Raw genomic sequence first — 115,343 nt, 5'->3', positions numbered from 1 at the left:
GGGCGCCGGGCGACTGGCCCCAGAGCTTTAAGGAGGCTCATGGCATGACTTTGACGCTCAACAAGATCACGTCCCAACGTGGTATCTCGGTAGGGGAGGCCACCAAGAAGATCTCCGATCTCGGATGGAATCCGTCCTACGTCCAGGAAGCCGCCACCTTCCCGACTGACTACAAGATCACCAAGGCCCCGCGCGACCCGATGAAACAGGTCCTGCGCTCCTACTTCCCGATGGAAGAGGAAAAGGACAACCGTGTTTACGGCGCGCTCGACGCGGCGCTGCGCGGCGACATGTTCCGCAACGTGGAGCCCCGCTGGATCGAATGGATGAAGCTGTTTCTGGCAATCATCCCGTTCCCCGAAATCTCGGCCGCGCGGTCGATGGCCATGGTGGCGCGCCTGTCACCGGGCGAGGACCTGCGCACCGGCTTCACCATGCAGATGGTCGATGAATTCCGTCACTCCACGATCCAGATGAACCTGAAGAAGTGGTACATGGAAAACTACATCGACCCGGCGGGCTTCGACATCACCGAAGAGGCCTTCGGCAAGTGCTATGCCACCACCATCGGCCGCCAGTTCGGCGAAGGGTTCATCACCGGCGACACCATGACCGCCGCCTGCATGTACCTGACCGTGGTGGCGGAAACCGCCTTCACCAACACGCTCTTCGTGGCCATGCCCTCGGAAGCGGCGCGCAATGGCGACTATGCGCTGCCCACGGTGTTCCTCTCGGTCCAGTCGGACGAAAGCCGCCACATCGGCAACGGCCATTCGCTTCTGATGGCCGCGCTGAAGGAGCCGGAGAACCACCTTCTGCTGGAACGCGACCTGCGCTACGCCTTCTGGCAGAACCACGCCATCGTTGACGCCGCCATCGGCACGTTCATCGAATACGGCACCACCAACCGCGACAAGGAAAAGGAATCCTATGCGGAGATGTGGCACCGGTGGATCTTCGAGGACTATTACCGGACCTACATGCTGCCGCTCGAAAAGTACGGCGTGAAGGTGCACCACGACGACGTCCAGGAAGCCTGGAAACGGATCACCGAAAAGAACTACGTCCACAAGGTCGCCCAGTTCTTTGCCGTCGGCTGGCCCGTCAACTTCTGGCGCATCGAAGCCCAGACCGAGAAGGACTTCGAGTGGTTCGAGCACAAGTACCCGGGCTGGTACGCCGAGTTCGGCGAGTTCTGGAAGTGGTACGCGAAACTGTCGAAGCCGGGCGAGAAGGTCGTCACCTTCAACGAGGACACCGGATACGTCTATCCGCACCGCTGCTGGTCCTGCCTCGTGCCCTGCCTGATCCGCGAAGACATGGTGGTCGACGAGATTGACGGCGAGCTGCACACCTTCGCCCATGAGCTGGATCGCTGGACCGCGGTCGAGGCTTTCTCGGACGAATACCAGGGCCGGCCGACCCCGGCGATGGGCAAGTTCTCGGGCAAGCGTGAATGGGAAACCGTCTATGACGGCTGGGACCTGGCGGATGCCATCAAGGATCTCAACTTTGTCCGCGAAGACGGCGAAACCCTGGTGCCGCAGCCGCACCTGCGGTTCGACAACAAGGACATGTGGAAGCTGGAGCATGTCCGCGGCCACACCCTGGCCTCGCCGCTGAAAGCGCTGCGCGCCATGTCGCCCAGCGATCGCGAGGCGCACATCGCCGAGTATCGCGCAGGCTTCACCATCAATCCCTGCAACTGATCACGACCATCGCCGGGGCCGCGAGAGCGGCCCCGGCACCCCCCGCAAGCACGGGAGAGGGAGGAAACAACAATGACGGACATCTACAACGTGCGCCTTGAGCCGGTCGGCGTGGAGTTCGAGGTCGAGGACGGTGAATACATCCTTGACGCCGCCTTTCGTCAGGGCATCGCGCTGCCGCATGGCTGCAAGGAGGGCCAATGCTCGGCCTGCAAGTGCGTCCAGCTCGACGGCGAGTCCGAGATGGAGAACTATTCGACCTTCGCGCTCAACGACATGGAAAAGGACGGCGGTCATATTCTGATGTGCCGCACTCTGGCGCTCAGCGATATCGAGATCGAACTGCTGAATTACGACGAAGAGGTGCTGTCCAAGAGCATCCCGGTCAAGCAGTACACCGGCCGGATCACCGATTTTCAGAAGCTCACCCATGACATTCGCGGAGTCCAGATCGAGCTGGATGCGCCTTTGAAATTCTGGGCGGGTCAATATGTCGACATCACGGTCAAAACCGAAGAAGGGGAGGAGATTACACGCTCGTTCTCCATGGCAAATCCGCCGAGCGAAACCCAAAAACTCGGCTTCATCATCAAGAAATACCCCGACGGACGGTTCAGCAACGAACTCGACGACGGCGGCATCAAGGCCGGAGCAGAAGTCAGCATCGAAGGCCCCTACGGCATGTGCTTCCGACGCGAAGAGCGGCAAGGACCCGTGATCCTCGTCGGCGCCGGCTCGGGCATGTCGCCGGTCTGGTCAATCCTGAATGACCAGGTGGCCAGCGGCGAGGATCGCCCGATCTACTTCTACTACGGTGCACGGTCGCAGGACGATCTGTTCAAGCTGGACGAGATCAGCGCCATCACCGGCGCCCATCCCAATGTCGAATTCATCCCCGTGCTCAGCCACGAGGAAGAGGGCAACGGTTGGACCGGCGCGCGCGGCTTCGTGCATGAATACGTCGACACGCACCTGCGCGAGCTGGGGATCGACGGCGACGGCGATGTCTATGCCTGCGGCCCGCCGCCGATGATCGACGCGCTGACGCCGGTGCTCTTCATGCACGACTTCGATACCGACCGCATCTTCTACGACAAGTTCACGCCCACGTCCGGTTCTTCGGGCCACTGACGGCCCGAACGCTCGTGACGTGAACGAAACCCAAGGGAGGCAATCATGCCAGCAACATCCAGCTCAGTCGGATCCGGTGCCGCCGGTGCCGCGGAATTCATCGGCTCCAAGAGCCGCAAGTACAATTACTTCGAACCGCGCGGCAAGCGGGCGACCCACTACGAGGACGTCACCGTCGACGTCCAGCCCGATCCCGAACGCTACCTGATCCAGAACTGGATCATCGAGTTCGAGGGCGGCAAGGGCGGCGGCGCCTACCGGAAGGACAACACCGCAGCGCTGTCGTCAAACTGGCACGCCTTCCGCGCGCCCGACCAGGAATGGGAGCGGACCCACTACCAGCGCCAGTCGAAGATCGAGACCATGGTGCAGAACGTGATCTCGAACGCCCGCAAGGCCGGCGCGCACAAGGTCTTCGACAAGAACTGGCAAACCATCCTCCAGAAACATCTGGGCGCATGGAAACACGCGGAATTCGGCCTCGGCACCTCGCTCATGCAGGCGCAGCGCTACGGCTATACCCAGATGATCAACAACGCCACGCTGACCAATTCCTCCTACAAGATGCGCCTGACCCAGGACATCACGCTCTACCTGGCCGAGATCGGCATGGACATCGACGGCTGGGATGACACCCTGGGCAAGAAGATGTGGCTGGAAGATCCGATCTGGCAGCCCTGCCGCGAGGCGATCGAAACGATTATGGGCTCGGAAGACTACCTCGAGCAGTATTTCGCCATCAACATCGTCTTTGAGCCGATGGTGGGCGAGCTGATCCGCTCGGGCTTCTTCATGCAGGCGGCCGCGGCCAACAACGACTTCATCACACCGCCGGTGATTTCCGCCGCCGAAGCTGACTATGAGCGCAACCTCGCGAACACCGTCGACCTGATCTACCTGCTGGCGCACGACGAAGAGCATGGCGAACACAACCGCGCGCTCTTCAAGGGCTGGCTCGCCAAGCACGGCGGCCTGGCTGAAAAGGCCACTGCCGCGCTTCAGCCGATCTGGTCGCAGCCGCATTCCAAGCCGGTCTCCTTCGAAGATGTCAAAGCCGTCTCGCAAGAGCGCCTTGGCAGAATCATCGCCGAGCTGGGCCTGTCGTAACTCTCTGAAAAGGAACTGGAACCATGTCTAGCACAGCGCGCAATGCGTCCAACCAGAACATCTTCAAATCGATGAAGGACATCGACCTGACCTCACGCGAGGTCTCGCACCAGTGCGGCGTCACCATGAACGACAGCGTCGAGGCCCGCGCCATCGCCGAGTTCATGGAGGAAAACGACCCCAATGTCACGATCACCTACAACCCGGCGACCATCCGGATCGATGGCGAGGGCAAGCTGATCTTCCAGATGAGCGAGATCACCGAATACCTGGGCCGCGAGATGACCGCCGAGACCTTCGAGGTCAACACCTCGACCCACTACGGGCGGATGGTCCGGGTCGACGACGATACCGTGATCCTGTTCGGCGATATGAACGAGGTCATGGAATACATCTGATCGACCTCTGACGGCTCCGGGGCCGCTGCACCCGCTAGGCCCCGGAGCCCCCAATATCTCAGCCAACGCAAGGGAGGACACCATGTTCAAGACACCGGACGGAAAAGAGATTTTCGTTCTCGACGGGCACACCCATTTCTGGGACGGCAGCCCCGAGAACCAGGCGAACGTGCACGGCAAGCAGTTCATCGACTGCTTCTATGCCTATCACACCAACCTGAGCCCCGAGGACCAGCTCTGGGAGAAGGCCAGGTTCGAGAAGTATTCCGAGGACGACATCTACCGCGACCTGTTTGTCGACGGGCCCGACGACATGGCGATCATCCAGTCGACCTATCTGAACGACTTCTACAAGAACGGGTTTTCTTCGATCGAACGCTCGTCGTCGATGGCCAAACGCCACCCGGAGCGCTTCATCGTCAACGGCAGCTTCGATCCCCGCGATGGCGAGAAGGCGCTGGATTACATCCACTACATGAAGGAAACCTTTGATATCAAGGGCGTGAAGATGTACACGGCCGAGTGGAACGGCGACAGCAAGGGCTGGGCGCTGAACGATCCGGCGGCCTACAAGTGCTTCGAGCTGTGCGAGAAGCTGGGCATCAGGAACATTCATGTCCACAAGGGTCCGACGATCATCCCGCTGTCGAAGGATGCTTTCGACGTCCATGACGTCGACCACGCTGCCACCGATTTCCAGGGCCTCAACTGGATCATCGAACATTGCGGCCTGCCGCGGCTCGACGATTTCTGCTGGATCGCGACCCAGGAAACCAACGTCTATGGCGGCCTGGCGGTGGCGATGCCCTTCATCCATTCGCGCCCGCGCTACTTCGGCGAGGTGATTGCGGAACTGCTGTGGTGGGTCGGCGAAGACAAGCTGTTGTTCGGCTCGGACTATGCGATCTGGACGCCTGGGTGGCTGGTCGAGAAGTTCTGGGACTACCAGATCCCCGAGGACATCTCGGCAGAACGCGGCGGCGTGCAGCTGACCGACGAGATCAAGGAGAAGATCCTCGGCCTCAATGCCGCCAGGCTCTACGACATCGATGTCGAGGCGAAGAAGGCACAACTGGCCGGCGCTCCGGTCCAGATCGCGGCGGAGTGATCCGATGCGTGTCGAAAACCTGAGCGCTGTGCACGAGCTGGAAGTCTGGGACCGTCTCGAATCCGTGACGGACCCGGAGCTTGACGAGCCCATTACCGACATGGGCTTCGTCGAGCGCATCGAGGTGACGCAAGCCAGAAAGATAAGGGTGAGGGTCGAGTTTCGGCTCCCCACCTACTGGTGCTCACCCAACTTCGCCTTCCTGATGGCCTTCGGCATCCGCAGGGAAGTCATGATGCTGCCCTGGGTCGACGAGGCCGAGGTGCAGCTGAACGATCACTGCTTCGGCGACAAGGTCAACCAGGGCGTCAACAGCGGGCGGCCCTATCACGAGGTCTTCGCCGAGTATTGCGATGGCGCGCGGCTTGACGACGTGGCCGGGAAGTTCCTCGCCAAGGCCTTCGACCGGCGGCAGGAAACCGTGATGCTGGGCCTTCAGGGGCTCGGATACAGCGCCGGCGAGATCGTGTCGATGACGCTGGGCGACCTGCGCCGGATCGGCTTCGAGGGCGAGGAAGAGCTGCGCCAGAAACCGCGCTACCTCGACATTCTCGCGGCGCAGGGCCTGGCCTATGCGGCGGATGATCCGGCCTTTCCCACCTGGGACGGCCAGCCGATCGAGGCCGCGGATCTGGGTGCGCATCTGACCCGTCTGCGCAGCACGCGGATCAATATGGAGTTCAACGGGGCGCTATGCCGGGGGCTCGCCAAGACGCGCTACAAGGAAGTCGAGATCGGGCCCGATGGTCCGACGCTGATCGACTTCATCGAAGGTCGCGTGCCGCCTCGGGAAGAACTCGCCGCGCGAGGGTAATTCACTGAAAAATCATATGAAATTAGGACAGCGCCCAGGTTTTTGTCTGGGCCGATGGAGGAAGATATGGCTAAACTCATGGTACACGGCAAGACCGCCCGCAACTGTCTGGCCCGCGGTGTCGCGCGGCTTGCGGCAGCGGTAGAACCGACGCTCGGGCCCAAGGGGCTGAATGCAATGGTGGACCGCCCGGTGGGCACCCCGCTGGTGACCCGCGACGGGGTCAGCATTGCCTCGGAGATCGAACTCAACGACCGCTTCGAGAACATGGGCGCCCAAGTGGTGCGCGAGGTTTCGATGCAAACAAATGACGTGGCGGGGGACGGTACGACTACCGCCATCGTGCTGGCCAACGCACTGATCCAGCGTGGCGTGGATTTGACCGATAAGGGTGTCAAGCCAGTCGATCTCTGCAAGGGGATCGACCTGGCGGTTGCGCGGGTGGTCGACGCGATAGATGCCTCCTCGCTCGATTGCGACGACCACCCGGAGTACCTTGAGGCGGTGGCGCGCGTGTCGTCGACTGATCCCAAGCTGGGCGGGCTGGTGGCCGAAGCCTTTCGCCGGGTGGGCCGCGATGGCGTCATCTCGGCCGACTTCGGCGTCACCATTGAAACCACGATGGACGTGGTCGAAGGCATGTCTTTCGAGCGTGGCTACATCTCGCACCACATGGTCACCGACCGCGAGCACATGGAGGCGGTGCTGCGCAACCCGCTGATCCTGCTGACAGACCAGAAGATCTTGAAGCCCGAGATGCTGGACTCCGCCATCTCGATTGCCAATGCCAAGAACCGCCCGCTTCTGATCGTCGCGGAAGAGATCGCGCCAGAGGTGGTGGTCAAGCTGCTGGAGAACGGCGGCGCGGGGAGATACCTGATCGTGCATCCGCCGGAATACGGCCATTGGCGCTCCGCCATGATGGACGACCTTGCGATCCTGACAGGCGGCGAGGTTCTGGCCCGCGATCTGGGCAAGAAGATCGAGACCGTCACGCTGGCGCAGCTGGGCGGGGCGGAAATGGTCCGCTCACACGCATCCGGCACCTCGGTGCTGCGCGGCGAGGGCGATCCGGAGGCGATTACCGCCCGCCGCAACCAGGTCCAGCGCCAGCATGACGTGGCCCCGCCGAACATCGAGAAGGACAAGCTGCGCGAGCGGCTGTCGAAACTCACGGGCGGCAGCGCGATCATCTATGCAGGCGGTTTCACCCCGGTCGAGCAGAAGCGCACGATCCAGCTGATCGAGGATGCGCTTTGTGCGGTCCAGGCGGCAGCCGAGGATGGCGTGGTCGCAGGCGGCGGTACGGCGCTGGCGCAGATCTCCGGCTGCCTCGACACGCTCGACGCGCTCGGCGACGTGGCCAAGGGCATCCAGCTAGTGCGTTCGATCCTGACCGAACCGGTCCGCCGCATTGCCCGCAATGCCGGGGCCGACGTGGCCGCCGTGGCGCACGCCGTGGCCGAGGGCCCGCCGGGCCACGGCTACAACGCCGCCACCGGCACCTACGGCAACATGTTCGAGTCCGGCATCGTCGATCCCGCCCGTGTGCCTGCCAGCGCGCTGGTCAACGCAGCCTCGGTCGCGACGCTGATCCTGACCACGGAAACCCTGGTCGGCGACCTCGAAGAAGGCGAGGCCGACCCGACCGAAGGCCCCGCCCGCGGTGGCGGTGCCGAGCTTCTGGGCCGCGCCTGAGCGCGGTTCCACACCCGAGGGGCCGGGCGTTCCGGCCTCTCCCGAGCAAAGGACATAGACCATGAAAGCAGCGAGACTCTACGAATACGACCCCGGCATGAATGTCGAGTTGAAGATCGAGGACGTCGCCGCGCCCACGATCACGGCCGCGGACGAGGTGATCGTCAAGGTCGGCGCCGCGGGCCTCTGCCGCACCGACCTGCACATCATCGAAGGCGTCTGGAAGGACATCATGGACACCGAGGGCAACCTGCTGCCCTACGTGATGGGCCATGAAAACGCCGGCTGGGTCGAGGACGTGGGCAGCAATGTCACCTCGGTCAAACCCGGCGACGCGGTGATCTGCCACCCGTTCAACGCCTGCGGCATCTGCCTGGAATGCCGCTATGGCCATGACATGTACTGCGACCACGGCAAGTTCCCGGGTCTCGGGCTGGATGGCGGCTTTGCTGAGTATTTCAAGACCAACGAACGTTCGGTCATCAAGCTGAACACCGGCATCACACCGCTGAGCGTCGCGCCGATGGCCGATGCCGGGATCACCGCCTACCGCGCCGCCAAGAAGGCCGCGAAACTGCTCAATCCCGGCGGTTATGTCCTGCTTTTGGGGATTGGCGGGCTGGGCCATATCGCGCTCCAGGTGCTCAAGCACACCTGCGGCGCACGGGTCATCGCGGTGGACCGGGAACCGGCGGCGCAGGTGCTGGCCAGGGAGCTGGGGGCCGACATCGTGCTCGACGGCGGGCCGAACCTGATCGACGAGGTCAAGGACCTGACCGGCGGCGGTGTGCATGTGGCGATTGATTTCGTCGGTGAGCACGGCACCGAGAACATCTGCTGGAAGCTGCTGCGGCAGGGCGGCGAGCTGATCATGGTGGGCTATGGCGGCAGGGTCGAAGTGCCGACGCTGGAGCTGGTTGCCAACGAGATCAAGATCGGCGGCAGCCTGGTGGGCGACTTCGTCGAATTGGTCGAGCTGATGGAGATGAACGCCGACGGCAAGGTCACGATGCACCAGACCGAATACAAGCTGGCCAACATCAACCAGGCGATTTCCGACTTCAAGGATCGCAAGTTCACCGGGCGCGGCGTGATCGTGCCCTGACACGCAGCCCGGCTCCCCGAGGCGCGCCGCCCGCGTGCCTTGCCCCGCGGGCCTGCGTCCTTCCCGGGTGCCCGCGGGGCCCCTTACCACCTGCAATGCCGAGGACACCATGGCCAAAGCCATCCATTCCATGATCCGCGTGCTGGACGAAAAGCGCTCGGTCGATTTTTACCGCAGGGCCTTCGGGCTGACCGTGGCGGAGCGTCTCGATTTCGACGGCTTCTCGCTGGTCTACCTGTCCAATGACGAGGCCGACTTCGAGCTCGAACTGACAATCAACAAGGGCCAGACCGAGCCCTACGACCTGGGCAACGGCTATGGCCACCTGGCGGTCTGCGTGCCCGATGTGGCGGCGGAACACGCAAGGTTCGAGGCCGAGGGGCTGAAGCCCCGCAAGCTCGTCGAATTCAAGCACGAGGGCGCAACGCTCGCCCATTTCTTCTTCGTTCAGGACCCCGACGGTTACGAGATCGAGGTCCTGCAGCGGGCCGGACGCTACCGGTAATCCAGATCAGACAGGGAGGATCCCAATGTCACTTCGCAAGCAAGGCATGACCCGCCGCCAGCTGCTGTCGCAAAGCGCGCTCTTCGGTGCCGGCTTCGTTATCGGCGCCGGTTTCGTCGCGGGCAAGGCCAGCGCCTCCAATTGGGCGCTCGAGGTCGAACATCTCAAGCCTGAAACTATGGCGACGCTTATCCAGATGGCGCGCGATATCTATCCGCACGATCAGGTCGGCGACGAGTTCTATGCAATCGCAGTCAAGGGCTATGACACCGCAGAGGCGGCCGAAGGGGTTGAGGCCGGTGTCGCAGCGCTGAACGATGCGGCCAGGGGCGTGGGCTATGCCCGCTACATCGGCATCGGCTGGGAACGTGACCGCGCCGATCTGTTGCGCGGTTTCAAAGACACCGCCTTCTTCCAGCAGGTCCGCGGCGGTCTTGTGACGGGTCTCTACAACCAGAAAGCGGTTTGGCCGATCTTCGGATACGAGGGCGAGAGCTTCTCCGAAGGCGGCTACATCGACCGCGGTTTCGACGACATCCACTGGCTTTGAGGGGGCTTGAGCAATGAGCGCACCATTTGACCTGACAGACGGCAGCGTTGTTGTCGTGATCGGAACCGGCGCCGGGGGCGGCGTCCTGGCCAACGAACTGGCCCAGAAAGGCGTTTCCGTCGTCGCGCTGGAGGCCGGCGGGCGCTACCTGCCCGAGGATTACATCAACGACGAATGGGACAGTTTCGGCCAGCTTGCCTGGGTCGACCCGCGCACCACCAGCGGTGATTGGCGGGTGTCGAAGGACTTCTCGGGCCTGCCGGCCTGGATCGTCAAGGCGGTCGGCGGTACGACCATCCACTGGGCCGGAGCGTCGCTGCGCTTCCAGGACCACGAATGGAAGGCGCGCAGCACCTATGGCGATGTTGAAGGGGCCAACCTGCTCGACTGGCCGATCGACCCGCGCGAGATGGACAACTACTACGCACTCGCTGAAAACAAGCTGGGCGTGACGCGCACGGGCGGCCGTGCCGGGCTGCCGGGCAACAACAATTTCAAGGTCTTCGAGAAAGGCGCGCGGGCGCTGGGGTACGAAGCGGTCCACACCGGCCGGATGGCGATCAACTCGGCTGATTACGACGAGCGCCCGGCCTGCCAGCAGACCGGGTTCTGTTTCCAGGGCTGCAAATGGGGGGCCAAATGGTCCGCCGCCTATACAGACATTCCGCGCGGTGAAGCGACGGGCAACCTTGAGGTGCGTGAGCGCTGCCATGTTCTGCGGATCGAGCACAACGAGCATGGCAAGGTCACGGGCGTCATCTATGCCGATGCGGATGGCAACCAGCAGGAACAGAAGGCGCGGGTTGTCTGTGTTGCCGGGAACTCGATCGAAAGCCCGCGGCTCCTGCTCAATTCCGCCTCGCCGATGTTCCCCGACGGGCTGGCCAACAGTTCCGGCCAGGTCGGGCAAAACTACATGCGGCATGTGACCGGCTCGGTCTATGCGGTCTTTGATCAGCCGGTGCGCATGTGGCGCGGCACGACAATGGCCGGGATCATCCAGGACGAGGCGGTACACGACCCCTCCCGGGGCTTCGTGGGCGGTTACGAGCTGGAGACGCTGGCACTGGGCTTGCCGTTCATGGCGGCCTTTCTCGATCCCGGCGCCTGGGGACGGGAGTTCACCACCGCGATCGACCACTACGAGAACATGGCGGGCATGTGGATCGTGGGCGAGGACATGCCGCAGGAAACAAACCGCATCACGCTCAACACCGGCGTGACCGATCAGCACGGGTTGCCGGTGGCCAACGTGCATTTCGACGATCACCCCAACGACATCGCGATGCGCGGCCATGCCTACAGCCAGGGCAAGGCGGTCTATGAGGCGGTCGGCGCGACCCGCGTCTTCCCGACACCGCCCTATCCGTCGACCCACAATCTCGGCACCAACCGGATGGCGGCCAACCCGCGCGACGGGGTGGTCAACGCCCATGGCCAGAGTCATGACATTGCCAACTTGTTTGTCTCAGACGGCAGCCAGTTCACGACCGGCGCGGCAGAAAATCCGACGCTGACGATCGTGGCTCTTGCGATCCGGCAAGCCGAGTACATCGCAGCGGAGCTTGGCCGTCAGAACCTCTGACCCCGCGCTGAAACACCGATACAAAAACCGAATTTCCAACCCAGGGAGACGAAGATGGACGGAAATGACATGAGGAAGACGGGCGGATGCCCCGTCATGCATGGCGCAACAAACAAGGCGGGGCGCAGCAACCGCGACTGGTGGCCGAACCAGCTGAACCTTTCGGTGCTGCACCAGCATCAGCCGGTGTCCAACCCGATGCCCGAAGGCTTCGATTATGCAAAGGCCTTCAAAGCGCTCGACCTGGATGCTGTCAAAGCCGACCTGACCGCGCTGATGACCGACAGCAAGGACTGGTGGCCCGCCGATTACGGCCACTACGGGCCGTTCTTCATCCGCATGGCCTGGCATAGCGCGGGCACTTACCGCACCGCCGACGGGCGCGGCGGGGCCTCGACCGGCACCCAGCGCTTCGCGCCGCTGAACTCCTGGCCCGACAACGGCAACCTCGACAAGGCCCGCCGGCTGCTCTGGCCGATCAAGGAGAAATACGGCAATGCCCTGTCCTGGGCCGACCTGATGATCCTGGCGGGCAACGTCGCCATCGAGAGCATGGGCGGGCGGACCTTTGGCTTCGGCGGCGGGCGCGAGGATATCTGGGCGCCCGAAGAGGACGTCTACTGGGGCGCCGAGACCGGCTGGCTGGCGACTTCGGACAAGCCGAACAGCCGCTATTCCGGCGCGCGCGAGCTGGAGAACCCGCTTGCCGCGGTGCAGATGGGGCTGATTTACGTGAACCCAGAGGGCCCGGACGGCAATCCCGATCCCATCGCCTCGGGCCGCGACATCCGCGAAACCTTTGGCCGGATGGCGATGAACGACGAGGAAACCGTGGCCCTGGTTGCAGGCGGGCACACCTTCGGCAAGGCGCATGGCGCAGGGGACCCGGCCCTGGTCGGCGCCGAACCCGAGGCCTGCCCGCTGCAGGACATGGGCTTTGGCTGGAAAAATTCGCACAAGTCCGGCAAGGGCGTGGATACGACGACCTCGGGCATCGAAGGCCCCTGGACGCCGAACCCGACAACGTGGGACATGGGCTATTTCGACGTGCTCTTCGGCTACGACTGGGAACTGACAAAAAGCCCGGCCGGCGCGCATATCTGGCACGCCAAGGGGCTTTCGGACGAGGATCACGCGCCCGAAGTCGATGCCTCGGTCGCCAAGGTGCCGGTGATGATGACCACCGCCGACATGGCGATGCGGATGGACCCGATCTATGGCCCGATCTCCAAGCGGTTCCACGAAAATCCTGAGGAATTCGCCGAGGCCTTCGCCCGCGCCTGGTTCAAGCTGACCCACCGCGACATGGGGCCCAAAGCCTGCTATCTGGGTAAGGAGGTGCCCGGCGAGGACCTGATCTGGCAGGATCCGGTCCCGGCCGTGGATCATCCGCTGATCGACGGCAAGGATACCGCGTCGCTGAAGACGGAAATCCTGGGCTCCGGCCTTTCGGTCGCCGATCTGGTCTGGGTGGCCTGGGCCTCGGCCTCCAGTTTCCGCGGATCGGACAAGCGCGGCGGCGCCAATGGGGCGCGCATCCGTCTTGCCCCGCAGAAGGACTGGGAGGCCAACGAGCCGGACCGCCTGGCACATGTTCTCGATGTGCTGACCGGCATCACCAGCGCTTTCAACGGCGGCGCGTCCGGCGGCAAAAAAGTGTCTCTGGCAGACGTGATCATTCTCGCGGGCAATGCGGCTGTCGAACAAGCGGCAAAAGCCGCGGGCCACGACGTTATCCTGCCGTTCACCCCGGGCCGCACCGATGCGAGCGCCGCCCAGACCGATGCCGAATCCTTTGATCCGATGGAACCCATCGCAGACGGTTTCCGCAACTACGAGAAAGCCGCCTATTCGGTTCCGGCCGAGGCACTTCTGGTGGACAAGGCCCAGCTTCTCGGGCTCAGCGCTCCCGAGATGACGGCCCTGGTCGGCGGGTTGCGCAGCATCGGCGCAACCCATCAGGGCACGGATACGGGTGTTCTGACAAAGACCCCCGGGGCGCTTAGCACGGACTTCTTCGTCAACATTCTGGACATGGAGACGGAATGGGTGCCGGTCAACGGCACTGAGCGTGTCTTTGAAGGTTGTGACCGCGTCAGCGGTGCCAGGAAATGGACCGCGTCGCGCGCAGATCTCGTATTCGGCTCGAATTCGCAACTTCGGGCGCTGGCGGAAGTCTATGCCAGCCGTGGCAATGAAGGCCTCTTCATCGCCGATTTCGTTGCGGCTTGGAACAAGGTCATGAATGCTGACCGGTTCGAACTGAACTGACGCCCGACGCGGCGGATCAGACGAAAACCGGATTCGGTTTGTTAGCGAGTATGTCGGGGGCCGGACACGGGTCCCCGACAGGTTGCGGCGGCCATGAATGTCCCGATCGCGGAACCGCGTTTCGGCCAGGATGCATGCCCGGAACACGACCAAAAACCGTAAGAAAAAAGCCTGTTGCGGCCATATTCGACCGTAAATTTTTGGCAATTGGCTGCGCAGTCTGCTAACATTTGTGCACGGGAGGAAAAGTAGTGGTGGATATATTTTCGAAGCGCGGCGGTCCGCGTCTCGAAGACGTGAAGGCAAAGCGTCTTCTGTCGGAAAATGCTGGCACGATACGCAAACTTGCGGATCAGATCAGCAATGGCGGGTTCAGCCGGATGCAGGCCGATCAGGCGCGCCGGAAACAAGAGCCGAAACCCGACGGACTGATCATCCACGACATGAAGGTGCGGGTCGCATCCGACGCGCCCGAGCCTTATGTCAAGGTCAGCATCAATAACCGGGTGGTGCTGGTCGACAAGTCGACAGCCCTCCAGATGCAGATGCTGGGCGAGATCCGCGGCAACTTCATGTCGAAAAAGTTTGTGCTGGCGACGAGGGAAAACGGTTTCTTCTCGCCGCTGGAGGACGACATCGCCGCCGCACTGGCGCATCTGGACGGAGTGGAGATGACCGGCACCTTTAACGATCGCGCCCTTGCCGAGGCGATTGAAGCCGTGCTTGTACCGCAGGACAACTGATCCCCACCCACGCAATTTTCTCGTAGTCGACCGGGAGGAATGCCTGCAGGGCCGGTACCATAGGCCCGCAACGACACAAGAGAAAAGCGAGAGGGCGCAGCAATTGCCTGATAACTCCAGCTATTCGGAAGGCGATACCCGCAAGGCCTGGGAGAGATTCGTCTCCTCCGACAAGGACGGCGAAGGGACGCCGGCAAAGGTGCGGGACGAGATCCTCGATTCCTGGCGGCGCAGCCGGGAGTTGGGGGTCGATGCCGGCAGCCAGGCTTCGCGCAGGGTGATAGACGCAAGCCAGCTGGGTCTCCGCCGCGAACGCAACGCCGCGCTCCGGCAGGCGGCCTCGGCGGCCTTCAAGCGGCTGGAGCCGCATCTGAAAGAGGCCCGCACCATCCTGATCCTGGCTGACAGCCAAGGGGTGATCATCGACGCCATCGGTGACGAACACGTGCTGGACGAGGGCCAGGAAATCCACCTGGAGCTTGGCGGCGACTGGAGCGAGCGCACCATCGGCACCAACGGCATCGGCACGGCGCTTAAAACCGGCAAACCCTCTTACGTGCACGCCTCCGAGCATTTTGCCGAAGGCGTACAGGCCTGGACTTGCGCCGGTGCGCCGATCTTCGATCCCCTCACCCAGAACGTGATCGGCGTTGTGGATCTGTCCGGTCCGCCGCAGATTTTCCGCCAGCACAATGTGGCGCTGGTCCTGGCGGCGGCGCGCGAGATCGAGATTGCGCTGGCAGAACAGAAACAGGCCGAACGCACGCAATTGCTGGAAGCCTTCCTGATGTCGGATTACAGCCGCGCCCATGACAGCGTGGTGCTGGTCGATCAGTCCGGCCGCGTGCTGTTCCGCCGCGGGCTGGACGATGATCCGCAGCGCCGGACCAAGGAATTGTCGGTCGGCCACAAGCTGCTGCCGAAACTCGAAGGCCTGTCGGACCAGGACATTCCCAAGCTCTTGCCGCTTAACGTCGAGGCCGAAGGCATCGAACGGCTCAAGCTGGAAGGCGTCTTTCGCGGCGCCGCCCTGTTTCTCAAGGACAAGGGCAAAATGCTGCGTGAGGCGGGAGCAACCTGCACCATCAAGCCACGGGCCAATGTGGCGGAGGGCGAGATCCAGATCATCGGGTCGTCGCCGAAGATGGCCGATGCCATCGGCCTGGCCGAACGCGCGGCGCTGGCCAATGTCTCGGTGCTGATTCAAGGGGAAACCGGGGTCGGCAAGGAATTGTTCGCGCGCCTGATCCACAGCCGGATACCGGATAGCAAGGCGCCCTACGTGCCGGTCAACTGCGCGGCCATTTCCAGCGATCTGATCGGCGCGGAACTGTTCGGCTATTCGGAGGGCGCCTTTACCGGCGCTGTCCGGGGCGGGCGCGCCGGGAGGTTCGAACAGGCCAACAACGGGGTGCTCTGCCTCGACGAGATCGGCGACATGCCGATCGAATTGCAGCCCTACCTGCTCAGGGCGCTCGAACAGCGGGCGATCTACCGGATGGGCGACAACAAGCGGCGCCCGGTCGATGTCCGGCTGGTGTCAATGACCAACCGCGACCTGCGCCAGGAGATTGAGAAGGGCAATTTCCGCCGCGACCTGTTCTACCGGATCGGGGTGATGACCATCGAGGTGCCCCCCTTGCGCGAACGCGGCAACGACATCGCCGCGTTGCTCGACCATTTCTCGCGGAAATATGCCGAAGAAACCGGGCGCACGCCGATGACCTTTGCCAACCGGGCGATGGAATTGATGCTGCAATACCAGTGGCCCGGCAACGTCCGGGAGCTGCGCAATGTCGTCCAGCGGTTCTATCTCATCAAGTCGGACAGTTTCGTGACCGAGCGGGATCTGCCGCCGGAGATCCAGGACAATTTCGACGATGGCGAAGAGGATTCGCTGGAGCACATCCTCGGCGGCCATTCCGGCGACTTGGAAAGCATCGAGGCCAGCGCCATCCGCCGGGCGATCACCGCGGAGAACGGCAACCTGACCAAGGTGGCTCAGGTTCTCGGGATCTCGCGGCCAACGCTTTACCGCAAGATCAAGCGGTATCACATCCGCAAGGTCTGAGGTCGCGGGTGTCAGGAGCCAGCGGGCCGCCGGGCCGGTGTTCATGCCGAAACCGTCGAAGGCCGTGATCAACGGCAAATGCGGGCCGAGGCACTGCGGCACCATCACCTATAAAGTGCGGCAGGAATGGGCCGGCACTACTTCGGCCAATAGCGGCTTTGCACGTTTCTCAACCGCTCATGTCTCGCGCTGCATTCAGTAGTTCGGGCTCTCGGCTGGGTAATCGGGCTGGCCGGCTGGTGTGGTCATCTCCGGGGCTGAACCTTGCGGCCGGTTGCCGTGCGATTTCGTCCTTGGAGATACAGGGCCATATGCTGCTGGCCGCCGCGGGCACTGGCGGAACCGCGCGCATAAAAAGCCGCGATTTGCTGCCATGAGGGCTGAAGGGGGCCGTTTCCGTCTCGCGGTTAAGAAGAAAGCGGCCATCGTGGATCTCGTGTAGGGCGCTATAAAATGTCTATAAAACTACTTTGAGGAGAAATGAATGTAAATTCACCTTCCTGAAGTGGTTGTCGTATCCAATTTTTAATGGCTGTCTCCCACATTTGCCGAGGGATCATTTTCAATGAGTGAGGCAAGACTATGGGTGCGAAAGAAATGGCCGAGGCATCGGAGCCTGAAAAGATGGATGCGGATCTGCGGGGGGTAGTAGACGCAATCAATCGGGCTCAGGCGGTTATCGAGTTCGACTTGGATGGCACAATCCTGACTGCGAACGAGAATTTCCTGGCGACGGTCGGCTATTCCCTCGACGAAATCCGCGGCCGGCATCACCGGATGTTCTGCAATTCGGCATATGCGGCGTCGGATGAATACCGGGATTTCTGGATGCGGCTGGCGATGGGCGAATTTGCGGCCGGCGAATACAAACGCTTTGGCAAAGGCGGTGCGGAAGTGTGGATCAATGCTTCCTACAACCCGATCTTCGATGCCGACGGCAAACCATTCAAGGTGGTGAAATTCGCCACCAACATCACCGGGGAAAAACTGCGCACGGCCGAGCAGGACGGCAAGATGGCCGCCATCAGCCGCGCCCAGGCGATGATCGAGTTCGAGCTGGACGGCACAATCCTGACCGCAAACGAGAATTTCCTGGCAACAGTCGGCTATTCCCTCGACGAGATCCGCGGTCAGCATCACCGGATGTTCTGCGACCCGGAGTATGCCAGTTCTCCGGAATACAGGAAATTCTGGGCTGATCTGGCGATGGGCGAATTTGCGGCCGGCGAATACAAGCGCTTTGGCAAGGGCGGTGCGGAAGTGTGGATCAATGCCTCCTACAACCCGATCTTCGATGCCGACGGCGAACCGGTCAAAGTGGTGAAATTCGCCACCGACATCACCGGGGAAAAACTGCGCACGGCCGAGCAGGACGGCAAGATGGCCGCCATCAGCCGCGCCCAGGCGATAATCGAGTTCGAGCTGGATGGCACAATCCTGACCGCAAACGAGAATTTCCTGGAAACAGTCGGCTATTCCCTCGACGAAATCCGCGGTCAGCATCACCGGATGTTCTGCGACCCGGAATATACCAGTTCCCCGGAATACAGGAAATTCTGGGCTGATCTGGCGATGGGCGAATATTCGGCCGGCGAATACAAGCGCCTTGGCAAAGGCGGTGCGGAAGTGTGGATCAATGCTTCCTACAACCCGGTATTCAACGCTGATGGAAAGCCGTTCAAGGTGGTGAAATTCGCAACCGACATCACAGCGGAAAAGCAGGTCGAAAAGGAGGTGACGCGGATCGCAACCCGGTTTGCGGAACAATCCAGGGAGATCTCGGAACAGGCTCAGACCGTTGCCGCAGGGGCACAGACACTGGGCTGCACAACCGAAGAAATCAGTGCCTCGATCGAGGAGCTGAGCGCATCCATCGACTCGATTGCACAGAACAGCAACCACTCCGATGAGATCGCACAGAAAACCAAGGAAGAGGCCGATCTAGGGGCCAAAGCAATCGAGCGCTCGATTGAAGCGATGGACCTGATCAACGCTTCGTCCGAGGAGATCAGCGAGATCGTCAAGACGATCAGCGAAATCGCCAGCCAGACCAACCTTCTGGCCTTTAACGCAGCGATCGAAGCTGCCCGGGCCGGAGAGCACGGGCTTGGCTTCTCGGTCGTGGCAGATGAGGTGCGCAAGCTGGCGGAGCGATCGTCGCAATCGACCAAGGAAATCAGCAAGCTGATCAACGAGACGGTCAAACGCGTGACCCAGGGCAGCGAGGTCTCGAGAGAGGCAGGTGCCGCCTTCACGAAAATTCTGACTGGCATCTCCGACACCACCGACTCGATTGCCCAGATTTCGGTCGCCGCAAATGAGCAGCAGACTGCGGCACGCGACGTAGCCGAGGCAATCCAGAGCATCGTCGATGCTTCGGAAGAGGCGGTCATTGCCTCGGATTCCATTGCTGCGTCCACGGATGAGCTGAGCACCGGTGCGCAGGAGCTGAAGGCGGAAGTTGCCAAGCTGGGCTGCTGATCCGCTGTGCGGGCAAGAGGAGAGGGGGCTGCCGTGAGGAACCATAGCACCGACATCACCATGAGCGATGACGACTTTTCCAAGCTTCGCGCCATTGTTCACAGGAATACCGGGATAACTATCGGCGAAACCCGGAAAACCATGCTGGTCAGCCGCCTGCGCAGGCGCCTGCGCGAGGTGGACGAGCCGAGCTTCGCTGCCTACATCACCCGGCTATCCAAGGACCCGGGTGAGATGCAAGAACTGACCGACAGGGTTACCACCAACGAGACTTATTTTTACCGCACGCCGCGGGTCTGGAATTATTTCCAGGAGGTGTTTCTGCCGGAATTCCATGCAATAGGGGAGAACCGCCGCATGCGGGTCTGGTCCGCGGCGGCCTCAACCGGTGAAGAGGCGCACACCATTGGTGCCATTCTGGAGCAGCAGCGCCTGACCAAGCCCGGTTTCGACTACTCCGTGCTTGGCACGGATGTCTCCTCCCGCGTTCTGGAAGTGGCGCAGAAAGGGGTCTACAATGGCCGCTCCATTGCCCGCTTCCGCAAAGAGCGGCCAGAACTGTTTGCCAGCCACATGGCCGGCAGCGATGCGGATGGATACAAGGCCGTCCCGCCGGTGCGCGCGCGCCTCAAGTTCAAGCTTCACAACTTGCTGGAAAGGCTCGGAGGCACCAGCCCGTTTGACGTGGTCTTTTTGCGCAACGTGCTGATCTATTTTACCGATGAAGACCAGGAGACGATCCTCAGGCACGTGCGGGACCTGATCCGGCCTGACGGTGTCCTGTTCATCGGGGAAAGTGAAACATTGAACAACCTCAGCACCGGTTTCGAGCAGGTGGCGCCGATCATCTACCGGCCAGTGACGAGAGCGGGCGGGCCATGTGCGTGAATGAAATCGAAAAAATCCATGTTCAGATCGGCCAGGTCAAAACCGGGCAAGCAGGGCAATCTCTGAATGCGATCCTCGGCTCCTGCATCGGGCTGGGCCTGCTTTACCCGGCCAGGGGCATCTACGGTCTGGCGCATTGCCTTTTGTCCAAATCCCAGAAGGCAAGTGATGAAATCGGCGGCAGGCATGTGGATCAGGCGATCAGATCGCTGCAGTCGCTGATGAAGATTTCCCGGAACGACATCCGCAAGCTTCAGGCGATCATCGTAGGCGGCGCCAATATGACCATGCCGCCGGACACCGATCCTGCGCGTCTGGTCGGCAGCATCAATGCGGCGTTTGCCTACAAGGCCTTGCGCGACGCCGGCCTGCGCAACATTTACGAGGACGTGGGCGGGTTGCAGGGCAGACAGGTGACCATCGACTGCACAAGCGGCGAATTCACGGTCGCATCAATCCCGCGATTGGGAGTGTACTCATGAACCGTATCCCGAATGAACCGCTGCTCCTGCCGCCGCAGTCCGCCGCCGGACAGGATCCTGTCTGTCCCGGACCTGTTTCCGGCACAGCCGCGCCCGCAGAGACGGGCAGACCCGGCGTCGGAAAACCGCAAAGGAAAAGCGGCATCTATGGCTCCTTCCTGATCGGCGGAAGCGAGTTCGCAATTCCGGTCACATCGGTCCAGGAAGTGGTGAACGAGCCGGAAGATATCTCGCCGGTGCCTCTTTCGCCCTCTTATATGCTGGGGCTGTTCAACCTCCGGGGAAAGATCATTCCCATTGTGGACCTGCGCAGCCTGCTGGAGTTTCCGGCCGCAAAGGGACAGCAGTCAGGAAAGGTTGCCATCATTGAACATAGCGCGCACAGCATTGGCCTGCTGTTTGACGGGACAGGCGAAGTGCTGAACGAAAAAAGTGCCGCGAGAGTGGAATTCAAGCCCAATAACAGGGGCGTCAAGGATATTGTCATCGAAGGCGTCCTTAAGTTCGCCGACGGGGAAAGGCTGGTACAGATCCTTGACCCCCACGAGCTTCTGAATCTGGAAAAACTGCCCCGCGCGGACGGCAGGACGGAACAGGAAGCCGCCAAATCCAGCAGGGGCAAAAGACGGACGTGCATTTCCTTCCAGACCGGACACACGTCCTGCGCGATCGACCTTCGCTATGTCAAGGAAGTCCGGGAAGTGCCGAAGGTGGACCAGTCGCTGTTTGCGCATGGCTGCATCCTTGGCACCGCAAACCTGCGCGGGGTCATTCTGCCCGTTTTCGATTTCCGGAGCTTCCTGGGGGATGAGGCGGTGTTCAAACTTGGCACGACCATTCCCAGGGAGCGCCGGATGCTGGTGATCGAGACCGCGGAAGGCCCGATTGGTCTCATGGTTTTCTCCATCGACAGTATTCTGTCCTATTACGAGGATGAGATCCTGCCCTTTGCCAAACTGGCCTTGCCGCGCAGCGATCTTGTGGACGGCTGCCTGATCGACAAAGACAACCGGATCGTCATGATGCTGGACCCGGCAAAACTGATGCAGGAGCCTGGCTTTGTAGAGGCGGCGAAGTCCTGCCAGGAAATCTTTCCGCCGGAGACGGATGAGAGCAAGGCTGAGAGTAAGGCCACCGGCACTTCCCGGCGGACGTTCATCCAGTTCACCTTTGAAAAACGGTTTGCGCTCGACACCGCCCATGTCAGCGAGGTGATCAACCGGCCACAGGAGCTGCTGGAGCCGCCATTCTCGCTGAGTTTCGTCGAAGGGATCATCAATCTCAGGGGGGAACTGATCACGCTTCTCAACCCGCGGCTCCTTTATGGCTTGCCGCCTGCCAAGGCGGGGGATCAAAAGGTGCTGATCTTCAAACATGATGACCAGAAATTCGGAATACTGGTGGATTCAGTAGATGAAATCATCATGACGACAGAGAACCGTGTTGCTGAACTCAAACCCATGGATCAGCAGAATACGGCCAGAAACATCACGGAGGATGTTGTCGGCTGCCTGCAGCATGCTTCGCTTGACGGCCAGCAGAATTCCATTTTGGTACTGGATGCGCGGGCATTGGTTGAGCGTTGCCTCAGAGCTGCAGATCTGCCAGCCCAAGGAGATTGACCGGCACGTGGGGGCGGACTGCTTCAAATCGGAAGCCTGCAAAAACCGCCGGCTGACGGCCCGATTTACCCCCGTCGCGGGGCGGGCATTCTTCAGCCGCAAGGCGGGCCTGGCAATCGGAATGGCAGTGTGAAGCGTCTAGGACACCCGGACCGCAATGTCGCACAGCAACCAGGCAAAACCCTTGCCGGCGGTGATCCGGCTCCGGTTTCAAGCAGCAAGACGGTTTTGCGCGCCTTGCAGGAGAAGGCCGATGATATCGGTCCGAGTGAGAATGCCCACAAGGCGGCCCTCGCTGGTGACCGGCACCGATTGCACCCCTTGGGCGGCCAGCCGGTTCAGGAGGGTTCCGACAGGCAGGTCCTGCGGAACAGCGCCGGAGGGGGGCTGCATCACGTCCTTGGCTGTCAAGGCGGCCCGGCGTGCGGGGCGGAACCTTCCGCTGCTGCCGTCCCGTATCAGCGCATTGATCAGGTCGCTTTGCAGTATGATCCCCGCGAAGGCCCCCTTGGCGTCCACGACCGGAAGGCTCTTTATGGACTGGCTGCGGAACATCTGCGCGATCCGGTCAATCGGCACGTCAGGCGCCACGGTGAGCAGATCCTGTGTCATGATGCTGCCGCAGGTTACGCTTTCAAACCTGTGCTGGGCAGCTTCCTCCTCGGCGGCTGCCAGCAGGCGTCCCAGATCGGCGACACCAATGTTGGAGGTTTGATGGAAGCGCTGCAGCAGATCTTCCAGCTCTTCATTGCTGAGGCCGAGGCGGATTTCCTGCGATTGCACAGCTGGCTGCCCGGGCTGGCGGAACGGGTATGTACGGCCGGTGATCCAGTTGTACAGAACGGCGGCCAGGACCAGGGCGGCGGTCAGGACGCCGACCGGCGCCAGCGCAAAGACATAACCCGCCTTGAGAACCGGTTCCGGGTCCAGTGCCGCCAGCAGGGCAATTGCGCCGCCCGGCGGATGCAGCGCCCGCGCAAGCATCATGGCAAAAATGGCTGCAGCGACAGCCAAGGCCGGTCCCCAGGGTGACGGCACGGTTTGCAAGACCGCAACGGCGGCCACAGCGGAAATCACATTGCCGCCAACTGCTGACCAAGGCTGCGCCAGCGGAGAGTTCGGAACCGCGAACACCAGCACCGCCGAGGCCCCCAGGGGGGCGAGAAGCCCCATCGGAATGTCCGCGATCAGGGGCCAGGCAAATACAAGCAGCGTGCAGAGCCCAAGTCCGGCCGCGGCGCCGCCCGACGCGCGAATCGTTTCTCCAAACTGAGCCCGCGGGAGTGCGGGCGACAGGTGGCGAAAGAAGTTAGACATTGATCGCATCGCAGCAACTGCCCGAAAATGAATCCATTGCGCGCAGATAGCACATAAATCAGGCAGATTGAAAACATCTTGCCCGGCGGGGGAGCTGTCCGGTGAACAAAGCCGCGAGAAGGTTTTCTTCTGGCGCGGCAACATGCTGGTAATTGTTCCGGGCGGCTGCGGCGGGCCGGAATTCCAGGCGGGCAGGGCGCTGAGGAAGCCGGTCTTTGTCCCTATTTGGCAAATCGGGGAGCCGGACGCATTGCAGCGCAGGCCACGCTCAGAACAGGCGCAACGAACCTGCAGGCCTGCGAATCGCTTCAACGGGCGAAAACCCGGCGGGAAGCTGACGGTACTGCATTCCTTCACCTTCCAAAAAGCGGTATCCGCAGACTATGGAAACCTGGGTCGTCATCTCTTTTATTGCCGTGCTGTTCTTCCTGATCGGCATGGCGGAGCCGTTGGCTGCACGGCTGCGGCTGCCATACAGCGCAATCATCGCCATGATCGGTATTGTGCTGGGCCTCGGTGCCAGTTTTTTCCTGCGCACCGACCTGACGGATGCGCTCAACCCTGTGGCGGAGGCCATCCTCGGGCTGCCGATCCGGGCCGAGATCTTCATCTACGTGTTCCTGCCGACGCTGCTGTTTCAGGCCACGATCGGGATGGACCTGCGCCAGATGGTCGGGGACGGCGTGCCGATCATCGTGCTGGCGGTGATCGCCGTTGTGGCCGCGACCGGGCTTGTAGGGTTTGCGCTGCACTGGGCGAGCAGCCTGCCGCTGACTGCCTGTCTGCTGGTCGGTTCCATCGTCTCCACAACTGACCCTTCGGCGGTGGTCAGCATCTTCCGGTCGATTGCGGCGCCTCAGCGCCTGACGCGGATCATCGAAGGGGAAAGCCTGCTGAACGATGCGGCGGCAATTGCGCTGTTCGGTCTGTTTCTCGGCTTCGTGATGGTCGGCATCCCCAATCCCTCGATGAGCGAAGCGCTGGCCGGCTTTCCGATGCTGATCCTGGGCGGCGCGCTGACCGGCTGGCTGGCAACCCGCGTGGCGGTCTGGGTCATGAGCCTGTTTGCGGATTTCATTCTGGCCCAGGTTTCCATTTCGGTCGCCTTGCCCTACCTGGCCTATGTCATCGCCGAGCAGGTCCTGGGCGCATCCGGGGTTATTGCGGTGGTCGCGGCTGGGCTGTCGCTGCATCTGACCGCACCGGGACGGCTGACGCCGCAGACCTGGACCAAGCTGCGCGAGGCGTGGGATCTGCTGGCGCATTGGGCGGGGGCCATGATCTTTGTGCTTGCGGCACTGTTCATCCCGCGGCTGCTGCAGGAAATACGGCTGACGGACGCCGGCCTGATCCTGGTGGTGATCGCCGCCGCCGTCGCGGCGCGTGCGCTGATCCTGTTTGTGCTGATGCCGTTGCTGACCGGGTTGCGCCTGTCGCCGGCCATCGACCGTAATTACCGCACTGCCATCCTCTGGGGCGGGCTGCGCGGGGCGCTCACGCTGGCGCTGGCGCTGGCAGTGACCGAAAATGCGCTGATCCCGCATGAAACCAAACGCCTCGTCGGAATCCTCGCCACCGGGTTCACCCTGTTCACCCTGCTTGTTCAGGGCACGACGCTGCGCTGGGTGATCGGCAAGCTCGGGCTGGACCGTCTGTCCGCCTTTGATGCGGCGCTGTCGCAGCAGGCAGTTGCGGTTGCTCTGCAGACCGTGCGCGAAGAGGTCGCCGGTGTCACCCAAAGCTACCGGCTCAGTCGTGAAACGGTGCGCGCCGAGGCCAAACAATTCGGCGTCTGGCTGGACGAGGCGGTCCGGGCCGCGGAGGAAACCACCGGCATTCTCGACAAGGACCGTGTCAAGCTGGGGCTGATCTCGCTGGCCGCGGCTGAGCGCGAAGCGGCGCTCAGCCAGCTGCGGGAGCGCCTGATTTCCACCCGCGTGTCGGAGCAGCTGATCTCCAGTGCCGACCGGCTGATCGAAGCCGTCCGGACCCAGGGCCGCTCCGGATACCGCAGACGCACGCGGGACATGCTGGCCTATGGGCTCGGTTTCCGCCTGGCGTTGTCGCTGCACAACCGCCTGCGGGTGCCGGTGCTGCTGGGAAAACTGACAGCGGACCGGTTCGAGTACATGCTGGCGCAACGGGTCATTCTTGAGGATCTCGATGCGTTTATCGGCAGGCGGATCCGCCGCATTCACGGCAAACGCGTGGCCCAGCTGCTGCAGGAAATGGTTGCCCGGCGCGCTGAAGCGCTGCAAGCGGCTCTGGAAGGACTGCGGCTGCAGTATCCCGGCTACGCCGAAGAACTGGAACGGCTGTTCATCCGGCGCGCGGCGCTGCGTTTCGAGGAGCGTGAATACCGGACACTGCACGAAGACGGGCTGATCGGCACCGAAGTGCTGACGGCCTTGCTGCAGGATCTGCTGGCCCGCAGGGCAAAACTGGACAGCCGTCCGGGGCTTGATGTGGCGGTCCAGCGCACGGAACTGATCCGAAGGCTTCCCTTCTACGAGGCACTTGACCGCCGCAGCCGCAAACGCCTCGAGCGCAGCCTGAAGACCATCTATGTCAAGGCAGGCAGCCCATTGCCGGCCGGCGGCGCAGGCGGCAAGAGCGTCTATTTTATTGCCTCCGGTGCGCTGGAACTGAAGCGTGCAGGCCGGGTCAGCCGGCTGGGCCGGGGGGACATGTTTGGCCATGCCGCGCTTTTGACCCCGGGTGTGCGCCCTGCGCAGGCCCAGGCCATCGCTCCATCCGTGCTGCTGGAACTGCGCGAAGCGGAATTCCGCAAGCTGCTGGACCGCAGCGAGGCCCTGCGCGCGGCGGTGCAGGCGAGCCTGAGGGAGCAAAAGGCCAGTTTGCCGCGCTTGCCAAGGGCCGCTGTGCAGGACGCGACGGAGTGACCGCCGCCGCCGCAACAGCGGCCAGGCCGGACATATGAGCGCAACCGGTCAACGCAGCACGGCGAAATCACCCCTGACCAAAGGAGCGTCCGCATTCGGCGCGGTCAGCGGGGGCTGTTCATTCCCTTGGTCAAGACAGCCTCGTAAGCCGGCTTCCTGTAGGAACTGGGTGTTGCTCCGGTCCACCGCCGGAAGGCCCGGTGGAAATTCGCGGCGGAAGAAAACCCGACGTCCTGGGAAATTTCTTCGATGCTCTTTCGGCCGGCTTGCAAGTCGCGAATGGCAAGATCCCGGCGCAAGCTGTCTTTGATCGTCTGAAACGTCGTTTCTTCCGCATCCAGCCGCCTCATGAGTGTGCGCGGCGTAACCTGCAGGGCCTGAGCCGCATCAACCAGGCGGCATTCTTCCCAGCTGGTCCGGTACAGGAACTCGCGGATTTTCAAAGACTGGGTGTGTTCCCGGAAGCTGGTGAATATCCAATCGCGGGGTGCGCGGTTCAGAAAGTCCTTCAGCTCGGCGGTGCTGCGGGTTCCCGGCAGCCCGGATTCAGCAGTTTCAAAGGCGATTGCGGAATTGGCAGCGTTGAAGCTGACCTGGGCCGGGAAAATTACGGAGTAATCTTCTGCAAACCCGGGCCGCGCAAAGGCAAATTGAACAGTCCGGACCGGCACTTCATATCCCGCAAGCCAGGACAGCAGCCCATGCGCCAGCTTCAGGATGAGCATATGGCCGAACCGCTGGAACGGCTGCTGTCCGCAGGGCACAAGATGCAGAACGGTGCAGCCGCCACCGGTCCCGAGTTCAAACCTGTAATCGTCAAGCAGCAGGTTCCAGAAGGTGGAAAACCGGTGCAGCGCAGAGGGAAGGGACGTGGCCTCGCGGACGGTCGTCAGCAGGTGCTGAAGGGCTCTGGTCCGGATCGGCCGGCTCCAAAGCCCCATCATTTCATCCCCGGTTTCGACGGCGGCAATTTGGTACAGGCGGACAATCTGATCCAATGTGACCCGGTGGGCCAGATGCCCCTGTTCGGTATTCATCCTGGCGCGCTGCAGGAAGGACGACAGCTGATCCCCTGTGCAGCAGCTCCGCAAGGCCATTACCCAATCGCCGGCGAATTGAGCCGAAACCGTCGCAAGGCTTGAGGGATCCGAAAACGCCATCGTTTGAACGCCTGTTCAGTTTGTCACTTTTGGAAAGGATATTGTCCTCTATGAACGTGGAACTGCTTCTGCGCAACACGTAGTTGGCATAAAGGAATAATTGCCCGGAGCAGCGGAAATGACCTATCAGGCCCCCCTTCGCGATATCATGTTCAACATAGAACAGTTGTCCGCCTGGCCGGAAGCTGCGTCCGCAGGCGCCTGTTCCGGGATTGATGCAACGGAGGCCCAGGCCGTGCTGGAAGGGTTCGGCCGGTTTTGTTCAGATGTCGTTGCGCCGCTTTCAGCAGCAGGCGGGGAAACCGGCACCCGCTTTGACGGCGCGCAGGTCGTGATGCCTGAAGCTTACAAGGAAGCCTATGCGCAATTCGCGGCAATGGGCTGGCAAAGCCTGGCGCATCCGGAAGAATATGGCGGCATGGGCTTGCCGCGTGCTGTCGGCGCCGCCGCGGCGGAGATTTTGAACGCGTCGGATATGAGTTTCGGATTGTGCCCTCTATTGACCGACGGTGCGGTTGAGGCGCTGCTGCTTTCCGGTTCGGAAGAGCAGAAGCGGCGCTACCTGGAACCGATGATCTCCGGTCAATGGTCTGGAACCATGAACCTGACAGAGCCCCAGGCCGGCAGCGATTTGGGGCGGGTGCGGTGCAAGGCGGCCCCCGGACCGGACGGCTCCTACTCGGTCACGGGGACCAAGATCTTCATAACGTATGGTGACCACGGTTTGACCGGAAACATCATTCATCTGGTACTGGCGCGCGTTCCGGGTGCGCCGGCTGGCCCCAAGGGACTGAGCCTGTTCATCGTCCCCAAGTTCCTGGTTGAAAACGACGGATCGCTTGGCTGCCGCAATGCCGTCAGATGTGTCAGCATCGAACACAAGCTGGGTGTCAGGGCAAGCCCGACGGCAGTTCTGGAGTTCGACGCAGCAACCGGCTTTCTGGTCGGCGAAGAGAACCGCGGCCTTGAGTACATGTTCATAATGATGAGGGCCGCCCGGTTTGCGGTCGGGGTGCAAGGGGTTGCGGTCTCCGACCGCGCCTATCAGCACGCTTTGCGGTATGCGCAGGAACGCCAGCAGGGACGTCCGGTTGACGGCAGCTCCCGGCAGGCCGTGCCGATTGTGCAGCACCCGGACGTCCGGCGGATGCTGCTGCGGATGCGGGCATTGGTCGAAGGCGGGCGGGCATTGGCGATGGCCACTGCGGGATGGCTCGATCTGGCGCACCGCGCGGATGCCGAAGCCAAGCGTGAAGCGTCTGACATGGCGGAATTTCTGGTTCCGCTGGTCAAGGGGAGCTGCACGGAACGGTCCTTGGAGGTCACCTCTTTGGGCCTGCAGGTTCATGGCGGCATGGGGTTCATTGAAGAAACCGGTGTTGCGCAGTTCTACCGGGATGCCAGGATCCTGCCGATCTACGAAGGCACAACTGCGATCCAGGCCAATGGTCTTTTGGGCCGGCAGGTGCTGCGGAATGGAGGCGGAACCGCCCGCCGGTTCTCCGGAATGGTTCTGGAGACCGAACGCGCCTTGCAGAGCGGCAGTGCCAAGGCGCAGCTCTTTGCGAATAGGCTGGGTGAGGCCCGCCGCGCGTTTGACGCCAGCCTCGCCTGGCTTCTGGAGACCGCACCGCAGGACCCCAATGCTGCATATGCCGGCAGTGTTCCCTTTCTGATGCTGGCAGGCAATCTCGCCGCGGGCTGGCAACTGGGCAGGTCCGTTCTGGCAGCAGAGGCCAAGCTGGAACGGGGAGAGGATACGGCATTCATGCGGCAGAAGATCGCGACAGCGGTATTTTATGCACAACACATTCTTGTGGAGTGCGGAACGGAAAGCACCCGGATCATCGAGGGCAGCGAAAGCTTGTTCGATGCCGGGCTCCAAATCTGAGCAACAAATGATCGCGGCGCGGTGTTGTGCCGGACAGCAAGGAAAAGGTCGGGAAAATGTCCAAAGCAGAAAGTTCGCATAGCTACGAAAACCTCGCCATTGAACAGCGGGACAGCGGCGTTTGCATTGTTTCGCTCAATCGCCCGGATAAGCGAAATGCGCTTGATGCCGCCACGATCGAGGAGCTTATCAGCTTCTTCAGCAATGCCCGCCGGAACGGCGTAAGGGCGGTGGTGCTGGCAGGCAAAGGCGACCATTTCTGCGCCGGCCTCGATCTTGTGGAACACTGGAAAGAGGACCGCAGTCCCGACGACTTTATGCATGTGTGCCTGCGCTGGCATGAAGCCTTCAACAAGATGGAATACGGCGGGGTTCCGATTATCGCGGCGCTCCAGGGGGCGGTCGTCGGCGGCGGGCTGGAACTGGCCAGTGCCGCCCATGTCCGGGTGATGGATCAAAGCACCTATTTTGCGCTTCCCGAAGGCCAGCGCGGTATTTTCACCGGCGGCGGGGCCACCATCCGGGTCTCGGAAATGATCGGCAAGTACCGGATGATTGACATGATCCTGACGGGCCGGGTGTACCAGGGCCAGGAAGCCGTTGATCTGGGCCTCGCTCAATACATCACCGAGGGTTCCAGTTTTGACAAAGCAGTTGAACTGGCTGACAAGGTTGCCCAAAATCTGCCATTGACGAACTATGCGATCTGTTCGGCGATCAGCCATCTGAACAACATGTCGGGAATGGATGCAGCCTATGCCGAGGCGGTGGTGGCCGGCGTCGTGAACACCCAGCCCGCAGCGCGAGAACGGCTGGAGGCCTTTGCCAACAAGACTGCAGCGCGCGTGCGCCCCAATAGCTAAGCCGGCCATGCACGGCGCCGGGTTGCCAGCATTTGCGCAATCCGGCGCCCAACGTTACAGCGGCACCGCGCTGACAAGGCGCCGCCTGGTGCCCGGGGCAAGGCAGGGCCAGGGCTGTTGACGGCCGAGCAGTCTGGCGTTGTTCTGATGCGGAGAGACCTGTGCCGTTCGGGATCTCATGAGGAGGCAAAGGCCGCCTCTGCGCCACCAAGAGACCTGCGCAGGGCGTTCGGCGTTGTGCCGTAGACTTGCTGAAAGGCGGAGGCGAAGCTGGCGCTGGTGGAGAACCCGGCCGCGATCGCCACTTCAATCAACGTCATATTGGTTCTCAGCAGCAGCTTCCGGGCATGGTCGAGCCGCATCTGCCGGTAATAGCTGCAGGGCGTGGTGCCGCAGTGCTGTTTGAAGTGCCGTTCGATGCGCCGCGGAGACGAACCCAAAATGCGGGCAGCATCGGTCATCGAAAGCGGGTTTTCCAGATGGTCCCGGAACAGGGCAATAGCCTTATTGACCAGGCCAGAGCCGGACAGGGCTGCGTGCATCACCTCGCCGTTCTGGGTGCTGCGGGCGTCGCTCAGGCGGGTGTGGATGAAAGCCTGCGCCAGACGGGTCGCCGCCGGTTTGCCATAGACTTCGGCGACGACGTGCAGGGCCAGATCCAGCGCGCCGGTTTTGCCGCAGGACGACCAGTCCCCGTCATTGACCGCGCAGACCTGATCCGTTGGTGTCAGGGCGCTCATCATTCCGCTGAACAATTCCCGGTTTTGCCAATGGACCGCACAGCTGCCGCTTTCAAAGACGCCTGCTTTTGCCAGCGTCATGGCGGCCCCGCCCACGGCGGCAATCTGGCAGCCCCTTCGCCGGAGTATTTGCAGTGCGGCCCGGAAATGCTGGTTGCTGCCAATGCTGCACTTGTGGCCGCCGAAGATCACCAGATAGTCGAGCTCCCGCAGCGCATCTGTTAGCGGCCTGGTCTGAACCACTGCACTGCAGCTGCCCTGAACAAAACCGCCATTGCTGGACAGAACGTCAACTTTCAGGCTGCGGCCGCAGGTTTCGCCTGCGTCGTGCAGGGCCGCGGCAAACAGGGAATACTCCTCCATCGGAAACCCGGAAAGCACGTACAGCCCGGCGCTTGCGGTGTGAGCCGGCTTGCCTGCGGGAGCCTGAGCAGTGTTCCGGACAGGTGCATGATCGCGGAAACTGCTCTGCTTCAAGTGCTGCATAATCATATCCCCTGATGATGAAGGAGCGCCCTGTCAGGCCTTTACCCGGCTCATCGACGGATCATAGAGAGCGGTGAGCTGCACCTTGCAGGGCACCCGTTCGGTGGCCACCTCCAGCTCGTAGTCCCCGCCCAGCACGTATTCGGCATCGACGCCTTCGGGATTGCGGATGTAACCGTACCCGATGGATTGGCCGACGGTATGGCCATAGCCGCCCGAGGTCAGCCAGCCGACACGTTGGCCGTTGCGGTAGATGGTCTCGCGGCCCATGAGCACCGTGCCGGGATCGGTGGTGAAGCAGGCAAGCATCTTCTTGACGCCTCCCGACTTCTGCGCTTCGGCGGCGGCGCGGCCCTTGAAGGGGATATCCTTCCTGAGCTTCACTGCCCAGCCAAGTCCGGCCTCGAACGGGCTGTGGTCGGGGCCGATGTCAGAACCCCAGGCACGGTAGCCTTTTTCCAGGCGCAGGGATTCGATCGAGCGGTAGCCGGCATTGACCAGCCCGTGCGGTTTGCCCGCCTCCATCAGCGCGGCATAGACGGTCTGGGCGTATTCCACCGGCAGGTGCAGTTCCCAGCCCAGCTCGCCCACATAGGTTACGCGCAGCGCCTGGACCGGGCAGCCTGCGATGCCGATGGTGCGGATGGTGCCGAATTTGAAACCGTCGTTGGAGACATCGTCGCGGGTGACGGCGGACAGAATGTCCCGGGCCTTCGGCCCCATCAGCGACAGCACCGCGTTGGAGGAGGTGATGTCGAACAGCTGGCAGTTCAGGCCGTCGGGAATGTTGCGGCGGATCCAGTCGAAGTCATGGGTGGCATAGCCGGTGCCGGTGACAATGTAGAACTCGTCATGCGCGACGCGGCCCACGGTCAGATCGCATTCGATGCCGCCCTTGTCGTTCAGCATCTGGGTGTAGATCAGCGAGCCGACCGGCTTGTTCACGTCATTGGCGCAGATCCAGTTCATCGCGGCCAGCGCATCCGGGCCCTTCAGCGCGAATTTGGCGAAAGACGTCTGGTCATACAGAACCGCCGCCTCGCGTGCGGCCTTGTGCTCGCGGCCCACCGCCTCGAACCAGTTCTGGCGGCCGAAGCTGTAGACGTCCTTGGGGGTTTCGCCCCTGGCGGCATCGGCAAACCAGTTCGGGCGTTCCCAGCCGAGTTTCTCGCCAAAACAGGCGCCCTGGCTTTTCAGCGTGTCATAAAGCGGCGACTTGCGGCAGGGACGGCCGGAGTCGTGCTCCTCATGCGGCCAGGCCATGGTGTAATGCTTGCCGTATGCCTCGACCGTGCGGGTGCGGACCCAGTCAGTGTCGAAATGCGGCCGCCCGAAGCGGCGGATGTCGGCGGACCAGAGGTCAAACGGCGGCTCGCCGTTTTTCACCCATTCCGCCAGCGCCATGCCGGCGCCGCCGCCGGCTGCGATGCCAAAGGCGTTGAAGCCCGCGCCAACATAGAAATTGCTGAGCTCCGGCGCCTCGCCGATGATGAAGTTGCCGTCGGGGGTGAAGCTTTCCGGCCCGTTGGTCAGCGTCTTGATGCCGGCGTGTTCCAGCGCCGGGACCCGGCCAAGCGCCTGCTCCATCAGCTGCTCGAAATGGTCGAAGTTGCTGTCCAGCAGCGTGTAGTGGAAGCCCTGCGGAATGCCGTCCGTGGCCCAGGGGATCGGGTTCGGCTCATAGCCGCCCATCACCAGCCCGCCAACCTCTTCCTTGTAGTAGGTCAGCCGGTCCGGGTCGCGCAGGGTCGGCAGGTTCGAGGGCACGCCCGCGAACGGTTCCGTCACCATATACTGGTGCTCCATCGGCACCAGCGGCACGTTGACCCCGAAACGCTTGGCAAAGGTACGGGTCCACTGGCCCGCGCAGCAGATCACCTTTTCGCATTCGATGCGGCCATGATCGGTGATCACGGCACGGATCCTGCCGTCCTCGATCTCGATATCGGTGACCTTGGTGTCCTCGAATATCTTCGCCCCCGCCATCCGCGCGCCCTTGGCCAGCGCCTGGGTGATGTCGGAGGGGTTGGCCTGGCCGTCGGTCGGCATGAAGGCGGCGCCGATGACGTCGGAGATATCCATCAACGGCCACAGCTCCTGCGCCTCTTTCGGGGTCAGCAGCTCCATCTCCAGACCAAAGGAATGCGCGGTGGTGGCCTGGCGTTTGACCTCTGTCCAGCGTTCCTCGTTACAGGCCAGCCGCAGGCCGCCATTCATCTTCCAGCCGGTGCCAAGGCCGGTTTCCTCTTCGATCTTGTTGTAAAGATCGACCGAGTAGCCCAAGAGCTGGGTGATATTGGCGTTCGAGCGCAGCTGCCCGACCAGCCCGGCGGCGTGGAAGGTGGTGCCCGAGGTCAGCTTTTTCCGTTCCAGTAGAACGGTGTCGGTCCAGCCCAGCTTGGCCAGGTGGTAGGCGGTGGAGCAGCCGATGATGCCGCCGCCGATGATGACTGCCTTGGCAGTTGAAGGAAGTTCAGTCATGTCAGTCCTCAGGTGTTTTGAAAGTCGTCAAGTGCTGCGCGGAACCGCGCGAGGTTTCCGGCCGTGTAGGCCGCATAGTCGAAGTCGATTTCGGAGGTGATCTCGGAGACCATGCTCCACATGGTCTCGCGCAGAAGCGAAGCGCATTTCATGGCGCTGTAGCGGTGCAGCAGGTCATCACTCACCGGTGCCTCGAAGTAGGTTTCCAGCAGCCATTGCTCCTGCGCCTGCGACAGCCCGTTGTTGGAAGCGAGGCCGCCAAGGTCGAACAGCGGCGAGTTGAAGCCGGCATAGTCGAAGTCGATCAGCCAGAGCCTGTGGCCATCGTCCAGAAAATTGCCGCACAAGAGGTCGTTGTGCCCGAAAACGATGTCGAACGGGCCTGCCGCCTGTTCCAGCATGTTGCCGGTGTCCGCCAGTTCCGAGGCCGCCGCAGCATGCGGGCTGTCTTTGTCCTGCAGGGTGGCCGCATAGTCCCGGATCACATGGAACACCCAGAACACCAGCGCCGGGCCACGCAGATGCCCGGATACATCGCGGTGGCAGGATTTCACCAGATCAAGCACCCGCGGCAGCATCGCAGGATCGCGCACGTCTTCTTCGGTCAGGGTGCGGCTTTCGATGAACTCCAGCACGGTCAGATCATCTTCGGCATGCACCACCGCAGGCGACAGGCCGGCAGCATGGGCGGCACGGCTGGCAGCCAGTTCGTTGAAGCGCATCACCTGGTGCAGCGGGATGTCGGCACCTGCGCGCGCCACGAATTTGCCGCGGCTGTCCTGGACCAGGTAGTTCACGTTGGTGATGCCCCCGGTCAAAGGCTGTGTCGTGATGGCACCGTGCCAGATCGGCAGCGCATGGATGCGCTCAAGCAGGCTGACGCGTTTTTGCAGATCGAATTGGCTCATAGTCAGCTCTCCAGTCCAAAGCGGATGCGGGCACCGCGCGCGCCGGCATTGACCAGCCGGTCGGCGATGATGGCGATGAAGGCGATGGCAAGCCCGGCAACCAGCCCGCGCCCGGTGTCGGCCTTGGTCAGCGCGATATAGACTTCCTGGCCCAGGTCGCGGGTGCCGACCAGCGCGGTGATCACCAGCATCGACAGCGCCAGCATGATGGTCTGGTTGATGCCCAGCAGGATCTCCGGCAGCGCCATCGGCAGGCGCACGAGGCGCAGCAGCTGCCATTTGGTGCAGCCCGACACCAGCCCGGCCTCGATCAGCTCGCCGCTGACGCTGCGCACCCCATGGGCGGCATAGCGGACGGCCGGCGCCAGCGCATAAAGGACAATGGCAATCATAGCAGTGAAGTCGCCAACCCGGAACAGCATCACCACGGGGATCAGGTAGACGAAGCTGGGCAGCGTCTGCAGGGTGTCGATCAGCAGGTTGATGGCGATGCCCGCGCGGCGGTTGAGTGCCGCCAGCACGCCGAGCGGAACCCCGATCAGGGTGGCCAGGATCACCGAGGCGCCGCAGAGGTAGACCGTGACCATCGCCTTGGCCCACAGGCCGCTGACGGCAATCAGGGCGGACATCGCACCGCACAGGGCTGCCAGTTTCCAACCGCCCGCCCGCCAGCCAAGCAGCGTCAGCATGGCAATGGCCCAGGGCCAGGGAATGCCCAGCAGGGTTTTCTTGACCGGCAGCAGGAACCACTGCAGGAAGAAAACCTTCACCGCCTCGAACACGTCGAAGTAATTCACGTTCAGGTATTTGACGGCATCATTCCAGAAGGCTCCGGTGGTGATGGTCTGGCTTGCCGGATAGTCCAGCAGCAGCGGCGAGAAGCGGCCCAGCACCCAGGTGACCGCCAGCAGCGAGAGCACCAGCACCGTGCGCTTGTGCCGGGCCGCCCAGGGGCCGGCCGCCGCGTGATGCACCTGGCCCATGCGTTCGGCAAAGGCCTGGCTCAGCCGGTCCACCGCAATCGCCAGCACCACGATGGCGATGCCCGCCTCGAAGCCCGCGCCGATGTCCAGGCGGCGCAGTGCGGCCAGCACATCGAAGCCAAGCCCGCCTGCGCCGATCATCGAGGCGATGATCACCATGTTCAGCGTCAGCATGATCACCTGGTTGACGCCGACCATCAGGCTCTGGCTGGCCGAGGGCACCAGCACCCGCCACATCAGCTGCCGCCGGGTGGTGCCTGCCATCCGCCCGAAGTCGCGGATTTCCGGGTCCACAGACTTGAGCGCCATGATGGTGATGCGGATCATCGGCGGTGTGGCATAGATGATGGTGGCGACCAGCGCCGAGACCGGGCCGAAGCCGAACATGAACAGGATCGGCACCAGATAGGCGAAGATCGGAATGGTCTGCATCAGATCCAGGATCGGGGAGAGGATGCGCTCGCCAATGGGATGGCGGTAGGCCCAGATGCCCGCCAGCAGCCCTCCGCCCGCGCCGATCGGCACCGCGATGAGTACCGAGGCCAGCGTGACCATGGCGCTGTCCCATTGACCGAAAACCGCGAGATAGGCGAAACAGGCGCCGACAAGTGCGGCCAGTCCCCAGCTGCGGCAGTAATGCCCCAGCGCGATCACCGCGGCGGTGACCGCGATCCAGCTGGCGGCAGGCAGCAGAACCTGTGCCTGCGGACCGGTTCCGAGGGTGAAGCCATGCGCCAGCAGATTCAGCGCCAGTTCATAGGGCTGCTCAAGCAGCCAGGCAACTGCGCGGGTGGCACCGGTGAAGGAGACCGGGCCGATCGCGGCCTCCTCGACCAGCCAGGTCATGGCGGCAGAGATATAGGTGCTGAACGGGATATCCCAGGAGGACGGAACCTTGACCAGCCAGCGCGCATCCAGCGCCTTGGCCAGGTCGCGGCCGAACCAGCCCAGCAGGATCGTGGCCAGCACCAGCCCCCAGGCAATCGAGGCCTGCCTTGTCAGATGCGCTTTCATGCCGCCTCTCCCGTGCCGAACAGCACGCGGGCAACCGCTGTGCGGCCGATGCTGCCAACAATCCGGCCGTTTTCATCGCACACCGGGCGCGGGGCGTCCGCAGCGATAATCTGCTCGGCCACCTCCGACACCCGGGCGGATTGCGGCACCGGTCTGCCTTCGCCGCCCGCGGTGCGGGTCATGATCCCGCCCACGGTCAGCACCTTGGAACGCGGGATATGGCGGGTGAATTCGGCGACATAGTCCGTCGCCGGGTTCAGCACCAGCTCCTCCGGCGTGGCGACCTGAATGATCTCGCCGTCTTTCATGATGGCGATGCGGTCGGCCAGACGCACCGCCTCTTCAAAGTCGTGGGTGATGAAGACGATGGTCTTGTGCAGCCGGGCCTGCAGGCGCAGGAATTCATCCTGCATCTCGCGGCGGATCAGCGGATCCAGCGCCGAGAAGGGTTCGTCCAGGAACCATATGTCCGGTTCGGTCACCAGCGAGCGGGCAATGCCGACGCGCTGCTGCTGGCCGCCGGACAATTCGCGCGGGTAATAATCCTCGCGGCCTTTCAGCCCCACCAGGTCCACCACGTCCCGGGCCTTGGCTTCGGCTTCGGCCTTGGGCGCGGCTTGGACGGTGAGCGGGAACATCACATTCTGCAATACGGTCAGATGCGGCAGCAGGGCAAAATGCTGGAACACCATCCCCATCTTGTGGCGGCGGATTTCGATCAGTTCGCGCTCGCTGGCGGTCAGCAGATCGACATTGTCGAACAGCACCTCGCCGCCGGTCGGCTCGATCAGCCGCGACAGGCAGCGCACCAGGGTGGATTTGCCGGAGCCCGACAGCCCCATGATGATGAAGATCTCGCCTTCGGCGATGTCGAGGCTGGCATGGCGCACCGCGCCAATGATGCCGGCGCTGCGGATATCCTCGCCGCTGGGTGTTGGGTTGTCGTTCAGGAACGCTTCCGCATTGGCGCCATAAAGCTTCCAGACATTGCGGCAGGAGAGTTTGGTCTTGGGTGTCATCAAAGTCGGCTCCGGCGGCGGTCCGCACAGGGCGGCCGGGCAAAGGTGCAGGGTAGAAAAGAAGCCGGAGCTGCCGGAGAGCGGAAGCAGCCCCGGCTGTTCCGGATCAGTTGCTGATCCAGCCGGACCAGCGGTCCTTGTTTGCAGTCATCCAGCCGGACACCACTGTATCGATATCCACGCCTTCCAGGTCCGCCTTGCCGACCATGGCGCTCATCTCTTCGTTGGAGACCCGGTAGGATTGAATGATCTCATAGGCGCCCGGCCATTTTTCCGGCAGCCCGGCCCAGGCGGCCTTCCAGATCGGGCCGCGCGGCTTGCCGCAGTCATAGGCCATGTCCGGGTTCACCCCCGCCGCAGGATCGGCGTAGCATTCGGCGGAATAGGGCGGGAACTCCACGAATTCACCTTCGTACTTGGCCGGCGCCCAATGCGGTACGTAAACCCACAGGACAATCGGATCCTGGCGCTGGTAGGCGGATTCAAGCTCGGCGAACAGCGCCGCGTCGGTGCCCGCGTGAACCACTTCGAACTCAAGCTCCAACGCCTCGATGCGCTCCTCGTCGAAGCCGCCCCAGGTCACCGGGCCGCCGACATACCGCCCGTAAGGGGAGGTTTCCGCGGTGGCGAACTCCTCGGCGCAGTCCTTCAGTGCCTGCCAGTCGGGCAGGCCGGGGCAGCGGTCTTTCATGTAGGCGGGGTACCACCATTCCTCAATCGCCATCAGGCCGGTTTCGCCGGCGTTGACCACCTTGCCAGAGGCGGTCGCGTCGTCCAGCGCCTCGCGCCCGGTGGTTTCCCAGATCTCCATGGCCAGATGCAGATCGCCGGTCTTGAGGCCGGCAAATTGCGCGATGTAGTCGGCCTGGACGTATTCGACGTTATACCCCGCCTCCTCAAGGATGCTGCCCATGATCTTGGTGTTGATCAGCTGGCCGGACCAGTCGTGCAGCGTCAGTTTGATCGGATCGGCGGATTCTGCGGACCAGGCGTGTGATGCGGAAACGGCGGCTGCCAGTGCCACGGTTCCCAGTATTCTGAGGTTCTGTCGCATGTGGATTTCCCTGTTTTGTGGTGTTGTGTGCGATTCTTGGCGTCGCGTAGGGGTATCGTGCATTCGACTTGGCTTTTCGTCAACAAAAACCACAAAAAGCAACGTTATACCTTCAGATACGTCAGTTTGCTTGCCGGAATGTAGAGTGTGATGTTGCATTATGTGGCTTTTTTGAATAGGGCTTAGGCAGCTCTCCATCAACAACGCCCAGCTTTTGAAGATGAACCAGAAAACGACCAATCAGCGTGAAGAGGAGATCCTGCGCGAGCTTCACCGCGCCGGCGGCTCCTGCCGTGTGAGCGCGCTGGCGGAACAGCTGAACGTCTCCAACGAAACCATCCGGCGCAACGTCAAAACCCTTGAGGAGCGCAGGATAGTGCGCAAGGTGCATGGCGGTGTGCATCTGAATGAAGAGGTCATCGAGCCGCCGTTTGAAAACCGCCTCAGCGCTCATGCCGATGTTAAAACCATACTAGCCCAGGCCGTGGCGGAAACGATCAGCGACGGCGATTCCGTGTTTCTGGATATCGGCTCGACAACGGCCTATGTCGCGCTGGCGCTCAGAAACCACAGCAACCTGTTTGTGGTCACCAATTCGGTTTTTGTGGCCCAGACGCTGGCCATGCGCAACAATAACCGGGTTTTTCTAGCCGGTGGCGAATTGCGGGCTCATGACGGCGGCGCCTTTGGTGCCGAGGCTTTGGACCTGGTGCGGCGGCTCAATGTCCAGCTGGCGGTGTTTTCGGTCGGCGCGGTGAACAGCGAGCTGGGCTTCATGCTGCATGATCTGGAAGAGGCCAATATCGCGCGTGTCGCTGCCGAGAACGCTCAGGTCTGCATTGTCGTGGCCGACAGCGGAAAGTTCAACAAGCGCGCTCCGGTGTCGCTCGACAAGATGTCTGCGATCGACGTCTTCTTCACAGATTGCACTCCGCCCGATGGCATCAAAGCCATGCTGGAAAAGCATGAGATCGAAACCGTGGTGGTCAACGGCGGCGGCCGCATCTGATTGCTCCGGCCGCGGCGGTGGCAAAACCCTGACCGGTATCGGGATCTGACCTGAGCCGGGCGACGGGCTGGTTTGTGATCTGCCGCAAGCGGCCCCCGGTGCGCCCGAGCGCCACCCGCAGGCCAGGGGCCGGCAATCCGCCGCCGCGGCGGAAACGGGGCCGCTACATTGCCTGCGAGACCTGCCGCGCGAGTTCCGCCAGCGCCAGGGAGAGCGCTTCGGCGGTTGCGGATGGCCCGGTGCCGCTGATCGGTGCCTGGATATCGAAACGCTTCACGAATTCCCGCACCGTGCCTTCGGGTGAGGAGACCGCGAACTGACCGGTCAGCGCAAAGGTTCCGTCGGTGCGCGCGTAAACCTGATCCACCCGCACATCCAGCCGCGCGTCGGGCCCGGAGTTCAGGGGCCAGGGTTCCACTGCGGCAGCGGCACCGGTCCGTTCGTTCAGCCCGCGGGCAAGCGCTGCGGTCATGCCGCGGGCCGGATCGTCGGCCCATTGCGCCCCGCCAAGCGCAAACAATGCGCCGCCTTCGCCTTCAGCGACAATATCCGACGCTGCGGCGTAGGACGGGAGGGAGATCAGCCGGACCTCGATGGTGCGGGAACGCAGGTTGGCCACTTTCTCGCCGGGGGCGGAAGTGATCAGGTAACGGGCATCATTGGCCGGGGCGCAAGCGGCCAGCAGGGCAATGGGAAGCATCGGCAACAGGATGTTTTTCATTTTATTTACCAAACAGAAGGGAATTCGGATCGCGTTCGATCTTGCGGGCAAGCTGGGTTACGGAACGGGCGGCCGACTTGATTTCGCGCAGGGCATCCAAGGTCTCGGAGTTGAAGCTGGAGCGGGTGCCATAGGTGCTGATCAGGGCTTCGGACTGGGCGACGAGGCGCTCCAGCCGGGCGGACAGGGCCGGCAGCCCCTCTGCCGCGGCGGCCACAGTATCGGCTGCCTCGCGGGCGGACCGCATGGTGGCATTTGCGTTGTCCACCAGCCCGCCTTCGCGCAGTGCTGCCAGCGTGAACCGCATTTCGTCCAGGGCGGCGGTCAAGGCAGGCGGCAGGGCCCGGGCTTCCGGGGTTCCGATCAGCGCATCTGCGCTGTTCATCAGCTGGCTTGCCGAGCGGATCAGCTCTTCCGCCGCCAGTGAATTGGCCTTGGCTGCCAGCGCGCGGAAATCATCGACCAGGGCGGGCAGCTCATCCGATGCCGCGGCAAGGCTGGCGGCGGCCAGGCTGCCTTGCGCCAGCGCAGCGGTCAGGTTTGCCACCGCTCTGCCTTGTTGCAGCTCAGTCAGCATCGCGCGCAATTCCGCCACCGCGGCTTGCAGTTCGCCGGGCAGGGCGCGAGCGGCGGGGTCCGCGACCAGCGCGCGGGTGTCCTCCAGCAGGGCCACGGCTGCGGCGGGGGCCTGGCGGGTGCTTTCGGCTGAGGCCAGGGTTTCGATGCTGGCCAGGGTGCTGATCGCCTGAGCCATCAGATTTTCGACCGGCAATTCACTGATCCGTTCCAGCGCCCCTTCCGCTGTCGCCCGGAAATCCGGCAGATCGGACGGTGCGCTGGGCAATGCAGGGAAAGGCTCGGCGCTGCGGTCAAAAGAGGCCGGTTCAGCCGCCGCAAGGGTGACCAGCTCGACGATCAGCTCCGAGCTGAACAGCCCGGCGGCCGCCAGCCGGGCCCGCAGCCCGCCCGCAACGGCCTGTTCGAGAAAATCCAGCACTTCGGTTTCGCCTGCGCCGGGGGGGAGGCCCATCAGGGACGGTTCAAGAAGCAGTTTGGCAATCAGCCGCACACCGGCTGCGTCGCTGTCGTTTTGAATCGCGGCGTTCAGGCTGCTGACCTCGCCGATCTTCACGCCGCCCAGCTTGACCGCGGCTCCGCTGCTGAGGCCGGCCACTGACTCGTCGAAGGCCACCGAGACGGCCACGCCACCAGAGAGTGCCCGGGCAAAAGCAGCACGGCGGGCCGTTGCCTCGTCCGGGTGGATGTCAAAGACTGCGCCGGCACCGACGGGTCTGCCACCATCGAAAACAGTGTCGAACTCAATGCCGCCGGCCACCAGCGAGGCGATGCTGTCAACGTCCAGCGACAGCCCGCTGGCGCCGATCGAAACGGAAAATCCGGAGCTGTCCCAGAACCGTGTGGCCGAGTTGATCCGCCGGTCATGCGGCGCGTCGATGAAGGCATCGACAACGATGCTGTCGCCGCTGACCGTCAGGCGCGGCTGCTCCAGCCGCCCGACCTCGATGCCGCGGAACAGCACAGGCGACCCTTCAGAAATCATCCGGCCGTCGGCCGTGCGCAGGGTGATCCGCCGCCCGGCCCGGCCCGGCTGCACCAGCGGCGGCCGGTCGGCGCCCTCGAAACTGGTGGCTGGAGTGCCCGGGTCCTGGTCCCAGGTGCCCTCGATGTAGACGCCGGACAGCACGGTGCTGAGCCCCGAGATACCGCGCGTGCTGACTTCCGGGCGGACGACCCAGAAGGCAGCATCCTGGTCCAGGTAGGGGGCAATTTTCTTGTCGATGCGGGCCCATACCACAACCTTGCTCAGATCGTCGGCAAAGCCCAGTTCCTCGACCTGGCCGATCACCACATCGCGGTATCGCACCATGGTCTCATTGGCGGCAATGCCGGAGGCGTTGTCAAAGGCGATCCGGATCAGCACGCCGCGGTCGGTATAAGCTTTCCAGGCAACCCCCAGCGACACCGCCAGCGCCACCAGCGGCACCAGCCAGACCAGCGACAGGTTGCGCCACAGGGACGGGCGCTGCGCGGAGATTTTCATCGGGGCGGGTTCAGGCGTGCTCATTCATATTCTCGCTTTTCCGCTTTCCAGATCAGCCGCGGATCGAAACTTTGGGCTGCCAGCATGGTGAAGGCAACCGACAATGCAAAACTGACCGCTGCAATCCCCGGGCTGACAGCCGCGGCAAAATCCAGCTGAACAAGGGCGGTCAGGATCGCCACGACAAAAACATCGATCATCGACCACCGCCCGATGAACTCGACAACTTCATAGAGCGCCAGCCGGCCATGGCTGCCAAGGGCCGCCGGCCTGCGGACCGAAACTGCAAGATAGGCGATGGCCAGGAATTTGGCGACCGGGATCACGATGCTGGCAAAGAACACGATGAAGGCGACACCGTAGGAGCCATGGCTGAACAGTTCGGCAATGCCGCCGATCAGCGTGTTTTCGGAAGTGCGGCCAAAGGCGGTGGTGCGCAGCATCGGCCAGATATTGGCCGGGACATAGGCGATCATCCCGGCGGCCAGCCAGGCCCAGACCCGCTGCAGGCTGGCCGGTCCGGCTGGGTCCAGGGGGCCGCCGCAGCAGGCGCAGGCCTGCGCGCCGCCCGAATTCGCGGTGCCGCAGGCGCGGCAGCCTGCCAGCCCGGCTTCGGCGGCAGTCAGGAAGCGCCGCGCGTCTTCAGGGTTTTCCATACGGTCAGCCTGCAAATCGAGTTGTCGGTCAGAATGGTCACCACCAGAAGCGCGGCAAAAGCCCAGAAGGCGGGCCCCAGCCCAACCTGCGCCAGGCCGGACACTTTGACCAGCGCCACCGCCACGCCGATTGTGAAGATCTCGGCCATGGCCCAGGGTTTTAGACGCTCCGCCCAGCGGTAGACGGCAGCCGCCCGCGGCGCCGGGCGCCAGCCCAGGGCCATCGGCGCCAGGGTGTAGACCAATGCACCGTAGCGGGCGGCGGGCAGCAGCACGATCAGAAGGCCGGTGGCCAGCGACAAGGGCGCCATCGGCCCGCGTGAAAACGCCAGCACCGCATCCAGCACCGAGGCCCGGTGCGACAGGCCCTGGGCCTTCAGCTCCAGAAAGGGGAAACCGGCCGCCGCAGCCAGCAGGATCAGTGCAGTCAGCGACAGCATCGCGATCCGGGTCATCGCACCGGATCTGGGCGCGGCCAGAACCGTGCCGCAGCGGGCGCATCTGGCCATGGTGTGCGCCGCCACTTCCCGGTCCCGGTGCAGCACGTCGCAGACCGGGCAGGCGATCAGTTGTTCTGCGTCCATTTCACCCCTGTCCAGTCAGACCGCGCGTGCCGCAACGGTTCGGGAGTCACTCTGCGAAGGTCAGCCCCGGCAGCACTTCTTTGCCGACCCGCCGGTAATTGACAAAGGAGTTGGCACTCAAAACCACAAAGAAGCTCTCCATATCAATCAGAACATAGCCCTTTTCCAGAAGAGCACGCGTAAGCTCCGTGATGTCGTCCTCGTAAAGCCTGTGCCGCCCGCACAATTCCCGGAGCAGCTTCTGGGGAATTCTATAACGGCCGGAGGTTTTCCCTCCGAAGTCCCGGGCATAAAGCCCTGCCAAAGCTTCAGCAGCGCTGTCGAAGGTGGACATTCGCTAATTCCGATGAATTTTTGTCTATGGGCGAAAAAATATCACATGTATGATGGGGCGGCAACCTTGGTGAGCAACGGCGCGATGAACATGGTTCCGGAAAATCCGGTGCCAGGCGCCGGACTGCCGCCGCTGACTCTGAAATGGTTCGGTCCGGACACCGCAGCATCGGGCAGCTGCCTGCTGATGCCACGGCCTGCCTGAGCAGCCGGAACTCATCAGGACGGGGCTTCGATACAGATGCCGCACCCCATTGGCCGGAGGCCGCCGTTGGCTCCCTTCCGGCGATGTGACCCGGCTGCTGGACGTTTCTCTCTCTGGCGGTCCGGCTGGTCTTTCCAACGACCGCCAGCCATGCGGGGCTGAAAAACCCGCTTGGCCGCCGCCTCCACCAAACGCGCCTCTGCTGCGCGGCAGACCGAAAAGGACAACATATGAAAATTGCCATGCTGGCGCGAAACGCCAATCTTTATACCCACAAGCGTCTGAAAGCCGCCGCAGAGGAGCGCGGCCACCAGCTCGACATCATCGACACGCTGCGCTGCTACATGAACATCGCAACCCGGCGGCCCGAGATCTATTACAACGGTGAGAAACTGACAGGCTATAACGCCGTGATCCCGCGGATCGGGGCATCGGTCACCTTCTACGGCACCGCGGTGCTGCGCCAGTTCGAAATGATGGGGGTCTACCCGCTGAATGAAAGCGTCGCCATCGGGCGGTCGCGGGACAAGCTGCGCTCGATGCAGCTGTTGTCCCGCGATGGCGTCGGGCTGCCGGTCACCACCTTCGCGCACGACCCCAAGCAGACCGAAGAGGTGCTCAAACTCGCCGGCGGCGCGCCGATTGTGATCAAGCTGCTGGAAGGCACGCAGGGCATCGGCGTGGTGCTGGCCGATACCGACCGTTCGGCAAAATCGGTGGTCGAGGCGTTCCGCGGCGCCGGGGTCAACATCCTGCTGCAGGAATTCATCAAGGAATCCGGCGGCACCGATATCCGGGCGATTGTCATCGGCGGCAAGGTGGTTGCCGCGATGAAGCGCACCGGGGCCGAAGGCGATTTCCGCTCCAACCTGCACCGCGGCGGGTCGGCCCAGATTGTCAAGCTGACGCCGGAGGAGCGCGCCACCGCCGTCCGCGCGGCCAAGACCATGGGGCTGAACGCCTGCGGCGTCGACATGCTGCGGGCCAATCACGGCGCGGTGGTCATGGAGGTCAACTCGTCCCCCGGCCTGGAAGGGGTGGAAAACGCCACCGGCCTGGATATCGCCGGCAAGATGATCGAATTCCTGGAAAAACATGCCAAGACCGGGGCCACCAAAACCAAGGGCAAAGGGTAACGGCATGAAGGCGCGTCCGCCCTTCACCATCGGCCACGCCGAGGTGGCGCCGGGATCCCGGCTTACCGTCGACCTTCCGGTCAGTGTCCTGTCCGATCACACGCCGGTCACCATGTCGGCGCATGTCGTGCATGGCCGTCGGGACGGGCCGGTGATTTTTGTCAGCGGCGGCGTGCATGGCAACGAAGTGATCGGTGTGGAAATCGTGCGCCGGCTGCTGCGGACGCCGAACCTGGCGGTGCTCAAGGGCACTCTGATCGCGGTGCCGATTGTCAACGCCTTCGGCTTCATCAGCAGGTCCCGCTATCTGCCTGACAGGCGGGATCTCAACCGGGTGTTTCCCGGCAGCGAGCATGGATCGCTGGCGTCGCGTCTGGCGCATTTGTTTATGACCGAAATTGTCGCCCGGTCGGATCTCGGGATCGATTTGCACTCGGCGGCGATCCATCGGACGAACTTTCCGCAGATCCGCATCCCGCCCGGCAACCCGCGCGCCCGGGACCTCGCCGGAGTCTTCGGCCCGCCCATCGTGATGCGGTCCGCTCTTCGCGAAGGTTCCCTGCGCAGCGCGGCCATGGAGATGGGCAAGGATGTCCTTCTGTATGAGGCGGGCGAGGGGCTGCGCTTTGACGAGTTGTCGGTCAGGGCCGGGCTGGCCGGCATCCTGCGGGTAATGCGGCACATGGGGATGCTGCCGGCCAAAGGCATTTCCAAACCCAAGACACCGCCGCAGTTCTGTTCTTCCAGCAAATGGCTGCGGGCGCCAATGGGCGGCCTCCTCAGAGTGTACAAAGCCGATGGCGGGCTGGTCCGGCAGGGGGAGCTGATGGGATCCGTTTCCGACCCCTTTGGGGAGGAGGACCAGGAAATCCTGGCGCCTTTCGACGGGCTTATAGTCGGCCGCGCGATGATGCCGGTGGTGAACGAGGGGGACGCCGTGTTCAATCTGGGCAGCATCCGTTCCTTTGAGAGGGCCGGGGACACGGTAGAGGACCTCAGCACGCAGCTGGAGGATGATCCGATGTTTGATGAAGATGAGATCATCTGAGGAAAATCAATATTTCTCCGGCGCAGAACTGCGCCCCGGACGGCAGCCGCGGCGGCTATGCAGCACCGGCATTTGACGCGGCGGCTCCAGCTGCGCCCGGGCGGCGTCCTTGCCGCGGCGCAGATGCGCTGTTTGCGGAGATTTCCCGGAGCAGCATAACTTTTTCTTGCCGCAGCGGAATTGATGCGCTACCCGCGCTCTACCGGTCCCGCAAGGGCTAAGAGGGAATCCGCGGTGCTTTCGGGCGCCAAACGGAACTGCCCCCGCAACTGTAGGCGGCGAGAGCTGTCCCATCGTGTCACTGGCCCGCAACGGTCTGGGAAGACGGGACAGACAGTGACCCGCCAGTCAGGAGACCTGCCGGCAAAACCGAAACACACCGGGCGGGGTTGTCCGGGGAGGTTGCCGATGAAAACGTGCCACCGCTGCCGGACCCGGCTCGGCTGCACAGGCGGAAGGCCCCGGTTGTCCGCCTCGCCTCACCGGTCAATGCCCTTTCACCCGTTCTCCGGTCATTGACACATGGAGATCGAAAGTCATGTTCCTGCGTTCCGGCCTGATCGGCCTGTCCTTCACTCTCGCGGCCCAGGCTGCGGCTGCCGGCGAAAGCTTTCCGCTGACCATCGAAAACTGCGGCCAGTCCGTCACCTTCGAGGCGCCTGCGGCGTCCTCCGTGACGGTTGGCCAGGCTGCCACAGAAGTGCTCTATGCGCTGGGGCTGGGCGACAAGGTGCTGGGCACCTCGGTCTGGTTCAACGACGTGCTGCCGGAATATGCAGACGTGAACGCCAAGGTCGAACGGCTGGCCGACAACGACCCGAGCTTTGAAAGCGTGGTGGCCAAGCGCCCCGGCCTGGTGGCGGCGCAATACGAATGGCACGTCGGACCCGAAGGCATCGTTGCCAAGCGCGAGCAGTTCCATGACCTCGGCATCCCGACCTATGTGATGCCCGCCGATTGCGTCGGCAAGGACAACACCACCGGCGGCGACGGCACCCGCACGCAGATGTTCACCACCGGCAGCCTCTATCAGGGCATCGAGGAACTGGCAGCGATCTTCGGCGAAGCGGAAAAGGGCGCCGAACTGGTGGCCGGCTACAAGGCGCGCGAAGCCGCGGCTGTTGCCAAGGCGCAGGAGGTTGCGCTGGAGGATGCCTCTGCCGTGTTCTGGTTTTCGTCGCCCGAACTGGAGAGTGACCCGTTTGTGGCCGGCCAAAAAGGCGCGCCCGGCTACATGATGCAGCAGCTGGGCCTGCGCAATGTGATCGAAACGGACGAGGAATGGCCCACCGTCGGCTGGGAAACCATCGCCAGGGCCAACCCGACGGTGATCGTGATTGCCCGCATGGACCGCCGCCGCTTTGCCGCAGATGACCACGAGAAAAAGCTGGAGTTCCTGCGCACCGACCCGGTCGCCAGCCAGATGGATGCTGTGAAGAACGGCCGCATCGTGGTGATGGACGCCCAGGCGATGGATGCCACCATTCGGGCGATTCCGGCGCTGGAGGATCTGGCCGCTGAACTCAGCGCGATCGGCGCCGGCGAATGAGCGCGGCCGCCGCAGTTGCATGGCAGGGCGTCAGGGGCGTCTGTCTGGCCCTGCCGGTGTTGGCTGCGGCGGTTCTGGCGGGCGCAATGATCGGGGAAACCGCGCTTGCGCCTGACCTTGTCCTGTCGGTTCTGGCCAACAAACTGGCCGGAGCGGGGCTGCCGGTGGACCCGGTGGACCAGGGCATCATCTGGAGCTACCGGCTGCCGCGGGCACTGGTGGCGGGGGCCTGCGGTGCGGCGCTGGCGGTGACCGGGGTGGTGCTGCAGGCCCTGCTGCGCAATGCGCTGGCCGATCCTTACATTCTTGGAATTTCGGCCGGCGCCTCCACCGGGGCGGTGGCTGTCACCATTGCCGGGCTTGGCGGCGGGGCTCTGTCGCTGTCTTTTGGCGCCTTCAACGGGGCGCTGCTGGCCTTCGGCTTTGTCGCTTTGCTGGCGCGCGCCGCCGGGGCAGGGGGCAGCCGGGCGGCGGCGGCGCAGATCGTGCTGGCGGGCATCGCCGGCTCGCAGCTGTTCAACGCGCTGACCGCCTTCATCATCGCCAAGTCCGCCAATGCCGATCAGGCCCGCGGCATCATGTTCTGGCTGATGGGCAACCTCAGCGGCGTGCGCTGGCCGGACGTGTGGCTGGCGGTGCCGCTGGCGCTGGCGGGCTGGGTGATCTGCCGGTTCCATGCGCGGGCGCTGGATGCCTTCACCTTCGGCACCGATTCCGCCGCGGCGCTGGGCATCCCGGTGCGGCGGGTGCAGGTGGTGCTGATCTTTGCCACCGCGCTGATGACCGCGGTGATGGTATCGATCGTCGGCTCGATCGGCTTTGTCGGCCTGGTGATCCCCCACGCGGCGCGCTTTCTGGTCGGTCCCGGCCACCGCAGGCTGATGCCGGCCGCCGCCCTGACCGGGGCGGTGTTCCTGATCGGCGCCGACATTGTCTCCCGCATCATCATCCCCGGCCAGGTGCTGCCGATCGGGGTGGTTACCGCCTTGATCGGCGCGCCGGCCTTCGCCGTCATCCTGGTGCGCGGGCAGAGGACCGCGCGATGAGGATCGAAGCCCGCAGCCTGTCCTATGCGGTGCGCGGCAAGCTGCTGCTGTCGGATGTGTCGCTGGCGGTGCAGCCGGGCGAGACGCTGGCGCTGGTGGGGCCAAACGGCTCCGGCAAGTCGACGCTGATGCGGCTGCTGGCCGGACTGGCACGCCCGTCGGAGGGCGAGGTGCTGCTGGCGGATCAGCCGCTGGCCCGGCTGAAGCGCCGCCAGATCGCCCAGCGGGTGGCGATTGTCGAGCAGCAGGCCGATACCGCCGAGCGCATCACCGCCCGGTCGGTGGTGGAACTGGGCCGCACCCCCTGGCTGTCGGCGCTGCGGCCCTGGAGCGGCGAGGACAGCCTGCATGTGGACAAGGCGCTGCGGACGGTCGACATGGAGGGCTTTGAGCAGCGCGAATGGGCGACCCTCTCCGGCGGCGAGCGGCAGCGGCTGCACATCGCCCGCGCTCTGGCGCAGCGGCCCGGGCTGCTATTGCTGGACGAGCCGACGAACCATCTGGACATTCAGCATCAGCTGTCGATCCTGGACTGCATCCGGAACCTGAAGGTGACCACGGTGGTGGCCCTGCATGACCTCAACCAGGCCATGACCTGCGACCGGGTCGCGGTGCTGTCGCGGGGGCGTCTGGTGGCGCTGGGCACGCCGCAGCAGGCGCTGCGGCCGGAGACGGTTTCGGAGTTCTTCGGGATCCGGGCGCGCTGGCTGCGGGACGGCGACGGGGCCGATCCGTTCCTGTCCTTCCACCTGGCCTGAGGCCGCCCGCCAAGCGGCGGCGCCGCTGCCGCCTTAGGATCCGTTCAGCCGGCCAGGTTGCTGAACAGGCCGCTGGAGCGGATGAAGGCGCAGCAGTCTTCGGTCAGCGCGGCAAAGCGCGAGCGTTCGCGCTGGTAGAGGTAGACCTCGCGCTTGTCCGGCAGGTCGGCAATCGGACGGAACGCCGTCGAGTCGGGCATGAACCGGGCCACGGTTTCCGGCAGCACCGTCACCCATTTGCCGGTCCGCACCATGGTGATCAGCGAATGGGTGTTGTGGATCGTTACATCCGCCGTGCCGCTGGCCTCGACGAAATGCGCGTTCCGGATCAGGCCGCACAGGGCGTTGCGGACAAAGGCGGGGCCGATGATGTCGGCAATGACGGGCGGGCCGGCCTGCTGCATCAGCGGGTGGCCGGTGGAGCAGACCAGCCCGAACCGGTCCTCGAACAGCGGCACCGCCTTCACCCCGTTCAGCGGATGATAGCCCGAGGCAATGCCGATGTCGGCCTTTCCCTCGGCCAGCGCATCCAGCACCTGCTGGGTGTCGGTGTCGCGCAGTTCGACCTTTATGCCGGGATAGCTGGCTGTCATGTGCTCCAGCACCGGCGGGAACACCAGCGCAGCCACCGACGGCACCGAGACGATGCGGATCAGACCGTGGAGCGCCTCTGCCGCCATCTCGATGCTCTGCACCGTCTGATCGAACTGGCGCACCTGTTTCTGGGCCAGGTCAAAGACTTGCTCCCCCAGCGGCGACAGCTGGTTCTTGCGCTCGCCCTCGAACAGCTTCTTGCCCAGATGCTCCTCCATCTGTTTCAGCGTCATGGAAACAGCCGACTGAGTCCGGCCCAGCCGGTTTGCCGCCTCTGACAGGTTCCCGGTCTGCGCCACGGTGCAGAAGGTGCGCAGCATTTCGATCTTCAGGGCCATGATTTCAATAATATTGAAGTTGCGTTCAGTTAATTGAGTTTGACTGATGGAAGGCGCGAAGTCCATCCTGCTGTAAATCCGAAATTCAGCATCTGGGGCCGAACCGTGACCAAATTGAACCTGATTGCCGGCGAATGGCTGGCTGGCGAAAGCGAAATCGAAAACCGCAACCCGTCGGATCTGAGCGATCTGGTCGGCATGTTTGCCCAGGCCAGCGCCGATCAGCTGGAGGCAACGCTGGACCAGGCGCAGGTTGCACAGCGGGAATGGGCGGCTTACGGGCTGGAGCGCAAGCAGGCGGTTCTGATGAACATCGGCAACGAGCTGATGGCCCGAGCCGAGGAGCTGGGCACGCTGCTGTCGCGCGAAGAAGGCAAGCCGCTGGCCGAGGGCAAGGGCGAAGTCTACCGCGCCGGCCAGTTCTTCACCTATTACGCCGCCGAATGCCTGCGCCAGATCGGTGAAAACGCCGACTCCGTGCGCCCCGATATCGAGGTGGACGTGCGCCGCGAGGCGGTGGGTGTGGTCGCCATCATCTCCCCCTGGAATTTCCCGACCGCCACCGCTTCGTGGAAAATCGCGCCGGCGCTGTGCTACGGCAACGCCGTGGTCTGGAAGCCCGCCAACATCACCCCGGCCTCTGCCGTGGCCCTGACCGAAATCATCGCACGCCAGGACATTCCCAAAGGCCTGTTCTCGCTGGTCATGGGCTCGGGCCGCTCGATCGGCCAGCGCCTGGTCGAAAGCCCCAAGGTGAACGCGATCTCCTTCACCGGCTCGGTGCCGGTGGGCAAGGGCATCGCCGCCGCGGCGATCCAGAACCTGACCAAAGTGCAGATGGAGATGGGCTCCAAGAACGCGCTGGCGGTGATGGACGACGCCGACCTGGACCTGGCCGTCACCCTGGCGCTGGGCGGCGCCTTCGGCGGCACCGGCCAGAAATGCACCGCTTCCTCCCGGCTCGTGGTCCACGCGGCCGTTCACGATGCCTTTGTCGACAAGCTTGTCGCCGGGGCACAGGCCATGAAAGTGGGCCACGCGCTGGAAGCGGGCGTGCAGATGGGGCCAGTGGTCAGCGAGCAGCAGCTGAACGAGAACCTGGCCTATGCCGATCTGGGTAAATCCGAAGGCGCCGAGCTGGCCTGCGGCGGCCAGCGCCTGGAGATGCCGCACGAGGGCTTCTACATGTCGCCGGGCGTGTTCCTGAACACCACCAACGACATGCGCATCAATCGCGAGGAAATGTTCGCGCCGCTGACCAGCGTGATCAAGGTCGGCAGCTACGACGAGGCGCTGAGCGTGGTGAACGACACCAACTTCGGCCTGACCTCGGGCATCGTGACCACTTCGCTCGCCCGCGCCACCCATTTCCGCCGCAACGCGCGCACCGGTGTCGTCACCGTCAACCTGCCGACCGCAGGCACCGACTACCACGTGCCTTTCGGCGGCCGCGGCGACAGCTCCTATGGCCCGCGCGAGCAGGGCAAGGCGGCGGCGGAGTTCTACACCACCGTCAAGACCGCCTACATCAGCGCCGGCAAGCCGGTCTGAGAGTGAAACCTTGGCAGCGCCGGATACCGGCCTGCCAGTTTGCGGAAGCGCCCGTCCTCCTCGTTTCCCCTGAGGCGGGCGCTTCCTGCCCGCTGCCTGAAGGCCGGGTGCTGGACTTTGAAAACCGAGGTGCTTGAATGACCGGATACCGTATCGATTGCCTGCAATATGCCAACTGGTCAGAGAAAATCTTCCGCCAGCTGCGGGAAGGCGGCGTGGACGCGATCCAGGTCACCATCGCCTACCACGAGAACTTCCGCGAGACGGTTCTGAACTTCGAGAAGTGGAACCGCTGGTTCGAGCAGTACCCGGACCTGATAATGAAGGGGCAGTGGGCCTCCGACATCGACACGGCGCGGGAAACGGGGCGCACTGCGGTGTTCTTCGGCTTCCAGAACCCGTCGCCGATGGAGGACGACATCGGCCTGGTCGAGATCCTGCACACCCTTGGTGCGCGCTTCATGCAGCTCACCTACAACAACCAGTCGCTGCTGGCCACGGGCTGTTACGAGGCCGAGGACATGGGGCTGACCCGGATGGGCAAGCAGGTCATCAAGGAGATGAACCGCGTCGGCCTGGTGGTCGACATGAGCCATTCCGCCGACCGCTCCACCATCGAGGCGGCGGAGATCTCCAGCCGCCCCATCGCCATCACCCATGCCAACCCGCATGAATGGTCGCCCGCCCTGCGCAACAAGAAGGACGATGTGATCCGCGCGGTGACCGGCCACGGCGGCATGCTGGGCTTCTCGGTTTATCCGCATCACCTCAAGGACAAGTCCAACTGCACGCTTGAAAGCTTCTGCGGGATGATCGCCCGCACCGCCGACAAATACGGGGTGGAGCACTTGGGCATTGGCACCGATCTCTGCCAGGACCAGCCCGACAGCGTCGTCGAATGGATGCGGGTCGGCCGCTGGAGCAAGGAAATCGATTACGGCGAAGGATCAGCCGCCGCTCCGGGCTTCCCGGAAATGCCCAGCTGGTTCAAGGACAACCGCGACTTTGGAAACATCGAAGAGGGCCTTCGCGCGACGGGCATGAACGATGACGAGGTGAGCGGCATCATGGGCGGGAACTGGTACCGGTTCTTTGCCGAAAACTTTGGCCCAAAGGGATAGGTCATGGAAACAACCGCGCAGACAACGATATCACGACGAGACCCGGCGCAGGTGATGCGCCTCAGCCGGCTCGGCTCCCTGCACCAGTGCCGCCTCAGCTTCATGCGGGTGCTGACACGGCGCATGGCCCGGGAAAACTGGAGCTTTGCGCGCCCCAAGTTCGATATCGATTGCAACGGCGTCGGCGTGGCGGTCTATACCGCCACCGGCCCCGCGCGGACCTATTCCCTGATCGCCTTTGCCCACGATCTGCCGCCGGAAATGCGGTCGGACCGGGTGATTGCCACCGCCTGGGATGCGACCTTCACCCTGTTCGACGGGGTGCCAACGGATGCCGACATTGAGCGCCTGTCGAAAAACGTGCCCTATCAGGAGGCGGGCCGGGTCAATGACAAATCCCTGTCGGTCTCCCGCGCCAACCGCTCGGTGCGGCTGTGGGCGCATTTTGTCGAGGCGCTGTCGCAGGGGCAGCAGCCCGACCCGGCGCAGGTGGAGGCCGTCGGTTACCTGATGCGCACAACCGCCGTCTACGGCTCCGGCAAGCTGGGCGCCGCCGACCGCGAAGCGATTGCCGACCGCCCCGAACTCAGCGCGCCGTTCCAGGCCGAGATGCTGTCGGTCTACCTGACCCGCGCCTTTGTCCGCGATCTGGTCGAGCACATGGCCCGCGCCAAAGGCGGCAAAAACGCCGTGCCGCTGGCGCCGGAAACGGCGCGGCGGCTGGGGATCGGCAATTCCACCGGCCTCGGGATGGCGCCCTATATCGTCAACCACCCGGTGCTGTTCAACAACTGGATTGCGGCACGGGAAGAGGCGATTGCCCGGGTGCGCTCGGTTGAAACCGCCAGCGCGCAGGAAGCCGCCTGTTTCCGCCGGATGCTGCGGCGGAGCGAACTGTCGGCCGCGCGCTGGCATTCGGAACACCCAGCGCAGATTGAAAAGCTGGCAAGCCTTCACAAGGATCTTGAGGCCCTGGCCGCTTGGACGGCGGCAGACGATCTGCTCAACGACCATCCTTGGGACCGGCTGATCCGCTGGAGCGAGACAGCCTTGGGCCTGGAGGGGCAGGAACTGGCTGCCTCACTGATCCTTGAACCCTATGCGGACCTTGTGGACGGGCTGTCTGACTGCATGGCCGATGCCAACAAGGACGCCTTCATCATCGAGGGCGCAATGCCGGTTGCCCAGTTGCGGGAGCTGATCGAGAACAGCTTTGCCTGGGCGCTGGATCTGGACTGGAGCGCCCGCGAAAACTGCGCCCGGGCCTGGTATGTCTCGGAGGAGAAGCTGGAGCCGCGGATGGGCGAGCGGTTCGACGAGCCGATCGCCAATTACGAACAGCCGCTGGCACCGGCCCGCGATGCGGCCGCCGCCCATGCGGCGCTGGCCGGCTGGGATGACGCAGAGCCCATTGCGGCATTCCTGCTGCGCCACCCCGAGCACCGCCACACCGTGCGCCGGGCGCAGATGAGCCGGCTGGCGCCTTATGGCGAGATCCGCAGCAACACCATCAGCGACCGGGTGCTGCCGGTCGACATGCTGCGGGCCAAGCTGTCGTTCTTCGGCGCCACCCATTTCGACCCGCGCTCCGACCGCTGGGTGCGGATCTGCATGTATGCAGGCGCTCCCTATCCTGAGGACCTGACCACCGCCAACGCCGACCTGTGGGTCTATCCGGAGGCAGACCAATGAGCTATGCGCTGAACGAAGTGGAAGCCACCGCCAAACGCGCCGCCCGCGGAGCCGGCTATGACTGGGGCCTGGCCGAGGAGGCCGCAAAGGCCACCCGCTGGCTGTGCGCGCAGGGGCTGGACGGGGCCGCGGTGCTGGCCGGGCTGCTGGAGGCCGGGTATGCGGCGGATCTTCCGGCCCATGTGCCGCAAGGCCTGGACGGCGACTGGCTGGCCAAGGTGCGGCTGTGCCCGCTGGCAAGCGGCGCCGCCCTGTCGGATTGCGCGGCACAGCTGCAGCACGGGCCATTGAAAATGGGGCCGGTTGCCCAGCCTGTGCTGATCCTGGCCTTTGCTGCGCTGGCCGCGCGCCAGCTTGGCGTTTGCGTCACCGTGGAGGGCGAGGGCTTTCAGGCCGTAACCGATGCTGCAGGCTTGCAGATTGAAGGCGCACTGCCGGAAAGCGCCGCCGTTCTGACCGTCCGCGCCGGCGGCAGCCTGGCAGCCGGCGGCCCGCTCCGAACCCGCGCCGAACCGGCTGAGGCGGCCTGGGCCGTTCTCAACCGCTTTGCCCATAAAACCTACGCTCCGGCCACCGAGCAGTCGCGCCTTCTGGGCGCCGGTGCCGGGCTGTCGGACAATGACTGAAGAGGCGTCCAAATGACCGAAACCAGAACCCTGACCCTTGCCGAGATCGAGGATCTCTCCTTCCGCGCCCTGGTGGCGGCAGGCACCTCCGAGGCCAACGCGCGGCCGCTGGCGGTGGCCACCGCGGCCACCGAAGCGGACGGGGTGGCCAGCCACGGGCTGGCTTATATTCCGATCTACGCCGAGCATGTGCAATGCGGCAAGGTGGACGGGCAGGCGGTTCCGGCCATTGCCCGCCCGCGCCCCGGCGTGGTGGCGGCGGATGCGGCCACCGGCTTTGCCCATGCGGCCATCGACATGGGGTTCGAGGCGCTGATCCCCGCGGCCCGCGAGCAAGGCATCGCGGTGCTGGCGGTCCGCAACAGCTACAACTGCGGCGTGCTGGGCTATCACACCGCCCGCCTGGCCCGCGCCGGGCTGGTGGGTCTGGGCTTTACCAACGCGCCAGCCTCCATCGCGCCCTCGGGCGGCAGCAAGCCTGTCGTCGGCACCAACCCGTTCTCGGTTGCGGTGCCGGGCGAGGACGGCGAGCCGGAACTGCTGATCGACCAGAGCGCCAGCACCATCGCCAAGAGCGAGGTGATGAAACACGCCCGCGAGGGCAGGGAGATCCCGCTGGGCTGGGCGCTGGATGCCGATGGCAATCCGACCACCGATCCGGAGGCAGGCCTCAAGGGGTCGATGGCGCCGTCGGGCGGCTACAAAGGCGTCGGCGTGGCGCTGCTGACTGAAGTCATGGCCGCCGCGCTGACCGGTGCCACCCTTGGCATCAATGCCTCGCCGTTCTCCGGCACCGCGGGCGGACCGCCGAAAACCGGCCAAATGTTCATCGCAATCGACCCGGCGGCGACATCAAATGACGCATTTGGTGCGGGAATGGCCGGGATCGTAGAAGCGGTGCGCGGGCAAGCCGGCGCACACCTGCCCGGAGACGGGCGCCGCGCCAAGCGGATCAAGGCCCGGACCGATGGCGTCGCGGTCAGCGTGGCTACGCTGAACAGGATCAAAGCCCTCATGGGCTGACGCCAATCCCGGCGGGACCGCAATCCGCCGGAAAATCCGCACCCCGGTGCGGCACGTGCGAAACGGGAGGAAACGCATGTCTATCAAACAACCTTTTACCGATCTGGAGATCAAGACCTCCGACGGTGGCTTCTACAAGGGGCACAGCGTCGAGATCGCCTTGCTCAGCAAGGGGATCATGGTCGCGCTGGTTCTCTGGGCGCTGGTGTGGCCCGCAAACGCCACCGGCGTTCTGGGCAGCCTGAACTGGCGCATCCTGGAGGATTTCAACGCCTTCTACATCGTCATCGTCGGCTTCTTCGCCTTTTTCCTGTTTGTGGTCGCCGCATTGCCGCAAACCGGCAAGCGGATCATGGGGGCTCCGGGTGCAGAAAAGGAGTTTTCGGACTTCTCCTGGTTCTCGATGATGTTCGGCGCCGGTCTGGGCGTTGGCCTGATGGTCTTTGCCACCGCTGAGCCGCTCGGCCTGTGGGGCTCCAACCCGGTGGTGCTGGCGCAGGAAGTTGCGCCCAACACCGAAGAAGCCATTCAATCCGGCTTCCGCTACACGTTCCTGCATTACGGCTTCCATGCCTGGGCGATCTATGTGGTGACCGGCCTGTCGCTGGCCTATTACGCCTATACCCGCGATATGCCGCTGACCATCCGCACCGCGCTGACACCGCTGTTCGGCAGGCTGATGAACGGCTTCCTGGGCCATGTCGTCGACGTGCTCGGCGTGGTCGCCACCATCCTGGGCGTGTCGGTCACCATCGGCTTTGGCGTGTCGCAGTTCGTGGACGGGGTCTATGCCATCACCGGCATGGAATGGATGATGGACATGAGCGGCGATGCTCCGGCTCCGGGCACCGTTGGCCTGCTGGCCGGCCTGTTCGCCATCATGGGCCTGTCGATCATCTCGGCGGTGTCCGGCGTCGGCCGCGGCGTGAAGTACCTGTCGAACCTGAACCTGGTTCTGTCGATCCTGCTGCTGCTGACCTTCGTGGTCTTCGGCTCCTTCATGTTCGCAATGACCACCTATGCGTCGGCCTTGGTCGATTACATCCTGCACTTCGCCTCGCTGAGCTTCGGCCCCTACGGCCCGCAGTCGGCGGCTGAGTTCTCGGCGGCGCTGCCTGCCGAAGCGGCGCCTTATGCCGATGCGCTGCGCAGCGGTGCAACCAATGCATGGGGGTCCTTCGACGGCTTCAAGGCCGGCCTGGAAGGCGAAGCGGCGGCCCTGTCCGACGACGTTCTGTCGGCAGCCTATGCGGCCGGCGAGCCGGGCCGTCAGTTCGGCTGGCAGGCAGGCTGGACCACTTTCTACTGGGCCTGGTGGATCGCGTTCTCGCCCTTCGTCGGCTTGTTCCTGGCCCGCATTTCCCGCGGCCGCTCGGTGCGCGAGTTCATCATCGGCTGCGTGCTGGCACCGGCGATGGTCTGCTTTGCCTGGATGGCCATCCTGGGCGGCACCGCCATCGATCTGGAACTCAGCGGCGCAGCAGAAGGCGCGATCATCGGCGCATCGAACACCGCCAAGCTGTTCGTCACCCTGCAAAGCATGATCGACGGCGGGCTGCTGTCCGGCATTACCATCATGTGCGTGGTGCTGATCATGACCTTCCTGGTCACCTCGGCGGACTCCGGCATCCTGGTGATGAACACCATCATGTCCGGCGGCGACCAGAACATCGGCAACAAGCACAAGATCGTCTGGGGTCTGATCCTGACCGCGGTCATCGGCACCCTGCTGTTCGCAGGCAAGACCAATGGCGGTGCAGACCCGATGGAAGCGCTGAAGAGCGCGATGATCATCGGCGCGCTGCCGTTCACCATGGTCATGGGCCTGATGTGCGTGGCGCTGGCCAAGGCGCTGTTCCGCGACGGACAGCGTGAGAAGGCCGCGGAAAGCGCACCGGCCGAATAATCAACTCAACCGCCCATCCAGGTGGTGCAGGGGCCGGAGGGAGAGATCCCTCCGGCCCTTTTCACGCCGGGCCGGGCGGGGTCCGGCGGGCCTGGGCTTGCCGCTTGAACCACTCCAGCATCCGCTCCAATGGCCCGCCGCCGGTGCCGGGCACCCGGTGCTGCAGGAAATAGCTGTGCGGCCGGTCCGAGACCGCAGGCCCCAGCCGCAGAACCTCGCCGCAGGCCAGCGCGTTGTCCGCGATGCCGGTCCAGCCCAGCCCGATGCCTTCACCGCGGCGCACCGATTGCAGCAGGAAGGGGTAGGCGTCGAATGCCGCCGCAGTGCCGAACTGCGGCTGCGGCAGGCCTGCCTCCGCGAACCACCCCTCCCAGGTCAGAAAGCCGGAGCTGCCGGTGTCGAAATGCAGGAACAGCTCCGGCGGGATTTCCGCGATATGGCTTGCGGCCTCCGGATGGGCTTCCAGAAACGCCGGGCTGCAGATCGGGAAGGTTTCCGCCGCGATCAGCGGGAAATACGGGCGTTCCGGCATCCGCGCCGGGTCCCAGACCACCGCCGCATCCAGACGGCTGAGGTCGATATCCCCCAGCTGATCGGTGGTCACCACCCGCACCCGCGTGCCGCCCAGACAGGCGCGCAGGTCCGAATAACGCGGCATCAGCCATTGATCGGCAAAGCCGAAGGTGCAGGCCAGCGTCACCTCGTTGGTCTCCGGCGCGGCCAGAACCTCGCTCCAGGCCTGATCCACATGGCCCAGTCCCAGCGCCACCGCATCGGCCAGCCGGGTCGCATTGGCGGTGGGGGTGATCCGGTTGTTGTTGCGCTCGAACAGCGGCTGGCGCAGCCGGTCCTCCAGCGTTGTGATATGGCGCGAGACCGCAGGCTGGCTCAGCCCCAGCTCAGCCGCCGCGCGCGACAGGCTGGCATGGCGCACGGCCACCTCCAGCACCAGCAGGGCGTTCAGCGAACCGGATGTGGGGCGTATCGATCGTTCCATAGGAAATTGTTAGGGAGTGCATGCGTTTTTGGCCAGTGGATATTGCAGGGCGCAAAGATAATCTGTGGCGGACTGAATTTTGAACCGGTAACAGACAGAGACCTCCCCATGCCGCAGCGCCCCCTCTCACACATTCGCGTTCTCGACTTCGGCCATTACCTGGCCGGCCCGCTGACCGGCATGATGCTGGCCGACATGGGGGCTGAGGTGATCCGCATCACCCCGCCCGGCGGCACCGGTTTTGACGGCCCGGCTTTTGATATGCTGTCACGGGGCAAACAGACGCTGGAGCTGGACCTGAAGTCGGACGAAGGCCGCGCCACGGCAATTGAGCTCGCCAAACGCGCCGATGCGGTGATCGAGAATTTCCGCCCCGGCGTCATGGACCGTCTCGGCCTGGGGCCGGAGGTGCTGCGCGCCGCCAACGACCAGCTTGTGTACCTGTCGCTGCCGGGCTTTGCCTCCACCGATGCGGAGCTGGCCGGGCTGCCTGCCTGGGAGGCGGTGATCGCCGCCTACACCGGCCAGTTCACCGACATGGGCCTGAACCGCCGCCTGATGGGCATCAACCCGTCCTTCTCGCCGCTGGCGCTGGCCTCGGCCTATGGCGCCAGCTTCGGCGCCATGTCGGTGCTGTTTGCCCTGAACGCGCGCGAGCAGAATGGCGGCGACCATATCGAGGTGCCGCTGGCCGCAGCGCTGCTGGAGGGGCTGGTCTACAACTGCGAACAGATCGAGGACTACCCCGAACGCTACAAATCCCCCCGCGAGGTGGAGCTGGACCGGCGCGCGGCAGAGGGCCTGCCGATGAACCTGAAGTTCGAGGAGCTGTCTGAATTCCTCGACCCGTTCTACCGCACCTACACCTGCGCCGACGGGCGCGGCTTTTACGTGGTGAGCGGCTCAGTCGCCACCCACCCGCGGCGGGTTCTGGAGACCCTGGGGCTCAAGGACCTGGCGGATGAACTGCCGGATTTCTCCGCCTATCTGGATACCAAGGACTGGCCCGCCGAATGGTCAATGCGGAATTACCCGGTGGGGGCATCCGACAGAGAGCGCGTCTCCTCGGCGATGAAAGCTGCCTTCCTGACCAAACCATCGCATGAATGGGAGGCGCTGTTCGGCGCCGCCAAGGCACCTGCCACCGCGCAGCGGTCCACCCGGGAATGGCTGCACGACCCGCACGCATTGGCGTCGGGGCTGGTCCTGCAGGTGGAGGACGCGCGGCACGGGGCCGTGCAGCAGATGGGCAACGTCGCCTGGCTGTCCGGCGACGAGGGCGCGGTGCAGAAGATCAGCGCGGTGGAGGCAGATCTGGCGGCGCTGCTGGCCGAGCCGGAACGCGGCGGCACCAGCGGCCGGGCCGGCCAGGGCTGGCTCGACGGGCTCAAGGTCCTGGACCTCACCAACGTGATTGCCGGGCCGACCATCGGCTCGACCCTGGCCCGTTTTGGCGCCGGGGTGACGCTGGTGCAGCCGGTGGAACCGTCGGTGGACCCCTGGAACACCGTCGTCTTCGGCATCCATGCACAGCGCGGCAAGGAGAGCATCCTGCTGAACCTGCGCAGCGATGAGGGGCAGGAGGCGCTGGCCCGGCTGATTGCTGAGGCCGATGTCATCACCATGAACGGCACCGACCAGCAGCGCGACCGTCTGGGCTTGTCGCCGGACCGGCTGGCCGCGGTCAACCCGCGCCTGATCCTGGTGCAGCTCGATGCCTTTGGCGGCCCAATGCGCGGGCCGAAGTCCGACCATCTTGGGTATGACGATCTGGCGCAGGCGGCCACCGGGGTGATGCTGCGCTTTGGCGGCGGCATGGAGACACCCGAGGAACACGCCCATTTCGGCACCATCGACGTGCTGACCGGTTTCTGCGCCTGTGCGGCCCTGGGCGGCGCTTTGCTGCGGCTCAAGGAAACCGGCAAAGGCGGGGTGGCGCGCGCCTCGCTGGCGGGCGCGGGCAACCTGATCCAGGCTCAGTTCATGTATGACCATGAGGGCCGGGTGCCGTTCAACGAGCCCTCGGGCCGTGAGGCACTGGGCTGGGGGCCGTTCTATCACTGCTACCAGGCCGCGGACTGCTGGTTTTTCTTTGCTGCTCCTACCGAACGCGGCGCGGCGCTGGCGCGGGCTCCGGAACTGGCCGATCTGGCAGAGCTGCCGGAGGATCGACTGCATGATGCCTTGTCCGAACGCTTCGGCACTCGGCCGCTGTCCCACTGGCGCGCAGCTTTTGCCGGCAGCTCTGCCGCTGCGGTGCCGCTGTCCTCGCTGCACGACACCCGCGACGCAGCCCTGCAGCTGGAAAGCACGGGCGATACCGACCTGAAGCAGGCGACTTTCCGGGTGATCCGCCACGACCGGCACCCGATGGGCCGCTGGTGCGATCTGGTGGCGCCCAACGCGGTGCGCCCTCAGGCAGGCCGGATCATTATCCCGGGGGCGGCACCGAAATACGGCGAACACACGCGCGCCATCCTTGCGCGGCTGGGCTATTCTGCGGAGGAAACCGAGGCGATGATCGCCAGCGGTGCCGCTGGCGGGAGCTGGTCGGAGAAATACCTGCCGGAGTGATCCGGGCTGCTGCTGTCTCAGCGGTTCAGGGGTGCCCGGGCCGGGCGCCCTTTTGCCTTTGCTGAAATTGCTGGGATATGGAAATTGTCTGCTGCAAAAGGCGTACAACTTCCGGTTTCTGGATTGAAACGTGAAACCGTAATATACTACCCTCTCATGCCGATTGAACCTGCCTGCCGGGCTTGGGAGTGCCCGGGCGGCGGGGAAAGGGGGCGGGATGCTGATTGCGGTCGTGCTTGTGCTGATCGTGGCGGGGTCTGTTGCGTTCCATCTGTTAAGCCCGTGGTGGTGGACGCCGATCGCGTCGAATTGGAGCTATATCGACGATACGCTGGTCATAACCTTCTGGATCACCGGCGCCGTGTTTGCGGCGGTGGTGCTGTTCATGGCCTATTGCGTGCTGAAATACCGGCACCGGCCGGGGCACAAGGCGGAGTTCGATCCGGAAAACAAACGCCTGGAGTGGTGGCTGACCGGGGTGACTGCCCTGGGGGTGGCGGCGATGCTGGTGCCGGGGCTGTTTGTGTGGAAGCAATTCGTCACCGTGCCGGAGGACGCCACCGAGCTTGAGGTCTTTGGCCAGCAGTGGAGCTGGTCCTACCGGCTGCCGGGCGCGGACGGGGTGTTGGGCACCGCGGATGCGGAATGGGTGAACGGCGAGAACCCCCTGGGCGTCAACCCGCATGACCGCTTTGGCAAGGATGATCTCATCATCGAGGGCGGTGAGGTCTATTTGCCTGTTGATCAGCCGGTGAAACTGCTGCTGCGCTCGATCGACGTCCTGCACAATTTCTATGTCCCTGAGTTCCGCGCCAAGATGGACATGGTGCCGGGCATGGTCACCTATATCTGGTTCACCCCCACCCGCACCGGCGCGTTCGAAGTGCTCTGCGCCGAATACTGCGGCACCGCGCATCCCTTCATGCGCGGCTATGTGACCGTGGTCGAGGCTGAAGAATACCAGGAGTGGCTGCAGGAGCAGCTGACTTTTGAAGGCTACGCCAATGCGGGTTCTGAGACCGGGGCCGGAACCAGGCTCGCGAAACGCTGAGGGCAGCGCCCGGCCCTGGGTGGGTGTGGAGCGCCTTCCCCTTTGCCGGAGGCAAATCTCCGGTTTGACGGGAGGGGCGGGCGCTGCCCGGCCTAACGGCCGGGCGATGCATCAGAATTGGATGGAGTCCTGTAATGACCGACTACCTGCCAGACTCAGACAGCAACCTGCCGCCGCGCGAAGTCCCGGATGTGATGCCGCCGCATGCACACAGCTGGATCGGCAAATATGTCTTCTCGCAGGATGCCAAATACATCGCCATACAGTACTCCGGCACCGCCGTGGCGATTGGCTTGGTGGCCTTGGTGATGTCCTGGCTGATGCGGCTGCAGCTGGGCTTTCCCGGCATTTTCGATTTCATCACGCCGGAGGCCTATTACCAGTTTGTCACCATGCATGGGATGATCATGGTGATCTACCTGCTCACCGCGATCTTCCTTGGCGGCTTCGGCAATTACCTGATCCCGCTGATGGTCGGCGCCCGGGACATGGTGTTTCCGTTCGTCAATATGCTCAGCTACTGGGTCTATCTGCTCGCTGTCCTCGTGCTGGTCGCCAGTTTCTTTGTCCCCGGCGGGCCAACCGGCGCGGGCTGGACGCTCTATCCGCCGCAAGCGGTGCTGTCCGGCACTCCCGGAGGTGCACAAAGCGGCATTATCCTGATGCTGGTGTCGCTGATCCTGTTCATCATCGGCTTCACCATGGGCGGGCTGAACTATGCCGTCACCGTGCTGCAGGCCCGCACCCGCGGCATGACGATGATGCGGCTGCCGCTGACGGTCTGGGGCATCTTCACCGCCACGGTGATGGCGCTCCTGGCCTTCCCGGCGCTGTTCGTGGCTTGCGTGATGATGCTGTTCGACCGGCTTCTGGGCACCTCCTTCTTCATGCCGACGCTGGTGGAGCTGGGCGAGAAGCTCAGCTACGGCGGCGGCAGCCCGATTGCCTTCCAGCACCTGTTCTGGTTCTTCGGCCACCCCGAGGTCTATATCGTGGCGCTGCCCGCCTTTGGCATCGTTTCCGACCTGATCGCGGTGCACGCGCGCAAGAACGTGTTCGGCTACCGGATGATGGTCTGGGCCATCGTCATCATCGGCGCGCTCAGCTTCATCGTCTGGGCGCATCACATGTATGTCTCCGGCATGCACCCGTGGTTCGGCTTCTTCTTTGCCACCACCACGCTGATCATCGCCATTCCCACCGCGATCAAGGTCTACAACTGGGTGCTGACCCTATGGAAGGGCGACATCCACCTGACCATTCCGATGCTGTTTGCGCTGGGCTTCATCGTGACCTTCGTCAACGGCGGGCTGACGGGTCTGTTCCTGGGCAATGTGGTGGTCGATGTGCCCTTGTCCGACACCATGTTCGTGGTGGCGCATTTCCACATGGTGATGGGGGTGGCGCCGATCATGGTGATCTTCGGCGCGATCTATCACTGGTATCCCAAGATGACCGGGCGGATGCTGAACGAGGCGATGGGCCAGATCCATTTCTGGGTCACCTTCGTCGGCGCCTATGCGGTGTTCTTCCCGATGCATTACGTCGGCCTGGTCGGCGTGCCGCGGCGCTATTTCGAGATCGGCGAGCCGGCGTTCCTGACCGCGCCGGTGGACGGGCTCAATGCCTTCATCTCCTCTGCCGCGCTGATTGTCGGCGCGGTGCAGGTGCTGTTCCTGTTCAATATCTTCTGGAGCCTGCGCCACGGGCGCCTGTCGGGCGGCAATCCCTGGCGCGCCACCTCGCTGGAATGGCAGACGCCCGAGACCCCGCCGCGGCACGGCAACTGGGACGAGCTGCCCAATGTCTACCGCTGGGCCTATGACTACAGCGTGCCGGGCGCGGCCGAGGATTACATCGCCCAGAACGACCCCTGGGTCTCACAGGCGGAGGACAGGCGGCTGTGACGGTCATCCTCGCCTTCCTGGCGCTGGTCGCCCTGGCTGCCGGCCTGTGGCTGTCGCAGCAGCGCCTGGCCTCCAAGCCCTGGCTGGAAACCGGCATTGCCCCTCTGGCGGGACACGGGCCGGGCCGCGCGCCCGGCATCATCTTCATCGCCGTCTTTCTGGTGGTGGTCGGCGGGCTGTTTGCCATGCTGGGCAGCGCCTTTGTCATGCAGATCGACGAAACACCGTGGGAGCTGGTGCCGCTGCCGGGGCGGGTCTGGCTCAATACCGCGCTGCTGCTGCTGGCCAGCGTCTTCCTGCAATTCGTGGTGATCTCGGCACGGGCCGGCACCCGGCGCTGGCTGCGCGCCAGCCTGATCGCCGCCAGCATCGCCACGCTCGCCTTTCTGGCCGGCCAGGTGCAGGTGTGGATCACGCTGGCCGCGGGCGGCTACCGGCTGGACGGCACCCCGGCGGCGAGCTTTTTCTACCTGATCACCGGATTGCACGGCCTGCACATGCTGGGCGGCATCATCGCGCTGGCGGCCGTCAGCCTGCGCCACGCCGGCGCCGGGGATGTGAAGGCGCTGCTGCCGGGGGTACGGCTCTGCGCGCTCTACTGGCACGCGCTGCTGGCCTTCTGGCTGATGCTGTTTGCGCTGCTGCAGGGCTGGGGCAACGCGTTTCTGGCGCTGTGCCGCGCCGCGGTGGGATAAGGGGGAGGAGAGATGGAGAGCAAACTTCAAGGCCAGGAACAGACTCTGGCGCAACAGGGCCACAGCGGCTTTGCCGCCGACTGGGGCTCGGACCAGCGGGTGTTCAAGAAGGTCTCCTGGGGCAAGGCGATGATGTGGATCCTGCTGCTCAGCGACACCTTCATCTTTGCCTGCTTCCTGGTGGCCTATCTGAACGCCCGCAATACCACCACCGTGGACTGGCCCAACGCCAGCGAGGTGTTTGCGCTGCACATCGGCGGTGCAAACCTGCCGCTGATCCTGATCGCCATCATGACCTTCGTGCTGATCTCCTCCTCCGGCACCATGGCGATGGCGGTGAACTGCGCCTACCGCAAGGCGCGCAAGGCCACCGCTGCGCTGATGCTGGCCACCGCCGCGCTGGGTGCCGCCTTTGTGGGGATGCAGGCGTTCGAGTGGTCCAAGCTGATCTCCGAGGGCGTCCGTCCCTGGGGCAACCCCTGGGGGGCCGAGCAGTTCGGCGCCAGCTTCTTCATGATCACCGGCTTTCACGGCACCCATGTGACCATCGGGGTGATCTTCCTGATTATCGTTGCCCGCCGGGTCTGGCGCGGCGATTTCGACCGCGACCAGCGCAGCTGGATGTCGGCCGGAAACGGCGATTACGAGGCGGTGGAGATCATGGGGCTCTACTGGCACTTCGTCGACCTGGTCTGGGTCTTCATCTTTGCATTCTTCTATCTGTGGTAGGGGGCAGCCATGACACATTCACCGCAAACCGTTGAGGCCGGAGAGATGGCGCACGACGAAGGCCAGCAGCACCCGATCAAGCTCTACTTCGTCGTCTGGGGGCTGCTGTTCGTCCTCAGCGCCGCCTCCTACTGGGTGGATTATGCCCAGCTGCAGGGGCTCTTGCGCTGGAGCCTGATCCTGATCTTCATGACGCTGAAGGCGGGGCTGATCATTGCCGTCTTCATGCACATGGCCTGGGAGCGGCTGGCGCTGATCTATGCCATCCTGCTGCCGCCGCTGGCGGTGATCGGCCTGCTGGCCATTTTGATCATCGAGTCGGACTACACGTCTGAAACCCGGGTGATCGAATTCGGGCAGGGGGCTGCTGCCATCGCTGCGGAGTAAGCACCGGGATAGTGCTGCGGGACTGCCCGGCCGGCTGGCCGGGCAGCGCCCGGCCCTCCCCGCGGGAGGGCGCTTATGCGCCCGCCGATGGCCAGGCGCTGCCCTCAGTGTTGTTCACAGGCCGTGTAACGGCAAAGGCGCCCGGGGTGTCCCGAGCGCCTTCTTTTTCGGTCTCAGCAGGTCTTACGCGGCCAGATCGAACCGGTCCGCGTTCATCACTTTGGTCCAGGCGGCAACAAAGTCGCGCACAAAGGTCTCCTCCGATCCATCCTGCGCATAGACCTCGGCCAGTGCCCGCAGCTGCGAGTTGGAGCCGAACACCAGATCGGCGCGGGTGGCGGTCCATTTCACATCGCCGCTGGCGCGGTCGCGGCCCTCATAGGTGCCGTCGCCTGCCGGCTTCCACTGCACGCCCATGTCGAGGATGCTGGTGAAGAAGTCGGTGCTCAGGACGCCGGGGCGGCTGGTGAAGACCCCGTGGCGGGAGCCGCCGTGGTTTGCGCCCAGCACCCGCAGCCCGGCGACCAGCGCGGTCATCTCCGGTGCGCTGAGGGTCAGCAGCTGCGCCCGGTCCACCAGCAGCTTCTCGGCGGGAATCGAATATTCCGCCTTCTGGAAGTTGCGGAACCCGTCGGCTTCCGGCTCCAGCGCGGCAAAGCCGTCGATGTCGGTCTGCTCCTGGCTGGCATCGGTGCGGCCCGGGGTGAAGGGCACCTCCACCGGGTAGCCAGCGGCCTTGGCGGCTTCCTCGACGCCGGCACCGCCCGCCAGCACGATCAGATCAGCCATCGAGACCTTCTTGCCGCTGGAGGCGCTGGCGTTGAAGGTGCTCTGGATCTCTTCCAGAGCACTCAGCACCCTGGCCAGCTTTTCGGGCTCGTTCACTTCCCAGTCCTTTTGCGGGGCCAGGCGGATGCGGCCGCCATTGGCGCCGCCGCGCATATCCGAGCCGCGGAAGGTCGAGGCCGACGCCCAGGCGGTGGAGACCAGATCCTGCACCTCAAGCCCCGAGGCCAGCACCCGCGCCTTGAGGTCCGCCGTATCGTTTGCATCGATCAGCGCGTGATCCACCGCCGGCACCGGATCCTGCCAGATCAGGTCTTCCGCCGGAACCTCGTCGCCCAGATAGCGGGCTTTCGGCCCCATGTCGCGGTGGCACAGCTTGAACCATGCGCGGGCAAAGGCATCGGCGAATTTTTCCGGGTTGGCGTGGAAACCGCGCGAGATCTTCTCGTACTCCGGATCCATCCGCATCGACATGTCGGCAGTGGTCATCATCGGCGGGTGCGTCTTGCCGGGGTCATGGGCGTCGGCGACCATATGCTCGGGCCGGACGTCCTGGGCCTGCCACTGGTTGGCGCCGGCCGGGCTCTTGACCAGTTTCCACTCATAGCCGAACAGCACGTCGAAATAGCCCATGTCCCAGGTGGTCGGATTGGGTTTCCAGGCGCCTTCGATGCCGCTGGTGGTGGTGTCGGCGCCATTGCCCTTGCCGTGCGCGTTCAGCCAGCCAAGGCCCATGTGCTCGATATCGGCGCCTTCCGGATCGGCGCTGACCAGTTCGGGATCGCCCGCGCCATGCGCCTTGCCGAAGGTATGGCCGCCCGCCACCAGCGCCACGGTCTCCTCGTCGGTCATCCCCATCCGCGTGAAGGTGTCGCGCACATCCCGCCCCGAGGCCACCGGGTCCGGATTGCCGTCAGGGCCTTCCGGGTTCACATAGATCAGTCCCATCTGCACCGCAGCCAGCGGGTTCGCCAGGTCGCGTTCGCCGGAATAGCGGCTGTTCGGCTGATCGCTGGTGGCCAGCCATTCGGTTTCCGCCCCCCAGAAGACATCCTCTTCCGGCTCCCACACGTCCACCCGGCCGCCGCCAAAGCCGAACACCGGCCCGCCCATCGACTCGATGGCGCAATTGCCCGCCAGGATCATCAGATCCCCCCAGGAGATCTTGTTGCCGTACTTCTGCTTGATGGGCCACAGCAGGCGGCGCGCCTTGTCGAGGTTGCCGTTGTCCGGCCAGCTGTTCAGCGGCGCAAACCGCTGGCTGCCGGTGCCGCCGCCGCCGCGCCCGTCGGCGGTGCGGTAGGTGCCCGCGCTGTGCCAGGCCATGCGGATGAACAGCGGCCCGTAATGGCCGTAATCCGCCGGCCACCAGTCCTGGCTTTCGGTCATCAGCGCATAAAGATCCTGTTTCACCGCCTTCAGATCCAGCGTCTTGAATTCTTCGGCATAGTTGAAATCAGCCCCCATCGGATTTGACTTGGGCGAATGCTGGTGCAGGACACTCAGGTTGAGAAGGTTCGGCCACCAGTCCTTGTTGGTGGTGCCGCCGGCTGCGGCAGCGCCGTGGAACACCGGACATTTGCCTGCAGGTGTATTTCCGTCCATTTTTTTTCTCCGATCGTGGCTGCATGAATTTGAACTGCGTCGTGACAGAAGCGCTGCGGGAGCTGCGCGGCAGCGGGCGCCGTTTTGCGCCGGGCCTGAAAATGCAGGCGGGCATGTGCCGCGGCTGCCGGGTCTCCCTGTCTTCTTGGGGATGAGGCTAGCAGAGGAATTCCATTGGACTAAGTTGCATTTTTTCATCGTAGTGATAATCAAAACCTATGATAAACGTGACCCTCCGCCAGATGCGCTATTTCGAGGCGCTGGCGCAGCACCGCCATTTCGGCCGTGCGGCGGATGCCTGCGCGGTGTCGCAGCCTGCTTTGTCGGTTCAAATCAAGGAGCTGGAGGAGGTGCTGGGGGTGCAGCTGGTGGAGCGCGGAGCGCGCCAGGTCCGCCTGACCAGCTTCGGCGAGGATCTGGCCGTGCGGGTGCGCGGCATCCTGCGCTCTGTGGATGAATTGGGCGAGCTGGCGCGCGCCTCGCGCGAGGGGCTGGCCGGGCGGCTGCGCATCGGGGTGATTCCCACTATCGCGCCCTATCTGCTGCCATCCATCGTCGGCAACTTGACCCGGCAGTATCCGGAGGCCGACATCCGGGTGCGCGAAACCGTGACCCCCAAACTGCTGGAGGAACTGGGGGAGGGACGGCTGGACACCGCCATCGTGGCACTGCCGGTCTCAGAGCCGGCGTTTGAGGAAGTGGCGCTGTTTTCCGAGGACTTCGTGCTGGTCCGCCCGGGGGAGGACACCGGCAAGCCGGTTCCCGGCCCCGAGGGATTGCGCGAAATGCGGCTCCTGCTGCTGGAGGAGGGGCATTGCTTCCGCGATCAGGCGCTGTCGTTCTGCAACATGCAATCGGCGGCCCCGCGCGAGCTGCTGGACGGCAGCTCGCTGTCGACCCTGGTGCAGATGGTCAGCGCCGGCATCGGTGTGACGCTGATTCCCGAAATGGCGGTGCCGGTTGAAACCCGCTCAGCGGTGGTTTCGGTGGCACGTTTCCGCGACCCGCAGCCCGCGCGCACCATCGGCATGATCTGGCGCCGCAGCAACCCCTTGGCGCGGCAGCTGATGCAGGTGGCAGATGTGGTGCGCCAGGCGGCCGATGCCTTGCGGGCCAGCTATGCGCCGATGCCCTGACGCACGGGTTTGTTCTGGCTTTGAAAACAATCGCCGTGGCTTCTTTCCGTGACGGGCGGCTGCCCTGACGGCAGCTGCAGCCGCATGAGGTATGATGCGTAAAGGGCACGCTCACAACCATTTTATGGCACTGCTGTTTCCCGGCTCCCGGGGCTTTGTTAAGGTTTCGTTAATAATAATGAACTGAAGCAGGCATACAGGCAGATGAAAACGGGCTTTCGTGGCACGTTTGTTGTTTCCTGGTCGCAAACCGAAATCGACGGCCTTCCGGCCGCACCGGTGGACGCTCTCGATGTAGGGGCGGCTTGGTCCTGGCATGGCGATGCTGTGCGGGTGGACGGGCCGTCGGGGCTGTTGCGGCTGGACATGGCAAACGGCGAGGCAGAATTGCGCCGCCGGGCGGCACGGTCGGTGCGCAGGCTGGTCGGGGCAGCGGTTCAGCACCGGACCGACGTTGATGCGGTCGAGGTCGACGAGCCGCTGATGGACAGCAGCTTTGTCGTGACCAACGGCGTGCAGAGTTTCACGGTCACCCTGATCGAGGTCGGCCCGGACCAGCGCCCGCTGCTGATGTTTGTCGATGACATGCCGCCGCGCGGCACCGATCTATGGGTGGTGCATCACTCTCTCGGCACCATCTGCGCCGGACGTCCGCAGGGCGAAACCGGTGTGATCTGCTTTACCCCCGGCACCCTGATCGCCACCCCCGGCGGTCCGAAACGGATCGAGCAGCTGCGCGAAGGCGAAAAGGTCCAGACCCGCGACAACGGCGCCCAGGAGATCCTGTGGATCGGTTCGCGCCGGATCAGCGGCGCGCGGCTGTTTGCGATGCCGCGGCTGCGGCCGATCCGCATTCATGCGGGCGCCCTGGGCATCGACCGCCCGGAACAGGAGCTGCTGGTCTCCCCCGACCACCGGATGCTGCTGCGCGGTGCCCGCGTGCGGGACCTGTTCAATACCCCGGAAGTGCTGGTTGCGGCCGGCGATCTGGCCAACGGCCGCACCATCCTGCCCGACGCCTCGGTGCGGGAGGTGACCTATATCCACCTTATGCTGGCCAATCACCAGGTGCTCTGGGCCAATGGCGTTGAGACAGACAGCTTCCACCCCTCCAACGCCGCGCTGACGGAGCTGAGCGACAGCGACCGGGCGCGGCTGTTCCGCCTGCAGCCGGCGCTGGAGCGCAACCCGCTGTCTTATGGCGCCTACGCCCGCCGCAGCCTCAGCGCCTCCGAGGCGGCAATACTCGGCCACGAGGCCGCCTGAGGCCTTTTGCGGACCACCCCCGGCGCACCCACGCGGCCGGGCCTTGGCGGTCCGTGCAGATTTTCCTGCCAAACGCGGCACAGCCGTGTTGACTCTGCGCCGCCCGCCTATATAAGCGCGGCTTCATTGGTGTTGGTGGCCCCCGCAAGGGGATGCCTGTCATGCCCGGATCCTGGATGCGGAGCAAGAGGACAACGCCCTTAATAGTCACGGCTTGCCCGGGGCGGTTCAGACCATACGGCGGCAGGCACTCGCGTTTGCAGCCGGAAAAGGGGGAACCGGTTTTCGGAGCAAGCTGCGAAGCCGCTAATAAGGAGATCAGCCGTGACCAAACGCACGTCTGCCAAGTACAAGATCGACCGCCGCATGGGCGAAAACATCTGGGGCCGCCCGAAGTCCCCGGTCAACCGCCGCGACTACGGCCCCGGCCAGCACGGCCAGCGTCGCAAGGGCAAACTTTCCGACTTCGGCATCCAGCTGCGCGCCAAGCAGAAGCTCAAGGGCTACTACGGCGACCTGACCGAAAAGCAGTTCCGCCGCATCTACGGCGAAGCCGAGCGTGTGGCCGGCGACACCGGTGAAAACCTGATCGGCCTGCTCGAGCGCCGCCTGGACGCCGTCGTCTACCGCGCCAAGTTCGTGGCAACCGTCTTTGCGGCCCGCCAGTTCGTCAACCACGGCCACGTGACCGTGAACGGCAAGCGCGTCAACATCCCCTCCTACCGCGTGAAAGAGGGCGACGTGATCGAGGTCCGCGACAAGTCCAAGCAGATGGTTGCCATCCTGGAAGCCACCCAGCTGGCCGAGCGCGACGTGCCCGATTACATCGAAGCCGATCACTCCAAGCTGACCGCAACCTTCGTGCGCACCCCCGGCCTGGGCGACGTGCCGTACCCGGTTGTGATGGAACCGAACCTGGTCGTCGAATTCTACGCCAAGAACTAAGCCTGCGGCCCATCGGGGCACACGGCTGGAAGGGCTGTCCTGCGGGGCAGCCCTTTTTCTTTTGCCAATTCCTCATCGCCCGAATGGTCCGCTCCGCCTGGATTCCTGAAAGCTGTGGCCGGGCGGTGCCATTGGGACTATCCTGCTTGAAAACGACAGGGAGTGACCAATGAAGATCTTGATGCAAGCAGCTGCCGCCGCCGCCGCCACGGCTCTGGGGGCGGCGGCGGCGGCCGCCGCGCCGCTGACGCTCACGCCTGCGAACCCGCAGCCCTCCGGCGTCAAACCCGGCCTTGCGGTGGTCTACGCGTATCCTCAGGACGTGAAGTCATTGGCGGAGGCGTCCTCCGCCCTGAAGATCGGCAGCGAACCGGGCCGCCCCATCGCCGGCCTGGACAACCGCGACACCGAAGAGGGGCAGAATACGCTGACCGCCAATCGGCCGCTGCATGTGGCGGCGCGGATCACCGGCTATGTGAAACTGGACACGCCGGGCATCCACAACATCGACTTCCTGACCAATGACGGGCTGCGCGCCAGCATCGGCGGCCAGATTGTCGGCGAATTCGACGGCCGCCAATCCTGCGACAGCACCGTGCTCACCCAGGTCGAGGTGCCGTCGCCGGGCTGGTACCCGGTCGACATCCTGTATTTCCAGCGTCTCGGCACCGCCTGCCTGCACATGCGCATGGGGCCCGACGGCAAACGCCCGAAATGGATGAAGGACAGCGCCTTCGGGCACTGACCGGCCGCTGCTTCTTTCTGGTTTGAAATACTCCGGGGGTGAAGCCGCAGGCTGAGGGGGCAGCGCCCCCTTGCCCGGCCGGCGGGTCAAAGCGGCAGCGGCCGCCCTTCGGCAATTGCCTCCATCGCAAAATAGGAGGTCACGCTGTCCAGCTCGACCCCGGCAATCAGCTGCTGATAGACCTTGTCATAGCTGGCCATGTCCTGGGTCACCACTTTCAGCTGGTAGTCGTAATCGCCGCCGATGCGGTGGAAATCCACCACCTCGGGGATGGCCAGCACATGGCGGCGGAAGGTCTGCAGCCACTCCGCCGAGTGATGCCTTGTGCGCAGCAGCACGAACACCACCAGATCCAGCCCCAGCTGCTTGCGGTCCAGCCGCGCCGTGGAGCCTTTCAGCAGGCCGCTGTCATTCAGCGCCTTCAGCCGCCGCCAGCAGGCGTTCTGCGACAGCCCCACCTTGTCGGCCAGCTCCCGCTGCGACAGGCCGGCGTCCTGCTGCAGCGCCCGCAGAAGGGCGCGGTCAATATGATCTGCAATTTTGCCCATATGACGATCATAAGACACAAATATTCTGCATTCCACTCAGTAGTTGATAAAGTTTTCTCGCTGATTGCCGTTCACAATGCCTCAACGGAAATCGGAGGCGCGGCATGACCCTGGCAGCATTCAAACAGACAATCCGTCAGGCGGCCCTCGATGGCACTCTGGGCCGCAGCGTGATTGGCGACGGGGTGATGATCCCCGGCCTCGATGGCGCGGTGCCGCTGGTCTATGCCGATTACGTCGCCTCCGGCCGGGCGCTGCGCCAGGTCGAGGTTTTTGTCGCGGGCGAGGTGCTGCCGTTTTATGCCAACTCCCATACCGAGGCTTCCTTTTGCGGCATGCAGATGACCCGCCTGCGCCGCGAGGCACGCGGCGAGATCGCCCGCCTGACCGGCGCCACGGCGCAGGATGCGGTGATCTTCACCGGATCGGGCGCCACCGCGGGCCTTAACCGGCTGGTCAGCCTGTTCGGCGTGAACGAGGCCGCCCGGCCGGTTGTCTTCATCGGCCCTTATGAGCATCATTCCAACATCCTGCCCTGGCGCGAAAGCAAGGCCGAGGTGGTTGAAATCCCCGAGGCGCCGGAGGGCGGCGCGGACCTGAAGGTTCTGGAGCTTGCCCTGAAGCAGCACGCCGACAGCGATCTGAAAATCGGCAGCTTCTCGGCTGCCTCCAACGTCACCGGCATCCTGACCGATCCTGACCCCATCAGCCGCCTGCTGCACGCGCATGGCGCGCTGGCGGTCTGGGATTACGCCGGCGGCGGCCCTTACCTGCCGGTCGACATGGGGGCGGGCGGCGCGGCGCGCAAAGATGCCGTGGTGGTCTCGCCGCATAAATTCCCGGGCGGCCCCGGCGCCTCCGGCGTGCTGATCGTCAATACCGCTGCGGTGCGCCGCCGCTGCCCCTCCTGGCCGGGAGGGGGAACGGTCAGCTTTGTTTCCCCTTGGCGGCATGAATACAGCCGGGACCTTGCAACCCGAGAGGAGGCCGGCACCCCGAACGTGATCGGCGACATCCGCGCCGCGCTGGCGTTTCTGGTCAAGGAGGCGGTGGGCCAGCACCGGATCGAGGCCCGCGAAGCGCAGTTCGCACAGATGGCCTGGGACGGCTGGTCCGCCAATCCGCGGCTGCGCATCCTTGGCCACCGCACGGCGCACCGGCTGCCGATCTTCTCCTTTCTGGTGTCGGACGGGGCGGGCAACCCGGTGCACCAGCAGCTGTTCACCCGGATGCTGAGCGATGTCCACGGCATCCAGGCCCGCGGCGGCTGCGCCTGTGCCGGCCCCTATGCGCACCGGCTGCTGGGCATCAGCCAGCCGGAGTCGGACACCCTGTTTGCCGATCTGCAAGCGGGGCAGGAGATGAAGAAACCGGGCTGGGTGCGGCTCAACTTCTCTTACCTGATGGAGCAGGAGACGGCGCAGTACATCATCGATTGCGTCAACGATCTGACCCGAAGGGCAGGGGAGCTTGCTGCCCGCTACAATGCTGATCCGGAGACGGCACGCTTCAAGGCGCTGGTGGCCTAGGCTCAAGCCTGAACGGGGCTTTCCCGGGACGGGGAAGCACCTCACATGCTTGTGATATGTAGGTGCCGCCCCCCTGTATTTAAAGGGGGAAAGTCTATTCCAAATCCCCCGCGACGGCGCTGGCGGCGGCATGGCACGCTATAACCGTAGTTTATTGGTTGGAGCAAAGTTATGGCCCTCAAGCTGTCCGCCCCTGTTGGTGACAAGAAGCGGATCACCAAACCGGACCCCAAGACCGGCGAGAGCAAGTTCAAGCCGGTCAAGAACGCCCCCGCAGATGTCGAGCTGGTCCGCCTGATGCTCAAGGCGAACGGTTACTCCATTGAGGTCAGCACCAAATGCGACGCCGGGCTGATCACGACCATCAAGGATTTTCAGAAGAAGAAACTGGGCTTCCGCAAGCCCGACGGCATTGTCGATCCCGGCATGCGCACCTGGAACGCCGGCCTGCCCAAGCTGGCGGCGCAATATGCCGCCGACACCAAGGTGGAGCGGGTCGAGGTTGTCGAGAACGGCAAGACCAAGCTGATCACCGTGGCGGAATTCGAAGCCGGCCAGGAGGAGCTGCGCCGCAAGCTCTTGGCCAAGGCCAACATGATGTACGGCCAGGCGGAATCCTGGGTCGACTTCTGCAACGAGGTGGAAAGCACCCGCCAGGGCAACGAGACCTTCCTGAACGCGCTGACGGAATTTGCCGTCAGCATGGTCAACGACAAGACCGACCCGCCCTGGACCGCGATCCTGAACGCGCGGTCCGAGTCGAGCCTCCTGAAGACACTGGTCAGCAAGAAGAAGCCCGACTGGAAGAAGGTCTACAAGCAGGACGTCAAGGCCTCCAAGGCCTATAACACCGGCGGCAAGGCGTTCAAGAAATTCATCGACCAGCGCATCAGCACCGCAGGCGCCATCGTCTGGAAGCTGGAAGTGGTGCGCGAGGTCTCCTTTGCGGTGGTCGAGACCTATATGACCGCCCGTCTGGTCGCGACCAAGGGCATGTCGCCCGCCAAGGCCCACGCCATCGCCGCCGCCAGCACCGAGGCGCTGAAATCCAGCGCCGGCCAGCTGGGCGAGCATCTGGCGGGCAACAAGGTGACCTGGGACGGCGCCGCCAAGAAGGTGTTCATCGACAGCTTCATCGCGGGCCTCGCAGGGGCTGCCGGCGGCAAGCTGACCGCCAAGCTGTCGGCCGGGCTGGCGGACGATCTGGCCAAGGCCGCGGCCTCGAAACTCTCCCGCGAGTTCCCGAAGAAAGCGGTGAAGGTCTTCTTTGAGAAGTTCCTCAAATCCAAGGCCGGGGAAGCGATGGTGACAGAGGCCCTGAAGGAAACCATCGGCCTCGCCAAGCCCCTGATCGAAAAGGGCCGCCCGCCGAACACCAAGGAGATCAAGGAGAGCATCGCCAAGATCCTGACCGCGGGCATCATGTCGGCAGGGGCCGGCAAGGCGCTGGAGAAATTCTCCTCCGGCTTCACCACGGGCGCCGAAAAGTTCCTCAAGACCAAGCTGGCGCCCGCCGCGATGGAAGGCGCGGTGAAGAAGGACCTGATCGCCAAATACGGCACCAAGGCCACCGAGGATTTCATCAAGCTGCACGGCGACGCGGTCTATGGCGAGATCGCCAAGCAGATCTCCGGCAAGACGTTCAGCAAATATGCGGGCGAGGTGCTGGCCAGCTCGGATGGCTCGCAATCGGCCTCAACCATGCAGAAGCAGGCCAACGAGGCGATGCGCAAGGACATGGAGCTGCGCAAGAAGATCCAGAAGATCATCCTGGCCGAGGCCAAGCGCAAGATGCCCAAGACAGCAGCGGCGCATTAACGCCAGCTGCATTGCCGGGGGCTGCCGCAGGGGGCGGCAGCATGGGGGAAGCGTCATCTTGGTGCTTCCCCGCCAGCGTCTGGGCCGCTATGACGGGTTGGAATTAAGGAGCCCGTATTATGACCCAACTCACACCGCAGCCCGGTATCATGGACATCGCCCTGTACGAGGGCGGGGCTGCCCATGTGAAAGGGGTGAGCAATGTTGTGAAGCTCTCCTCGAACGAGAACCCCTTTGGCCCCAGCCCGCGCGCCATCCAGGCGATGCAGGACGCGGCGGCGGGCATGCACCGCTATCCCAGCTCGGATCACGCGGCGCTGCGGCAGGCCATCGGCGAGGTGCACGGGCTGGAGCCGGAGCAGATCATCTGCGGTGCGGGCAGCGACGAGATCATCGCCTTCCTGTGCCAGGCCTATGCCGGACCGGGGGACGAGGTGCTCTATACCGAGCACGGCTTTGCCATGTACCGCATCAGCGCGCTGGCGGCCGGCGCCACCCCGGTGGAGGTGAAGGAGCGCGAGCGCGTCACGGATGTGGACGCGCTGCTGGCGGGCTGCACCGAACGCACCAAACTGGTGTTCATCGCCAACCCCAACAATCCCACCGGCACCATGATCAGCGCGGCCGAGGTGGCGCGGCTGGCGGACGGCCTGCCGGCAGGGGCGCTCCTGGTGCTGGACGGTGCCTATGCCGAATATGTCGAAGGCTTCGATGCAGGCGCCGCACTGATCCAGGCGCGCAGCAATGTGTTCATGACCCGCACCTTCTCCAAGATCTACGGGCTTGGCGGCGCGCGGATCGGCTGGGGCTACGGCCCCCGCGAAATCATCGATGTGCTGAACCGGGTGCGCGGGCCGTTCAACGTCTCCAGCACCGCGCTGGCCGGGGCGGAGGCTTCGGTGCGGGACACGGAGTACGCCGCCCGCTGCCGCACCGAGAACGCCAAATGGCGCGGCTGGCTGGCGGATGCGCTGGCCGGACTGGGGGTGCCGTCGGACGTGTCCTGCACCAATTTCATCCTCGCCCGTTTTTCCAGCCAGGCCGAGGCCGAGGCCTGCGACAGCTATCTGCAATCGCAGGGGCTGATCGTGCGCCGGGTGGCGGGCTACAACCTGCCCGCGGCGCTGCGCATCACCATCGGCGACGAAGACTCCTGCCGCCGGCTGGCCGCCGCGGTGAAGGCCTTCAAAGAGGGGCAGGCATGAGCCGCCAGGATACCGGGCAGGTTTACGGCCGCGTTGCGCTGATCGGGCTGGGCCTGATCGCCTCCTCGATGTTCTGGGCAATCAGGCGCGCCGGGCTGGCGGGCGAGGTCACCGGCTATGCCCGCAGCGCACAGACCCGCGAAACCGCCCGCCGCATCGGCTTGTGCGACCGGGTCTGCGACAGCGCGCGGGAAGCGGTGCAGGACGCCGACCTGGTGGTGCTCTGCGTGCCGGTCGGCGCCATGGGGCCGGTGATGGAAGACATCGCGCCGGTGCTGAAACCCGGTGCCACGGTCTCCGACGTCGGCTCGGTCAAGCGCCATGTGATCGACGCCGTGCAGCCGCATATCCCCGAGGGCGTGCATTTCGTGCCCGCCCACCCGCTGGCCGGCACCGAGCATTCCGGCCCCGAATCCGGCTTTGCCGAACTGTTCGACAACCGCTGGTCGCTGCTGGTGCCGGTGGAGGGAACAGATCCAGCAGCCACCGCCCGCCTGCGCGCATTCTGGGAAGGCATGGGCGCCAATGTGGACGAGATGGACGCCGACCACCACGACCTGGTGCTGGCCGTCACCTCGCACACGCCGCACCTGATCGCCTATACGATGGTGGGCGTGGCCGACGATCTGCGCCGGGTGACCGACAGCGAGGTGATCAAGTATTCCGCCGCCGGGTTCCGAGACTTCACCCGGATTGCCGCCTCGGACCCCACCATGTGGCGCGATGTGTTCCTGACCAACAAGGACGCCACGCTGGAGATCCTGGGCCGGTTCACCGAAGAACTCTTTGCCCTGCAGCGGGCGATCCGCACCGGCGACGGCGCGCATCTGCACGATTACTTCACCCGCACCCGCGCCATCCGCCGCGGCATCATCGAGGCAGGCCAGGACACCGACGCGCCGGACTTCGGCCGGGGACAGAAGAAGTGATCCGCGCGGGCGCCCTCTTGGCGGCAGTTGTGTTTGGCGGGGCGGCTGCGGCCGCCGCGCCGGAAACCTCGCTGGAGCCGCCCGCGCGTCCATCGGCAGACGCAGGCATCGCGGCGGCCTTGGCACCGGCGCCGGACCTGCGCCCGGCCTCGCGTCCGCAATCGGACCAGCGCCTGGCAGCGGCCGCCCGGCCCGCGGACCTGCCGCTGCTGGCCCCCGGTGCATCGCTGCATCCCTCGGCCCGGCCGGACAGCCTGGCCGGGCAGGTGCTGTTCAAACGCCGCCAGCGGCGCAAGGGCTCGGTCTGCGGCGATATTGATATCCAGGGCGACTCCGTGGGCCATGTCTCCGGCACGCTGGCCGGCTGCGGTGCCAGGGATGCCGTGCGGGTGCGCGAAATTGCCGGGGTGCGTCTCAGCCAGGCCTCGCTGATGACCTGCAACACCGCACGGGCGCTGAAAACCTGGATCAACCGCGAGGTCGAAACCGCCTTTGGCCGCCGCAACAAGGTGGTGTCCCTGCGCGTCGCCGCCCATTACGCCTGCCGCCCCCGCAACAACCGCCCCGGCGCCAAGATCTCCGAACACGGCAAGGCCCGGGCGATCGACATTTCCGGCTTCACCCTGGCAAGCGGCGAGACCATCACCGTTCTGAAGGGCTGGCAGAACCGCAAGACCCGCAAGAAACTGACGAAAATCTGGCGCGCCGCCTGCGGCCCGTTCGGCACCGTGCTGGGGCCCGAGGCGGACCGCCATCACCGCGACCATTTCCACCTGGACATCGCCCGCCACCGCGGCGGCACCTATTGCCGCTGAAATCTGCCGCCGCCCGCCCGCATTGTTCCTGGTCCGGCCAGGCGGCGGCAAGGATCCTCTGTTCTTCAGGCTGAAAATATCCCGGAGCGCGAGGCAGAGCCTCGCATATTCCCGGTCTTCCCAACGGGGCGAGGCTGCTTGCGCGCGGCCGCACCGACGGGCGGGCTCCCGCGCCTGAACGTGCCCAAGGGCACATGACAGCCTTGGGCCGGGCGCGCTCCGCGCGCAAAGGCGGCTGCCGGGAGGCCTCCAAGGGGCAGCTGTCCCCGGACGCGTTTGCCGCAATCGTATTCTGGTTTCGCCTGCAAAGGGGGCACGGCGCCCCGCACCGCCTCTGCGGCCCTTGGCAGGCGGTGCCGCCGTCAGCGGATGATCAGACGCGGCGCGCGGCCCAGCGGCAGCGGGCCGAGCGTGACATGGCCGTCCGCGAACCCCAGGACGAGGTCGAGATCATGCGGGTTGCCGCCGGCCTCCGCCAGCAGGCCCAGCACCCGCTCGACGGTGCCGCGCAGGGAGGGCGGCAGGGCGCCGGTGCGTTCGGCCATCAGCACCAGCCCGCGCCAGTTCTCCGCCTGCAGGGCGATCTCGCCCTCCGGCATGCCGTGCTCATCCACGGTCAGCGCGCCGGCCGCCTTGAGCCGCAGATCCCCCCAGCGGGCCTCTGCCAGTTTCAGGCCGATCCGGCGCGGCTGCGGCCGCTGCTGCTCCAGCGCCGACCGGTCCCAGGGCTTGTCAAAACCCACTGTCATCTCCAGCGCCAGCGCATCGAAACGCTCCGGCAGGGCAGAGCTGGCCGCCAGCAGGCGCCGCCAGGCCGCGCGCGGTGCGAAATCCTTTGCCTCGGCGGTGATCCGGTAGCTTCCGGGACTGCCGGCTTGCACCATGTTCAGGTCCAGCGCGGCACCGCTCAGCACCGTCTCGCCGGTGCGCGCGATCTGCCAGGGCCCGGAGACCAGCGCCATTTCCTTAAGCTCCAGCGCCGCACCCGGCGCCAGGTTCAGCCCGGCCTGCAAACCTTGCGCCGTGATCACCGCGGTCCGGTCGAAATAGGACAGCCGCTGCGGGGAGGCCGGAAAATGCAGGTCCAGGTTTCCGGGCCAGGCCGCAGGGCTTGCCAGATCCAGCCAATCCGCACGCCAAGCGGTGCCGGTGCCCGGATCCGCCAGCGCCGGGCGGCGGATCCGGGTTCTATGGCGGGTGGGGTAGCCGCTGGTCTCAAGAGCGGAAAACTCGGCCTGCCAGCCCCGCCGCTCCTGTTCTGCAAACCAGGCTGCGATGCCGCTGCGCAGCCCCCAGGCCGCCGCCGCCCAATACAGGCTCCACACCGCCACAGCAGCAATCAGCAGTTTTGCCAGGCGCATCGGATAGCCTCTTTTGCCAGGTCCAGGATTGCTGTTTATAGAGGGGGAGCAGAAAGGGCCAGACAACATGACCATGCGGGTATTCGGATACGGATCACTTCTTTGGAACCCGGGCTTTCCGGTGGCGCGGCGCGAGGTGGCGGTGCTGCACGGCTATGCGCGCTCCTTCTGCATGACCTCGATCCACCACCGCGGCACCGAGGACCGCCCCGGCCTGGTGCTGGCGCTGGATGCGGCCGAGGGCGCCCATTGCAAGGGGCTGGCGCTGTCGGTCGAGGCAGGCCACGAGGAACAGACCCTGGCGGAGCTGCGCGAGCGCGAGCTGATCTCCTCGGCCTATGTGGAGCGCGACCTGGAGGTGGAACTGGCGGACGGCCGCCTGGCCACCGCCGTCACCTATGTGATCGACCCGCACCATGTGCAGTACTGCGGCGGCCTCAGCCTCGAGGAACAGGCGCAGATGATCGCCCATGCGGCCGGCGGGCGCGGCCCCAATACAGAATACCTCTATAATACCGCCGCGCATCTGGCAGAGATCGGCCTGCATGACCGGGATCTGGACTGGCTGGCCGGCCGCGTGCGGGAAATCACCGCATAAAGCCTTGGCGCTGCAGGCACTTTGCTTATAGGCTGCGGACGCAAGACGAGCAGTCAACGTGTCAGGAGCCAATGAATATGGCGCAGCCAGACCGCAAGATCCGGCCGCAATTCTCCCAGCCGGTGCGGCAGATCATCATGATGCTGATCGCATTGGGGCTGTCGGGGTTCGGCGCCTTTGTGGCGCTGCCGCGGGTGCTGCCGGTGTTCGAAGCCAATCCCTGGCTCAACGGGTTCATCGTGTTTGTCTTCGTGATCGGCGTGCTGGCCTGTTTCTGGCAGGTGGTGCAGCTCATCGGCTCGGTGCGCTGGATCGAACGCTTTGCCGCCGGCGACAGCCAGGACCACCGCAGGCCGCCGTCGATGCTGGCGCCGCTGGCGTCGCTGCTGGCCACGCGCAGTGCCCGCATGCAGCTGGGGTCATCCTCCACCCGCTCCATCCTGGATTCGGTCGCCAGCCGCATCGACGAAGACCGCGAGATCACCCGCTACATCGTCAACCTGCTGATTTTCCTCGGCCTTCTGGGCACCTTCTATGGCCTGGCCACCACAGTTCCTGCCGTGGTCGACACCATCCGCAGCCTTGCGCCGCAGGAAGGCGAAGAGGGCCTGTCGGTCTTCAACCGCCTGATGACGGGGCTGGAGGCGCAGCTGGGCGGCATGGGCGTGGCCTTTGCCTCATCCCTCCTGGGCCTGGCCGGTTCCTTGATCGTCGGCCTGCTGGAGCTGTTTGCCGGCCACGGCCAGAACCGCTTCTACCGCGAGCTGGAGGAATGGCTGTCGTCGATCACCCGCGTCAGCTTCTCCTCCGGCGAGGACGGCGCCGGCGACAGCGGCGTGGTCTCGCAGGTGCTCGACACAATGGCCGAGCAGATGGACGCGCTGCAGGCAATGTTTGCCGAAACCTCCGAAGGCCGCGCGGCGGTGGACCGCAAGCTGGGCGATCTGGTCGAGACCATCCAGGAGATGAACCGCCGCCAGGAGCACACCGGCACCATCACCGCGGCGCTCGACCGGGTGGCGGTGGGGCAGGAGGCGCTGACCGAGATCCTGCGCGCCCAGGGCGAACACGGCGGCATCGACGCCGAAAGCCGGATGCGGCTGCGCTCGATCGACGTGCAGATGCTGCGCATCCTCGAGGAAATATCGGCCGGCCGCCAGGAAAGCCTGGCCGAGCTGCGCAAGGACATCGACCTGATGATCAAGGCCTTTGTCCGCCCGCGCGGATTGTCGCGCGGCGGCCTGCCGGGCCGCGACGCGGGGGAATAGGCGATGGCCCTTTCCCGGCGCACAGGGCAGCGGTTCCAGGCCTCGATCTGGCCTGGCTTCGTCGATGCGATGACCGGGCTTCTGCTGGTGCTGATGTTTGTGCTGACCATTTTCATGGTGGTGCAATTCGTGCTGCGCGAGACCATCACCGGCCAGGAAAGCCAGCTGGACGATCTGTCGGCGGAGGTGAGTGCGCTGGCCGCGGCGCTGGGGCTGGAAGAACGCGAAAACCGGCGGCTGCAGGCCCGGATGGGGGCGCTGGCCTCGACCCTGAACACCGCCGAGGAGGATCTGGCGCAGACCCGCAGCCTGGTCTCGTCCCTCACCGCCGAACGCGACCGGCAGGCGGATGCGCTGGCCGAGGCCGCCAGCCGCATCACCAGTTTCGAGGCCCAGGTGGCGGCGCTGGCCGCCAGCCGGGATGCGGCGCGGGAGCAGGCGGCGGAGCTGAGCGCCGAGCGCGACAGCCTGCAGGCCGCCCGCGAAACGCTGCTGAGCGAGCAGGAGGCGCTGAACCTCGCACTGGCCCGGGCACGGGGCGAGATCGATGCCCAGGCCGAGACGGCGCGCCGGGCCGCGGCGGAGCGCGAGGCGATGGAGGCGCTGATTGCCAGCCTGGAGACGGAAGGCGCCCGGCAGGAGGGCCGGATTTCCGAACTGCAGGAACAGCTGAGCGCCGAGGAAACCGCCCGCCTCATTGAAGCTGCCGCCGCCGAGGCGCTGCGCGAAAAACTGCAGAATGCGGATGCGGAACTCACCGCGATGACCCTGGCGCTGGAGGAACGGCGCCGCCAGGCAGAGGATACGCTGACCCTGCTGGCGGCAGCCGAGGCGGCGAAGAAGCAGCTGGACGCGCAATTGTCCGAACTTGAGGCCGCCCGCGCCGGATCCGACGCCGAAGCGGGGCGGCTGGCGGCGGAACTGGCCCAAGCTAAGGCCGCGCTGGCCGCGGCGGACACCCAGGCGGACGAGCTGGAGGTTCTGCGCCGGCGCCTGCTGGCGGCGGTGGCAGCACAGGAAACGGCCGAGGCCGGCGCCTCCGAGCAGCTGAGCCTGGCGGAGGAGCGCGCGGCGCTGCTGGCCCAGGCGCGCGCCGCCCTGTCCAGGGAACAGGCGGTCTCCGAGGAAGCCCGCCGCGAAACCGCGCTGCTCAACCAGCAGGTGGCGGCGCTGCGCGCGCAGCTGGGCGGGCTGCAGGCCATCCTGGACGACTACCAGTCCCGCGATGCGGCGCAGCAGGTGCAGCTGCAGAACCTCGGCCAGGATCTGAACGCGGCACTGGCCCGGGCCGCCTCGGAAGAGCGCAAGCGCCGCCTGCTGGAGGAGCAGGAGCGCAAACGGCTGGAGGCCGAGACGGCAGCCCTGTCCAGCAAGGCGCAGGATCTGGAGCGCTACCGGTCGGAGTTCTTCGGCCGGCTGCGGGATCTTCTGGGCACCCAGGAGGGCGTGCGCATCCAGGGCGACCGCTTTGTCTTTGCCTCCGAGGTGCTGTTTGCGCCGGGCAGCGCCACGCTGTCGCAGGAAGGCCGGGTGGAGATCGCCAAGGTGGCGTCGATCCTGCAGAGCGTGGCGGCGGCGATCCCGCCGGAGATCAACTGGATCATCCGGGTCGATGGCCATACCGACGACACGCCGCTGGGGGTCCACCCGAAGTTCTCCGACAACTGGGAGCTCAGCCAGGGCCGGGCGCTGTCGGTGGTGCGCTACATGGTCGAGGCGCTGGGGGTGCCGCCGTCGCGGCTGGCAGCGAACGGATTTGGCGAGTATCAGCCGGTGAACCCGGCGGATACACCCGAAGCCCGGGCTCAGAACCGGCGGATCGAGCTGAAATTCACCGAAAAGTGAGGAGCGCAAGGGACCGTTTCCCGCCGCTTGCTGCCGCACCCGCGCCGTCAGCCCCGCCGGCGGCGGGGTGCAACCCGCTTCACTAAAGGAGACAAGCTACTAGTTACACACGGGTTGCTGCCCCACCGGGCAGTAGGGCCCCCTTAAATCTATTGCAAATTCGGCAGTTATCAAATCCGGAGCAGAAAACGGCAGGCATTTGGCGGCAGCGTCCCCGCGGCTGCGGGTGCTGTGCCGCTGACAGGCTCAGCCCCGCGGCCGCGGAACCTCCATGCTGCGGATGAAACTGTCGACCTCATCGCCGTTGCGCAGAAGCCTGGCCCTGCCGGTATAGGTGCCGGCAGGCCAGTGCCCGCCCCGCAGGCGGCGCCCGGCGGCACGGAAGAACTGTGCCTGGTTTTTCGTCAGGGTCTCGCGCTGAGAGACCAGTTCGCCCTCCGGCCCGGCAACCGTCAGTTCAAGCGAATCCCCCGCCCGGCCGCCAAAGGCATAGGCCCAGAACACAAAGGCAGGCGCATCCGCAGCCAGCGGCGCCTCATCCGCGGTGCCGTTCTTGATGGCGCCGTAGTCCGGCACCGCAGTGCTGAAGCCGGCGCCCAGGACACCGCCCGGCTGGTAAGGCGGCGGCTCCGCCCAGAGTGTCCTGCCGGTGTCCGGACCGCAGCTGCCGCGCGCATCGGGGGCAAAGGGATCGGCCACTTCCCCATCCTTGCGCACCGACAAATGCAGGTGCGGGAACTGGGTGTTGCCGGACAGGCCGACCTGGCCCAGGGGATCGCCGGCCTTGACCTTCATGCCGCTTTCCACCCGGATCGAGCCCTGTTTCATGTGGCAGTATTGTGTCTCCCAGCCGCCGCCGTGGCGCAGCACCACGCCGTTGCCGCATTCCTTGCCTGCGATACGGGCGGCATTTCCATCGGTGGCATATTCATCCGCCATGCTGTCGCGGGTTCCCAGCACAACACCGTCCGCGGCGGCGCGCACCGTAACGCCAGCCTGCATGCCGGACAGGTAGGGAAGGGCGATATCGGTGCCCTTGTGGCCCTCATAGCTGAGGCTGCCGCAGGTGAAATCGGCAGCACCCGGGCCCGGATCGTGGTCGGTGTACTGCTGGATGTGGCAGTCCTCGCCCAGGGTGCAGTCCAGCGGGAACTGCAAAAGAAAATCGCCCGCCGCGGCGGGCGCGGCGAGCGATATGGCAGTCAGCAGAGCTGCGGCGCGCATCAGTCCGCGGTCAGCAGCGGCGGCTTGTCGCCGGAGATCCGCGGCTTGCCGGGGCCTTCCAGGCGCAGGTCCAGCTTGCCGTCCTTGATGCCGACCTTGACGAGGCCGCCTTTGGTCAGCTTGCCGAACAACAGCTCCTCGGCCAGCGGCTTCTTGATGTGCTCCTGGATCACCCGGCCCAGAGGACGCGCGCCCATGCGGTCGTCATAGCCCTTGTCGGCCAGCCATTCGGCCGCCTTGCGGGTCAGTTCGATCGACACGTTGCGGTCCATCAGCTGCGCCTCCAGCTGCAGGACGAACTTCTCGACCACCTGCAGGATCACCTCCTTGCCGAGCGGCGCAAAGGAGATCACCGCGTCCAGACGGTTGCGGAACTCCGGCGTGAAGGTGCGCTCGATGGCGGCGGTGTCCTCGCCCTCGCGGCGGTCGCGGCCGAAACCGATCGCGGCCTTGGCCATGTCCGACGCACCGGCGTTGGAGGTCATGATCAGGATCACGTTGCGGAAATTGACCGTGCGGCCGTTGTGGTCAGTGAGTTGGCCGTTGTCCATCACCTGCAACAGGATGTTGTAGACATCCGGGTGCGCCTTCTCGATCTCGTCCAGCAGCAGCACGCAGTGCGGGTGCTGGTCGACGCCGTCCGTCAGCAGACCGCCCTGGTCAAAGCCGACATAGCCCGGCGGCGCGCCGATCAGGCGGGAGACCGCGTGTTTCTCCATGTATTCCGACATGTCGAACCGCAAAAGCTCGACGCCCAGCTGGTCGGCCAGCTGTTTGGCCACCTCGGTCTTGCCGACGCCAGTGGGGCCTGCAAACAGGTAGTTGCCGATCGGCTTTTCCGGTTCGCGCAGGCCGGCGCGGGCCAGCTTGATGGCGCTGGACAGGGCGGTGATGGCATCGTCCTGGCCGAAGACCACGCGTTTCAGCGACTTCTCCAGATCCTTCAGCACCTCGGCATCGTCCTTGGAGACGTTTTTCGGCGGGATGCGGGCGATCTTGGCCACCACCGCCTCGATCTCCTTGACGCCGATGGTCTTGCGGCGCTTGCTCTCGATGATCAGATGCTGCGCGGCGCCGGCCTCGTCAATCACGTCGATGGCCTTGTCGGGCAGCTTGCGGTCGTTGATGTAACGCGCCGACAGCTCCACCGCGGTCTTGATCGCATCGCCGGTGAACTTGATGCCGTGATGCTCCTCGAAATAGGGTTTCAGGCCCTTCAGGATCTCGATGGAATCCTCCACCGACGGCTCGTTCACGTCGATCTTCTGGAACCGGCGGGACAGCGCGCGGTCCTTCTCGAAATGCTGGCGGAACTCCTTGTAGGTGGTGGAGCCCATGCAGCGCAGCTTGCCGCCCTGCAGCGCGGGCTTCAGCAGGTTGGAGGCATCCATGGCGCCGCCGGAGGTGGCACCGGCACCGATCACCGTGTGGATCTCGTCGATGAACAGCACCGCGTCGGGGTGGTCCTCGAGTTCATTCACAACCGCCTTCAGCCGCTCCTCGAAGTCGCCGCGGTAGCGGGTGCCGGCCAGCAGCGCGCCCATGTCGAGCGAGTAGATGGTGGTTTCCGACAGGATTTCCGGCGTCTCGCCCGAGACGATGCGGCGCGCCAGGCCTTCGGCGATGGCGGTCTTGCCGACGCCGGGGTCGCCCACCAGCAGCGGGTTGTTCTTGCGGCGGCGGCACAGCACCTGGATGCAGCGCTCGACCTCATGGTCGCGGCCGATCAGCGGATCGATGTCGCCATCGCGGGATTTCGCGTTCAGATCGACGCAGTATTTCGCCAGCGCCGACTCCTTCTTGTCGCCGCTTTCCGGCGCCGCGGTGATGCTGTCCTCTTCCTGCTCGGTGGCGCCGGAGACCGGACGGGATTCCCCGTAGGCCGGGTCCTTGGCGACGCCGTGGGCGATGAAGTTGACCGCGTCATACCGGGTCATTTCCTGGTCCTGCAGGAAGTAGGCGGCGTCGCTTTCCCGTTCGGCGAAGATGGCGACCAGCACATTGGCCCCCGTCACTTCGGTCCGGCCGGAGCTTTGCACATGGATCGCGGCGCGCTGGATGACCCGCTGGAAGGCGGCGGTCGGCACCGCCTCGGAGCCGTCGATGTCGGTGACCAGATTGGACAGGTCCTCATCCACGAATTCCACCAGGGAGGAGCGCAATTCGGTCAGGTCGACACTGCAGGCGCGCATCACGCGGGCCGCGTCGGGCTCGTCGATCAGGGCCAGAAGCAGATGTTCCAGGGTTGCGAATTCATGACGGCGTTCATTCGCCAGCGCCAGCGCTGCGTGAATGGCCTGTTCCAGGGTGCTCGAGAATGAAGGCACGGGCGTGCTCCTCTGATCTTGGGTTGGCCGGCGGGGCGGTATTAACCAACCCCTCAGTTCAACCATGTGCTTATATGGTTAGAGTTTGGTTGATAGCGCGCCGGCTTCAAGGGCTTTTCTTCATTTTGGGGTCACAATTATTTTCTCCCTGTTGCGCCCGGATGCCCTTGATTTGCTCAGAAATTGTCCTTGCGCCTGCGGATTTCGGCAAAAACCTCTGCGTCTTCAGCATCTTCCATGCCCAAATGCGCCTTTACGGCGGAATCGCCGGCGCGCAGGAACGGATTGGTGTCAAGTTCCAGCTGCAAGGGCGACGGCACCGTCGGCAGACCGTTGCCGCGGGCCCTTGCGATATCGCTTATCCGCCTCTGCAACGCCGGGTTGCCGGGGTCCGCGGTGACCGCAAAGGCACCGTTAGCCTGGGTGTATTCATGCCCTGAGTAAACCATAGTTTGCGGCGGCAGCGCGGCAAGACGCGACAGGCTGGCCCACATCTGCTGCGGCGTGCCCTCGAACAGCCGCCCGCACCCCAGCGCCATCAGGCTGTCGGCGGTGAACACCGCCTCTGCGCCGGGAATGTGATAGGCGACATGCCCCACGGTGTGGCCGGAAACATCCATCACATGCACTGTTTCGCCCAGCAACGCAAAGCTGCCGCCATCGCCGACCGCCATGTCCAGCGGCGGCAGCCGGTGCGCGTCGGCCTGCGCCCCGATCACCTTGGCGCCATACTCCGCCTGCAGCTCCGCAACGCCCTCGACATGGTCCCCGTGGTGATGGGTCAGCAGGATCCAGTCCAGCCCCCAGCCGCGTTCCGCCAGCGCCGCCCGGATGGCGCCGGCTTCGGGCGCATCGACCAGCGCGGTCCCGCCCGAGGCGGGATTGTGGATCAAAAAGGCATAGTTGTCCGACCGGCAGGGCAGGGTGATGATTTCAAGAGGCATGGCCATTCGCCTTTACATTGCTAAACTGCGCCCAGATTGGCCGAAGCAGCAGGCGCCCGCAATGCATCTTGATGTCCAGGATCTGAGGAACTTCTACTACCGCAGCACGCTGGGCCGGGCGGCGCAGGCGTCGATCCGCGGGCGGCTCTTGGAGCTGTGGCCGGAGGCGGAGGGGCTGACGGTGGCGGGCTTCGGCTTTGCCGCGCCGCTGCTGCGCCCCTACCTGCCGGAGGCGCGCCGGGTGATGGCGCTGATGCCGGGTCCGCAGGGCGTCATGCAATGGCCGGCAGGCCAGCCCAATGTCTCGGTGCTGTGCGAAGAGACCCTCTGGCCGGTCGACACCGGCCGGATCGACCGCCTGGTGCTGCTGCACGGTCTGGAGACCTCGGAGCGCCCCAGCAAACTGCTGGAGGAATGCTGGCGGGTGCTGGGGCCGGGGGGCAGGGCGATTTTCATTGTGCCGAACCGGGCGGGCTTCTGGGCGCGCTCGGATCTGACCCCGTTCGGCTTTGGCCGCCCCTACACCCTGCGCCAGCTCGAAGGCCAGCTGCGCGAGCATCAGTTCGCCATCGAGCAGCACACCGCCGCGCTTTACCGTCTGCCCAGCCACAAGCGGTTCTGGCTGAAATCCGGCGCCATGCTGGAAAAGATGGGCCGCAAGCTGCCGGCCATGCTGGCGGGCGGCGTGTTCATGGTCGAGGTCAGCAAGCAGACCTACCCGCAGAGCGGCCACATGGTCCGCACCAAGACCCCAAGCCGCATCCGGGTGCTGGAAGGGTTGTCGAATCCGCTGCCGGAACCGGCCTGATCCGGCGGTGTCCGATTTAGAATCCCTGAAACTGCCCGGACCGTGGCCGGAGGGCGCCCGGAGGCCCGGACGCGGCGGCTGCGGGCCGATATGTGACGTTTTCCGGCGCAAATGCCGGTTTCCGGAATCGCCAAATCCTGCAGTTCGGCGGCACTTTTTTATCTTTGGACTGTTGTCAAAGGGACGCACTTGCTGCAAGTCATTGAAAACACGGAAAACATGCTTTCTTCCGTTACCGTTATAGGCAGTTGATAGGTCGCATCCGCTCTGCTAGACCCACGCTGATTTCAACGCCCCGCTGCCATTGGGGGATGACTCACGCCCCCGGACGCCGCCTGTGGCCAGGTGTGCCAACCGGGGCCAATAACATATCGGAAGGGTGGACGTGTCCGAACCAGCTTCGATTTCTGCGGGCATTGCTGCGCGCTATGCCACGGCGGTGTTTGACATCGCTGAAGAAAACAAGGCGCTCGACAGCCTTGAAACCAGCATCAACGACCTGGCAGCCGCGCTGGCTGACAGCGACGACCTCAACAGCCTGATCCGCTCGCCGCTGGTGTCGCGCGACGAGCAGGGCGCCGCGATCACCGCGGTGGCTGACAAGATGGGGCTGGATCCCGTCCTGCGCAATACCCTTGCCCTGATGGCCGACAAACGCCGCCTGTTCGTGGTGCCCGCGCTGATCGACGCGCTGCGCGCCCGCCTGGCTGACGCCCGCGGCGAAGTCACGGCTGACGTGGTGTCGGCCAAGGCGCTGACCAAGACCCAAAGCGAAAAGCTGGCCAAGACCCTGGCCGAGCGCGTGGGCAAGAAAGTTACCATCAATGCTTCCGTCGATGCCTCGATCATCGGCGGACTTGTCGTAAAAGTGGGCTCGAAGATGATCGACAGCTCGATCCGCTCCAAGCTCAACTCCCTACAGAATGCAATGAAAGAGGTCGGATAAATGGGTATCCAAGCAGCAGAGATTTCTGCGATCCTGAAAGACCAGATCAAGAATTTTGGTCAAGAAGCAGAAGTGGCTGAAATCGGCCGCGTGCTGTCCGTCGGTGACGGTATTGCCCGCGTTTACGGCCTCGACAATGTCCAGGCCGGCGAGATGGTCGAATTCCCGGGCGGCATCATGGGCATGGCGCTGAACCTGGAAAGCGACAACGTCGGCATCGTGATCTTCGGCTCCGACCGCGACATCAAGGAAGGCGACACCGTCAAGCGCACCAACTCGATCGTGGACGTTCCGGTCGGCAACGGCCTGCTGGGCCGCGTCGTGGACGGCCTCGGCAACCCGCTGGACGGCAAGGGCCCGATCGAAGACGTCACCCGCGGCGTTGCGGATGTGAAGGCACCGGGCATCATCCCGCGCAAATCGGTGCACGAGCCGATGGCGACCGGCCTCAAGTCGGTTGACGCGATGATCCCGATCGGCCGCGGCCAGCGCGAGCTGATCATCGGCGACCGCCAGACCGGCAAGACCGCCGTGGCTCTGGACGCGATCCTGAACCAGAAGTCCTACAACGACGCCGCCGGCGACGATGAGAGCAAGAAACTGTACTGCGTCTATGTCGCGGTCGGCCAGAAGCGCTCCACCGTGGCCCAGCTGGTGAAGAAGCTGGAAGAAACCGGCGCGATGGCCTACTCCATCGTGGTGGCGGCAACCGCCTCCGACCCGGCGCCGCTGCAGTTCCTGGCGCCCTATGCCGCAACCGCAATGGCGGAATTCTTCCGCGACAACGGCCGCCACGCGCTGATCATCTATGATGACCTGTCCAAGCAGGCCGTCGCCTACCGCCAGATGTCGCTGCTGCTGCGCCGCCCGCCGGGACGCGAAGCCTATCCGGGCGACGTGTTCTACCTGCACTCCCGCCTGCTGGAGCGTTCGGCCAAGCTGAACGAAGACTTCGGTGCCGGCTCGCTGACCGCGCTGCCGATCATCGAAACCCAGGGCGGCGACGTGTCGGCGTTCATTCCGACCAACGTGATCTCGATCACCGACGGCCAGATCTTCCTGGAAACCGAACTGTTCTACCAGGGCATCCGCCCCGCCGTGAACACTGGTCTGTCGGTGTCGCGCGTCGGCTCCTCGGCCCAGACCAAGGCGATGTCCTCGGTGGCCGGCCCGGTGAAACTGTCGCTGGCCCAGTACCGCGAAATGGCGGCCTTTGCCCAGTTCGGCTCCGACCTCGACGCCGCCACCCAGCAGCTGCTGGCCCGCGGCGCCCGTCTGACCGAGCTGATGAAGCAGCCGCAGTACTCGCCGCTGACCAACGCCGAAATCGTCTGCGTCATCTTCGCCGGCACCAACGGCTATCTCGACAAGGTCGATGTCAAGGACGTCGGCCGCTACGAGGAAGGCCTGCTGAACCACCTGCGCGGTAAACATGCCGACCTGCTGGCGGACATCACCAACAACGACCGTAAGGTGAAGGACGAACTGGCAGATAAGGTCAGGGCCGCGCTCGACGAGTTCGCCGCTAGCTTCGCTTAAGGGGGGACGAGGCAATGCCGAGTCTTAAGGACCTTAAAACCAGGATCGAGTCGGTCAAATCGACCCGCAAGATCACCAAAGCCATGCAGATGGTGGCCGCGGCGAAACTTCGCCGCGCCCAGGAAGCTGCCGAGGACTCCCGTCCCTACACCAAGCGGTTCAACGCCGTGATGGCGGGGCTGGCGGCTTCGGTCGGCGGCAGCGAGTCGGCGCCCAAGCTGCTTCGCGGCACCGGCAGCGACCAGACCCATCTGCTCGTCGTGATGACCGCCGAGCGCGGTCTGTGCGGCGGCTTCAACTCGAACATTGCCAAGCTCGCCCGCCAGAAGGCGGCCGAGCTGAAGGCCGCGGGCAAGACGGTCAGGATCCTGACCGTCGGCAAAAAGGGCCGCGACGCCCTGAAACGCGACCTCGGCAGTGATTTCGTCGGCCATGTGGACCTCAGCGACGTCAAGCGCGTCGGCTATGCCGATGCGCAGGGCGTCGCCAAGGACATCCTGACGCGGTTCGATGCGGGCGAGTTCGATGTTGCCACGATCTTCTTTGCGGAGTTCGTCAACGTCGTGACCCAGATTCCGACCGCCCAGCAGATCATCCCGGCCTCCTACGAGGGCGGCGAAGACGGCGCCGATGGCGCCTCTGCGGTCTATGACTACGAGCCCGGCGAAGAGCGGATCCTGGCGGACCTGCTGCCGCGCGGCGTGGCGACCCAGATCTTCTCGGCGCTGCTGGAAAACGGTGCCTCCGAACAGGGGGCCCGGATGAGCGCGATGGACAACGCGACCCGCAACGCGGGCGATATGATCGACAAGCTGACCATCCAGTTCAACCGGTCGCGCCAGGCCGTGATCACCAACGAGCTGATTGAAATCATTTCGGGCGCTGAGGCGCTCTAAGAGACAACCGGAGACCAACAAATGGCACAAGCAAAAGGCAAGGTGACCCAGATCATCGGCGCCGTTGTGGACGTCCAGTTTGACGACCACCTGCCCGCAATTCTGAACGCGCTGAACACTGAAAACGCCGGCAAGACGCTGGTTCTGGAAGTGTCCCAGCACCTCGGCGAAAACACCGTCCGCTGCATCGCGATGGACGCGACCGAGGGCCTGGTCCGCGGCCAGGCGGTGGAAGACACCGGCGCGCCGATCTCGATCCCGGTCGGCAACGCCACCCTGGGCCGCATCCTGAACGTCGTCGGCGAGCCGGTCGACGAAAAGGGCCCGGTCAACGCCACCGAGACCCGCTCCATCCACCAGCCCGCGCCCGAGTTCAGCGAACAGTCGACCGAGTCGGAAGTTCTGGTGACCGGCATCAAGGTGATCGACCTGCTGGCGCCTTACTCCAAGGGCGGCAAGATCGGCCTGTTCGGCGGCGCCGGCGTCGGCAAGACCGTTCTGATCATGGAACTGATCAACAACATCGCCAAGGTGCACTCCGGCTACTCGGTGTTCGCCGGTGTCGGCGAGCGGACCCGGGAAGGCAACGACCTGTACTGGGAAATGATCGAATCCAACGTGATCAAGCCGGACAACCTGGAAGAATCCCAGGTGGCGCTGGTCTACGGCCAGATGAACGAGCCTCCGGGAGCCCGTGCCCGCGTTGCGCTGACCGGCCTGACCCTGGCCGAGCAGTTCCGCGACCAGTCCGGCACCGACGTTCTGTTCTTCGTCGACAACATCTTCCGCTTCACCCAGGCGGGTTCGGAAGTGTCGGCGCTGCTCGGCCGTATTCCTTCGGCGGTGGGCTACCAGCCGACCCTGGCCACCGACATGGGCGCGATGCAGGAACGCATCACCTCCACCAAGAACGGCTCGATCACCTCGATCCAGGCCGTCTACGTGCCCGCGGACGACCTCACCGACCCGGCCCCGGCAACCACCTTTGCCCACCTCGACGCGACCACCGTTCTCAACCGCGCGATCTCCGAGCTGGGCATCTACCCGGCGGTTGACCCGCTCGACTCCTCGTCGCGCCTGATGGACCCGCAGATCGTTGGCGAAGAGCACTACAAGGTGGCGTCCGACGTTCAGCAGATCCTCCAGCGCTACAAGTCGCTGCAGGACATCATCGCCATCCTCGGCATGGACGAACTGTCGGAAGAGGACAAGCTGACCGTGGCCCGTGCCCGTAAGATCCAGCGTTTCCTGTCGCAGCCGTTCGACGTGGCGAAGGTCTTCACCGGCTCCGACGGTGTGCAGGTTCCGCTGGAAGACACCATCTCGTCGTTCAAGGCGGTTGTGGCCGGCGAATACGACCACCTGCCCGAAGGCGCCTTCTACATGGTTGGCGGCATCGACGAAGTGATCGCCAAAGCCGAGAAGATGGCTGCGGAAGCCGCCTAAGACTGGAACTCCCCTGCGCGCAGCCCGCGCGGGGGAACCCTGAAAGGAGGCCCCAATGGCACAAACGATGCAATTCGACCTCGTCAGCCCCGAGCGGAGCCTTGCTTCGCTGCAGGCCAGCGCGGTCCAGATCCCCGGTGCGGAAGGCGACATGACGGCAATGCCCGCCCATGCGCCCACCATCACCACCCTGCGCCCCGGCGTGCTGAAGGTCGAAAGCCCGGAAGGCAACTCGGAGTATGTGGTCACCGGCGGCTTTGCGGAAATCAGCGGCAGCAGCCTGTCGGTTCTGGCCGAGCGTGCGATCCCGATGGCGGAAATGGACCGCGGTCAGATGGACGCGCTGATCGAGGAAGCCCGCGTGATGTATAAGACCGCAAAAGAGGAAGACCGGCCGCACGGCCTGGTCGAGGACGCAGCCAAGCTGCTCGCCGACATGGAAGCCCTGGGCACCCATATGTCCCTCTGATCCGGATGCGGATTGAACAACCGGAAAACCGGCTCCCGTCTGGGGGCCGGTTTTTTTGTGCCTGCCGGTGGCGGCGGAGTCTCCTGCCGCGGGCTCCGGAGTTAACGCAATTCTCATAAAATTGCGGAAAAAAGTCCTGCATGACAAATACCCAAACCGCAGGATTATCAATGACCGACTGGACCTCCGGCTACGTCGCCGGCATCGACTACACCCATGACTTCCACAGCCAGCTGACGCCGGCCCTGCTGGGCTTCGGCGCGATGAGCCAGGGCCACCGGCACCGGCTTGACGGCGGGAATGTCACCTATTGCGAGCTGGGGTGCGGTCAGGGGTTCTCGGCCAATCTTCTGGCGGCGGCCAACCCGCATGCCGAATTCCACGCGATGGATTTCAGCCCCTCGCATATCGCCGGCGCCGCCGAGCTGGCGCAGGAGGCCGGGCTGGAGAACATGCATTTCCACGAGCGCTCCTTTGCGGATTTCGAAGACACGCCGCAGCTGCCCGGAGCCTTCGACATCATCGCGCTGCATGGCGTTTTCAGCTGGGTGTCCGCGGCGAACCGGGACTGCATCACCCGTTTCATTGCCCGGCGGCTGAAGCCGGGCGGGCTGGTCTATGTCAGCTACAACGCGCTGCCGGGCTGGGCCGCGGCCATGCCGCTGCGCCGCATTCTGGCCGGCCGGGCGGCGCAGGGCAGCGGGCCGCTGACCGGGCGGATCGACGATGCGGTGGCCTTTGCGCGGCAGCTGGAGCAGGCGGGGGCGGGCTATTTCGGCAGCAACCCGGCCGCCGGGCGGCGGCTGAAGCACATGGGGGCGATGCCGGAAAACTATCTGGCGCATGAGTATTTCAACCACGACTGGAAACCGTTCTACTTCGAGGAGCTGTCGGACAGCCTGGCGCAGGCCAAGCTGGGCTTCCTTGGCTCGGTGCATCCGCTGGACAATCTCGACTGTGCCCGTTTCACGCCGGAGCAGCAGGCGCTGCTGGACAGTGAAAGCGACCCCGACCGCCGCGAAGGGCTGCGGGATGTGCTGCTGAACGAGCACTTCCGCACCGATATCTTTGTGAAGGGCAAGCTGGCGCATACCCCGCGCGGCGGCATCGGCGCCTGGTTCGCGACACCGTTCGCGCTGGCCCGCCCCTACAGCGGCGGCCCGCTGAAGTTCCACCACCGCGGCCGCGGCGTGCCGATGGAGCAGCAGCAGTATGCGCCGGTGCTGCAGGCCCTGGCCAAGGGGCCGGCCACGGTGCGCAGCCTGCTGGACCAGGGGGTGTTCGGCGCCATGGAATGGGGCAGCATCACCCGGCTGCTGCGGGTATTGGCCGGGACCGGCTGCATCACGCCCTGCCTGCCGCAGGAGGGGCTGGACCAGCGCGCAGCCGCCTGCCGCGCCTTCAACCTCGCAGTCTGCAAACGCGCCGAGGAGAGCGGCACGTTGCGCTTTCTCGCCTCGCCGGTCACCGGCGGCGGGGTGGAGCTGGACCGGTTCGAGCAGTTGTTCCTGCTGGCCCGCAACGAAGGGCATGAGACGCCGGCGGACTGGGCGGACTTGGCCTGGCGCATCCTGGCGCCGCAGGGCCAGCGCCTGCAGCATGAGGGCCGGGTGCTGGAAACCGAGGCGGAGAACCTCGCCCTTTTGCGCGCCCGGGCCGGCAATTTCGCCGCCCGGCGGCTGCCGCTCTGCGACAGTCTGGGGGTGACGCTGGAGGCAGGCTGCGGGGCCGGGGAGAAGCAGGCCGCCGCCTGAGCCGGCGGCGTCCGGCTGTGCCCGGCTGCGGGCGGAAAAGCGGCGTGTGCGGCAGTGCATTAGCAATTTGAAAAGCACTGCCGGCTAAACCGGAAACTGGATGAGGCAACCACTGACAGGATCTGAAACGTGTCCTTTGAAGACCGCACGCTGACCGCCGCTTCCAGGAGCAGGGAAGCCCATTTTGCCCTGGATGAGGTGTTCTTTTCCCGCACCGATTCCCGCGGCGTGATCCAGGCCGGCAACGCGGTGTTCAGCCGGGTTGCCAAATACCCGCTGGCGGACCTGCTGGGCGCGCCGCACAAGGTGATCCGCCACCCGGACATGCCGCGCGGCGTGTTCCAGCTGTTCTGGGACACCATCACGGAGGGCGGCACCGTCGGCGCCTATGTCAAGAACCGCGCCAGCGACGGCAGCTACTACTGGGTCTATGCCGTCGTCACCCCCTGCGAGGGCGGCTACCTGTCGGCGCGGATCAAGCCGACCAGCCCCTTGTTCAAGACGGCGGCGCAGGAATACGCGGTTCTGCACAAGGCCGAGCAGACCGAGGGGCTCAGCCCCGAGGACAGCGCCGCGCGGCTGCTGGCCCGCCTGCGGGAGCTTGGCTTTGCCACCTATCAGGACTTTGCGGGCCACGCCCTGGCGGAAGAGCTGCTGGCCCGTGACGCCGGCCTGAAACGCGCCCCGGACACCCGTCTGGCGGAACGCCGGGCGATGCATTCCACGGCCGGCGATCTGGTGCAGGAGACCGAAGCGCTGGTGCAGGAATTCGAATCGATGCGCACCATCCCGCACAATCTGCGGGTCATCGCCTCGCGGATCGAACCGGCCGGCGGGCCGGTCACCGTCCTGTCGCAGAACTACAGCGCCATGTCGCGCGAGATGTCGAGCTGGTTCGAGGCCCATGTCTGGGGCCGGAACAGCAACTTCCGCGCCATCCGGGGCACCGTCACGGCCGCCATCTTTGTCGAGGGGCTGGCCCGCATCCTCACCGAATGCGGCCATCAGCTCGACCAGGAGGGCGCCAATGCGGCGATTGATATCGGCACCGAACAGGCCATTCTGGCGCAGCTCGCCGAAGACCAGTCCGGCAAGGCCAGGGCCAGCCTGCAGGATGTCCGCTTCGAGGCAGACCGCATTCAGAAGGCCTGCCTGACCCTGCACCGCCATTTCATGGCGCTCACCACCACCCGGGTGCTGTGCAAGATCGAATGCGCCCGGCTCGGCAATGTCGGGGAATCGCTGAATTCGATCATCGACGAGCTGGGCCAGTTCCAGGACCGGATTTCCACGCGGCTGGAAAAGATCACCGATCTCAGCACGGCGCTTGCCTCCGAAGAGAAATAGACCGCGCTCCAACACCACGCCGGGTCCCGCCGGCCTGAACTGCAGGCCGGCGTCTGCAGCGCCTCGCGGTTGCGGGAGCGGAAATGGAGGCCGCGGCACGGCCGCCGCCAGGTCCCTGCCGCGGCCGCAGGTCATCAGCCCGGACACCCGCCGCGCTTTTCTGAACAAAGCCGCCGCGATGCCTGCCGCCAACCTGGCCGACAGGGCGCCTGCATCAGAACGCGCGCCGGAGAGGCCCCCCGGCGCGCGACCGGTTCAGGCGGTCAGCTCGGCCACCGGCTCGCCGCGGTCTTCCCAGGCTGCGATCTCTTCGCCGCTTGCCTTGGGCGAGAACAGGCCGGTCATCGCATAGAAGATGCCGATCAGCGGCGACAGCCAGCAGGCAAAGGCCAGCGGGATATACAGCAGGTTCTCGAAGTTGCCGTCGGAAATCCCCAGCGCCAGCGCCGAGATCACAAAGGCGCCGCCGGCGTTCCAGGGGATCAGCGGCGACACCAGCGTGCCGCCTTCCTCGATGGCGCGCGACAGGTTCAGCGGCGAATATTTCATGCCGCGGTAAACCGGCGCATACATCCGCCCCGGCAGCGCAATGGAGAGATACGGATCGCCCGCCACGGTGTTGGTCGCCACCGAGGTCAGGATCGCCGAGGTCTGGATGCCGGCAAAGCTTTTGACGCGGGAAATGATCACCCCGATGATCGCCTGCAGACACCCGGTCCGCTCCAGCGCGCCGCCGAACCCCAGCGCCAGCAGCACCAGCGAGATGGTCCACATCATCGACTGGATGCCGCCGCGGTTCAGCAGCGGGTCGATCTCCGCCACGCCGGTGTCGATGGCATAGCCGCTGTTGGCAAATGTGAAGGTCTCATGCAGGCCGGCTCCCTGGCAGACCATCGCCATGATGCCGCCGACCACGGCACCCGCGAACAGCGACGGGATCGGCGGCTGCTTCTTCACCGCCAGGATGATCACCAGCACCGCAGGCAGCAGCATCAGCGGCGAGATCCAGAAGGCAGCGTCCAGCGCCGCGGTGATGGCGTCGATCCGCTCAAACGACACCTGCGAGGTGTCGATCAGGGTGAAGCCGACCACGAGGTAGACCGCCAGCGCAATCAGCATCGACGGAACCGTGGTCGGCAGCATGTTGCGGATGTGGTCGAACAGGTTGGTGCCGGTCACCGCAGGCGCCAGGTTGGTGGTGTCCGACAGGGGCGAGATCTTGTCGCCGAAGAAGGCGCCCGAAACCACCGCGCCGGCGGTCCAGTACATCGGAATGCCAAAGCCTGCGCCAATGCCCATCAGCGCCAGCCCGACGGTGCCGACGGTGCCCCAGGAGGTGCCCAGCGACACCGACACGATCGAGCACAGCACCATGCCCGCGGCCAGGAACAGCTCCGGCGACAGGATCTTCAGCCCGTAATAGATCAGCGTCGGCACGGTGCCGCTGGCAATCCAGATGCCGACGATCATGCCGACGGTGATCAGGATCGACACCGACGGCAGCGAGATGGTGATGACGTGGAACACGCCCTCTTCGATGTTGTCCCACTTGTGGCCCAGCTTCAGACCCACCAGCGCGGTGATGGCAATGCCGATGGCCAGCGGGATATGCGGGGTGAAATCGCCGAAGTAGAACAGCTGCACGCCCAGCACACCCAGCGTCAGCACGATGGGCAGGATGGCCATTCCGAGGCCGGGTTTCACAATATTCGGATCATTTTGCGACACGGGTATCTCCTCCCTTGGGTCAGATCGCCTGTGCAAGGCGGATGCGGAACCACAGCAGAAATCGGCCTCAGGGACCCGTTGCAGCCGCGCCGGAATGGGCGGCTTTTGCGACAATCGGAGAATTTCTCCCCGATTCGGGAAATGTCCGGGCTTGGGGGATTTCTCCCCGCTTGTGCTGCTCTGATGCGCGGCCGGGACATCCGGAAACCGCGGCGCGCCAGACGGCTGCCGCCTTGCCGAAAGGCAACAATAATACAGTCTTCGCTTCAGCTTTCTGGATAATCCTGACGGATGGCTTAATCTCACTGCAGACCAACCGCTTGGGAACCGGAATGAAACGACTGCGCAACCCCCGCACAGGGGTCGATCAGGGGGATATCGAAGTCTTCTCGGATTTCCAGGATGGCGGCGAGATGTGGACAGGCTCCGGCCCGCGCGTGCGGCGCCGTGCGGTGATGTTTGCCGATACGTTTGCCCGGCCGCCCGCCGTCCATGTGTCGGTGTCGCTGTGGGACATGGACACCTCCGCCGCGATCCGGGCGGAACTGGTGGCGGAAAACATCACCTGCGAAGGGTTCGACATCGTCTTCCGCACCTGGGCCGACAGCCGCGCCGCCCGCCTGCGCGCGGGCTGGCTGGCCATCGGCGAGCTGCCCCATGCCGATGACTGGGACGTGGACTGAGACGGGGCCTTAAAGCTTGGCCGTGAGGGTTCCGGCCCGCAGCAGCTTTTGAAACTTGGGACACTCCAGATGGCTGGGCGCCGGGCAGTCCGCCACGTGGCGCAGCGCATCGCGCAGGGCAGACAGCTCACGGATCTGCACCTCCAGCGCATCGGCGCGGGCCTGCAGCTGATCGCGCGGCAGATCGGGCCGGCCGTCCTTGCCGAACATGCCGGCAATCTCCCGCAGCGAAAACCCGGCGGCCTTTCCCAGCGCGATCAGCGACAGCTGCAGCAGGGTTTCCGGCCCGTACTGCCGCCGCAAGCCCTTGCGCCCGATCGAGGCGATCAGCCCGATCTCCTCATAATACCGCAAGGCCGACGGCGCGGCGCCAGAGCGTTCCGCCACTTCTCCAATGTCCAGTGTTTTCATCCTTGACCTCAAGTTCGCTTCAATTGGCAGGCTGCCAGTCCCGATCAGTCTGAACAAGGGAATTTACGGATGAACACGGAAAATACACGCCTCTGGCAAGAGCCCGTGGCGATGGCGCTGCTGATGGCCGCCAGCCTCACGGTGATGGCCAATGCCACCATCAGCCCGGCGCTGGCCGGGCTGGAGCAGGAGTTCAGCCGCACGCCCGATGCCGGCTTTCTGGTGCGGCTGCTGGTCACCGCGCCTTCGCTGGGGGTGATGCTGACGGCGCCGCTGGCGGGCTGGCTCGCCGACCGGGCCGGGCGGCGCGGCGTGCTGCTGGGGGGGATCTGGCTGTTCATGCTGTGCGGCACGGCGGGGTATTACCTGCCGGATCTGCAGCTGATGCTGGCCAGCCGTTTCGGCCTGGGCGTGGCGGTGGCGCTGATCATGACCGCGCAGACCGCGCTGATCGGCGACTGTTTCACCGGCGCGCGGCGGCAGGCGCTCACCGGCCTGCAGATCTCGGCGCGCAACTTCGGCGGCCTGGTCTTCATCACCCTGGCCGGCCTCGCCGCCACCCTGTCGCCGCGGCTGCCGTTCCTGATCTACGGGCTGGCGGTGGTCTGCCTCTGGGCGGTCTGGCGGCACGCGCCGGAACCGGAACCCAGCCGCGGCCCCGGCACCCCGGGCGCGGGGGCAGGGCACCCGGCCTGGCTGCCGCTGGCGGTTGCGGTGTCGCTCCTGCAGATGCTGACCAACGGCCTGTTCTTCATGATGCCGACCCAGCTGCCGTTCTTCTTTGCCGCCCAGGGTCTCAACAGTGCGCTGATGACCGGGGCGGGGCTGGGGCTGCTGATGCTCTGCGGCGGCCTTGCCGCGCTGTTCTACGGCCGCCTCAAGCGCGCGCTGCCGCACGCCGTGATCTTTGCCGCGGGCTATGGCGCGCTGGCGCTCGGCTTTGCGGTGCTGGCGCAGCAGGGCAGCCCGGCCACGGCGCTGGCCGGCACCATGGCCATCGGCATCGGTTACGCCACGGTTTCCCCCGGCTTTGTCGCCATCGTGCTGGCGCTGGCCCCGGCCGCGCGCCGCGGCACGGCAGGCGCACTCCTGACCGCCTCGGTGTTCTGCGGCCAGTTCCTGTCGCCGTTTGCCAGCACGCCTGCGATTGCCCGATGGGGCTATGGCGGGACGTTCTGGGCCGCCGCGGCAGCCCTCGCGCTGATGGCGGGCATCGCGCTGACGGCCGCCCTGCACGCAACCCGCCGCCGCGCCGCCCTTTGAAAAAGCAAAAGCCCCGCACACGGGCGGGGCTTTCCTCCTGTCCGGACTACGGCGGCCTCAGCCGCCGTTGGAATAAAGGCTCTCGTAGATCGGCACCAGGGTCTTGTCCTCGAACAGCGACGACACCGAAGTGCCGTGCCAGATGTTCAGAATGGCCTGGGTGAACAGCGGCGCCGTCGGCAGGATGCGGATGTTCGGCGCGCCCTTCACCGCTTCGGTCGGCTGGATCGAGTCGGTCAGCACCAGCGATTTCATCACCGAATTGCTGACGCGTTCCACCGCCGGGCCGCTCATCACGCCGTGGGTGATATAGGCGTGCACCTCCTTGGCGCCGTTGTCCATCAGCACCTGGGCGGCCTTGCACAGGGTGCCGGCGGTGTCGCACATGTCGTCGATGATCAGGCAGATCTTGTCTTTCACATCGCCGATCACGGTCATCTCGGCCACTTCGCCGGCCTTCTCGCGGCGCTTGTCGACGATCGACAGCGGCGCGTTGATCCGCTTGGCCAGCTCGCGCGCGCGGGCCACGCCGCCCACGTCCGGAGACACCACCATCAGCTCGTCCATGCTGTCCTTGAACTGGTTCTTCACATCCAGCGCAAAGATCGGCGACGCGTAAAGGTTGTCCACCGGGATATCGAAAAAGCCCTGGATCTGGGCTGCGTGCAGATCCATCGTCAGCACCCGCTCGATGCCGGCACCGGTCAGCATGTTGGCCACCAGTTTCGAGGAGATCGGCGTGCGCGCCTTGGTGCGGCGGTCCTGGCGGGCATAGCCGAAATAGGGGATCACCGCGGTGATGCGCTGGGCCGAGGAGCGGCGCAGCGCATCGGCGATGATCAGCAGCTCCATCAGGTTGTCATTGGCCGGGTTCGAGGTCGGCTGGATGATGAACATGTCCTCGCCGCGGACGTTCTCATAGACTTCGACGAAGATCTCGCCGTCGTTGAACCGCTCGACGCGGGCATCCACCAGGCCCTGGTCGACCCCGCGGTGCATGCTCATCCGGCGGCTGATGGCTTGGGCAAGAGGAAGGTTGGCGTTCCCAGCGATCAGCTTGGGTTCGTTCAAGGTCGGCATTGGCTGTGATCCCCAGGCAGCAATGGCAATGTGTCAGATTCGTGATATTGAACCCCGCTTAGCATGCACTTACCCTCGCGCAAAGTTCTAAGCGGGAGATACAACCGATGGCTGCCCTGGATTTCTACTTCTCAACCCTGTCGCCATTTACCTATCTGGCCGGCACCCGCCCGTGGCAGATCGCCGCCCGCCACGGCGCATCGCTGACCTGCAAGCCGCTGGACATCCTGGCGCTGTTTGCCCGCACCGGCGGCACCCCCCCGGGCGAGCGCCACCCGGCACGGCAGCAATACCGGCTGATCGAGCTGGAACGGCAGGCGGCCAAGCTGGGCCTGCCCATCAATCTCAAGCCCGCGCACTGGCCGGCCAATGCCGCACCGTCCGCTTATGCCATCATCGCGGCGCAACAGGCGGGCGGCGGTGACATCGGCAGGCTGGTGCATTCGATCCTGCGCGCCTGCTGGGCCGAGGACAGGGACATCGCGGACGGCGCGGTGATCCGCGCCTGCCTCGATGGCGCCGGCTTCGACCCCGCGCTGGCCGACAGCGGCCTCCTGGCCGGCGCGGAAAGCTATGCGCAAAACCTCGAGGATGCCGTCAAGGCCGGCGTCTTCGGCGCGCCGTTCTGGGTGATGGCGGACGGTGCACGGTTCTGGGGCCAGGACCGGCTGGAGGATCTGGAGACGCATCTGGCGGGGCAGGCGGCGTGAGCCAGCGGCCGCGGGTCTTCGCCCGCAGCTTCGGGGCGGGCCCGCGGCAGCTGCTGGCGGTGCATTGCTCGCTGGCCCATTCCGGCGCCTGGCGCGGACTGGCCGGGGTGCTGGCAGAGGAGGCAACCCTCACCGCCTTCGACATGCTCAGCCACGGCCGCAGCCCGGACTGGGACGGGCAGGGCAACTACCAGCTGCTGAACGTGCAGGCCGGGCTGGCGCTGCTCCAGGAACCGGTGGATCTGCTGGGCCATTCCTTCGGCGCCACCGTGGCGCTGCGGATGGCGATGGCCCGGCCGGATCTGGTGCGCAGCCTCGCATTGATCGAGCCGGTGCTGTTTGCCGTCGCCAAGGCGGATGATCCGGCGGCGCTGGCCGCAGTGGAGGCCCGGAGCCGGCCCATCGATGCGGCCTGGGCCGCCGGCGATGTGGAACTGGCCACCCGCCTGTTCAACCGGATGTGGGGGCCAGGCTACCCCAGGTGGCCGGACCTGCCGGAGCCGTCCCGCGCCGCCATGATGCGGGCGCTGCCGGTGATCCCGGCGAGCTACAGCACGCTCTACCTGGATGAGAACGGCACCCTGGCGCCCGGCGCGCTGGAGCGGGCCGCGATGCCGGCGCTGCTGCTCACCGGCACCGGCAGCCCGCCGGTGATGGCAAGCATTGCCGCGGGCCTGGCCCGCCGCCTGCCCGATGCCCGCACCGCCGCGGTGCCCGGTGCAGGCCACATGCTGCCGGTGAGCCATCCGGAGGAGACGGCGCAGCTGCTGCGCAAGCTCTGGGCGGGCGGCTGAAGCACGCGCCGGCTGCCGCTTCTTTCTGGCCGCAAATACTCCGGGGGAGGCCCGTCCGGGCCGGGGGCAGAGCCCCCTGCCGGCCTCACAGCAGGGCGAGAAAGGCGCTGATCTCCTGCTCCGGGAGGGACCAGTCGCAGACGAACCGGGCGGTGACCGGTTCGTCTTCAGGCCCCGCCATCCCGCCCTCCCACAAGTGGTAGACGGCGCCGGCCGCAAACAGTTTCCGGTGGGTTGCGCGGGGCAGGGCGGCAAAAATCATGTTGGCCTGCGGCTGGTGCGCGAAGTCAGCGCCCGCGGCCCGCAGCCCATCCGCCAGCAGGGCGCATTTCGCGTTGGCCGCGCGCGCATTCTCCAGCCACAGATCGTCGGTCAGATAGGCCAGCATCTGCGCCGACAGATAGCGGTGCTTGGAAAACAGATGCGCGCCGCGCTTGCGCCGGTACTCGAACGCCTGCGCGTGCGCGGGATCAAAGAAGATCACCGCCTCAACCCCCAGGCAGCCGTTCTTGGTGCCGCCAAAGGAGACCGCATCCACCCCCGCTTTCCAGGTCATCTCGGCGGGCGTGCATCCCAGAGAGACCAGCGCATTGGCGAAACGGGCGCCGTCCATATGCACCGGCAGGCGGTGGTCCCGGGCCACGCCGCACAGCGCCCCGAGCTCGCCGGCGGAATAGACCGTGCCTAGCTCGGTCACCTGCGACAGCGACACCGGCCCCCGCTGCGGCCCGTGCACGCCGCGGGTCTCCTCGCCGTCGATGGCGGCGCGCAGGGCCTCCGGCGTCATTTTGCCGGCCTCGGTGACCGGCGTCAGCTTGGCGCCGCCGGTAAAGAACTCCGGCCCGTTGCATTCATCCTGCAGGATATGCGCGGGCCGGGTGCAGAAGATTGTCTGCCAGGGCTGCGCCAGCGCCGACAGGGCCAGCACATTGGCGGCGGTGCCGGTGGCCACCAGGTACACCGCGGCGTCCGGCGCCTCGAAGAGGGTGCGGATGCGCGCCGTCACCTCTGCCATCTCCGCCTCCGCGCCATAGCCCATGGCATAGCCGGTGTTGGCCCTGGCCAGCGCGTCCAGGATCTGCTGCGGCACCGGGCCGGAATTGTCAGAGGCAAAATGCATCGGTCTGGGTCCTTTGCGGGGTTGCGGCGTTCCGCAGACAGACCTAATCCAGCCCCGGGCTGCTGCCAAGCCGTGAATGGCCGGCCGCGGGGTCAGAACAGCTGCGCGAGGACAAACCCCAGGGCGATGCCCGCCGCTGCCGCCAGTGATGACCACAGCGACAGTTGCGCGCTCAGCCGGGACCGGTGCCAGGCGCGGATGTCGGCGGCTTGCTGCGGCGTCAGCCCCTGGCCGGCAAGAAAAGCCCTGGCGCTGCGCTCGTCGGTTTCGGTGAAATATGTTCCATGCTCAAACGGCATAAGCGTCCGCCCCCTTGCTCTGCGCCCGGCCGGCAGCGGCGCCACGGCAGGCAGCGCTGCAGCCGGCGCGTTCATTCTGGGCAGGGGCGGGGGTGGATTGCAACCTTGAGTTGCGTTGAATTCAGGTCAAATCCGCTGCGCCCGGTCCAGCCGCCGGACCAGCCTCCAAACCGGCCGCCGCAGCGGCCTCAGCCCAGGGGTTCGTCGATGATGTGGTCTTCCCAGTCGTCCTCGGAAATCTCGAACTCCGAGACCGTCCAGCCGCGCACCGAGACCCCGGCCTCATGCACGCTCTCGGGGGTGCCGGTCAGCAGCGGATGCCAGTCCGGCAGCGGCTTGCCCTCCCACAGCAGCCGGTAGGCGCAGGTTTGCGGCATCCAGTAGGCGTGGGTGTCCAGGTTGCCGGGCTTCAGCACGATGCACTCCGGCACGAACTGGTGGCGGATCGGATACTGCGCGCAGCGGCAGGTGGCGTCGTCCAGCAGGCGGCAGGCAACCCGGGTCAGCGCCACCTCGCCGGTGTCCTCGTCCTCCAGCTTGTTCAGGCAGCACTTGCCGCAGCCGTCGCACAGCGCTTCCCATTCCTTCTGGTTCAGCTTCGCAAGCGGCTTCTTCTCCCAGAAACGCTTGCCCAGGCCCGAGCGGTCGATCACGTCCTTGCCCTGTTTCATAGTGCCGCCAGGATCTTGCGCGCCTCGGCGCAATCCGCCTCCATCTGGGCAATCAGCGCCTCCAGCCCGTCGAACTTCAGCTCCGGCCGAAGGAATTCCACCAGCCCCACCGACAGCGTCGCGCCGTACAGGTCGCCGGAGAAATCGAACAGGAAGGTCTCGATATTGGGCACCACGCCGCCGAACATCGGCCTGACCCCGATCGAGGCGGCGCCGTGATAGCTGCCGGCAAGCGGCCCGTCCAGCACATCGACCAGCACCGCATAGACGCCGAAGCGCGGCTGGTGCAGCCCGTCGATCGACATGTTGGCAGTGGGAAAGCCCAGCTCGCGGCCGCGCTGCTCGCCGCCGATCACCACGCCCTCGATCCGGTGCCAGTGGCCCAGCATCTCCTTGGCATCCCCCGGGCGCCCCTCGCTCAGCGCATTGCGGATCGCGGTGGAGGAGACCGCATGCGCGGAATATTCCATCAGCGGCGCGATGGTGACGCCGAAACCGTACTGTTCGCCGAACCGCTTCAGGTCTTCGGCATCGCCCGCGCGGCCCTTGCCGAAACAGAAATCAGCGCCCACCACCACATGGCGCAGCCCCAGCCCCTTGGCGATCACGTCGCGGGCGAACTCCTCCGGCGTCAGGCTCGACAGCGCGGTGTTGAAATTCAGCTCATAGAGCCGCTCCACCCCCAGCTTCTCCAGCCGGTGCGCTCTGGTGTCCGGCCGCATCAGCCGGAACGGCGGCGCATCGGGGGCAAAGAACTCGCGCGGGTGCGGCTCGAATGTCATCACCCCCAGCGGCGCCCCGGGCGCGGCCTTGCGGGCCAGCTCGATCACCGACTGATGGCCCAGGTGCACGCCGTCGAAGTTGCCGATGGCGACGGTGGCGCCCCGGTCCTGGTGTTCGACGAATTCATAATCTCTGACGATACGCATGGCGCATCCGTACCCGCACCCGCGCGGCGGTTCAAGCGGCCAGTGGCGGGGGAGGGCGGCAACCAACGCAGACCCGTCCGGAATCAAGCCGCAGGCGCCGGGCGCGCGCCATCCCAGTGGGACGGGCAGGCGTTTGCCCGGCGGCGCTGCGCGCTTTGCTCCCGGCGAGATGGTATCTCCTCGCGCAAGGCGTTGCGCCCCCGGCGCACGCCCCCTTCACGCAATCCTCACGGCCTTATGGCATTCTCCCAAATGATCGCGATCCCCCGCCATGGCCCCGCGCAAGGGCCATGAGACGAGGCGCAGGCATCTGTGCGGCTGCCTGCGCACCACCCGGAGACCGGCCCCGATAAAAAGGGGGTCGTCCAAGCCAGCTTGTCCGAGCAGGCCCCCGGCGGGGTCTGTCCACCTCCACCCGGCGGCGCCGCCCCCTGAAACGGGACCCAGCGCAGAACCGAACGGAAAGAGCGGAACAACACAGACCGGCAAAGACAAACCGCCAAGGGCAAGGGCCCCCGGCGGCTGAAACCGCTGCGAACCGGAAAATTCAGTCGAACTTGCGCGAGGGCGCCATCACCATGGCCTCGCCGACCAGCACCTTCTTGCCGTCCACCATGCAGCGGCACTCCAGCTTGACCCGGCGCTTGTCGATCACGATGTCGGTCACCTCGACCTCCGCCAGCACCATGTCGCCGGGGCGCACCGGCGCCAGGAACTTCAGCGACTGGCTCATGTAGATGGTGCCGTGGCCGGGCAGCTGCTCGCCGATCACCGCCGAGATCAGACCTGCCGTGAGCATCCCATGCGCAATCCGGCCCTGAAAGATGGTGTCCTGCGCATAGTCGTCGTCCAGATGCACCGGGTTGCGGTCGGTGGAGACCTCGGCGAACATCTGGATGTCCTCGTCGGTGATGGTTTTGCGCAGGTAGCGCACCATGCCCATCTCGATGTCTTCGATGCAGATGGTTCCGCGCGGCATGTTGTCCAACATCTCATCCTCCGTTCGCCTGGCCGTGTTCGTGCTGCTTGACCGTCTGGCATTGTAACTTTTGCGCGCCAAGATGGCCGCTTGCGCAACTTTATTACTTTGCAGCTGCAGAAAATCAAGAGGTTTCTGGCAAAGAAAAACCCCGCCGGTTGCGGCGGGGTGTCGCTGCTGCTGCGCTTGCCCGGCTGCGGGGGGCGCACCGGGCACAGGGATTTTACCTCAGGAAACCAATGGCATAGGTCGGCGCGATCTGCTCCTGATCGGCATAGGACTGCAGCGCCGCGGCGTCCGGCTGGACCGATGTTTTTGTCTCACTGGCTGCCAGCCCGCCGGTGATGAACAGGGAATCGATGCCTTCGCCCATGGCGCCGGCGATGTCGGTATGCGGCCCGTCGCCGATCGCCAGGATGTCGCCGTCGGCGATGTCCGTGCCCAGTTCCGCCAGCCGCCGCCGCGCCAGGTCATAGATCGGCGGATGCGGCTTGCCGAAATAGAGGCTCTCGCCGCCCATCTCCGCATAGAGCCGCGCCAGCGCGCCCGCGCACCATTCCCGCGTGTCGCCGCGGTCCACCACGATATCGGGGTTGGCGCACAGCAGCTTCATGCCCTTCTGCTTGGCATAGAGGAAATCGGGCCGGTTCACCGCCGGGTCGGCCTGCGGATCGAACGGGCCGCAGCAGACGATGCCCTCGGCCTCCTGCAGCGGCACCCGGGTGATCTCCACCGGGTCGTGGATCACGTGCAGCGGCTCGAAGAAGCCCGCGTCGCGCTCCCATTCGCCCATGAAATAGACCTTGTTGCCGACCGCGCCGGTGAACATCGCCGCCCGCGCGGAATCGCCCGAGGTCGAGATCGTGTCATAGGCATCATCGGGCACGTTGAACTGGCCCAGCTGCGCGGCGACGCCGGCCCGCGGCTTCGGCGAATTGGTCAGCAGCACCACCAGGCCGCCCTGCCGGCGGTAGGCCTGCAACGCCGCCACCGCATCGGGAAAGGCGGTGATGCCGTTGTGCACGCAGCCCCAGAGGTCGACAAACAGCGCCTTGTAGCGGCTGGAGACTTCGGACAGGGCGTTGATGATCTGGGTCATGGCGGGTCTTTCGCACGTGGTTCCGGTGTGCCAGCTATGGCAGAGGCGCGGCGGAATGGCCAGTGGCGGGCTGCCGCACCGCCGTCCAGCGGCCCGGCCCGGGGCATCCGCCGGCGGGGGCGCCGCCTTGCCGATTCCGGCGGGCAATCACCTCCCGGGCGAGCTGTCCGGGCTCTTTTCACTTTCTTAATCGATTGAACCTAAAGGTATAGAAACAACCTTTGAGGGAATGCGCCATGTTCCGTACGATGCCCATGAAGACCCGTCTGGTTCTGTCGGGAGTCATTTCGACTGTTTCCGTTGTCATCCTGGCCGCCGCGGCTGTCTACAGCCTCTGGCAAAGCGAGCTGGAGCTTGAGCGGCAGATCAGTGCGACCGAGATCATCCGGCAGGAGCTGATGGTGGACAAGATGCATGACGCGATCGAAGCCGGCGTGGTGCATGCGATCCTGGTCGGGCCGGACGGGCCGGCCGCCAAGAAGGAAGAATTGCAGTCCAAGCTTTCCAGCGACACCCAAGCCCTGGAAAAGGCCGTCGCGGCCTTGCAGAAGGTGGAGATGAGCAGCGGCATCCGGCGGCAGGTGGCGGAGCTTGTGCCGGCGGCAGCAGCCTTCATCCAAATATCCGGGGAAGTCGCGGATCTGGCCTTCAAGGATGCGGCAGCAGCCAGGGCCCGCCTGCCGCAGCTGCAATCCGAGTACAAGGCCCTCAATCTCCTGCTGGCGCCGCTGGGCAAGGACATCAAGGCATTTGCGGAACAGACCGCGCAGGCGGCGCGGGCCCATGACCTTCAGTTGCTGTATTTGCTGACGGGGTTCTCGGCGGCGGCGCTGGTGGTGATTGCCTACAACGCGCGCAATGTGACGCTGACAATCGTGCGGCCGATCGGGCGGCTGCGGGCGGCGCTGCGCGAAGTGGCCGAAGGGGATCTGGGACTCAAGGTCGCCGACCGGATGCGTTCGGATGACTTCGGCGAGATCGCCAAGGACATCGACGCCGTCTCGGCCCGGGTGATTGCCGCCCTGGAAGAACAGAATGCCCTGCGCGAGGAAAGCGAGCAGGTGATCGAACGGCTGCGCAGCGGCCTCCAGCGGCTGTCGCAAGGCGATCTCTGCGACCGGATTTCCAGCCCCTTCAGCGGCGATTACGACCCGCTGCGGGTGAACTACAACGAAACCGTGGACAAGCTGAACGAGCTGATGTCCGAAGTGGTCCAGGCCGGCGCCCGGATCCAGCGGCAATCGGACGAGATCCAGGCCGCGTCAGTGGATCTGTCGGCGCGGACCGAAAGCCAGGCTGCCACGCTGGAGGAAACCGCGGCTGCGCTGGAGGAAATGACGGCCAGTGTCAACTCCTCGGCCCGCAATGCGCAGGAAGTGCAGTCGGCGGTGGAGATTGCGCGCAAGGATGTCGAAAGCAGCGGCCGGGTTGTCGAAGGCGCAATTGCCGCAATGAACGAGATCGAGAATTCCTCCAGCCAGATTTCGCAGATCATCGGGGTGATCGACGACATTGCCTTCCAGACCAATCTTCTGGCGCTGAATGCCGGTGTCGAGGCGGCGCGGGCCGGCGAGGTCGGGCGCGGCTTTGCCGTGGTGGCCTCCGAGGTGAGGGCACTGGCGCAGCGGTCCTCCGACGCGGCCAACGAGATCAAGGCGCTGATCAGTGCCAGCACCGATCATGTGCAGGACGGGGTGCAGAAAGTGGACGGCGCCGGGCAGGCGCTGGCCACGGTGGTCAGCCAGGTTTCCAACATTGCCGAACTGGTTTCGGGCATCTCCAGCGAAGCCGCGGAACAGGCGCAGGGGCTGAACGAGATCAATATCGGTGTCTCGCAACTGGATGCGGTGACCCAGCAGAACGCCTCGATGGTGGACGAATCAAGTTCCGCGATCCGCGCCATGACGGATGAAACCGCAGGGCTCAACCAGCTTGTCGGCCAGTTCGTTCTGCGCGAGGGCGGCGGCGCCGCACCGCAGCCGGCTGCCGGGATGGATCAGCCCGCCGCGGCCCGGGCGGCACCGCCCCGGCCGGCTCCGGCGCCGACGGCCAGGGAAGCGGCGGCCAGGGAAGCGGCGCTGGGCGAAACCATCTGGGAAGACTTCAACGATGGCAGCGAGGTCTGGCCTGATGACGGCGAAGAGCCGCTGGCCCATTCCGCCTGAGCGGGGCGGCGCACCGGCCGCAGCCGGCAAAGGCGCCCCGCGGGGCGCCTTTGCTGGTTTTCAGCCTGAACCGCGGGCTCAGACCTTGAGGTTCGGGATGATCTGCTTCTTGCGCGACATGATGCCCGGCAGCACCACGGTGTCGCCCGCGGCATCGGCGCCGAAGGATTTGCTTGCCACGGTCTTCACCAGGTCGTTCGGCACCAGCAGGGTGGCTTCCTCGTTCAGGATGTCGACCACGAACAGCAGCACCTGGTCGACGCCGTCCTCGGCCGCCACGGTGGTCATGGTCTCCATCAGCGACGCCTTGCGGTCCAGCACCACGGCCGGCGCGGTGGTTTCCAGCACCGAGACGCGGAACTTGGTGCCCTCGACCGCGTATTCCTTGGAATCCATCCGCAGCAGTTCGGCATCGGAGAAGGACGACACGTCGGACTTCGCCGCAAACATTTCTGCCGCGTAGTCGGCGATGTTGATGCCCAGATCGGCGGCCAGCTTTTCGGCCACGGCCCTGTCATGCGCGGTGGTGGTGGGGGAGCGGAATTCCAGCGTGTCGGACAGGATGCAGGTCAGCGCGGCGCCCTTGATCGCCTCCGGCATTTTGGCGGCATCGTCGCCCATCAGGTCAAACATGATGGTGGCGGTGCAGGCCAGCGGCCGGATGGTGATGTCGATCGGGCCCTTGGTTTCCAGGCCGCCGACCAGCTTGTGGTGGTCGATGATCGCCTGCACGTCGGCGCCGTTGATGTTGGCGGGCAGCTCGGCCGGGTTGTTGGTGTCGACGATCACGACAGCGGCGTCATCGGCGACATCGCTGATGATCGCGGGCTTTTCCAGGCCCCAGCGCTGCAGCATGAAGGCCGCTTCGGTGTTCGGCTCGCCCAGCAGTTTGGGCTCGGCGGCAACGCCTTTCACCTCGTTCAGGTACCAGGCCCAGACGATCGGGGAGCCGGTGGAATCGGTGTCGGGGGATTTATGGCCGAAAACTTGAAGGGTCATGGGACTGTCCTGTTCACTCATGGGGTCCGAAAAGGGGAGATTTGCGCGCCTTATAGGACCGGCGCGCGGGCTTGTCACCCCGCAGCTGCTGCAATGCGGCACTGTGCTCAGAACGGTGCGCGCTCCAGTGTGTAGCCCTGCTGCTGCAGCAGGTTCAGCACGCCGTTTTCCCCCGGCAGGTGCAGCGCCCCCGCGGCCACCACGATCCTGTTGCCCGCAGCCGCCTCGATCACCGGAATCCAGGCTTGGTTGCGCTGGTCCAGCAGCTCTTGCATCGCGTCGGTCCACAGCTCTTGCCGTTCCTGCGCGGTCAGGGCATCGCTGTGCAGGAACTCCTGTTCGCTCAGGTAGAGCGCCTGCAGCGGCTGCTCGTCGAAATACGCCTCTGCCGTGGTGGAAAAGGCGTCCTCGCCGCCGCCCAGAAGGGCCGTGAACGCGCGCAGCTGCCGGACCTGCTCCTCCAGCGGGTCGCCGTCCATCATCCGGATGACGGCCATCGGATCCTCCAGCGAGCGGATCGGCACTCCGGCCTGTTCCGCCTCGGCGGCCAGGCGCTGGTCAAGGCCGTTCTTGAAGTCCTTCTGCCGCAGCACGCAGGGCGGCACCGCCATGGACAGGGCAAGGAACCAGGGCCGCATCTTGGCGGCCATCCAGGGGCGGACCCCGTGCTGGCGCGCCTTTGCGGCCAGGCTCTCCCACTCCTGGGGCGGCAGGCGGTCGATCAGCGTCGGGCCTTCGGTGATCAGCATCAGCGACGGGGTGCGGCCCAGCTCGTCCTCAAACGCCGCCTTGTCGGCGGGGCTGGCCTCCATCAGCAGCAGATCGGCCTGGCGGACAACCGGGGCCAGGCCTGCGGTGATCCCTTCCATCCGCGGGTCGCTGATGTGCAGGGTGCCGATCACATGAACGGTCCGGGCGCCGCGGCGGGC

General features: G+C 64.9%; 97 protein-coding genes and 1 riboswitch (1 of these 98 cut by a window edge). Of the genes, 64 read left to right on the top strand and 33 right to left on the bottom strand.

Going from position 1 to position 115,343, the window contains the following annotated elements; genetic code table 11:
- Nucleotides 1-44 precede the first annotated feature (44 nt).
- The 18 genes from OKQ63_RS13390 (at nt 45) to OKQ63_RS13305 (ending at nt 22,268) form a co-directional block, all read left to right on the top strand.
- The gene (locus OKQ63_RS13390) at nt 45-1,709 is read left to right on the top strand and encodes an aromatic/alkene/methane monooxygenase hydroxylase/oxygenase subunit alpha (RefSeq protein WP_264210574.1); all 1,665 of its coding nucleotides are present in this window, start codon (nt 45-47) and stop codon (nt 1,707-1,709) included.
- 72 nt (nt 1,710-1,781) lie between these two features.
- Nucleotides 1,782-2,840, top strand: a complete 1,059-nt coding sequence (locus tag OKQ63_RS13385; RefSeq protein WP_264210573.1) for an NADH:ubiquinone reductase (Na(+)-transporting) subunit F — start codon at nt 1,782-1,784, stop codon at nt 2,838-2,840.
- Between the two features lie 45 nt (nt 2,841-2,885).
- Nucleotides 2,886-3,947 carry an aromatic/alkene monooxygenase hydroxylase subunit beta gene (locus OKQ63_RS13380; RefSeq protein WP_264210572.1) on the top strand — a complete coding sequence of 354 codons (1,062 nt, stop codon included), beginning with the start codon at nt 2,886-2,888 and terminating at the stop codon, nt 3,945-3,947.
- 23 nt (nt 3,948-3,970) lie between these two features.
- A complete protein-coding gene (locus OKQ63_RS13375; protein WP_264210571.1) occupies nt 3,971-4,345 on the top strand; it encodes an MmoB/DmpM family protein in 375 nt (124 codons plus the stop codon).
- A gap of 82 nt (nt 4,346-4,427) precedes the next feature.
- Entirely contained in the window at nt 4,428-5,453 is a 1,026-nt protein-coding gene (locus tag OKQ63_RS13370) for an amidohydrolase family protein (protein WP_264210570.1), read from the top strand.
- 4 nt (nt 5,454-5,457) lie between these two features.
- Entirely contained in the window at nt 5,458-6,267 is an 810-nt protein-coding gene (locus OKQ63_RS13365) for an iron-sulfur cluster assembly protein (RefSeq protein ID WP_264210569.1), read from the top strand.
- 66 nt (nt 6,268-6,333) lie between these two features.
- Nucleotides 6,334-7,965, top strand: coding sequence for a molecular chaperone GroEL (locus OKQ63_RS13360; protein ID WP_264210568.1), 1,632 nt, complete (start codon nt 6,334-6,336; stop codon nt 7,963-7,965).
- 61 nt (nt 7,966-8,026) lie between these two features.
- Nucleotides 8,027-9,070: an NAD(P)-dependent alcohol dehydrogenase gene (locus tag OKQ63_RS13355; protein ID WP_264210567.1), complete on the top strand. Its 1,044-nt coding sequence runs from the start codon at nt 8,027-8,029 to the stop codon at nt 9,068-9,070.
- Nucleotides 9,071-9,179: 109 nt separating this feature from the next.
- Entirely contained in the window at nt 9,180-9,575 is a 396-nt protein-coding gene (locus OKQ63_RS13350; protein WP_264210566.1) for a VOC family protein, read from the top strand.
- A gap of 25 nt (nt 9,576-9,600) precedes the next feature.
- Entirely contained in the window at nt 9,601-10,125 is a 525-nt protein-coding gene (locus OKQ63_RS13345; RefSeq protein ID WP_264210565.1) for a Twin-arginine translocation pathway signal, read from the top strand.
- A gap of 13 nt (nt 10,126-10,138) precedes the next feature.
- Nucleotides 10,139-11,710: a GMC family oxidoreductase gene (locus tag OKQ63_RS13340; protein WP_264210564.1), complete on the top strand. Its 1,572-nt coding sequence runs from the start codon at nt 10,139-10,141 to the stop codon at nt 11,708-11,710.
- A 54-nt stretch (nt 11,711-11,764) separates the two neighbouring features.
- A complete protein-coding gene (gene katG, locus OKQ63_RS13335) occupies nt 11,765-13,981 on the top strand; it encodes a catalase/peroxidase HPI (protein WP_264210563.1) in 2,217 nt (738 codons plus the stop codon).
- 254 nt (nt 13,982-14,235) lie between these two features.
- Entirely contained in the window at nt 14,236-14,724 is a 489-nt protein-coding gene (locus OKQ63_RS13330) for a hypothetical protein (RefSeq protein WP_264210562.1), read from the top strand.
- A 103-nt stretch (nt 14,725-14,827) separates the two neighbouring features.
- Entirely contained in the window at nt 14,828-16,795 is a 1,968-nt protein-coding gene (locus OKQ63_RS13325) for a sigma-54-dependent Fis family transcriptional regulator (RefSeq protein WP_264210561.1), read from the top strand.
- Between the two features lie 582 nt (nt 16,796-17,377).
- Complete coding sequence (locus tag OKQ63_RS13320) at nt 17,378-19,276, top strand: methyl-accepting chemotaxis protein (RefSeq protein ID WP_264210560.1); 1,899 nt, start codon at nt 17,378-17,380, stop codon at nt 19,274-19,276.
- Between the two features lie 33 nt (nt 19,277-19,309).
- Nucleotides 19,310-20,164, top strand: coding sequence for a CheR family methyltransferase (locus OKQ63_RS13315; protein ID WP_264210559.1), 855 nt, complete (start codon nt 19,310-19,312; stop codon nt 20,162-20,164).
- Nucleotides 20,155-20,646 carry a chemotaxis protein CheD gene (locus tag OKQ63_RS13310; RefSeq protein WP_264210558.1) on the top strand — a complete coding sequence of 164 codons (492 nt, stop codon included), beginning with the start codon at nt 20,155-20,157 and terminating at the stop codon, nt 20,644-20,646. The genes OKQ63_RS13315 and OKQ63_RS13310 overlap by 10 nt, the downstream gene beginning before the upstream one ends.
- Nucleotides 20,643-22,268: a chemotaxis protein CheW gene (locus tag OKQ63_RS13305; protein WP_264210557.1), complete on the top strand. Its 1,626-nt coding sequence runs from the start codon at nt 20,643-20,645 to the stop codon at nt 22,266-22,268. The genes OKQ63_RS13310 and OKQ63_RS13305 overlap by 4 nt, the downstream gene beginning before the upstream one ends.
- 210 nt (nt 22,269-22,478) lie before the next feature.
- On the opposite strand, the gene OKQ63_RS13300 is transcribed toward OKQ63_RS13305, so the two are convergent.
- The gene (locus OKQ63_RS13300; protein WP_434086012.1) at nt 22,479-23,585 is read right to left on the bottom strand and encodes an HPP family protein; all 1,107 of its coding nucleotides are present in this window, start codon (nt 23,583-23,585) and stop codon (nt 22,479-22,481) included.
- Between the two features lie 268 nt (nt 23,586-23,853).
- Nucleotides 23,854-24,078, bottom strand: a complete 225-nt coding sequence (locus OKQ63_RS13295; RefSeq protein ID WP_264213968.1) for a hypothetical protein — start codon at nt 24,076-24,078, stop codon at nt 23,854-23,856.
- Between OKQ63_RS13295 and OKQ63_RS13290 the strand changes: the two genes are divergently transcribed.
- On the top strand, nt 23,969-26,488 hold the full coding sequence (locus OKQ63_RS13290) for a cation:proton antiporter (RefSeq protein ID WP_264210555.1): 2,520 nt from the start codon (nt 23,969-23,971) through the stop codon (nt 26,486-26,488). The genes OKQ63_RS13295 and OKQ63_RS13290 overlap by 110 nt on opposite strands.
- 104 nt (nt 26,489-26,592) lie before the next feature.
- Here the strand turns inward: OKQ63_RS13290 and OKQ63_RS13285 are convergent, their stop codons facing one another.
- Nucleotides 26,593-27,525, bottom strand: coding sequence for a helix-turn-helix transcriptional regulator (locus OKQ63_RS13285; protein WP_350356310.1), 933 nt, complete (start codon nt 27,523-27,525; stop codon nt 26,593-26,595).
- Between the two features lie 241 nt (nt 27,526-27,766).
- On the opposite strand from OKQ63_RS13285, the gene OKQ63_RS13280 reads away from it, so the two are divergent.
- Both OKQ63_RS13280 and dmdD read left to right on the top strand, forming a co-directional pair.
- Nucleotides 27,767-29,539 (top strand): acyl-CoA dehydrogenase family protein, encoded by a 1,773-nt coding sequence (locus OKQ63_RS13280; protein WP_264210553.1) that lies wholly within the window; start codon nt 27,767-27,769, stop codon nt 29,537-29,539.
- A 56-nt stretch (nt 29,540-29,595) separates the two neighbouring features.
- On the top strand, nt 29,596-30,402 hold the full coding sequence (gene dmdD / locus OKQ63_RS13275) for a methylthioacryloyl-CoA hydratase (RefSeq protein WP_264213922.1): 807 nt from the start codon (nt 29,596-29,598) through the stop codon (nt 30,400-30,402).
- Between the two features lie 176 nt (nt 30,403-30,578).
- Here the strand turns inward: dmdD and OKQ63_RS13270 are convergent, their stop codons facing one another.
- The 6 genes from OKQ63_RS13270 to OKQ63_RS13245 all read right to left on the bottom strand — a co-directional run bounded on the left by OKQ63_RS13270 (nt 30,579) and on the right by OKQ63_RS13245 (nt 39,087).
- Nucleotides 30,579-31,505 (bottom strand): GlxA family transcriptional regulator, encoded by a 927-nt coding sequence (locus OKQ63_RS13270; protein WP_264210552.1) that lies wholly within the window; start codon nt 31,503-31,505, stop codon nt 30,579-30,581.
- Between the two features lie 156 nt (nt 31,506-31,661).
- A complete protein-coding gene (locus tag OKQ63_RS13265; RefSeq protein WP_264210551.1) occupies nt 31,662-34,109 on the bottom strand; it encodes a GcvT family protein in 2,448 nt (815 codons plus the stop codon).
- A gap of 8 nt (nt 34,110-34,117) precedes the next feature.
- Entirely contained in the window at nt 34,118-35,017 is a 900-nt protein-coding gene (locus tag OKQ63_RS13260) for a phosphotransferase (RefSeq protein ID WP_264210550.1), read from the bottom strand.
- A gap of 2 nt (nt 35,018-35,019) precedes the next feature.
- A complete protein-coding gene (locus tag OKQ63_RS13255) occupies nt 35,020-37,014 on the bottom strand; it encodes an ABC transporter permease (protein WP_264210549.1) in 1,995 nt (664 codons plus the stop codon).
- Entirely contained in the window at nt 37,011-38,033 is a 1,023-nt protein-coding gene (locus OKQ63_RS13250) for a quaternary amine ABC transporter ATP-binding protein (RefSeq protein ID WP_264210548.1), read from the bottom strand. Before OKQ63_RS13250 ends, OKQ63_RS13255 begins: the two co-directional genes overlap by 4 nt.
- Nucleotides 38,034-38,139: 106 nt before the next feature.
- Nucleotides 38,140-39,087 carry an ABC transporter substrate-binding protein gene (locus OKQ63_RS13245; RefSeq protein ID WP_264210547.1) on the bottom strand — a complete coding sequence of 316 codons (948 nt, stop codon included), beginning with the start codon at nt 39,085-39,087 and terminating at the stop codon, nt 38,140-38,142.
- A 220-nt stretch (nt 39,088-39,307) separates the two neighbouring features.
- On the opposite strand from OKQ63_RS13245, the gene OKQ63_RS13240 reads away from it, so the two are divergent.
- Entirely contained in the window at nt 39,308-40,096 is a 789-nt protein-coding gene (locus tag OKQ63_RS13240) for a DeoR/GlpR family DNA-binding transcription regulator (RefSeq protein WP_264210546.1), read from the top strand.
- 163 nt (nt 40,097-40,259) lie between these two features.
- Here OKQ63_RS13240 and OKQ63_RS13235 read toward each other — a convergent pair whose 3' ends face one another.
- From OKQ63_RS13235 to OKQ63_RS13215, 5 genes are read right to left on the bottom strand one after another with little or no spacing between them, the layout of a single operon-like run.
- Nucleotides 40,260-40,817, bottom strand: a complete 558-nt coding sequence (locus tag OKQ63_RS13235) for a PqiC family protein (RefSeq protein WP_264210545.1) — start codon at nt 40,815-40,817, stop codon at nt 40,260-40,262.
- Nucleotide 40,818: 1 nt separating this feature from the next.
- Nucleotides 40,819-42,903, bottom strand: coding sequence for an MlaD family protein (locus OKQ63_RS13230; protein WP_264210544.1), 2,085 nt, complete (start codon nt 42,901-42,903; stop codon nt 40,819-40,821).
- Nucleotides 42,900-43,535: a paraquat-inducible protein A gene (locus OKQ63_RS13225; protein ID WP_264210543.1), complete on the bottom strand. Its 636-nt coding sequence runs from the start codon at nt 43,533-43,535 to the stop codon at nt 42,900-42,902. Before OKQ63_RS13225 ends, OKQ63_RS13230 begins: the two co-directional genes overlap by 4 nt.
- Nucleotides 43,502-44,119 (bottom strand): paraquat-inducible protein A, encoded by a 618-nt coding sequence (locus tag OKQ63_RS13220; protein WP_264210542.1) that lies wholly within the window; start codon nt 44,117-44,119, stop codon nt 43,502-43,504. The genes OKQ63_RS13225 and OKQ63_RS13220 overlap by 34 nt, the downstream gene beginning before the upstream one ends.
- 46 nt (nt 44,120-44,165) lie before the next feature.
- Entirely contained in the window at nt 44,166-44,453 is a 288-nt protein-coding gene (locus OKQ63_RS13215; RefSeq protein WP_264210541.1) for a hypothetical protein, read from the bottom strand.
- Nucleotides 44,454-44,887: 434 nt separating this feature from the next.
- On the opposite strand from OKQ63_RS13215, the gene rimK reads away from it, so the two are divergent.
- From rimK to OKQ63_RS13190, 5 genes are all read left to right on the top strand, one after another.
- Nucleotides 44,888-45,793, top strand: coding sequence for a 30S ribosomal protein S6--L-glutamate ligase (rimK, locus tag OKQ63_RS13210; protein WP_264210540.1), 906 nt, complete (start codon nt 44,888-44,890; stop codon nt 45,791-45,793).
- A gap of 4 nt (nt 45,794-45,797) precedes the next feature.
- Nucleotides 45,798-46,841: a succinylglutamate desuccinylase/aspartoacylase family protein gene (locus OKQ63_RS13205; RefSeq protein WP_264210539.1), complete on the top strand. Its 1,044-nt coding sequence runs from the start codon at nt 45,798-45,800 to the stop codon at nt 46,839-46,841.
- 187 nt (nt 46,842-47,028) lie between these two features.
- Nucleotides 47,029-47,220: riboswitch (cobalamin riboswitch) on the top strand.
- A 159-nt stretch (nt 47,221-47,379) separates the two neighbouring features.
- The gene (locus OKQ63_RS13200) at nt 47,380-48,390 is read left to right on the top strand and encodes an ABC transporter substrate-binding protein (protein WP_264210538.1); all 1,011 of its coding nucleotides are present in this window, start codon (nt 47,380-47,382) and stop codon (nt 48,388-48,390) included.
- Complete coding sequence (locus tag OKQ63_RS13195; protein ID WP_264210537.1) at nt 48,387-49,436, top strand: FecCD family ABC transporter permease; 1,050 nt, start codon at nt 48,387-48,389, stop codon at nt 49,434-49,436. Before OKQ63_RS13200 ends, OKQ63_RS13195 begins: the two co-directional genes overlap by 4 nt.
- Complete coding sequence (locus OKQ63_RS13190) at nt 49,433-50,194, top strand: ABC transporter ATP-binding protein (protein WP_264210536.1); 762 nt, start codon at nt 49,433-49,435, stop codon at nt 50,192-50,194. Before OKQ63_RS13195 ends, OKQ63_RS13190 begins: the two co-directional genes overlap by 4 nt.
- Nucleotides 50,195-50,238: 44 nt before the next feature.
- On the opposite strand, the gene OKQ63_RS13185 is transcribed toward OKQ63_RS13190, so the two are convergent.
- Nucleotides 50,239-51,126, bottom strand: coding sequence for a LysR family transcriptional regulator (locus OKQ63_RS13185; RefSeq protein WP_264210535.1), 888 nt, complete (start codon nt 51,124-51,126; stop codon nt 50,239-50,241).
- A 105-nt stretch (nt 51,127-51,231) separates the two neighbouring features.
- Between OKQ63_RS13185 and OKQ63_RS13180 the strand changes: the two genes are divergently transcribed.
- From OKQ63_RS13180 to OKQ63_RS13155, 6 genes are all read left to right on the top strand, one after another.
- Nucleotides 51,232-52,677 carry an aldehyde dehydrogenase family protein gene (locus tag OKQ63_RS13180; RefSeq protein ID WP_264210534.1) on the top strand — a complete coding sequence of 482 codons (1,446 nt, stop codon included), beginning with the start codon at nt 51,232-51,234 and terminating at the stop codon, nt 52,675-52,677.
- A 137-nt stretch (nt 52,678-52,814) separates the two neighbouring features.
- Complete coding sequence (locus tag OKQ63_RS13175) at nt 52,815-53,798, top strand: membrane dipeptidase (RefSeq protein WP_264210533.1); 984 nt, start codon at nt 52,815-52,817, stop codon at nt 53,796-53,798.
- 3 nt (nt 53,799-53,801) lie between these two features.
- The gene (locus tag OKQ63_RS13170) at nt 53,802-55,490 is read left to right on the top strand and encodes a hypothetical protein (RefSeq protein ID WP_264210532.1); all 1,689 of its coding nucleotides are present in this window, start codon (nt 53,802-53,804) and stop codon (nt 55,488-55,490) included.
- Entirely contained in the window at nt 55,487-56,116 is a 630-nt protein-coding gene (locus OKQ63_RS13165; protein WP_264210531.1) for a DUF3726 domain-containing protein, read from the top strand. Before OKQ63_RS13170 ends, OKQ63_RS13165 begins: the two co-directional genes overlap by 4 nt.
- 12 nt (nt 56,117-56,128) lie before the next feature.
- Nucleotides 56,129-57,139: an Ldh family oxidoreductase gene (locus OKQ63_RS13160; RefSeq protein ID WP_264210530.1), complete on the top strand. Its 1,011-nt coding sequence runs from the start codon at nt 56,129-56,131 to the stop codon at nt 57,137-57,139.
- 76 nt (nt 57,140-57,215) lie between these two features.
- The gene (locus tag OKQ63_RS13155) at nt 57,216-59,045 is read left to right on the top strand and encodes a BCCT family transporter (protein WP_264210529.1); all 1,830 of its coding nucleotides are present in this window, start codon (nt 57,216-57,218) and stop codon (nt 59,043-59,045) included.
- Nucleotides 59,046-59,106: 61 nt separating this feature from the next.
- Here the strand turns inward: OKQ63_RS13155 and OKQ63_RS26045 are convergent, their stop codons facing one another.
- Entirely contained in the window at nt 59,107-60,042 is a 936-nt protein-coding gene (locus tag OKQ63_RS26045; protein ID WP_286672684.1) for a LysR family transcriptional regulator, read from the bottom strand.
- A gap of 108 nt (nt 60,043-60,150) precedes the next feature.
- Here OKQ63_RS26045 and OKQ63_RS13140 point away from each other — a divergent pair, with 108 nt between their 5' ends.
- From OKQ63_RS13140 to OKQ63_RS13115, 6 genes are all read left to right on the top strand, one after another.
- The gene (locus tag OKQ63_RS13140) at nt 60,151-62,616 is read left to right on the top strand and encodes a CoA transferase (protein ID WP_264210528.1); all 2,466 of its coding nucleotides are present in this window, start codon (nt 60,151-60,153) and stop codon (nt 62,614-62,616) included.
- A 217-nt stretch (nt 62,617-62,833) separates the two neighbouring features.
- On the top strand, nt 62,834-63,667 hold the full coding sequence (locus OKQ63_RS13135) for a cytochrome c oxidase subunit II (protein ID WP_264210527.1): 834 nt from the start codon (nt 62,834-62,836) through the stop codon (nt 63,665-63,667).
- A gap of 134 nt (nt 63,668-63,801) precedes the next feature.
- Entirely contained in the window at nt 63,802-65,574 is a 1,773-nt protein-coding gene (locus OKQ63_RS13130) for a cytochrome c oxidase subunit I (protein ID WP_264210526.1), read from the top strand.
- Nucleotides 65,571-66,269 (top strand): cytochrome c oxidase subunit 3, encoded by a 699-nt coding sequence (locus OKQ63_RS13125; protein ID WP_264210525.1) that lies wholly within the window; start codon nt 65,571-65,573, stop codon nt 66,267-66,269. Before OKQ63_RS13130 ends, OKQ63_RS13125 begins: the two co-directional genes overlap by 4 nt.
- A 12-nt stretch (nt 66,270-66,281) precedes the next feature.
- Entirely contained in the window at nt 66,282-66,998 is a 717-nt protein-coding gene (locus OKQ63_RS13120; RefSeq protein WP_264210524.1) for a heme-copper oxidase subunit III family protein, read from the top strand.
- A gap of 9 nt (nt 66,999-67,007) precedes the next feature.
- Nucleotides 67,008-67,385, top strand: a complete 378-nt coding sequence (locus tag OKQ63_RS13115) for a cytochrome C oxidase subunit IV family protein (RefSeq protein ID WP_264210523.1) — start codon at nt 67,008-67,010, stop codon at nt 67,383-67,385.
- A 183-nt stretch (nt 67,386-67,568) separates the two neighbouring features.
- Here OKQ63_RS13115 and katG (OKQ63_RS13110) read toward each other — a convergent pair whose 3' ends face one another.
- Entirely contained in the window at nt 67,569-69,776 is a 2,208-nt protein-coding gene (gene katG / locus OKQ63_RS13110) for a catalase/peroxidase HPI (RefSeq protein ID WP_264210522.1), read from the bottom strand.
- Between the two features lie 218 nt (nt 69,777-69,994).
- On the opposite strand from katG (OKQ63_RS13110), the gene OKQ63_RS13105 reads away from it, so the two are divergent.
- From OKQ63_RS13105 to OKQ63_RS13090, 4 genes are all read left to right on the top strand, one after another.
- Complete coding sequence (locus OKQ63_RS13105) at nt 69,995-70,912, top strand: LysR substrate-binding domain-containing protein (RefSeq protein ID WP_264210521.1); 918 nt, start codon at nt 69,995-69,997, stop codon at nt 70,910-70,912.
- A gap of 204 nt (nt 70,913-71,116) precedes the next feature.
- Nucleotides 71,117-72,178 carry a Hint domain-containing protein gene (locus OKQ63_RS13100; RefSeq protein WP_264210520.1) on the top strand — a complete coding sequence of 354 codons (1,062 nt, stop codon included), beginning with the start codon at nt 71,117-71,119 and terminating at the stop codon, nt 72,176-72,178.
- Between the two features lie 324 nt (nt 72,179-72,502).
- Nucleotides 72,503-73,123 (top strand): 30S ribosomal protein S4, encoded by a 621-nt coding sequence (rpsD, locus tag OKQ63_RS13095; protein WP_264210519.1) that lies wholly within the window; start codon nt 72,503-72,505, stop codon nt 73,121-73,123.
- Nucleotides 73,124-73,292: 169 nt separating this feature from the next.
- On the top strand, nt 73,293-73,868 hold the full coding sequence (locus OKQ63_RS13090; protein ID WP_264210518.1) for a PA14 domain-containing protein: 576 nt from the start codon (nt 73,293-73,295) through the stop codon (nt 73,866-73,868).
- 86 nt (nt 73,869-73,954) lie between these two features.
- On the opposite strand, the gene OKQ63_RS13085 is transcribed toward OKQ63_RS13090, so the two are convergent.
- Nucleotides 73,955-74,416: an Lrp/AsnC family transcriptional regulator gene (locus OKQ63_RS13085; RefSeq protein WP_264210517.1), complete on the bottom strand. Its 462-nt coding sequence runs from the start codon at nt 74,414-74,416 to the stop codon at nt 73,955-73,957.
- 104 nt (nt 74,417-74,520) lie between these two features.
- Between OKQ63_RS13085 and OKQ63_RS13080 the strand changes: the two genes are divergently transcribed.
- From OKQ63_RS13080 to OKQ63_RS13060, 5 genes are all read left to right on the top strand, one after another.
- Nucleotides 74,521-75,945: an aminotransferase class V-fold PLP-dependent enzyme gene (locus tag OKQ63_RS13080; protein ID WP_264210516.1), complete on the top strand. Its 1,425-nt coding sequence runs from the start codon at nt 74,521-74,523 to the stop codon at nt 75,943-75,945.
- Between the two features lie 171 nt (nt 75,946-76,116).
- The gene (locus OKQ63_RS13075; protein WP_264210515.1) at nt 76,117-77,763 is read left to right on the top strand and encodes a peptidoglycan-binding protein; all 1,647 of its coding nucleotides are present in this window, start codon (nt 76,117-76,119) and stop codon (nt 77,761-77,763) included.
- A gap of 119 nt (nt 77,764-77,882) precedes the next feature.
- A complete protein-coding gene (gene hisC, locus OKQ63_RS13070) occupies nt 77,883-78,968 on the top strand; it encodes a histidinol-phosphate transaminase (protein WP_264210514.1) in 1,086 nt (361 codons plus the stop codon).
- Nucleotides 78,965-79,897 (top strand): prephenate/arogenate dehydrogenase family protein, encoded by a 933-nt coding sequence (locus OKQ63_RS13065; RefSeq protein WP_264210513.1) that lies wholly within the window; start codon nt 78,965-78,967, stop codon nt 79,895-79,897. Before hisC ends, OKQ63_RS13065 begins: the two co-directional genes overlap by 4 nt.
- Nucleotides 79,894-80,712, top strand: a complete 819-nt coding sequence (locus tag OKQ63_RS13060) for an extensin-like domain-containing protein (RefSeq protein ID WP_264210512.1) — start codon at nt 79,894-79,896, stop codon at nt 80,710-80,712. Before OKQ63_RS13065 ends, OKQ63_RS13060 begins: the two co-directional genes overlap by 4 nt.
- A 362-nt stretch (nt 80,713-81,074) precedes the next feature.
- On the opposite strand, the gene OKQ63_RS13055 is transcribed toward OKQ63_RS13060, so the two are convergent.
- On the bottom strand, nt 81,075-82,073 hold the full coding sequence (locus tag OKQ63_RS13055) for a DUF2125 domain-containing protein (RefSeq protein ID WP_264210511.1): 999 nt from the start codon (nt 82,071-82,073) through the stop codon (nt 81,075-81,077).
- Nucleotides 82,074-82,140: 67 nt separating this feature from the next.
- Here OKQ63_RS13055 and OKQ63_RS13050 point away from each other — a divergent pair, with 67 nt between their 5' ends.
- From OKQ63_RS13050 to OKQ63_RS13040, 3 genes are all read left to right on the top strand, one after another.
- Nucleotides 82,141-82,671 carry a gamma-glutamylcyclotransferase gene (locus tag OKQ63_RS13050; protein WP_264210510.1) on the top strand — a complete coding sequence of 177 codons (531 nt, stop codon included), beginning with the start codon at nt 82,141-82,143 and terminating at the stop codon, nt 82,669-82,671.
- Between the two features lie 77 nt (nt 82,672-82,748).
- A complete protein-coding gene (locus OKQ63_RS13045; RefSeq protein ID WP_264210509.1) occupies nt 82,749-83,939 on the top strand; it encodes a biopolymer transporter ExbB in 1,191 nt (396 codons plus the stop codon).
- Nucleotides 83,940-83,942: 3 nt separating this feature from the next.
- Entirely contained in the window at nt 83,943-85,784 is a 1,842-nt protein-coding gene (locus OKQ63_RS13040; RefSeq protein ID WP_264210508.1) for a peptidoglycan -binding protein, read from the top strand.
- 246 nt (nt 85,785-86,030) lie between these two features.
- Here the strand turns inward: OKQ63_RS13040 and OKQ63_RS13035 are convergent, their stop codons facing one another.
- The 3 genes from OKQ63_RS13035 to gloB all read right to left on the bottom strand — a co-directional run bounded on the left by OKQ63_RS13035 (nt 86,031) and on the right by gloB (nt 90,285).
- Nucleotides 86,031-87,008, bottom strand: coding sequence for a M23 family metallopeptidase (locus OKQ63_RS13035; protein WP_264210507.1), 978 nt, complete (start codon nt 87,006-87,008; stop codon nt 86,031-86,033).
- On the bottom strand, nt 87,008-89,335 hold the full coding sequence (gene clpA, locus OKQ63_RS13030) for an ATP-dependent Clp protease ATP-binding subunit ClpA (protein WP_264210506.1): 2,328 nt from the start codon (nt 89,333-89,335) through the stop codon (nt 87,008-87,010). Before clpA ends, OKQ63_RS13035 begins: the two co-directional genes overlap by 1 nt.
- Nucleotides 89,336-89,511: 176 nt before the next feature.
- Nucleotides 89,512-90,285, bottom strand: coding sequence for a hydroxyacylglutathione hydrolase (gloB, locus tag OKQ63_RS13025; RefSeq protein ID WP_264210505.1), 774 nt, complete (start codon nt 90,283-90,285; stop codon nt 89,512-89,514).
- A 55-nt stretch (nt 90,286-90,340) separates the two neighbouring features.
- Between gloB and OKQ63_RS13020 the strand changes: the two genes are divergently transcribed.
- The 8 genes from OKQ63_RS13020 (at nt 90,341) to OKQ63_RS12985 (ending at nt 99,484) form a co-directional block, all read left to right on the top strand.
- On the top strand, nt 90,341-91,087 hold the full coding sequence (locus OKQ63_RS13020; protein WP_264210504.1) for a class I SAM-dependent methyltransferase: 747 nt from the start codon (nt 90,341-90,343) through the stop codon (nt 91,085-91,087).
- Nucleotides 91,088-91,472: 385 nt separating this feature from the next.
- Nucleotides 91,473-92,033, top strand: coding sequence for a F0F1 ATP synthase subunit delta (locus OKQ63_RS13015; protein WP_264210503.1), 561 nt, complete (start codon nt 91,473-91,475; stop codon nt 92,031-92,033).
- Nucleotides 92,034-93,572, top strand: coding sequence for a F0F1 ATP synthase subunit alpha (gene atpA / locus OKQ63_RS13010; protein WP_264210502.1), 1,539 nt, complete (start codon nt 92,034-92,036; stop codon nt 93,570-93,572).
- 14 nt (nt 93,573-93,586) lie between these two features.
- Nucleotides 93,587-94,468 (top strand): F0F1 ATP synthase subunit gamma, encoded by an 882-nt coding sequence (locus OKQ63_RS13005; protein ID WP_264210501.1) that lies wholly within the window; start codon nt 93,587-93,589, stop codon nt 94,466-94,468.
- A gap of 21 nt (nt 94,469-94,489) precedes the next feature.
- Entirely contained in the window at nt 94,490-95,914 is a 1,425-nt protein-coding gene (atpD, locus tag OKQ63_RS13000) for a F0F1 ATP synthase subunit beta (protein ID WP_264210500.1), read from the top strand.
- Between the two features lie 55 nt (nt 95,915-95,969).
- Nucleotides 95,970-96,383: a F0F1 ATP synthase subunit epsilon gene (locus OKQ63_RS12995; protein WP_264210499.1), complete on the top strand. Its 414-nt coding sequence runs from the start codon at nt 95,970-95,972 to the stop codon at nt 96,381-96,383.
- A gap of 170 nt (nt 96,384-96,553) precedes the next feature.
- On the top strand, nt 96,554-98,137 hold the full coding sequence (locus OKQ63_RS12990; RefSeq protein WP_264210498.1) for a class I SAM-dependent methyltransferase: 1,584 nt from the start codon (nt 96,554-96,556) through the stop codon (nt 98,135-98,137).
- A gap of 129 nt (nt 98,138-98,266) precedes the next feature.
- Complete coding sequence (locus OKQ63_RS12985; protein WP_264210497.1) at nt 98,267-99,484, top strand: PAS domain-containing protein; 1,218 nt, start codon at nt 98,267-98,269, stop codon at nt 99,482-99,484.
- A gap of 255 nt (nt 99,485-99,739) precedes the next feature.
- On the opposite strand, the gene nhaC is transcribed toward OKQ63_RS12985, so the two are convergent.
- Nucleotides 99,740-101,170, bottom strand: coding sequence for a Na+/H+ antiporter NhaC (gene nhaC, locus OKQ63_RS12980; RefSeq protein WP_264213920.1), 1,431 nt, complete (start codon nt 101,168-101,170; stop codon nt 99,740-99,742).
- A 374-nt stretch (nt 101,171-101,544) separates the two neighbouring features.
- On the opposite strand from nhaC, the gene OKQ63_RS12975 reads away from it, so the two are divergent.
- Nucleotides 101,545-101,895, top strand: coding sequence for an H-type lectin domain-containing protein (locus OKQ63_RS12975; RefSeq protein ID WP_264210496.1), 351 nt, complete (start codon nt 101,545-101,547; stop codon nt 101,893-101,895).
- A gap of 9 nt (nt 101,896-101,904) precedes the next feature.
- Here OKQ63_RS12975 and OKQ63_RS12970 read toward each other — a convergent pair whose 3' ends face one another.
- The gene (locus tag OKQ63_RS12970) at nt 101,905-102,306 is read right to left on the bottom strand and encodes a helix-turn-helix domain-containing protein (RefSeq protein WP_264210495.1); all 402 of its coding nucleotides are present in this window, start codon (nt 102,304-102,306) and stop codon (nt 101,905-101,907) included.
- Nucleotides 102,307-102,375: 69 nt separating this feature from the next.
- Here OKQ63_RS12970 and OKQ63_RS12965 point away from each other — a divergent pair, with 69 nt between their 5' ends.
- On the top strand, nt 102,376-103,569 hold the full coding sequence (locus OKQ63_RS12965; RefSeq protein WP_264210494.1) for an MFS transporter: 1,194 nt from the start codon (nt 102,376-102,378) through the stop codon (nt 103,567-103,569).
- Between the two features lie 57 nt (nt 103,570-103,626).
- On the opposite strand, the gene OKQ63_RS12960 is transcribed toward OKQ63_RS12965, so the two are convergent.
- The gene (locus tag OKQ63_RS12960) at nt 103,627-104,649 is read right to left on the bottom strand and encodes a ribose-phosphate pyrophosphokinase (protein WP_264210493.1); all 1,023 of its coding nucleotides are present in this window, start codon (nt 104,647-104,649) and stop codon (nt 103,627-103,629) included.
- A 107-nt stretch (nt 104,650-104,756) separates the two neighbouring features.
- Between OKQ63_RS12960 and OKQ63_RS12955 the strand changes: the two genes are divergently transcribed.
- Nucleotides 104,757-105,359: a 2-hydroxychromene-2-carboxylate isomerase gene (locus tag OKQ63_RS12955; protein ID WP_264210492.1), complete on the top strand. Its 603-nt coding sequence runs from the start codon at nt 104,757-104,759 to the stop codon at nt 105,357-105,359.
- Nucleotides 105,356-106,153 carry an alpha/beta fold hydrolase gene (locus OKQ63_RS12950; protein WP_264210491.1) on the top strand — a complete coding sequence of 266 codons (798 nt, stop codon included), beginning with the start codon at nt 105,356-105,358 and terminating at the stop codon, nt 106,151-106,153. Before OKQ63_RS12955 ends, OKQ63_RS12950 begins: the two co-directional genes overlap by 4 nt.
- 85 nt (nt 106,154-106,238) lie before the next feature.
- On the opposite strand, the gene OKQ63_RS12945 is transcribed toward OKQ63_RS12950, so the two are convergent.
- The 6 genes from OKQ63_RS12945 to OKQ63_RS12920 all read right to left on the bottom strand — a co-directional run bounded on the left by OKQ63_RS12945 (nt 106,239) and on the right by OKQ63_RS12920 (nt 111,250).
- The gene (locus tag OKQ63_RS12945) at nt 106,239-107,273 is read right to left on the bottom strand and encodes a threonine aldolase family protein (protein WP_264210490.1); all 1,035 of its coding nucleotides are present in this window, start codon (nt 107,271-107,273) and stop codon (nt 106,239-106,241) included.
- Nucleotides 107,274-107,365: 92 nt separating this feature from the next.
- Nucleotides 107,366-107,572: a hypothetical protein gene (locus OKQ63_RS12940; protein ID WP_264210489.1), complete on the bottom strand. Its 207-nt coding sequence runs from the start codon at nt 107,570-107,572 to the stop codon at nt 107,366-107,368.
- Between the two features lie 188 nt (nt 107,573-107,760).
- Entirely contained in the window at nt 107,761-108,243 is a 483-nt protein-coding gene (locus OKQ63_RS12935; protein WP_264210488.1) for a YcgN family cysteine cluster protein, read from the bottom strand.
- Complete coding sequence (locus OKQ63_RS12930) at nt 108,240-109,172, bottom strand: bifunctional riboflavin kinase/FAD synthetase (protein ID WP_264210487.1); 933 nt, start codon at nt 109,170-109,172, stop codon at nt 108,240-108,242. Before OKQ63_RS12930 ends, OKQ63_RS12935 begins: the two co-directional genes overlap by 4 nt.
- A 547-nt stretch (nt 109,173-109,719) precedes the next feature.
- Nucleotides 109,720-110,163 (bottom strand): MaoC family dehydratase, encoded by a 444-nt coding sequence (locus OKQ63_RS12925; protein ID WP_264210486.1) that lies wholly within the window; start codon nt 110,161-110,163, stop codon nt 109,720-109,722.
- Nucleotides 110,164-110,374: 211 nt separating this feature from the next.
- Nucleotides 110,375-111,250 carry a TIGR01459 family HAD-type hydrolase gene (locus OKQ63_RS12920; protein WP_264210485.1) on the bottom strand — a complete coding sequence of 292 codons (876 nt, stop codon included), beginning with the start codon at nt 111,248-111,250 and terminating at the stop codon, nt 110,375-110,377.
- A 236-nt stretch (nt 111,251-111,486) separates the two neighbouring features.
- Between OKQ63_RS12920 and OKQ63_RS12915 the strand changes: the two genes are divergently transcribed.
- On the top strand, nt 111,487-113,415 hold the full coding sequence (locus tag OKQ63_RS12915; protein WP_264210484.1) for a methyl-accepting chemotaxis protein: 1,929 nt from the start codon (nt 111,487-111,489) through the stop codon (nt 113,413-113,415).
- Nucleotides 113,416-113,493: 78 nt separating this feature from the next.
- Here OKQ63_RS12915 and OKQ63_RS12910 read toward each other — a convergent pair whose 3' ends face one another.
- Complete coding sequence (locus OKQ63_RS12910) at nt 113,494-114,414, bottom strand: manganese-dependent inorganic pyrophosphatase (protein ID WP_264210483.1); 921 nt, start codon at nt 114,412-114,414, stop codon at nt 113,494-113,496.
- Nucleotides 114,415-114,521: 107 nt separating this feature from the next.
- Nucleotides 114,522-115,343: the 3' portion of a TraB/GumN family protein gene (locus OKQ63_RS12905; protein ID WP_264210482.1), read on the bottom strand. Its footprint extends 159 nt past the window's final position; only the last 822 of its 981 coding nucleotides appear in the window; the start codon falls outside the window, past its right edge; its stop codon occupies nt 114,522-114,524.

Source organism: Leisingera thetidis, from assembly GCF_025857195.1.
GTDB classification, from domain to species: domain Bacteria; phylum Pseudomonadota; class Alphaproteobacteria; order Rhodobacterales; family Rhodobacteraceae; genus Leisingera; species Leisingera thetidis.
Note: the sequence above shows the minus strand (reverse complement) of the source record. Positions and strands in the feature narration are given on the sequence as shown.

What these genes read in the sequence shown, in the direction of transcription:
- OKQ63_RS12920 (WP_264210485.1), bottom strand. Translation starts at nt 111,250, where the DNA reads ATGACCCAGATCATCAACGCCCTGTCCGAAGTCTCCAGCCGCTACAAG.
- atpD (WP_264210500.1), top strand. Translation starts at nt 94,490, where the DNA reads ATGGCACAAGCAAAAGGCAAGGTGACCCAGATCATCGGCGCCGTTGTG.
- OKQ63_RS13065 (WP_264210513.1), top strand. Translation starts at nt 78,965, where the DNA reads ATGAGCCGCCAGGATACCGGGCAGGTTTACGGCCGCGTTGCGCTGATC.
- OKQ63_RS13130 (WP_264210526.1), top strand. Translation starts at nt 63,802, where the DNA reads ATGACCGACTACCTGCCAGACTCAGACAGCAACCTGCCGCCGCGCGAA.
- OKQ63_RS13160 (WP_264210530.1), top strand. Translation starts at nt 56,129, where the DNA reads ATGACCGAAACCAGAACCCTGACCCTTGCCGAGATCGAGGATCTCTCC.
- dmdD (WP_264213922.1), top strand. Translation starts at nt 29,596, where the DNA reads ATGTCCAAAGCAGAAAGTTCGCATAGCTACGAAAACCTCGCCATTGAA.
- OKQ63_RS13120 (WP_264210524.1), top strand. Translation starts at nt 66,282, where the DNA reads ATGGAGAGCAAACTTCAAGGCCAGGAACAGACTCTGGCGCAACAGGGC.
- OKQ63_RS13355 (WP_264210567.1), top strand. Translation starts at nt 8,027, where the DNA reads ATGAAAGCAGCGAGACTCTACGAATACGACCCCGGCATGAATGTCGAG.
- atpA (WP_264210502.1), top strand. Translation starts at nt 92,034, where the DNA reads ATGGGTATCCAAGCAGCAGAGATTTCTGCGATCCTGAAAGACCAGATC.
- OKQ63_RS26045 (WP_286672684.1), bottom strand. Translation starts at nt 60,042, where the DNA reads ATGGAACGATCGATACGCCCCACATCCGGTTCGCTGAACGCCCTGCTG.
- OKQ63_RS13340 (WP_264210564.1), top strand. Translation starts at nt 10,139, where the DNA reads ATGAGCGCACCATTTGACCTGACAGACGGCAGCGTTGTTGTCGTGATC.
- OKQ63_RS13305 (WP_264210557.1), top strand. Translation starts at nt 20,643, where the DNA reads ATGAACCGTATCCCGAATGAACCGCTGCTCCTGCCGCCGCAGTCCGCC.
- OKQ63_RS13105 (WP_264210521.1), top strand. Translation starts at nt 69,995, where the DNA reads ATGATAAACGTGACCCTCCGCCAGATGCGCTATTTCGAGGCGCTGGCG.
- OKQ63_RS12970 (WP_264210495.1), bottom strand. Translation starts at nt 102,306, where the DNA reads ATGAAAACACTGGACATTGGAGAAGTGGCGGAACGCTCTGGCGCCGCG.
- OKQ63_RS13285 (WP_350356310.1), bottom strand. Translation starts at nt 27,525, where the DNA reads ATGAATACCGAACAGGGGCATCTGGCCCACCGGGTCACATTGGATCAG.
- katG (WP_264210522.1), bottom strand. Translation starts at nt 69,776, where the DNA reads ATGGACGGAAATACACCTGCAGGCAAATGTCCGGTGTTCCACGGCGCT.
- OKQ63_RS13090 (WP_264210518.1), top strand. Translation starts at nt 73,293, where the DNA reads ATGAAGATCTTGATGCAAGCAGCTGCCGCCGCCGCCGCCACGGCTCTG.
- OKQ63_RS12930 (WP_264210487.1), bottom strand. Translation starts at nt 109,172, where the DNA reads ATGCGTATCGTCAGAGATTATGAATTCGTCGAACACCAGGACCGGGGC.
- hisC (WP_264210514.1), top strand. Translation starts at nt 77,883, where the DNA reads ATGACCCAACTCACACCGCAGCCCGGTATCATGGACATCGCCCTGTAC.
- OKQ63_RS13005 (WP_264210501.1), top strand. Translation starts at nt 93,587, where the DNA reads ATGCCGAGTCTTAAGGACCTTAAAACCAGGATCGAGTCGGTCAAATCG.
- OKQ63_RS12940 (WP_264210489.1), bottom strand. Translation starts at nt 107,572, where the DNA reads ATGCCGTTTGAGCATGGAACATATTTCACCGAAACCGACGAGCGCAGC.
- OKQ63_RS13040 (WP_264210508.1), top strand. Translation starts at nt 83,943, where the DNA reads ATGGCCCTTTCCCGGCGCACAGGGCAGCGGTTCCAGGCCTCGATCTGG.
- rimK (WP_264210540.1), top strand. Translation starts at nt 44,888, where the DNA reads ATGAAAATTGCCATGCTGGCGCGAAACGCCAATCTTTATACCCACAAG.
- OKQ63_RS13225 (WP_264210543.1), bottom strand. Translation starts at nt 43,535, where the DNA reads ATGGAAAACCCTGAAGACGCGCGGCGCTTCCTGACTGCCGCCGAAGCC.
- OKQ63_RS12990 (WP_264210498.1), top strand. Translation starts at nt 96,554, where the DNA reads ATGACCGACTGGACCTCCGGCTACGTCGCCGGCATCGACTACACCCAT.
- OKQ63_RS13085 (WP_264210517.1), bottom strand. Translation starts at nt 74,416, where the DNA reads ATGGGCAAAATTGCAGATCATATTGACCGCGCCCTTCTGCGGGCGCTG.
- OKQ63_RS13365 (WP_264210569.1), top strand. Translation starts at nt 5,458, where the DNA reads ATGCGTGTCGAAAACCTGAGCGCTGTGCACGAGCTGGAAGTCTGGGAC.
- OKQ63_RS13080 (WP_264210516.1), top strand. Translation starts at nt 74,521, where the DNA reads ATGACCCTGGCAGCATTCAAACAGACAATCCGTCAGGCGGCCCTCGAT.
- OKQ63_RS12995 (WP_264210499.1), top strand. Translation starts at nt 95,970, where the DNA reads ATGGCACAAACGATGCAATTCGACCTCGTCAGCCCCGAGCGGAGCCTT.
- OKQ63_RS13240 (WP_264210546.1), top strand. Translation starts at nt 39,308, where the DNA reads ATGAACCAGAAAACGACCAATCAGCGTGAAGAGGAGATCCTGCGCGAG.
- OKQ63_RS13170 (WP_264210532.1), top strand. Translation starts at nt 53,802, where the DNA reads ATGGAAACAACCGCGCAGACAACGATATCACGACGAGACCCGGCGCAG.
- OKQ63_RS13375 (WP_264210571.1), top strand. Translation starts at nt 3,971, where the DNA reads ATGTCTAGCACAGCGCGCAATGCGTCCAACCAGAACATCTTCAAATCG.
- OKQ63_RS12935 (WP_264210488.1), bottom strand. Translation starts at nt 108,243, where the DNA reads ATGAAACAGGGCAAGGACGTGATCGACCGCTCGGGCCTGGGCAAGCGT.
- OKQ63_RS13310 (WP_264210558.1), top strand. Translation starts at nt 20,155, where the DNA reads ATGTGCGTGAATGAAATCGAAAAAATCCATGTTCAGATCGGCCAGGTC.
- OKQ63_RS13270 (WP_264210552.1), bottom strand. Translation starts at nt 31,505, where the DNA reads ATGGAGGAGTATTCCCTGTTTGCCGCGGCCCTGCACGACGCAGGCGAA.
- OKQ63_RS12955 (WP_264210492.1), top strand. Translation starts at nt 104,757, where the DNA reads ATGGCTGCCCTGGATTTCTACTTCTCAACCCTGTCGCCATTTACCTAT.
- OKQ63_RS12925 (WP_264210486.1), bottom strand. Translation starts at nt 110,163, where the DNA reads ATGTTGGACAACATGCCGCGCGGAACCATCTGCATCGAAGACATCGAG.
- OKQ63_RS13200 (WP_264210538.1), top strand. Translation starts at nt 47,380, where the DNA reads ATGTTCCTGCGTTCCGGCCTGATCGGCCTGTCCTTCACTCTCGCGGCC.
- OKQ63_RS13035 (WP_264210507.1), bottom strand. Translation starts at nt 87,008, where the DNA reads ATGCGCGCCGCAGCTCTGCTGACTGCCATATCGCTCGCCGCGCCCGCC.
- OKQ63_RS13215 (WP_264210541.1), bottom strand. Translation starts at nt 44,453, where the DNA reads ATGTCCACCTTCGACAGCGCTGCTGAAGCTTTGGCAGGGCTTTATGCC.
- OKQ63_RS13265 (WP_264210551.1), bottom strand. Translation starts at nt 34,109, where the DNA reads ATGACTGAACTTCCTTCAACTGCCAAGGCAGTCATCATCGGCGGCGGC.
- OKQ63_RS13245 (WP_264210547.1), bottom strand. Translation starts at nt 39,087, where the DNA reads ATGCGACAGAACCTCAGAATACTGGGAACCGTGGCACTGGCAGCCGCC.
- OKQ63_RS13300 (WP_434086012.1), bottom strand. Translation starts at nt 23,585, where the DNA reads ATGTCTAACTTCTTTCGCCACCTGTCGCCCGCACTCCCGCGGGCTCAG.
- OKQ63_RS13075 (WP_264210515.1), top strand. Translation starts at nt 76,117, where the DNA reads ATGGCCCTCAAGCTGTCCGCCCCTGTTGGTGACAAGAAGCGGATCACC.
- OKQ63_RS13280 (WP_264210553.1), top strand. Translation starts at nt 27,767, where the DNA reads ATGACCTATCAGGCCCCCCTTCGCGATATCATGTTCAACATAGAACAG.
- OKQ63_RS13295 (WP_264213968.1), bottom strand. Translation starts at nt 24,078, where the DNA reads ATGGCGATGATTGCGCTGTATGGCAGCCGCAGCCGTGCAGCCAACGGC.
- OKQ63_RS13115 (WP_264210523.1), top strand. Translation starts at nt 67,008, where the DNA reads ATGACACATTCACCGCAAACCGTTGAGGCCGGAGAGATGGCGCACGAC.
- OKQ63_RS13350 (WP_264210566.1), top strand. Translation starts at nt 9,180, where the DNA reads ATGGCCAAAGCCATCCATTCCATGATCCGCGTGCTGGACGAAAAGCGC.
- OKQ63_RS13175 (WP_264210533.1), top strand. Translation starts at nt 52,815, where the DNA reads ATGACCGGATACCGTATCGATTGCCTGCAATATGCCAACTGGTCAGAG.
- gloB (WP_264210505.1), bottom strand. Translation starts at nt 90,285, where the DNA reads ATGGCCATGCCTCTTGAAATCATCACCCTGCCCTGCCGGTCGGACAAC.
- OKQ63_RS13370 (WP_264210570.1), top strand. Translation starts at nt 4,428, where the DNA reads ATGTTCAAGACACCGGACGGAAAAGAGATTTTCGTTCTCGACGGGCAC.
- OKQ63_RS13050 (WP_264210510.1), top strand. Translation starts at nt 82,141, where the DNA reads ATGACCATGCGGGTATTCGGATACGGATCACTTCTTTGGAACCCGGGC.
- nhaC (WP_264213920.1), bottom strand. Translation starts at nt 101,170, where the DNA reads ATGGCCATCCTGCCCATCGTGCTGACGCTGGGTGTGCTGGGCGTGCAG.
- OKQ63_RS13255 (WP_264210549.1), bottom strand. Translation starts at nt 37,014, where the DNA reads ATGAAAGCGCATCTGACAAGGCAGGCCTCGATTGCCTGGGGGCTGGTG.
- OKQ63_RS13205 (WP_264210539.1), top strand. Translation starts at nt 45,798, where the DNA reads ATGAAGGCGCGTCCGCCCTTCACCATCGGCCACGCCGAGGTGGCGCCG.
- OKQ63_RS13390 (WP_264210574.1), top strand. Translation starts at nt 45, where the DNA reads ATGACTTTGACGCTCAACAAGATCACGTCCCAACGTGGTATCTCGGTA.
- OKQ63_RS13260 (WP_264210550.1), bottom strand. Translation starts at nt 35,017, where the DNA reads ATGAGCCAATTCGATCTGCAAAAACGCGTCAGCCTGCTTGAGCGCATC.
- OKQ63_RS13380 (WP_264210572.1), top strand. Translation starts at nt 2,886, where the DNA reads ATGCCAGCAACATCCAGCTCAGTCGGATCCGGTGCCGCCGGTGCCGCG.
- OKQ63_RS13385 (WP_264210573.1), top strand. Translation starts at nt 1,782, where the DNA reads ATGACGGACATCTACAACGTGCGCCTTGAGCCGGTCGGCGTGGAGTTC.
- OKQ63_RS12965 (WP_264210494.1), top strand. Translation starts at nt 102,376, where the DNA reads ATGAACACGGAAAATACACGCCTCTGGCAAGAGCCCGTGGCGATGGCG.
- katG (WP_264210563.1), top strand. Translation starts at nt 11,765, where the DNA reads ATGGACGGAAATGACATGAGGAAGACGGGCGGATGCCCCGTCATGCAT.
- OKQ63_RS13220 (WP_264210542.1), bottom strand. Translation starts at nt 44,119, where the DNA reads ATGGACGCAGAACAACTGATCGCCTGCCCGGTCTGCGACGTGCTGCAC.
- OKQ63_RS13320 (WP_264210560.1), top strand. Translation starts at nt 17,378, where the DNA reads ATGGGTGCGAAAGAAATGGCCGAGGCATCGGAGCCTGAAAAGATGGAT.
- OKQ63_RS13135 (WP_264210527.1), top strand. Translation starts at nt 62,834, where the DNA reads ATGCTGATTGCGGTCGTGCTTGTGCTGATCGTGGCGGGGTCTGTTGCG.
- OKQ63_RS12915 (WP_264210484.1), top strand. Translation starts at nt 111,487, where the DNA reads ATGTTCCGTACGATGCCCATGAAGACCCGTCTGGTTCTGTCGGGAGTC.
- OKQ63_RS13185 (WP_264210535.1), bottom strand. Translation starts at nt 51,126, where the DNA reads ATGGCCCTGAAGATCGAAATGCTGCGCACCTTCTGCACCGTGGCGCAG.
- OKQ63_RS13235 (WP_264210545.1), bottom strand. Translation starts at nt 40,817, where the DNA reads ATGAAAAACATCCTGTTGCCGATGCTTCCCATTGCCCTGCTGGCCGCT.
- OKQ63_RS13190 (WP_264210536.1), top strand. Translation starts at nt 49,433, where the DNA reads ATGAGGATCGAAGCCCGCAGCCTGTCCTATGCGGTGCGCGGCAAGCTG.
- OKQ63_RS13360 (WP_264210568.1), top strand. Translation starts at nt 6,334, where the DNA reads ATGGCTAAACTCATGGTACACGGCAAGACCGCCCGCAACTGTCTGGCC.
- OKQ63_RS13250 (WP_264210548.1), bottom strand. Translation starts at nt 38,033, where the DNA reads ATGACACCCAAGACCAAACTCTCCTGCCGCAATGTCTGGAAGCTTTAT.
- OKQ63_RS13100 (WP_264210520.1), top strand. Translation starts at nt 71,117, where the DNA reads ATGAAAACGGGCTTTCGTGGCACGTTTGTTGTTTCCTGGTCGCAAACC.
- OKQ63_RS12945 (WP_264210490.1), bottom strand. Translation starts at nt 107,273, where the DNA reads ATGCATTTTGCCTCTGACAATTCCGGCCCGGTGCCGCAGCAGATCCTG.
- OKQ63_RS13155 (WP_264210529.1), top strand. Translation starts at nt 57,216, where the DNA reads ATGTCTATCAAACAACCTTTTACCGATCTGGAGATCAAGACCTCCGAC.
- OKQ63_RS13345 (WP_264210565.1), top strand. Translation starts at nt 9,601, where the DNA reads ATGTCACTTCGCAAGCAAGGCATGACCCGCCGCCAGCTGCTGTCGCAA.
- OKQ63_RS12975 (WP_264210496.1), top strand. Translation starts at nt 101,545, where the DNA reads ATGAAACGACTGCGCAACCCCCGCACAGGGGTCGATCAGGGGGATATC.
- OKQ63_RS13165 (WP_264210531.1), top strand. Translation starts at nt 55,487, where the DNA reads ATGAGCTATGCGCTGAACGAAGTGGAAGCCACCGCCAAACGCGCCGCC.
- OKQ63_RS13055 (WP_264210511.1), bottom strand. Translation starts at nt 82,073, where the DNA reads ATGCGCCTGGCAAAACTGCTGATTGCTGCTGTGGCGGTGTGGAGCCTG.
- OKQ63_RS12910 (WP_264210483.1), bottom strand. Translation starts at nt 114,414, where the DNA reads ATGACCCTTCAAGTTTTCGGCCATAAATCCCCCGACACCGATTCCACC.
- OKQ63_RS13230 (WP_264210544.1), bottom strand. Translation starts at nt 42,903, where the DNA reads ATGAGCACGCCTGAACCCGCCCCGATGAAAATCTCCGCGCAGCGCCCG.
- OKQ63_RS12960 (WP_264210493.1), bottom strand. Translation starts at nt 104,649, where the DNA reads ATGCCGACCTTGAACGAACCCAAGCTGATCGCTGGGAACGCCAACCTT.
- OKQ63_RS13195 (WP_264210537.1), top strand. Translation starts at nt 48,387, where the DNA reads ATGAGCGCGGCCGCCGCAGTTGCATGGCAGGGCGTCAGGGGCGTCTGT.
- OKQ63_RS13290 (WP_264210555.1), top strand. Translation starts at nt 23,969, where the DNA reads ATGGAAACCTGGGTCGTCATCTCTTTTATTGCCGTGCTGTTCTTCCTG.
- OKQ63_RS13045 (WP_264210509.1), top strand. Translation starts at nt 82,749, where the DNA reads ATGGCGCAGCCAGACCGCAAGATCCGGCCGCAATTCTCCCAGCCGGTG.
- OKQ63_RS13140 (WP_264210528.1), top strand. Translation starts at nt 60,151, where the DNA reads ATGCCGCAGCGCCCCCTCTCACACATTCGCGTTCTCGACTTCGGCCAT.
- OKQ63_RS13020 (WP_264210504.1), top strand. Translation starts at nt 90,341, where the DNA reads ATGCATCTTGATGTCCAGGATCTGAGGAACTTCTACTACCGCAGCACG.